Below are 115,343 nucleotides of genomic sequence, written 5' to 3' on the forward strand. Positions count from 1 at the left end.
CCTATTATCACGATTACGAGGCGGGTCTGGAATCGGTCGTTGAACCGCAACCGGAGTCGATTCGTGGTCTGCCCGCATCGGACATCCTGACGCCTTCCGATCGGTATCAGGAGCTGTTTGAAGCCGTGCAAACGTCGCGGATATTTACCGACAGCAAAACGTTTGCCGACTGTGCGCCCAAAATTGAACCTGAAAGAATTCTGTACCGCTATTTTATGCAGCGTGAGCGCGAGGATTTTAATTTACTGGCGTTCGTGCTGGAGAATTTTGACCTGCCAAAAGTCCATGACAGCCGCTATGTTTCGGACCCCAATAAATCGATGGGCGAGCATATCGACGCGCTGTGGCCGGTGTTAACCCGTAAGCCGGAGAAGCACTCGGAGTTCTCTTCGCTGCTGCCGTTACCGCAGCCTTACGTGGTGCCGGGCGGACGATTTGGTGAGACCTACTACTGGGATTCCTACTTCAGCATGCTGGGCTTTGCCGCCAGCGGTCGCACCGATCTGCTGAAAAATATGGCGGATAACTTTGCCTGGATGATCGACACCTACGGGCATATCCCTAACGGCAACCGCACCTATTACCTCAGCCGCTCCCAGCCGCCGGTGTTTGCGATGATGGTCGAGCTGTTCGAAAAGGACGGCGTGCACGAAGCGCAGCGCTATCTGAAGCACCTCAAGCGCGAATACGAATTCTGGATGGACGGTGAAGCGTCGCTGACGCCGAACGAAGCCTATCGCCACGTGGTGATGCTGTCGGATGGCTCGGTGCTCAACCGCTATTGGGACGATCGTGATACGCCGCGCGACGAGTCGTGGATTGAAGATGTGGAAACGGCGAGAAACTCTTCGCGTCCGTCGAACGAAGTGTACCGCGACCTGCGTGCCGGTGCGGCGTCCGGCTGGGACTTCTCATCGCGCTGGCTCAGCGAGCCTGGCCGTCTGGAGAGCATCCAGACCACCAGCATCGTGCCGGTGGATCTGAACGCCTTCCTTTATAAGCTGGAAACCACCATTGCGCGGTTGTCGGCCAGTAAAAACGACCATGCCACGGCCGAGCTGTTCCAGCAGAAAGCGGTGCGCCGCCGGGAAATCCTCGACAGATATCTGTGGGATGCCGAAGCGGGTCTGTATCGCGACTACAACTGGCGTGACCGTGAGAAAGGCGCGTTTTCTGCCGCGTCGGTAACGCCGCTGTTTGTCGGTATGGCGAGCCTCGATCAGGCCACGCACACCGCAGCGGCCATCCGCTCGCATCTGCTGGCGCCGGGCGGGGTGCTGTCAACGGTGGAAGAGACCGGCGAGCAGTGGGACAAGCCTAACGGCTGGGCGCCAATGCAGTGGATGGCGATCAAAGGCCTGAATAACTACGGCGAAGAGCTGCTGGCGAAAGAGATTGCTACCCGCTGGCTGCAGATTGTCGGCGCCACCTACCATCGTCATCACAAGATGGTCGAAAAATATAACGTGGCCGGACGCGCGCCGGTGCTGGCGGGCGGCGGTGAGTATCCGCTGCAGGACGGTTTCGGCTGGACCAACGGCGTCACGCGCCGCCTGCTGGAGATGTATCCGGATGCCGCACCCAAACGCTAATCCGCGTTGTCACTGAATCAGAGCCTTCTTATGAAGGCTCTTTTTTTTGCGCAGCGCCTGTTCACAGCGAAGAAAAAATCCCCACTTTGCGCAATAAATCATGGTATGAAAGAGGATAACCGCTTTTTTATTAACCCTTTTTGCTTTTTTGGGAGCCTGCATGAAAAAAATCGCCCTGTCTGCGCTGGTATTGCTCGCCTGCGCCAGTTCAACCGCTTTTGCTGCCGAGTCGCTGCGCTTCGGCGTCGATCCCACTTTCCCGCCGTTTGAGTCCAAAGCGCCCGATGGCAGCCTGCAGGGCTTTGACATTGAAATGGGCAACGCCATTTGCCATCAGATGAAGGTGAAGTGCGTGTGGGTGCAGACCGGCTACGACGGCATTATTCCGGCGCTGCAGGCGCGTAAATTCGATGCGATCCTCTCGGCGATGGCGATGACCGACAAACGCCGCCAGCAGGTTGCCTTCACCGATATGCTTTACAACACGCCAAGCGCGCTGGTGACCAAGAAGGACAGCGGCCTGAAACCCGATGCGGAGTCGCTGAAAGGCAAGTCAGTGGGCGTCGCGCAGGGCACCACCCAGGAAACCTATGCCAAAGCCGTCTGGGCGGGCACCGGCATCAACGTGGTGTCGTATCCTAACCAGGAAGAGATCTGGCCCGATCTGGCGTCAGGACGGGTAGATGCGACGCTGACCAGCGCCGCCTCAGCGGAAACCGGCTTCCTGAAGTCGCCACAGGGCAAGGATTACCAGATCAGCGGCGATACCCTGTATGACAAAAAATACTTCGGCGAAGGCGTGGGGATCGGCCTGCGCAAAGACGATCGGGCGCGGGTTGAGAAGATCAACGCGGCGCTGGCCGAACTGCATAAAAACGGCACCTACGAGCGGCTGGCGAAGAAGTACTTCAGCTTTGACGTCTATCATATTCAGAAGTGAGCCTGATGCGATCCCTACCTGATTACAGCGCGCAGCGGGCGCGCTTTCTTGCCGCCGTGGCGCGGCTGGATGGCCACGTCACCCATTATCCACATCCGCTGAGCGGGCCGAAGGGCGAAGCCTTAAGCACCGATGTGGCGGTGATTGGCGACCCGGCCGCTGACAATTTGCTGCTGATCGTTTCCGGCACCCACGGTGTTGAAGGCTATTACGGATCGGACAGTCAGATTGCCTGGCTGGACGGACTCGACGCTGCAACATTGCCCGCCGGTGTGGCGCTGGTGATGGTGCATCTGATCAATCCGTGGGGCACGGCCCACCTGCGCCGGGTGAACGAAGATAACGCCGATCTTAACCGTAACTTTATCGACTTCGCGGCCGGTGCACCGGATAACGCCGCTTATCGCGATCTGCATGCCGTTTATAGCTGCAAGGATCTGGATGGCGCAGCGCATCAGCAGGCCGATGCGCTGTTGCAGGCCAAACGTGAAGCGCTGGGTTGGGCTGGCGTTAAGCGTATTGTGGAAGCCGGTCAGTATCAGTTTGCCGACGGTATTTTCTTTGGCGGCCAGCAGGCGAGCTGGTCGCATCAGACGCTGAAAACCATCATTTCCCGCCACCTGGCGCAGGCGAAGCGCATCATCAGTTTTGATCTGCACACCGGCGCGGGCGCCTATGGTCATCCGATGCTGATGGCGATTGCCGAACGGGATTATCCTGCGCTCGAACAGGCGCGGGCGATCTTTGGCGAATGGCTGACGGTGCTGATCACCGGCGCCGGACGCGACAGTGAAACCGGCGTCACCGCCACGGCGACCGGCTATCTGTCGCAATTTATGCTGGATCATCTGCCGGAGACGCAGCTGCTGCAGCTGGTGGTAGAGTGCGGCACGCTGGATGGGGAAGAGATGCATCGCCGCCTTCGCGACGATCACTGGCTGCATCTGTATGGCGATCCTGCCAGCGATCGTGGGCAGCAGATCAAGCAGGATCTTTACGACGGTTTCTATCCTTACGATCCTGACTGGCAGGCGCTGATCGCCTTCCGCACCCAGCAGATCTTCGCCCGGGCCTGGAAGGCGTTGTTGAGCAAGTAGCCGATATCAGAGGAGCCGCTGTCCGGCTGTGAGGGCCACCGCATCTTCACCGGCTTTAAACAGCAGTGTGGCATGCGGCCCGTGGCAAAAGGCTTCGCCGTCATGCATCTCAATCCAGTTACCTTCCGGCAGGCCGATCACCTCCAGCTCAGGGGAAAGCACCAGTAACTCGCGGATACGCTGTTCACGGGTTTCCCCCTGATGGCCGGTCGGTAATGCATTGGTGAAATGCGGATTGATCTGCCGTGGGAAAAGATTTAACGCGTCGAAGCCACCCGGATCGACAATCGGCATATCGTTGGTGGTGCGAATGGTCGGGCACGCCAGATTCGCGCCGGCACTCCAGCCAATATATTGCGCGCCTTTCTTCACCGCGGCCGCAATCGGTTTTAGCAGCCCGCGCATGCGGCACTCTTTCAGCAGGTTAAAGGTGTTGCCGCCGCCGACCATAATCGCGTCGGCACTGGCAATCGCCGCCAGCGGATCGGCAAGGGAATGCACGCCGGTAATCTCCAGCTGCAGGTCGGCTAACGCGTCGCGCACCTTGTTGGTATAGGCATCCCAGCTTTGGGTTACGCCCGCAAAGGGAATAAACACCACCGACTGTCCGGGTGTCAGATCGCGGCCGATCAGCGGCTTAGCGGCGCCAAGAAAACCGGAGCCCGGTAAGGTGGAATTACTCAGTAACAGCAGTTTCATCATCGCTCCTTTTACAACAGATTACGCAACAGGTCCGCCAGCAGCTGATTCGATAAAATCACCGGCAGATCGACGCGGCGTTTACAGATTGCCTGGTGCCAGCCAGTGTAGCCCATGCAATCGGTCAGGATAATCTCAGCCCCCCGATCGGCCAGCGATCGGGCGGCGGCGGCAACCTCCTCTTCCGTCGCCGTATAGGGTGACGCCACGGCAAATACCGGCGGACGGGTAGCGTTATGCCACTTCTGTTGCTCGCTGGCAATTTGCGAGGCCAGCGGCACCAGGATCCCCGCCTGACGATCGCCGACCAGCGCATTCAGCGTCGGCGGCATAATCCGGTCGGGTTCAATCAGCCAGGCGCCATCACCGTGCAGTCCATGAAATTCACCGGTGCACAGCAGCACCACCAGCTGACAGCCTGCCGCCGCCAGTTCACTGATTTTTTGCTGCACCGCCAGGCCGACCGCCGCTTTCCCCATCACCACGGCACGACCGTCCAGCAGGCGTGAGGTCAGCACTGCCTCGCCGGGGATCACCGTGAAGCGGCTGGCAATGGTGGCATCGTCCAGCCCGTCCAGCACCCCGGCGTGCAGGCAACTGACGTGGCCAGGCAGAGCCTTATCCAGAATCGGTGTGATGTCACTACGCGGGGCCTGGCCAATGGTCAGCGTGCCAATTTTCGTGATTGCCATCTCAAACCTCCGGCTGACGTTTTTGCAGATGAGCCAACGAGCCATATAGCTTCAGCAGACGCTGATACTCATCCTGATCAAAGAACTGACAGGTGCCGCGTGAGAACTCTTTGGCCACTTCAACGGCAAATTTACAGGCCAGCGCAATATCCACCTCATGGCTGGCTCCGGTGCCACAACCCGGTACCAGACCGACGGCGGTAATCGCCACACCGACCACCGGTGCGCGGGTGGCGATGGACGGCTGCAGGATGCTGTTCAGATGATAAACGCCGTTGCCATAAGGCGTGATGTCCTGGGTGGTGATCGGGAAGGTGACCGGCAGCTGTCCGGTGGTCATCTCCATCACCCGCAGCAGGTCTTCCGACACGCGCAGGATATAGCCTTCTTTCACCGTCGGCGAAATGGCGAAGCCTTTGTGATTGATGATGCGGTTGCCTTTGGTGGTGTCAATGGACAGCACCGCGTCCATCTCATCGGAGACTTCCTGCTCATTCATGTTTTCGGTTTCGACCGGCGAGTCCATAAAGTCCACTGGCTCATGTGGGCGGGTGGGGGCGTCCGGACAGATATGGGTGGTGATAATCACGTCGCCCGGCAGGCTGTCGCCCTGGCGCTGCATTTCGGCCAGCTTCAGTGCCGACGCAACGGCTGCCACCGCGCCATCTGCATCGGAAACCATGCCAATGCGCCCCGGCCGGGCACCAATGCCGCCCAGCCGGCCAACAATGCCCAGCGTGGGTGCCGAGCCGCCCAGGCGTTTACCTTCAAAGCCGGGGATAACGATTTTGATGAAATCGGTTTTGCCCTTCAGGCCGTGAACCTCTTTCACCGTGACCTCCACATTGGCGTATCCCGCCAGCAGTTGCTGCACCTTCTGACCACTGGCCCAGGCGCTGTCCAGTAATTCAAATACCTGTAAAGTCTGATGTAAGCTCATTTTTTCCCTTAAATAGACGAATTATTTTTTGCCGCCAGGCAGAACCGATGTGAAGAAGCTGAACAGCGCATCACCGGCAATCATGCCAGCCGCCAGCACTTCCATTTTGTTACGTGCGGGCTCGCCGCCCATCCGCAGCCATACGGTACGGATCAGGATGCCGATCAGTACTGCCCATCCCGCCATCGGGTTATTGATTAACAGGCCGGTTGCCAGTAATACGCCCATCTGACGGCCTGGGCCGCCCACCAACTGGATCAATGCGCCAGGAATGGCCCAGATCAGCAGGGATTTGGCGATCTCCATCGAGACCCCGGCATTAATGGCCGCCACATACACTTTGGCGACTGGCGGGATCAGCCCTTGCGAGAAGTAGCCTTTGTAAATAAACAGCACCACCGGGATGGCAACCACGAAGGCCAGCATTGCGGCCAGCAATTGTTGACGGCGGCCCGCCAGTTCGAACGCGGTAAATTCGCCTTTACCGCGCAGGATCCAGCCCGCTTTAAGGTCATAGCCCATATCGGCAAAAGCCGGACCGGTGGCAGCCGAAAAGCCGCACAGCATGGCCAGCGCTTCAGGCGGGAAGCCAATCAGAATGCCGACGAGCAGGGTGATCAGCGCCACGGCAAACGCCGGGAACCAGCCGGAATGCATGGCTGCCAGACCAACAATCATCTGATGCAGGAACGCGGCAAAGGCGGAATACAGCATAAAGGCCAGTAGCCATGGCAACGAAAGGTGCAGATACAGGCCGCTGCTCAGCGCAATCAATACCGAAATGACCGCAAACCCCAGCGCACCCAATCGCAGCGTTTTACCGATCTGCGCGTTTTGTGTTTCTGGCAATACGCCCGCTGCGGCGTTCTGCGGTTGAACGTCATGCTTACCGCTGCGCACCAGCTTGACGATTTGGAATAACGCCACGATGCCTGCACCGGCCATCATGCCGTGCGGGATATAGAGTTTGTTGATATCAATATTGAACATCGGCAGCGAATAGCCGCGTAACAGGAAGCCAACGCCGAGCATGCCCAGCGCCCAGACGTTGCCAATAAACGCCGTTCCCAGTGCGGCCATCGGGAATTTGAACCAGGAACCCACCGCACCCATCGCGATACCCACGCCGAGCAGGGCCGCGTGCTTGCCGCCCTGATCGCCCGCTTTGATCGATTCGGCGGCCGCCACGCCCGGTGGCCATGCGCCCTCTGCCGGGAAAATGCGGGTGTTAAACAGACGGTACAGCAGATAGCCGTCGAGCAACATCGCCAGCGCGACGCCGAAAAACATCGGCATTACCATATCCTGACGGCCAAACAGCCACGGGATGGCAACCGGCAGCAGCAGCGAGTTGGCCGCGCCAAAGGTCGCCGCTGAGGTCGCGCTCTGTGCCAGGTTTTGAATATGGATCGAGCGAAACCGCGCAAAACATTGCAGCGGAATACGGGCGATCACCATCGCCACCATCGCGCCAATAATGGCGGTATTTGGCGTGACGCCGAGGGTGGTCAGTAACTGAACCCCGATGATCGCGCCAAACACGCTGAGTGCCAGCAGCAGCAGCAGTGTTGCTGGCGCGAAAGTGCGGGGATGGACCTCATCGTGGGATGAGTTTGAACGTGGTTTCTGACTCACGGTGAATCTCCTGGTATTGGCAAAATTGTTAAGGCTGGTGGCTCACCAGCCGGTCACCTGTTTTCTGGGCGATAAGCAAGGCGGTCTCTTTCAGCAAGGTGGCAATACGCTGCAGCTCTTCTGGCTGGGCCAGCGTTTGGGGGAAGGACAGGCAAAACGCCACCGCTTCATGGGTGGTGGGATCGCCAATGGCGCAACTGACCGACGCCGTCTCGGCCACCGACTCATTCACCGCAGTGGCAAAACCGGCGTCGCGGGCAACGGCAATCGCCGCGGTCAATTTTTCAATGCTGTGATCGGTGCCGATCAGCTGGGTCTGGACCTGAGGACTGGTTAAGAAGGCCTGCAGCTGGGGTTCGCTGAGACGGGCCAGCAGGGCTCTACCGGTTGAAGTGCCCCAGGCCGGGGATCGTGAACCCGGCCAGGTCACCACTGGCAGCGTCTGGCGACCGTGAATGACTCTGAGCACCAGGATTTCCTGGTTATCCAGCATCGAGATATAGCCGGTGTATCCCGTCTGTTCGCATAACGATCGCAACGCGTTATCGACGAGTTCACTGAGCGGCGCGGCGCGATTCACCAGATGTGAAGCGGACAGGATCAGCGGACCGGGCAGGAACAGGCCTCTTGCTTCGTCTTTTTCGACATAGCCATAAGATTCCAGCTGATTCATCACTCGGGAGGCCGTGCTCTTGGGCATGCCGAGATGGCTGATCACGTCATTGATACGGATTCCGCTTTGCAGCGATACCATCAATTTAAGAATGCTGGCGGTAGTTTCCAGAATGGACATGGCGAGGTCTCATAAAATGGGATTGTGTTCCACTTAATGAGATTGCAAAATGAGTGCCAAAAATAAGCTATTGATTTTGAATAGTTCAGCTGGCCGGCGTTTCAGGCGTGCGTTGAATTGGGGCGCAAGATCGGTGCAGAAAGACAGCAGAAGGGCAGTCAGGCGCGTGGCGATATGCATCGCGCCGGACTGTTCCGACGTTTAAAGGCGGCCGTAAAAGGTCATGCGGGCGGTTTCGGACAGGGCAATATCGGGCTGGGCATTGTAGGCCAGCACCACCAACATCCGGCTGGTATCGCCTTCGGTTGGCGTGACGCGGTGCAGCGCATTGCGGCCGCGGAACAGCACCAGGTCGCCGGGATTAATCGCCAGCTTCTCGACCGGCTGCTGCTGGTGCAGCACCTTTTCCACACCCTCGAAATTCATCTCGCCCGCTTCAGCATTGCGCAGATTGCTAACGTACTCAAACACGCCGCCGCCCTGCGGTTTCTGGATCAGCAGGGTGATGGCAAACGACGAGTTATCGAAGTGCCAGCCCAGTTCCTGGCCGGTGTGGGCATAGTGCAGATTGATAGAGGAAAGGGAATCCGCATAGGGATATAGCTGCTGCTCCCCCAGCACGCTGCACAGAAACGCTTTAAATGCCTCGGCGTTATACAGCATGCGCAAAGGGGAGTGCTCGGGCACCTGATCATCCGTGATGCAGCCTTTGGACGAGACAATCTGATGGTTGCGCGGATGATCGGCCGCATAGGCGTCATCCGGCACTTTCAAATAAACGTTGTGCTTGCTGGCGGTATAAAACGCCAGATGCTGCTGCGCTTCACCCTCCTGGCGTATGGCATCCAGCGCGTCGGCAGTCAGAAAATTTCGCAGGACCAGCGCACCGCTGTCGTCCAGCGACGCTTTGCAACTGGCAAGGTATTCGGCATCCATAATCGGATGGGAGGACAAATTGATAATCGGGGCCAGCTGGGTCATCACACGCTCATCGTCATCAGCTATCAGGATTTCTTACTCTACTGCCAGTTGGTCTTGCTCACCAGATATTCGCCGGGCCGATTGGCTGGTTTGTGGTTAACTGACTAAAGTTAAAAGCTAAATTGTGATCAACATCCAACAGGAGCCACGAATGCGAATTGGACTAGTGGGATACGGCACTGGCGGTCAGAACTTTCATGCACCGTTTATTACCGCGGCAAAAGGCGTGGAGCTGGTGGGGATCGTCGCCAGAGCACCGGCCACCATTGCCCGCGTGAAGGCGGATTTTCCGGATGTCCCGATCTATCCAAGCCTGACCGCGATGCTGGACGCGGGCGTGGATATCGTCACCATCACCACCCCCCCGCAAACCCGCCGTGAACTGGTGCTGGAAGCGATTGAGGCGGGCGTGGCGGTGATTGCCGATAAGCCGTTTGCGCCGGATGCCGCCACCGGACGCGAACTGGCCGCCGCCGCGAAAGCGAAAGGCGTGGTGTTGGGCATTTATCATAATCGCCGCTTTGACGCAGATATCCTGACGCTGCGGGATGTGCTGGAACAGCAGCGCGTCGGCAAGCTGTGGCGGCTGCATAACCGCATGGATCTTGACGATCCCCATACCCTGGAAGGCGGCGAAACCGGCGGCCTGCTGCGTGATATGGGTAGCCACCTGGTCGATCAGGCGGTGTGGCTGCTTGGGCCGGTGAAATCGGTGCTGGCACAGACGGATAGGGTTGACCGCCCGGAAGGCCAGACCGATGCCAGCTTTGTCATCACCCTGACGCACACCAGCGGCGTGCATTCGCATATCTCATCCAGCAAGCTGAATCACCTGGCCGCGCGCGATATCCGTGCCTATGGCGACCAGGGCAGTTACGTCTCCAACGGCACGGACGTGCAGGCCAACGCCATCTTTGCCGGAAAGCGGCCGGCCGACGATCTGCAAGGTTGGGGTTATGAAGAGCAGGCGCTGTGGGGAACGCTGCGCACGGCGGCGGGTGAAGAACGCGTGCCGTCCGCTCAGGGCTGCTATCACGCCTATTACGAAGCTTTCGCCAGGGCCGTGCGGGAAGGGACCGCACCTCCTGTCACGCCCGAGCAGGCGATTATGACCCTGGAAGTGCTGGATGCGGCGTTACTGAGCGCCAAAGAAGGGCGGCTGGTGACGCTGGAATAAGCGCCTCAGCGGTCTGTATGAGCGACTGGCCCGATGCCTCTGACGATGCCGGGGCATCAGCGGCCCGTCAGTAAAGGCAACAGGCCGCCTTCCTGAAGCAGTGTTTCCAGTGGGGCGAACAGCGGCTGCGGCAATTCATCGGCGGAAAACCATTCCCATCCGGCACACTTGTCAGGTTCACAGCGCTGCGGCGTGCCGCGAACGTCTTCCGTCAGCATAAAAAGCGTAACGTAGTGTTTCTTCTCGGCGATAAAAAAGTCGTTAGTGAACGCGACCTTAGCCAGTTTTCCCACCACCAAACCCGTCTCTTCCAGCACTTCCCGGCGCGCACACGCCTCTGGCGTTTCGCCAAATTCCAGGTGTCCGCCGGGCGCTGACCAGCTGTCTGCACCATGGCTTCCCCTGCGTCGGCCCAGTAACAGCCTGCCTTCCCGCACAATCAGTACGCCTACGCCAATTTTTGGCTGGGTCATTTCTGTCTCCTTCGAGGGCCGGGTGAATCCGCCATTGTTAGCTTAATGGATTCAGCTGGTGAGTTTTATGTATTGGGTTTGTTATCAGCGCTGCTTAATAATTCCCTTGGTTTACAAAGCATTTACAAGTGTGGGGTTATAACGTGAAATGGATCACACTTTATCAACAAGGATGATCACGATGTTATCGCGCAGACAATTTATGACTTCCGGTGCGGCCCTGCTGGGGTTTGCCGTGCTTCGCCCCGCGCTCTCGTGGGCTGCCACGCCTGCGTCCAGCTCCGACAGCGCACAGTTTCTGGCCATTTCGCAGCTGCTGACCGGTAAAGCGTCGCTCAGCTCACTGGTCGCGCAGCGGGCGTTGAACGGGCTGACCGAAGAGGATAGCCAGTTTCCGCAGAAGCTGCAAAAGCTCGCGGCGGCGCTGAACGCGGCAGGGATCACTTCGGCAGATGCGCTTAATGGCCACGCCATTATGGCCGATGCCAATACCGGTGCGACGGCAAAGAAAATCGTCTCGGCATGGTATCTGGGCTTTACCGGCACGCCAGTAAGCCTGCGGGCGGTGGATAACACCCGCTTTGTCACCTACACCGACGCCTTGATGTACGCACCGACGCTCGATGCCACGGTGATCCCGACCTATTCCCGGGGCCATACCAATTACTGGACACAGCCGCCAGCGACCCTGAAAAACGACTAATTTTTCCCAATTTATGTGAGCACACCATGGACAAGCAATTTGATGCCGACGTGATTGTCGTCGGGTCCGGCGCGTTGGGCAGTAATGCCGCGACGACGCTCGCCCGCGCGGGTAAATCCGTGATTATTCTTGAAGCCGGTGAGAAGATCCCGCGATGGAAAATCGTCGAGAATTTCCGTAACTCTTCCAAAAAAGGCAACTACAACTCGCCGTATCCCAACGAGCCCTGGGCCCATCACTCCTACGACGAGCAGTACATTGAAAACGTCGGCTCTTTTGATTTCCGCCCGGGAATGTTGAAGTTAGTCGGCGGCACCACCTGGCACTGGGCATCCGCCTGCTGGCGCTATCTGCCGAACGATATGAAGCTGAAAACCCTGTATGGCGTTGGCCGCGACTGGCCGATGGAGTACAGCGAGCTGGAACCTTTTTACCAGAAAGCCGAAGAGGCGCTGGGCGTCTGCGGCAGCGATACCGACGATCAGAGCGGTCAGGCTGGCGGCGCATTCCCACCGCGATCCAAACCCTATCCGATGGAGCCAGAAGGCGAAACCTATCTGTTCCAGCGCCTGAAAGCGCGCCTCAGCCCGTCAGGCTATCACTTTATCCATGAGCCAAACGCCCGTGCGACGCGTCCTTACGACGGTCGTCCGGCCTGCAGCGGCAACAACAACTGTATGCCGGTCTGCCCTATCGGCTCGATGTACAGCGGCGATAAGCACGCGCAGCACGCGGAAGATGCCGGTGCGAAGCTGATGACCGATTCCACCGCGTGGAAGCTGGAAAAAGGCAGCGACGGCAAGATTGTCGCGGTGCACGTGCGCAGCTCCAAAGGGGTGGATACCCGACTGACCGCCAAATACTTTATCGTTGCCGCGCATGGCCTGGAAACGCCAAAACTGCTGCTGATTTCTGATGTGGCCAACAGTTCCGATCAGGTCGGCCGTAACCTGATGGACCACACCGGGATGGGCCTGCAATTCCTCGCTGACGAACCGATGTGGCCTGGCCGTGGTGCGGTTCAGCAGGGCGGGATTTTTAACTACCGCGACGGGGATTTCCGTAAAAATCACGCGGCGATCAAGCATGCCGTGTCCAACAACGTGCCGAATATGGCGGTGGCACAGCGTCTGATCGGCCAGGGTGTGATTGGCAGCGAGCTGGATAAACAGATCCGCCATCAGGCCGCGCGCTGGGTCGATATTTCAACGGTGTTCGAAATCCTGCCGCACGCGACCAATACCGTGCGTCCAAGTACCACCCGTAAAGATGCGCTCGGCATTCCGATGCTGACGGTGAATTACGAGGTGGATGACTATGTGAAGGCCGGCAAGAAGGTGGTGGATGCCGACTACAAAAAGTTCGTCAGCCTGATGGGCGGTGAAGTGATAGAAGACAATACCGGCTGGCAGAACCGTGACCACCTGATGGGCACGGTGATCATGGGTGACAATGCGAAAGATTCGGTGGTGAATCACGAGTGCCGGAGCTGGGATCACAGCAACCTGTTCCTGGCGACAACCGGCGTTATCCCGGCTTCCGGGGTGATTAACCCCACGCTGACCGGCGTCGCGCTGAGTATTCGTCTGGCCGAAATTATTGAGCGGGAGATCTGATCATGAAACTGTCTGGATCTTATTCTCTGCTGAAAAGCGCCGTGCTGGTGGGCGGCCTGCTGGCCTCTGCCGCCGCGCTGGCGGACAGCGCGGCCGATGAATCGGCATTAATTAAACGCGGTGAATACACCGCCGTGGCCGCTGACTGCGGTGCCTGTCACCGTCAGACCAAAGAAGACGGTGCGCCCTTTGCCGGTGGCTATGCCATCGACTCGCCGATGGGGCGGATTATTGCCAGTAATATCACGCCATCAAAGCAGTACGGCATTGGCAACTACAGCGAGCAGCAGTTTGCGGATGCGGTGCGCAAAGGCGTCGCAGCCGATGGCAGTAACCTCTATCCGGCGATGCCTTACACGGCTTACGGCGCGATGAGCGACGAGGATATTCACGCGCTTTACACCTACTTTATGAAAGGGGTGAAGCCGGCGGATATTCCGGCGGAAGCGAAAACTGACCTGAGCTTCCCGTTCAACGTTCGCCAGATTATGTGGGGCTGGAACCTGCTGTATCGCAACGATAAACCGTTTGAAAAACAGGCGGGCGCGTCCGATCAATTGAATCGCGGTAAGTATCTGGTGGATGTGCTGGCGCACTGCAGCACCTGCCATACGCCGCGCAATATGATGATGGCCGAAAAAGGCGACCAGGTGCTGGCGGGCAGCCCGCTGGGAAGCTGGTATGCGCCGAACATCACCCCGGACAAAAGTGGCATTGGCGACTGGAGTCAGGATGATATCGTCACCTACCTGAAAACCGGGCATCTTGCCGGCAAAGCGCAGGCCGCCGGGCCGATGGGCGAAGCGGTGGAACACAGCTTCCAGCATATGAACGATGACGATCTGCAGGCGATTGCAGCATGGATGAAACAGGTCCCGGCGATCGCCACACCGTCCGCACCTGCGGCAACCCAGCCGGTGAAAGCGACCGATATTAATCAGGTGATCGGCGGGCAGGGCGATCAGGCGTCGCTGGCCGACAGCCGCAGCACCGATGGCGCGGAGCTTTACAGTGGCGCCTGTGCCAGCTGTCACGGTCGCGCAGGCGAGGGCACGAAGGATAACTTCTATCCGTCACTGACCCACAACAGCGCGGTCTCGGGTCAGACGGCCAGCAACCTGGTGATGACCATCGTCGACGGGATCCACCGTAAAAGCAGTGACAGCGATGTCGGCATGCCGGCCTTCGGTCAGCAGTTGGACAATGCGCAAATTGCGTCCGTCACCAACTACGTTCGCAGCCACTTTGCCAATATCGACTCGCAGGTGACGGCTGAGCAGGTGAAAACCCTGCGTGCCGGTGGCGATGCGCCGTTTATCGTGCGGTACGTCAACGTGTTGATGGCGGTTGGCGGCGGGGTTGCGCTGCTGGTGCTGTTTGCGTTGTATCGCCTGGTAAGCAAAAGAAAACGCCGTTAACGGCGAGGCGTCCCCTGCGCGGTCTGGCGGGGGACGCGTTACGCTTTTTCAACGTCGCCGGCATACTGGCGGCGATGATCCATAATCTGTTGCAGGTTCATCTCAATCCAGTCTGCCAGCCCGATCACCTGGCCCCGCACTTCATGTCCGCTGGGCGAAAGGCGGTACTCAACGTGTGGCGGAATAACGTCATAGGCTATACGCTCTACAAAGCCATCCTCTTCCATAAATCGTAACGTTTGCGACAGCATGCGTTCACTGATGCCGCCGATTTTTCTTCTCAGTTCGCTAAAGCGCAGCGTGTCATCCTGCAAGGCGACGAGGATCAGCAGGCTCCAGCGGCTGGTTAGCCGTTTCAGCACGTCGCGTGAGGGGCAGTTGGCATCGAACAGTTCACCCCGGCGAAACTTTTCGCTGAGCGAGTCACAGGCCACATCTTGATTTTTTTTCACACTAACATTCCTGTAAGTACTTACTTTTGATTAGTGTATGGCATAGGCTGGTTGGGTGAAAGCGATTTCGGCGGCAGCGGCCGCCACACCTTATTAAAATCCACAGGAGATGATCATGATTGCTGTTACCGGTGCGACGGGCCAACTGGGCCGCTTAGTGATTGATGCTTTACTGAAGAAAGTGCCTGCCGCGGAAATTATTGCCGCCGTGCGTTCGCCAGAAAAGGCGGCGGATCTGGCGGCGTTGGGCGTGCAGCTGCGCAAGGCCGACTATGCCAAACCCGAAACCCTGGCCAGTGCCTTCAGTGGCGTGGAAAAAGTGCTGCTGATCTCGTCCAGCGAAGTCGGCGCGCGTGAGGCGCAGCATAAAGCGGTGATCGCCGCGGCGAAAGAGGCGGGCGTGTCTCTGCTGGCCTACACCAGCTTGCTGCATGCGGACACCAGCCCGCTGGGACTGGCAACGGAACACCGGGCCACCGAGCAGGCGTTGATCGCCTCTGGCGTGCCTTACGCCATCTTGCGTAACGGCTGGTATACCGAAAACTATGCCGCCAGCATTGCGCCGGCCATCACGCACGGCGCATTTATTGGCGCAGCAGCCGAAGGCAAGATTGCCTCCGCCAGCCGCAAGGATTATGCCGAAGCCGCTGCTGCGGTGCTGGCTGGCAATGAGGCTGCGGGTCAGATTTATGAGCTGTCTGGCGATACCGCTTACACCCTGGCGGAATTCACTGCGGAGATTGCCCGCCAGAGCGGCAAAGAGATCCAGTATATCGATATGCCACAGGCCGATTTCTCCGCCGCGCTGAAGGGCGCAGGCCTGCCGGACTGGCTGGCAGAGATGCTGGCGGATTCTGATGCCGCAGCGGCGAAAGGCGGTCTGTTTGATGACAGCCACACCCTGAGCAAACTGACCGGACACCCGACCACCCCATGGCAGGATGTGGTCAAAGCGTTCGTGACTAAAGGCTGATGATTACGGGAGAGTCTGACTCTCCCGTGCTTCTTTATGCTGGCTGGCATGGAATCGCCACAACACCGGCACCACCATCAACGCGATACCCGCCGCGCCACAGAAAATCCCACTGCGATTGCCAGGCATCAGCTCCATAAAAGAAGAGCAGAACTGCCCGGAAAAAATCGCCATCGACAGGTAAGCCAGATTTTGTCCCCGGCGACTGACCGGACTGTGCTCAACCACCAGATGATTGACCAGCGGCACCGACAGACCAAATCCGCATCCCATCAGAATGCCTGCGGCGATCAAGCCACCGGGATCGGAAGAAAATGCCAGCAGCAGATGCGCGGCAGCATAGGCCAGAAACGCCAGATACAGCGTCGTAAACTCTCCAAGCCCTTTGACCGCGCGCGGCATCAGCCAGGCGGCAACCACCGCCATCAGCGAAATAAATGCCAGGTAATAACCCGTTTGCGCTTCGTTATAGCCCAGACCATGCAGCTGGAGAGGCAGCACGATCACCGCGGTGAAAAAGCACACCATCGAAAAGAAGGCGGCAAGATAAACCGGGATCAGTCGGGAGGTCGCTGGCGCGTCGGCCTCTTCCAGAACCGACTGATAACGGCTTTCATCCGGGCGGGGCACAAAGATCAGCAGCATCAGTAAAAACAGCCAGGCAAACAGATACAGACTGAATGGCCAGCGCCAGCCTGCCGTGGCCAGCAGCCCGCCAAAGAACAGGAAAATCACCCCACCCAGCTCAATCGACATGCCCTGACGCGCAATCATCTTCAGCCGCTGTTCGCCGCTAAAGAAGCTGGAAAGCAGCCCGGTTCCGGCTGACATCACCAGCGCCGTTGCGCCGCCTAACAGAAAACGGTCGGCAAACAGCACCGCCGGATGCGCCAGGAACGCCCCGGCGGTGCCTAACGCGCCGTAGCTGAGCAGACCCACCATCAGCGAGCGATACAGCCCTTTACTTTCAATGATTTTGGCGGCAATCGGCCCAAACATCACCACGCCCAACGAGGGCAGGGTGATCAGCCAGCTCGCCTGCCCGCTAATGCCCAAATGGGCGGCAACGGAAGGCAATCCTGGGACAATCACACAACCGACCATAATGGTCAGACAGGCGATAGCCAGCAGCGTAAACACCCCGGCGGTAGAAATCTGCTTCATGGTCTTCTCCATAATAAAAACGTCCGCACCGTCCGAATAGTGGACAGTGTGTCCGTATAGTGGTATAAGTGTCGTGGGAGCGTGCGTCAATGTCAATGGCCGCAGGAGGATCGACGGTGAAAGCAGAAGGTGAGTCTGGGGTTATTGCCCGGGCGGCGGCGGTACTGAAAGTGCTGGAGAGTTGCCCTTCCGGGCTGAGTCTGACCCAGCTTGCGCGTCAATGCGGATTGCCCCGCACCACGGTTTACCGGCTGGTGGCCTCGCTGGAAGCGCAGCAGTTTGTGATGCAAACGGCGGAAGGCGTGACGCTGGGCCCGGCGTTGGCCCGACTGGCGGCGGCTGCGCATACCGATATTGTGGCGCTCGCCAGACCGGCGGTGGAAGCGCTGGCGCGTCGAACGCGGGAAACGGTGGATCTGGTGGTGTTTCGCGGGCTGCATGCCATTTTGGTAGAGCAATGCGTGTCGGATCAGGAGCTTCGCGTAGTGTCGCCGGTGGGCACCGCCTTCCCGGTCAATGCCACCGCGCCGGGAAAAGCGCTGCTGGCCGCGCTGCCTGACGATCAACTACAGGCTTTGCTTTCGCAGCCGCTGGAGCAGCGCACGGTCAATACGCGGGTAGGGCGGGAAGCCTTGCTGGCGGATATCGGCAGTGTCCGGCATAAGGGCATGGCCATCGATCGCGAGGAGCATGCGCTGGGCGTCAGTGCGCTGGCGGTGGTGTTAGCACTGCCCGGCAATGAACGTTATGCGCTGTCGGTGGCGGTGCCCACCCTCCGTTTCGACGAACGGCTGGAAAGTTTATTGCGCGCGTTATTACAAACTAAAGCGGAAATAGAATCACTGGCGGGAAAGTAATTTCGCGTGTCGGCTAATCTTTTTGACAGACCCGGTCAAATATCTTCACTATCGGCAGAGAGATTAATCTTGCACTATCAGCGGTACACTTCGCGAAAATAAAGGCTAGATTGATGTCCTTAATCAAAAAAATGTCCGTCCCGTTATTCATTACCGCCGCGTTATATTCTCAGTTCTCTGCGGCTGCGGTTGAAAGCTATGCGATGGATTCCGGCCACACCTCGGTCGTCGTCTCCTGGACGCACTTTGGTTTTTCGCATCCTACTGCTGATTTATCTGGCATCACCGGTAATATTGATTTTGATAATAGCAACGTGGCGAAATCAAAAGTGGACGTTTCCATTCCGGTCGACACCATTAATACTCACGTTGATGCGCTGACCACCGAATTTAAAGGTGCTGAGTATTTCGACGTGACTAAATTCCCAACCGCGACTTTCAAAAGCACCAAAGTGGTCAGCAAAGGGAAAAATAAAATGGACGTTTACGGCGACCTGACCATCAAAGATATTACCAAGCCGGTGATCCTTCACGCGGTGCTGAACAAGCAGGGTATGCATCCGATGGTGAAGAAGCAGGCGGTTGGCTTTGACGCCACCACTACCTTCAAGCGCTCTGATTTCAAGCTGGATAAATATGTGCCAGCCGTCAGCGATGACGTGAAGCTGACTATTTCTACCGAAGCTTACGCGAAATAAGCTTTTTCAGTGCGGAAGGCCTGCTTTCCGCACTGCTTATCGTCCTCCTGCGCAAATTCCCTGCCTGCGCTACTGCCAGAACTTCTTCTTACTGGTTTTGCCAATCCCCGGATTACAGCTGTTGGTCGGATCGAGCTGACGCATATGCGACTCATGTTCACAGGACGCATGATAAAGATGGCCGACGTTATGCTCCGCCGGATATTTCGCGCCACGCCGATCGAGGTATTCCAGCACATCATGTTTAAACGCCAGCGCATCCACGCCGGGTTTCAAAATATAGTCCTGATGATTCACAAAGCAGAAGAAGTGCCCACAGCACGAGTCTTCCAGCACCTGATCCTGCAACGCCTGCGGTAATTTAATTCGCCATTCCGTATCGTTCCGACGTAACGCCACGTCAAAGGCGATCAGCCGCTGGTCGGTATTAATTCCTTTATAGTCGCAATAAGAGATGGTGCAGCCGCCGACGCCGAAACGCACCAGGAAAGCATCCCGCTCTTCGCGCGCGTCGCAGGCAAAATACTGACCCGACCGATCGGAGAAGAAGGTGTCCAGCAGCCGCTGCAACTCATCCGCATGGCGGGCTTCCGCTTTGATCATCAGATGGTGCTCAAAACGCTCGCGGTAATCGAGAATGCGTGGGGCAACCCCTTTTGGCGTCACATTGTTGGCAAACTGCAGCACTTTATCGACAAAGTTAGCAGGAAGGACCTTCAGGTTTTTTACCCGTATATCCCATTTCGCCTTGTTAGCCATCAGCTGCGGCAGGGCTTCAGGACCGAAGCGGTTGATCGCCCAGTACATATGTTTGGCGTAGCGCACGGTCAGGTCAAAGGCATCGCGGTGGATATATTCCGCCTGCAGCGGCAATTCCGACAGCCCTTCCAGCAGATAACGGCGCAGGGCAACCAGCTCGGTTTCATCATTGGTGCCGATATAAAAGGTGCGGGTGCGGTCGCTGGCATCGAACGTCGACAGGCGCACCGCGAAGACCGCGATCTTGCCGGCACTGCCGGAACTGTCATGCAGGTACTGTACGTTGCCGTTGTAGCGGGTTGGCGTGTCGGCATCGACATTACGCAGGATCGCGGCGTAATCATCGGCCCAGATTTTACCTTCCCAGTCTGGCGCCGTGCCGGTGGTGAACTGCTGCGACTCCAGGTTAGCAATCATCTCTTCTGGCGTGCTGCCCAGTTCAATACCCAGATGATTAACCAGTTGCAGTGAGCCATCCGCATTGATGCGCGCGAACAGCGATTTTTCAGTGAAGGCAGGACCACGGCGGATCAGCGAGCCGCCAGAATTATTGCAGACGCCGCCGATAACCGACGCGCCAATACAGGATGAACCGATCACCGAGTGCGGCTCTTTACCGTGAGGCAGCAGCGCCTTTTCCAGTTCGGTCAGCGTACTGCCGGGGAAGGCAAGGACCTGGCGGGCCTGGTCGATTACCTGCACCCCTTTCAGCCTGCGGGTGCTGACAATCACCACCTCGCGGTCATAGTCTGCGCCATCCGGTGTTGAACCGCCGGTCACGCCGGTATTGGCCGCCTGCATCAGAATGATGGTGTCGCAGGCGACGCAGGCCTGCAGCACCTGCCAAAGCTGCATCAGCGTTTGCGGTATGGCCACCGCCAGCGCGTTGCCCCCGCCGACGCGAAAGCCTTTGGTGTAATACGCTTTGCTGTCCTCGCTGGTCAGCACCTGCTCTTTACCCAATACCTGCTCCAGTCGGGTAATGACGCCTGAATCCTTCACCATCTGAACTGCTCCTGAATGTAACCTGTCCAGCAGCGGCCGCGCTAAGGCGGCAGCCTGATTGGGCCTGAAGGTTCCATACTACAGAGCACATCGGCGAAAAACTGTGATTTCTGTGCGGCTGCTTTTTACCCATACCGCTGAATTTACAGGCAGGGACGCGGTGCCAGATAAGTGGAAACCACTTCACGAATGGCCACGCCAATCACCGTCGCGTCATCCAGCTGCTCACCTTCAATGATCTCGCCGTCATCGGTGACCAGCTGTGGCGGATTTTGCCTGACCCGTGCCCAGTTGCAGCTGCCATCCAGCTCGACCAGCACGCGGCTGCCGGCAATGGCGGGACGGTAACGGTCAATAATGCACAGCGTGCCGTTGCAGGAGGTCAGGTAGCAGTCGTGATTGGTCGGCACCAAATCCTGCAATTTACTGAACAGAAATTTGATTTCGTGGCGTGCAGGAGAGGGAAAGCTGGCCGCATGAGAAGCCAGTACCTCACCCGTAACATCATATTTAATCAACTCAGTCATACCTGCCTCTGTGTTATTCCATCGCTTTTATGGTGAAGGTCACCACGCCAAAAATCTCCAGCTTATCTTCCCCGGACAACACAATCGGTGCCCAGCGCGCGTTCATCGCGATCAGCTGCACCGTGGGCCGCAGCTGCAATTTTTTTACGGTGAACTCACCGTCGATAGCGGCGACCACGATATCGCCATGGCCCGCCGTCAACGAGTTATCCACCACCAGTAAATCGCCATCGTTGATCCCGGCATCCTTCATTGACTCGCCGCTGACCTTAATAAAGTAGGTCGAGTCTGGACGCTGGATCAGCAGGTTATTGAGATCAAGACGCTGCCCGACATCATCTCCGGCCGCAAAGGGCGTACCGCAAGGCACGCGGGAAAGAAAAAGGGGCAAATGCAGGCTTTTCCGCACTTCGGCAATCTGGAGAAGGTTCATGATGGTGACTCGCAAAATTACTGTATATAAATACAGTATTATCATTTGCGGTCAGCGATCAAGTCTGATAGCGGAGTTTTTTAGCGGAATGATGTTAATTATATGTTAAGTAAGACTAAATTTCGATTTCACCTCCTGCGCGTGTTACCGCAACCCGTCATCCCGCTGTCTTCAGGCAATGCGACCACCATGATAATCATCCGCCCTGACAATCATAAGTCTGAACAGTTAACCAAATGTAATGATATCGCATCGGAATTAACCTTTACTCCTGCGGTGGAAAAGGGACGCATTTGTTTATTTTTCGGACGAATATTATTATTAATGCGTTTTTTAATCATGAGCTTAACGAAAACTATAAGAAAAGTACTAGATAAATCGATGATAAATATCGAATATTTCATATTGCTCATCTTAAACTGACTGCTATATAGTCGCGCCGGTACACACAGGGAAAGTGTGCGTAACGCCTGCTTTCCGCGCCCATTTTTACAGGAAGAAATATGAGCAACTCTTATCAGAACGAAATTCCAAAAGCGCGAGTAAATATCAAGCTGGATGTTCATACCGGTAACGCCCAGAAAAAGATGGAGCTGCCGCTGAAGCTGCTGGTGACCGGCGATTTCAGCAACGGTCAGGAGCAGCGGGTGCTTTCTGAGCGTGAAAAGATCAACGTCAATAAAAACAACTTCGACAGCGTGCTGGCGGAGTTCTCCCCGGCACTCAACATCTCGGTAGAAAATACCCTCGCCGGCGACGGCAGCGAAGAGAACGTCAGGCTGACCTTCCGCGATATGAACGACTTCACGCCGGAGCAGGTTGCCCGCCAGATCCCGCAACTCAACGCCATGCTGGCGATGCGCAACCTGCTGCGCGATCTCAAAGCCAACCTGCTGGATAACGTCACCTTCCGCAAGGAGCTGGAAACCATCCTGAAAAACCCGGCGCTGAGTGACGAATTGCGTGGCGAACTGTCTGCGCTGGCGCCTGAAAAAGCCTGATCCCCCTTCACGGAATGATATAGAGAGAATGCTGATGTCAGTTCACAATGAAACCGCCTCTGCCGGCACCACCACCGTGCTGGATCGCCCCGTTGCGGGCGGCGTTTATGCCTCACTGTTTGAAAAAATCAATCTCAGCCCGGTCACGCACCTCAGCGACCTGAATATCTGGCAGGACAACCAGGCGATGTCCGATGCCAGCGTCAACGAACGCGTCACCGCGGCGATGAAGGTGCTGGTTGAGTGCCTGAATCAGTCAGGGTCAACGGTTGAAAAGCTCGACAAGACCCTGCTGGACCACCATATCGCCCGGCTGGACGGGCAGATCAGCCGTCAGCTCGATGCGGTAATGCACCATGACGCGTTCCAGCAGGTGGAATCCCTGTGGCGCGGCCTGAAGTCGCTGGTCGATAAAACCGACTTCCGTCAGAACGTGAAGATCGACGTGCTGGACCTGTCGAAAGCCGACCTGCTGCAGGACTTTGAAGACGCGCCGGAAATCATCCAGAGCGGGCTGTACGCACACACCTATATTGCCGAATACGACACTCCCGGCGGCGAGCCGATTGGCGCACTGATCTCCTCCTACGAGTTCGACGCCTCGGCGCAGGACGTGGCGCTGCTGCGCAATATCTCTAAAGTCGCGGCTTCCGCGCATATGCCCTTTATCGGCTCCGCCGGCCCGCAGTTCTTCCTGAAGGACAATATGGAAGACGTGGCGGCAATCAAAGATATCGGCAACTACTTCGACCGCGCCGAATACATCAAGTGGAAGGCGTTCCGCGAAACCGACGACGCGCGCTATATCGGCCTGGTGATGCCGCGCGTGCTCGGCCGCCTGCCGTACGGCCCGGACACCGTGCCGGTGCGCAGCTTTAACTACGTTGAAGAGGTGAAAGGCCCGGACCACGACAAATACCTGTGGACCAATGCCTCGTTCGCCTTTGCCGCCAACATGGTGAAAAGCTTTATCAACAACGGCTGGTGCGTGCAGATCCGCGGTCCGCAGGCCGGTGGCGCCGTCCAGGATCTGCCGATCCATCTGTACGACCTCGGCACCGGCAATCAGGTGAAAATCCCGTCTGAGGTGATGATCCCGGAAACCCGCGAGTTTGAGTTCGCTAACCTCGGCTTTATCCCGCTGTCGTATTACAAAAACCGCGACTACTCGTGCTTCTTCTCCGCCAACTCGACGCAGAAACCGGCGCTGTACGACACCGCAGACGCCACCGCCAACAGCCGCATCAACTCGCGCCTGCCATACATCTTCCTGCTGTCGCGCATTGCACACTATCTGAAGCTGATTCAGCGCGAAAACATCGGCACCACCAAGGATCGCCGCCTGCTGGAGCTGGAGCTGAACACCTGGGTGCGCGGGCTGGTCACGGAAATGACCGATCCGGGCGACGAGTTGCAGGCCTCCCACCCGCTGCGCGATGCCAAAGTGATTGTCGAAGATATCGAAGACAACCCGGGCTTCTTCCGCGTCAGGCTGTTCGCCATCCCACATTTCCAGGTGGAAGGCATGGACGTCAACCTGTCTCTAGTTTCCCAGATGCCGAAGGCGAAAGCGTAAGGCGGAGGCTGGATGAAAACGGAACAACCGCTGTGGGGTCGGGGCGTGATGGTCTCGCCACAGCATTTCCAGCAGCAGGCCGCGTATGCGGCCTGGTCCGCGGAATGTATCGCACAGATGGGGCTGAATCATCCCTGGGGTGTGATCCGTGCCGAATTCGAAGCAGACGCCCTTAAATTGGGACGTTTGCAGGCACGGCATCTGCACGTGCGCTTTCAGGACGGCACGCTGATCGACACCAATAACGTTGACGATCTGCCGCCGGTAGCGATGCCGGAAGGGCATGAGGTGATCGTGGTGCTGGCACTGCCTCTGCTGAGGGCGAACGGCGGCAACTGCCTGCAGCCTGACGACGTTGCCGAGCGTCCGGTGCGTTATCGGCAGCGCTGGCGGGATATCCGCAATCAGTTTGGTGACGATACGCGACAGATTGCGGTGATAAAACCTGAGCTGACGCTGCGTTTTGGACATCAGAACAACGGGGATTATCTGGTCTGCCCTGTAGCACGTCTGAATCAGGACAGTCAGGGCTGCTGGACGCAGGACGAGACTTATCTTCCGCCGCTACTTAGCATGCAAAGCAACCATTGGCTGCTAACCCAGCTTGAACAGCTGATGACGCAGTTGCGTGCGCGCCTCAATCGGTTGATGGCGATGCGACGTGAAAGCAACGAACGTATGGCCGATTTCGCCGTAGCCGATGTGTCGTTGTTCTGGCTGTTGAATGCGCTCAATAGTGCGGAGCCAGTGCTGGGTCAGTTCCTGCGTTTTACGCAGAGTGCGCCTGAACGTCTTTACCCAGAGCTTGCCCGTCTGGCTGGAAGCCTGCTGACCTTCTCGTTGGAGCATCAAATCAGTGCTATTCCCGTTTATCAACACTCAGATCTTAACGGCGTTTTCCCACCGTTGTTCAATCTGCTAAGCGATCTTCTGGAAGCCAGCCTGCCGTCGCGCGTGGTGTCGATTGGGCTGGAGCATGATAAACGTCTGCATCAATGGCTTGCCCGTCTGTTGGAGCCGCGCCTTCGTGAGGATGCCGATTTCTACCTTTCGGTTCGATCTCCGCTCCCGGTGGCACAGCTACAGGAACAGTTTCCCCGACAGTGCAAAGTTGGCAGCCCGGATTATGTGACCGGACTGGTCAATTCATCACAGCAGGGGATCCCGCTAAAGCCATTACGCCACGTACCCGCCGCGATCCCTCTCCGTCTGGAAAACCAGTATTTTGCCCTCGACCTGTCGCACCCGGCAGCGCGCGAAATGTTGGAAACCGGCAGCTGCATGTTTTACGTGCCGGGCATGCTCGGTGAACCTCAACTTGAACTGTTTGCGGTACTGAGAACATGAGCCATAGAAACGAGTGTGATATTGACGCGCTGCTGCAAAACAGCTGGTTGCAGGTCATCAGTCTGCGCCATGGCCCTAAGATTAAGGAGGGAGAAGGCCAGCTATTATGGCAGCGCTGCGTCTCAGAAGTAGAGAAGGTCCAGCAGGCGCTAAAAGACGCGGGCTACGATACACAACAGAGTAAGGATGTTCTCTATGCCCAATGCTCGCTGATCGATGAAGTGGTCAAAGGGCGCGGCGCACAGGATGACGCTTACGTCCAATGGCTTCACTTGCCTCTGCAGGGGCATTTCCTCGGCACGGTTGATGCCGGTGACTTGCTCTGCGACCGCATGCGCGAAGTGCTGCGCGAGCCGGCTCCGGAAGGGGTTGTTATTACCTGCTTCCAGCGGGTGATGTTGCTGGGTTTCCTCGGTGGCTACCGCTCCCTGAACGACCCGGAACGCGAAAAGCTGGTACAGGCGCTCAATGCGCAGGTTCCGCCATTCACCGGACCCCTGGCGCAGGCAGTACTTGCCGAAAGCAAAGCAGGATTTAGCTCCAGCGGCTGGTTATCCAGTTGGCCATTGCGCATTGGCTTTTCCGTGCTGTTACTGGTCGCAGTCTGGTGGGCCCTGAACCACTGGTTGAGTAGCCTGGTTTGTTCGCTGCTGCCGGGAGCGGTTAAATGAGTCCTGCACTACAACGCACGTTGGCGGTGTGGATTGTCCTGCTGATCGCGGTGCTGCTCCTGCCACTTCCTCACTGGGTTGCCGTGCTGTTGCTGACTGCCGGGCTGGCGCTGCTGATTGTCGTGATGGTGGCTTCCCGCCGTGTGGCTTTGAAGGGAACGGTATTCAGCTCGGATGACCTGCCGGATGCTGCTTATCGTCAACCGGTGGTGCTGGTTTGCGGCGACAGCCCCCAGGCCTGGCCGGAAGGAGCTGCGGTACTAACCGTGCCGCACGGTTGCTGGGTAAGGGTGGCAGAGAATCAGGCGCTTGACGTGGTAGCGCGTCAGCTACTCTCGCTGCGCCCGGAGTGGGGCCGACAGCTGTCGGTGATGGTCAGCATCTGTCCACAGCAGCAGCAGGATCACGAAGTACTCTCCAGCCGTCTGCTGGCACTGCGCTGGCAGGTTGGCCAACTGCGGCGTGAAAGCGGCTATTCACTGCCGCTGGTCCTCAATGCGCATGTGGGCAGTGCGCTGGTCAGTGAGTGCCTCTGGCAGACAAGGCTGGTGGGAGAACCCGTCAGCATGTGGCCCAACATTTCAGCTCGTTCCCCGTCTGACCGCTGGCTGGCCGCTGGCGGCAGCATGGCTCTGCAGCAGCAAGTGCTGATGAACAGCCTGACCGAGTGGTTCCGACAGGAGGTTATCGCGGTTTTAGCCGACAGCAATCCGGATATGCCATCGATTTACCCCGTATGTGTCGTCTGGGGGGTAAGCAGTTCATTTTGCACGGCACTGAAAACGTCCCTTTGGACGCGCTGGCTGCAACAGCAAACCGGGCTGGTACAAGTGGCAGGCTGGCTACCGACCGAGGATGAGGACCTGACGCAGTCATCAATGCTGCCTGAGTTTGTCATGCGGCTTTTGCCAGAAGGTCGTGGTCTGACCCCGCGGCAGCGGGCATGCCGTGCTGCGCTGTGGACGTTGGTGTTAGGGGGCATCGTTGCATTCTGCTGCAGCGCCTGGAATAACCATCGACTGCTGCAGCGCGTCACCTTTGATATTGCTCACTATGAGCGTATTGCCATGAACGATTACGTCGAGAAAGTGGCGGCGGTCAATGTGTTGCAGCGGGAGGTTGCTGAACTGGATGAGCATGCCCGTAACGGCGCTCCGATGCGGCTCGGCTTCGGCCTGTATCAGGGAGGACAGTTGCGTCTGCCGCTTCTGGATGCTATCCGCTCTTATATTCCGCCACCGGCCCCGTCGGTGGCGAAGGACACCCCTAAAATCGTGCGCCTGGACAGCCTGTCGCTCTTTGACACGGGCAAGGCGGTGCTTAAACCCGGTTCGCTGAAAATGCTGGTCACGGCACTGGTCGATATCAAAGCCCGCCCGGGCTGGCTGATTGTCGTCGCCGGACATACCGACAGCACGGGCAACGTGCTGGCCAATCAGCAACTGTCGCTGACGCGCGCCGACGCGTTGCGCGACTGGATGCTGTCGACCAGCGACGTATCGCCAACCTGCTTTGCAGTACAGGGCTTCGGGGCTTCACGCCCGATAGCCACCAACGATACCCCGGCCGGTCGCGCGTTGAACCGCCGGGTCGAAATCAGTCTGGTGCCGCAGGCAGACGCCTGCCAGGCAGCAGCAACCCGAACGTCATCACAGGATGATGACACAACAGTAAGTTCTGATAAGGAGTAACACATGGCAATTCCAGTCTATCTGTGGCTGAAAGACGACGGCGGTGCGGACATCAAAGGCTCCGTGGACGTGAAAGACCGTGAAGGCAGCATCGAAGTGGTGGCGCAGGAACACAACCTGTACATCCCGACCGACAACAACACCGGCAAGCTGACCGGGACCCGCGTGCACACGCCGTTCCTGTTCACCAAGGAAATCGACTCATCCAGCCCGTACCTCTACAAGGCGGTCACCACCGGTCAGACCCTGAAATCCGCCGAGTTCAAGTGGTACCGCATCAACGATGCCGGTCAGGAAGTGGAGTATTTCAACACCCGGCTTGAGAACGTCAAGCTGGTGAAAGTCGCGCCGCTGATGCACGACATCAAGGATGCGTCGAAAGAGAAGCACAACCACCTGGAGCGCATTGAACTGCGCTACGAAAAAATCACCTGGACCTACAAAGACGGCAACATCATTCATTCCGATTCATGGAACGAACGCACCACCGCTTAATTACCCGTCATTCTTCGCGCCGCAGGTGCGTTGGCTACGTTTGCCGGCCCGGGTCACAGAGTTATCTCTGCTCCCGGGGACCTGCTCACTTGCCGCCTTCCTGCGCCACGAATTATTTAGGGTAATGGTTTATCTGCAGGCGGTTCGCCGCCTGCTTTTTCAGTTATTTCCGTTCTGCGAACGCGCTGACCAGAAATAATTTTATCCGCAAGTGTGACCTTATGGGCCTTGGTTCCTGCTTCAGGAAATGGCTATGGGCGGTAGCGTGCCGCCATCCTACTCAGAGAGTGAAAACATGGAAAACCAGTCAGCCGTTCTTTTACGTCGTTTAAACCCGTTCTGCGCCCGCGCGCTGGAAGCGGCCGCTTCGCTGTGCCAGACCCGCGCCCACAGTGAGGTCTGCACTGAGCACCTGCTGCTTAAGCTGCTGGAGCAGGGCGAGGGCGACATCACCGTGCTGGCCCGGCGCTACGAGTGGGATATGGACGGCATCTGGCAGGCGCTGCTGGGCTGGCTGGATAACGTGCCGCGCTCGGTCCGCACCCGCCCGCAGCTCGCCGGCCCCCTGCTGGCGCTGATTAAGCAGGCCTGGCTGATTGCCTCGCTGGAAGATGACGACGCCCACATCCGCAGCCATCACCTGCTGGCGGCGCTGACGGATAAGCCGTCGCTGGTCAGCTGCGAAGGCCTGTGGCCGCTGCTGAGCCTCACGCGCGCCCAGCTGGATCGCCTGCGCCCGCTGCTGGACGCGCAGTCCGACGAGCGCCCGGAAGTGCAGCAGCAGGAGAGCCTGAGCCCGTCGCCTTCAACGCTGGGCGATGCGGATGCTCCGGCTAAAAAGGATGGCGGCAGCCCGGCCGGCGATGCGCTGAGCGAGGCGCTGCAGGCCGCGCTCGACAAATTCACCCTCGACGTCACCGCCAAAGCGCTGGCGGGAAGCATCGACCCGGTCTTTGGCCGCGACACGGAAATCCGCCAGATGGTCGACATCCTCTCGCGCCGCCGCAAGAACAACCCGATTCTGGTCGGCGAACCCGGCGTCGGCAAAACCGCGCTGGTGGAAGGGCTGGCGCTGCGTATCAGCGAGGGCAACGTGCCCGACAGCCTGAAAACCGTCAGCGTGCGTACCCTCGACCTTGGCCTGCTGCAGGCCGGCGCGGGGGTGAAGGGCGAGTTTGAGCAGCGGCTGAAGAATGTGATTGAGGCCGTGCAGCGGTCGCCGGCGCCGGTGCTGCTGTTTATCGACGAGGCGCACACCATTATCGGCGCGGGCAACCAGGCGGGCGGCGCCGACGCCGCCAACCTGCTGAAGCCGGCGCTGGCGCGCGGCGAGCTGCGCACCATCGCCGCCACCACCTGGAGCGAGTACAAGCAGTATTTCGAGAAGGATGCCGCGCTGGAGCGCCGCTTCCAGATGATAAAAGTCGACGAGCCGGACGACGAAACCGCCTGCCTGATGCTGCGCGGCCTGAAGTCGCGCTACGCGCAGCACCACGGCGTGCATATCACCGATGCCGCGGTGAAAGCGGCGGTCAGCCTGTCGCGACGCTACCTGACGGGCCGCCAACTGCCGGACAAGGCGGTGGACCTGCTGGATACCGCCGCCGCGCGGGTGCGCATGAGCCTCGACACCGTGCCGGAGGCCATCACCCTGCTGAACGCGCGGCTGACCGCGCTGGCTCTGGAAGCGCAGGCGCTGACGGACGATATCGCCGCCGGCAGCGCGCAGCATGACGAACGCCTGCGCGCCATCGCCGCCACCCGCGCCGGACTGGAAGCGCAGCGCGGGCAGCAGGAAGCGCATTTCGCCGCGCAGCAGGCGCTGGCGCAGCAGCTGATGGCCGGCCGCCAGGAACAACGGCCGCAGGCGGAGATTGCCGCGCTTCAGCAGCAGCTGGAAGCCCAGCAGCAGCAGGACGCGCTGATTCAGGTGGACGTGGATACCCGCACCGTTGCCAACGTGATTGCCGACTGGACCGGCGTGCCGCTCTCCGCACTGATGAAGGACGAGCAGACCGGCCTGCTCGGCCTGGAAGCGGAAATCGGCAGGCGCGTGGTCGGGCAGGACGTGCCGCTGAACGCCATCGCGCAACGGCTGCGCGCCGCCAAAACCGGGCTGACCGCCGAAAACGGTCCGCAGGGCGTGTTCCTGCTGGTCGGGCCGAGCGGCACCGGCAAAACCGGGAGCGCGCTGGCGCTGGCCGACGTGCTGTACGGCGGCGAAAGGTCGCTGATCACCCTCAATCTCTCCGAGTACCAGGAGCCGCACACCGTCTCGCAGCTGAAGGGTTCGCCTCCGGGCTACGTCGGTTACGGCCAGGGCGGCATCCTGACCGAAGCGGTGCGTAAGCGGCCTTACAGCGTGGTGCTGCTGGATGAGGTGGAGAAGGCGCACCGCGACGTGCTGAACCTGTTCTACCAGGTGTTTGACCGGGGCTTTATGCGCGACGGCGAAGGGCGCGAAATCGACTTTCGCAACACGGTTATCCTGATGACCTCAAACCTCGGCAGCGACGCGATTATGCAGCTGCTGGCGGAAAACCCGCAGGCCACGGAAGGGGATTTGCAGGAGCTGCTGCGCCCGACGCTGCGCGACCACTTCCAGCCCGCGCTGCTGGCCCGCTTCCAGACCGTTATCTACCGGCCGCTGGGGGCAGAGGCGATGCGCACCATCGTCGGCATGAAGCTCGACCAGATCAGCCAGCGGCTGGCGCGCCACTATGGCCTGAAAACCACCCTCGGCGACGGCCTGTCAGCGGCCCTGACCGCCGCCTGCCTGCTGCCGGACACCGGCGCGCGCAATATCGACAGCCTGCTGAATCAGCAGGTCCTGCCGGTGCTGAGCCAGCAGCTGTTGCAGCACATGGCCGTGAAACAGAAGCCGCAGCACCTGACGCTGGACTGGGATGATGAAGAAGGGATTGTTCTGGCGTTCGATACAAAAAAGGAAGGTGAAGAATGAGCATAAATCCGGTCTCTTTTTATAGCCACAGCCACCACCTGCTGGCGGTCCGCAACAGCACGTCTCAACCCGACGTGCTGGCCTTCAGGGGTGAAGAACGTCTGAGCGAGCCGTTCAGATGGCGCGTGGAGTTCACCAGCGCCGATCACGCCATCACGCGCGAGGCAATGCTAATGAAACCGGCCTCGCTGACCCTGCAGGCTCCGGTTGATCAGGGCTGGGGCATCAGGGTGCAGCAGCCGGTGCGCGTGGTGCAGGGAGTGGTGATCGGCTTTGAGCGCCTCAGTACCAGCGCCGATCAGACCCACTATACCGTCACCCTGCAACCGCGGCTGGCGCTACTGTCGCGCAGCCGTCAGAACGCCATCTATCAGGACCTGTCGGTGCCGCAGATAGTCGAGAAAATCCTGCGTGAGCGCCACGGGATGCGCGGTCAGGACTTTGTCTTCACGCTGAGCAACGAGTACCCGCGCCGCGAGCAGGTAATGCAGTACGGCGAGGACGATCTGGCGTTTATCACCCGATTGCTGGGTGAGGTAGGCATCTGGTTCCGCTTCACCACCGACACGCGCCTGCAGATCGACGTGGTTGAGTTCTATGACGGTCAGCAGGGCCATGTTAAAGGGCTGACGCTGCCTGCCGTTCCACCTTCCGGCATGCACGATGCGGCTGTCGATTCGGTGTGGGATCTTGCCAGCCGCTTTACGGTGGTGGAAAAAAGCGTCAGCGGGCGCGATTACAACTACCGCAACGCCAGCGTAGATATGAACGTGCAGGTCGATGTGACTGGCGGTGACGACACCACCTACGGTGAGTCCTATCGCTGGGCGGACAACTACCTTGCGCCGGGCGATGGTTACAGCCATAACCCGACTCCGGAGAGTGGGGCTTTCTATGCCCGCCTGCGTCACGAGCGCTACCTGAACGGCCAGACGCGGGTGGCGGCAGTCACCACTTGTCCGGCGCTGGCCCCTGGCTGCGAGCTGAAGGTCAGCGGGGAGGAGGAGGTCAGCGAGGTGTTCCGCAGCGGGGTGCTGGTCACCGCCATCGTCAGCACTGCGCGGCGCGACCGCAGCTTTGAAACCGCCTTTGACGGTATTCCGCTGAACAATCGCTACGGCTTCCGCCCGGTGTCGCAGCCGCATCCCGTGATGGCGGGTACGCTCCCGGCGCGCGTCACCAGTACCACCGTCAACGATCAATACGGCCATATCGACCGCGACGGTCGCTACCGCGTCAACATGCTGTTTGACCGTGCGGGCTGGGAAACAGGCTTTGAAAGCCTGTGGGTTCGTCAGGCGCGTCCCTATGCGGGCGACACATATGGCCTGCACCTGCCGCTGCTGGCGGGTACTGAAGTGGCCATCGCCTTCGAGCACGGCAACCCGGACCGGCCATATATTGCCGGGGTGCTACACGACTCGGCGCATGGCGACCACGTCACCATCCGCAATTACAAACGCAATGTGCTGCGCACGCCGAAGAACAACAAATTGCGCCTCGACGACACGGCGGGCCAGGAGCATATCAAGCTCAGCACCGAATACGGCGGCAAAAGTCAGCTGAATCTCGGTCACCTGGTCGACAGCGAGAAGCAGAAGCGCGGCGAAGGGTTTGAGCTGCGCAGCGACAGCTGGGGCAGCATCCGTGCAGAAAAGGGGCTACTGATAACGGCAGATGGCCAGCAAAGGGCGCAGGGCCAGCAGCTGGAGATGCAGGCAGCACTGAGCCAGTTACAGCAGGCGCTGTCGCAGGCGCAGGCGCTAAGCAGTGCGGTAGAAGAGGCCAAGGCCGAACTGGCAGATATTCAGTCACAAAAAGACCTGCTGGCAGAGAGTCTGACCGAGCTGAAAAAGTCGGCATTATTACTGAGCGCGCCGGCGGGTATTGCCCAGGCTACCCCGGCCAGCCTGCAGCTTGCGGCGGGTGAAAATATTATCAGCACCAGCGGCAAAAACACCGACTTTAGCGTAGTGAAAAACTTCACCCTGGCGGCGGGTGAAGCCATCAGTCTGTTTGCAAACAAGATGGGGATGAAACTCTTTGCCAGCCGGGGAAAAGTGGAAATCCAGGCTCAGAGTGATGAGATGACGCTGGATGCCCTTAAGGATATCCGTATCTCCAGCAGCGAAGGAAAACTGCTTATCAGTGCGAAGCAGGAAATTATCTTAACCAGCGGTGGCGGATATATTCGCATCGCGGACGGATCAATAGAGTGTGGTGCGCCAGACAACATCGTTGAGCGTGCGACGGTGTGGCAAAAGTTTGCTGGGCAAAGCTTCAACGTGGCGGCCCAGCAATGGAGTACCAGTGATTTTGCGGTAACGCCAACGGTTTTGCGCCTTTCTGACCGCTCTCCCGTGGCGAGGCAGCAGTTAAGTTTGAAAAATGCAGACGGCAGCCAGTCTGCCCTGCCAACCTCGGCATCGGGGGCGGTGGATACGCAGAACAGCGTCAGTATTGATTCTCTCAGCGCGACCCTGCCAAAAAAAAGCTAAGGGAAGGCGCCAGCCGGCGTAACGATAAAGTCAGCATCTGAACGAAAAGGACGGAACGAATGGCGGAAGAAAAAACTGCGGGTGCCGGTGACGGTCAGCCATCAACCTGCATATTGCCTGAGTGGGAGCATAACGGTCTGGTTAAATGGAAGGGGATTCAAAACCAGAAGAAATCACTGGACGCTCAGGTGGTGTTGCTGCAGCCACCCATCAGGGTTATTCCGGTTATTTTTCTCCCCGGGGTGATGGGGACTAATTTGATGTCAGATGGTTCTTCAAAAAGAGAACAACCTATCTGGCGTGGCGACAGTGAGGTTGGCGTATATTTCAAGTGGGCAGGACAAGATGGTAACCGCAGAAGAAAGCTGTTAAGCCCGGATACCACAAAGGTGGATAACCGTGGCGATATTAATCAAAACATCTATTCTCCATTTTCTGATGACGGAAACCTGTTTCCAACCCGGCGGGAGCGCGGCTGGGGCGGGGTCTTATCCTTCAGCTATGGAAAGTTTTTAAGCGTCTTTCAGGGCGCATTGCTGGATGACTGGCAGCGGGACATGGTGAATTACGCAGCGCGCGTCGGGGGAAAGGGTGGGATCTTAAGCCAGCTGGTTGGGGCGCGCCTGTCGGAAGATAAAGCGACGAAAATCGCCGATGAATCGGTGATGACGCAGCAGGAGCTTGACCACTTCAGGAATTTTCTGTTTCCGCTGCACGTCTATGGCTACAACTGGCTGCAGGATAATAAAACCTCGGCCGAAGGCCTGGTAGATTACATTGAAGAGGTGATTGACCTCTATACTCACCAGCACTGTCACGGCATGGCGTTTCCCGCCGGGCAGGAGAAAGTTATTATCGTCACCCACTCCATGGGGGGGCTGGTGGCGCGCTATGCGTCGCAGATTTCAGGGGCGCAGGATAAAATCCTGGGGATAGTGCACGGCGTTATTCCGGACATCGGTTCCCCCGCGGCATATCGCCGCATGAAGGTCGGGGCAAAACAGGAGGGAATGGCGGGTGCCGTGCTGGGCAATACGGCGCAGGAGCTGATGCCGGTACTGGCCCGCGCCCCGGCACCTCTGCAGCTGTTGCCCTCCGCCAAATATCTCGGTGGGGCGCCCTGGCTGACGGTGGAAGGAGGCAACGAAGATGGTACAGATATAAAACTACCCAAAAGGCGGGATCCGTTCAGTGAGATCTACCTGAATGAAACCCTGTGGTGCCGCCTGTATGAGGCCGACATCATCGATAAGGATGCTGCGGAAATTAAACGCAACTGGAATGCATACAGCGATCTTATTAGTAAAGCGGTACAGCGATTTATTGAAAAATTAGACAATAAATATCATCCCAATACTTATGCGTTTTATGGTCATAAAATAGGCTCTGACGGTACGCTCAGCTGGAACAGAATCACCCAGGTTTATCTGAAAAAAACAGGTGATAATGACTTAAAACTGCCCAATAACTACCGGGAAGTCCCTCTACCGCCTCACGGCGCTCAAGTCTACCGTCTCGGCTCGTCCAATACGCCGGGTGATGGAACGGTCCCGGTGGAATCCCTCAACGCCATACGCCAAAGCCGCAGCATCAAAAGCGTGCTGGCAACCAATGTTGACCATCAGGGCGCCTATAACGTAAACAGCCTGAACGATATTCCAAACAAACCAGCCCTGAAATTTACCCTGCGGGCGATTGTTAAAATGGTTCAGGAGGTCCCGGTCCCATGAAATCATTCCACAAACTAACCCTGTTTTTGCTGGTTGCCACCAGTATGCTTTTTGCTAGCCCGGCCATGGCCGCCGCCACAATGCCACCCGTCACGCAGAAGGAGAGTGCCGTGATCAATACCCTGTTTGCAAAAACTAAACCGCAGTGCATCGGGCGCTATGTGATTGATGTCCCTGTATCATTTGATAATCAGCTGCGCGATATGATCTTCATCGATGATTTTAAAATCAGCAGCAAATGGATTTACCCACCCGCCTTTCATCAGCGGATAAAGCTCAGGGAGCAGGAGTTACGGGAAGCGATTAATAGGCCCGAAAATGAACCGGAAGACGCTCCGTATATAAAGGAAAAAATTCTGCTTCCAGAAGGGAAAGGTGTTATTTTCGATCATAATGAATCAGATACCCCTGATATTTATCGACAGCTTGAGGCCCATGTCTATGTAAATAACGTGGCCTTTGTGATCACCGCGGAGTTTCGGGATTTCTCTGGTGAAAAAAATAAGGAAAAGAAAGCCGGTTATTTAGCCAGGGGCTTTACTGAAGCTGATGCAAACACCAAACCAGCCAAGCTCGCCGCACTGCAATCGTTGATCTCGCGCTTGAGTGGCAGACAGGATGAAGTAATCCCGGAGGAAAAAGGTGTGTGTATTCCGAACGGATTTATCCGGGATGATGGCGCTCCGCATACTGAGCGAGTTACTTTCCATTATGGGAATGAGGATTTCAACTTTGGCGCTGAAATGGACAATACGATACAGGGGTCAGATGACACCCTGTTTAATCGCAGTGCGCAAATAAACGAAGCGCTGAAAACCTCCAATGAGTACAGCATTAAAAAAGAAGCGCGAACCATTAATAGTATCCCAACTGAAATGTGGTTGTTTGGTGGTAAACAAACCCTCAGAAATGAGCAGACGAAAGAGGATGATAAAATCACCTTCTACGACTTTGATCTGTATGCTAATGAACGGGACGCCACGCCCGAAAAACCTAACCTTAATATTGGCCTCAGCAGCGAGTACCTTAAAACGCGGTACAGCGAAGCACAGATGATTGAAGTCTGGGATCGACTGGTCAATTCACTGCGCTTCAGATAACCACTTGAGTTACTTATGGCTCTCCGGTTTTGCCTGGGAGCCACTGTTAAAAGCAGTGCAAGGATGCTTATCATGAAAATTCTCTATTACAGAGTAGCGCTATCGCTGGCCTGCATCATGTTTATTTTCCCGGCTATAGCCGTCACGTCACCGATGAAGAAGAGTGCCGTGATCAATACTCTGTTTGCAGAGACTAAACCGCAGTGCATCGGGCGCTATGTAATTGACGTCCCGCAGTCGTTTAACAATCAGTTGCGCGATATGATCTTTATTGATGATTTTAAAATCAGCAGTAAATGGATGTATCCGCCTGCGTTTCAGCAGCGGATAAAGCTCAGGGAGCAGGAGTTACGTGAAACAATTAATAAACCCGGAAACGATCCGAAAAATGCCCCTTTTATAAAAGAAAGGATCCTGCTTCCTGAAGGTAAGGGGGTAATATTTGATAGTAACAGACCCGGTTCTGATGATTTGTACCGAAGATTGGAAGCTCATGTCTATGTGAATAAGGTGGCATTTATTATTACGACAAACATTCGTGATTTTTCGGCGCCAAAATACAGGGGTAGAAAATCTGAGTATCTTAAAACTACTACAGAAGAACAGACAAACACCAAACCAGCCAAGCTCGCCGCACTGCAATCGTTGATCTCGCGTTTGAGTGGCAGACAGGATGAAGAAATCCCAAAAGAAAAAGGTGTGTGCATTCCGAACGGATTTATCCGGGATGATGGAATGCCACACAAAGAAAAAGTAACATTTAGCTTCATAACTGATGAGTTTGTTTTTGGTGTATATACAAATAATACTTATACAGGTTCAAATTATACTCTCTTCAATCGCAGTGATGAAATTGATAAATTCCTTCGTTCAGTCAACCAACACACAATAAAAAAATACAAACTCTCACCAGACGGTATTTCCTCACAGGCATGGTTGTCTGGCGGAACGCAAACCATCACCAACTCTGAGGCGAGGGAAAATGTAATGTTCCCGACTTATGATTTCGATCTATATGCGCATGAAGCCGATGCCATACCTGACAAACCATGGCTAACCATGGGGATAGGCAACGAGAGCTTGAAAACACGTTACAGCGAAGCACAAATGGTTGAAATCTGGGACCGGCTGGTAAATTCCTTACGCTACAAATAGTTGATTCAATCTTTATAGTTCTCAGTGTACGTTTCCACGCATATAGGATGATGATCTGCAGTGGTGATTATCAACCCAGAACCATGCTGTGTAATTAATACTCATTAAGTAAGGAAATACAATGAGCGTAGGATATTTTCTAATAGTTGGTGATAGCACCACCTGTGGCGGAAAAATTTTAACGGGTGCCCCCCGTTTTTTATGGGGGGGTAAACCTACTGCCAGAGCTGGGGACATGGTTTCATGCGGTCGATTTACCGGTACATTTAAAATATTAGCGGGTGTGGGGGACATGTTTGATGAGGGGGTGATGCTAGCCGGTTCACTTGAAAGCTTTAGTTCTTGTCCGTGCCGCGCACGATTTATACCTTCTATACAAGACTCTTATTCAAAATAAAAATGGAATAATTTATAATATGGCCTGGCCTATACCTGATATTCCAGAGAAATATTCCTTTCCCAAGCCAAAAATTTGGCTGTGGATAGTTGTGTTGCTAGTTATACAAACGTTTGGGTTTATAACCAGTATGTGGGTATTTAAAACCACGAATTATGATGCCATTTTGCTCAGTGGTGTACTTTCTGCTTTTTTACTGTGGCTATGTATATTTGGCGTAGTGTTTAATCGCTATGAACAATCTTCAAATGCCAGAATAAGTTGGGAAGCCGAGAGAGAACGGACTAAAGCTGAATGGCAGCAGTGGAGCCGTCGGCAGCTTGCGGTAGTAGGAAATGTTTTATTTTCTCCTGAAGAAAATGGGATGGAGTCGCTATTGGGCGAATTCGAAGATGTTCCTGCATACCCTGAAAAAGCACGACCGTTATTTAATTCGCCATGCATCTATGCCTCATTAATGAGAAAGATAGACCTTAATCTTGAGCAGCAATATCCTCGCTATCGTAATTTAATGCACGCTATTTATGTATTACAGGCTTCAGGGCGATATGATAAGAAGAGTAATAAGGCCATTTTCCAACAATGGGATTTAGTCCCTGACATCATTGATCCTACCCAGCCCCTACACTCTCTATTCGATTCACATGATAGCGATGGACTGGTTTTAATTATTTGCTTTCAAAACTGGTCTGCACTTGCTGCCGGCGAAGTCAGTGAATTCATATCTGCCCAGCTTATGGCCATGCCCAAGTATGCCCGGCAACATTCTATACCGGTTATTGCTGGGTTGAATCGTATAATGCCGCTGGAGGCTGGGAGCTTCAAAAAAGATTTGGATATGTTTTTCGAATATAGCCAAGCGGGTAAACAGGATCTTGAATATATCTGGCTTTCTGGTAATACAGAAAAAACAACCGCAGAAATCATGCAATACGCAACAGATACTCAATGGTTATTACCAAATAGCCAGCCATTACGCTCTGTTGATTTTTCATTTGGACCGCCGGGAGAAATGGCTTTGCCCCTTGGCATAGCAATGATGGTTGAAGTCGCGAATAAAAAAGATAAAGACCAACTATTTATCTATCAAACACCACATCAAACTGGGGCACTTTGTCTGATTACCCGGGAGCTTTATCTATGAAGGAACATACAATACAGCCTGCCGCACGATATGGCTCTTGGGGATATTTTCTCCTGATTATTGGATTGGCAGGGATAAGTGCATTACTGCTGTATATCAATCAGGATGCATTGGAGAGTGCAGGAGCAACGCGTCATACGGTCTGGGCCATATGGGGAGCCATATTTGCCGTCTTGCTTTTTGGTCTGATTGGCTCACCGCTGTGGTGGCGTTGGCAACAAAGAAAAAATCAGGCAATTTACAAACCATATACGGCGAGTAAGGCAAATAAATCAACATCTGCTAACACCGCAGTTGTTGGGCAAAGTTTGATCCGTCTTAAAATTTACCTCCGCAACCGCTATCACCTGTTCTGGCGCTACAAGGTACGCCTGTTGCTGGTCGTCGGCGATGATGCCGCGCGTGAAGCGCTGATCCCCGGGCTGCGGGAGCAGCAGTGGTTGGAAGGGCAGCGCACCGTTCTGATTGACGGCGGTAGCCTCAGCTCAGAACCGGACGCCGACAAGCTCGGCACGCTGAGCAGGCTGCGACGTAGCCGGCCGCTCGACGGTATTGTCTGGGTACTGGCACACGGCCAGCTGATGACCCCGCAGATGCAGGATTACGGTCTGCGCAGCCTGGAGAATATTTCGCAGGCGCTTCGCTGGCAGCCGCCGGTCTGGCTGTGGCAGCTGCATGGTAGCGACTGGTCCCAGCAGGGGCGCGAAGAACAGACGGTTGGCGTCCTGTTTTCCGCGCGCGTGCGATCGGAAGAGGTCAGTGAGCAGCTCGACAGTTTGGCCCCGCAGCTGCGTGAGCAGGGCATGGCGCAGATTGCGCTGCATCGCGAACATGACTTTCTGCTTCGGCTGGGCAGCGAGCTGGCGCAGGGGGAAAGCCTGCAGTGGCAGCAGCGCCTGACACGCTGGCTGACCCTGCAACCGCCTATTCCGCTGCGCGGGCTGATGTTCAGCCTGCCGTCCGACGCGCGGGTTTCGGCCAGCCATGACCATGCGGTGACTCTCTCCAACAGTTGGGACGGCATCGTGAATGCCAGCCGGCATATTTCCGGGCATCGCATCGGCATGCCCTGGCAGCGGGTGCTGGCCTGGGCGCTGATGGCGTTTATTGGACTGTGGGGCGCGGGTCTGCTGCTCTCATTTGCGCTCAACCGTCAGCAGATTGTCAGCATGGCGGAGAAGGCCCAAATGCTGGTGCAGACTCCGACGATTTCCGATCGGCAGCTCACCGACCTGCACGCACTGCGCAACGATGCCGGGCTACTTAAGTACCATCATCAGGACGGCACGCCCTGGTATCAACGCTTTGGCCTCGACCATAATACGCCGCTGCTTGAAGCGATGATGCCGTGGTACGGCGTGGCGAATAACCGCCTGATACGCGACCCGGCCAGCGCCGCGTTGCAGCAGCGGCTGAACGCGCTGGCAGAGCTGCCGCCAAACAGCCCGCTGCGCGCCGAACGCGCTAAACCGGGATATGACCAGCTCAAGGCATGGCTGATGATGGCGCGCCCGGATAAGGCAGACGGCGCGTATTACGCGCAGGTGATGAAGACGGTGCAACCGACCCGGGACGGCATCTCGCCCGGCCTGTGGGTGAGCCTGGCGCCGGACCTGTGGGCGTTTTACATCACGGAGCTGCCGCACCAGCCGCAGTGGAAAATTATCCCGGATGCCTCGTTAGTCAGCCAAAGCCGCGAGGTTCTGCTGCAGCAGATTGGCCGACGTAATGCCGAAAGCACGCTGTATCAGAACATGCTGAAATCGGTGCGCCGCAACTTTGCCGACGTCTCCCTGGAGGATATGACCAGCGGCACCGATGCGCGCCGACTGTTCACCACCAATGCAACAGTGCCAGGCATGTTCACTCGCCAGGCATGGGAAGGCGGCGTGCAGCAGGCGATTGAGACCGCGGCCAAATCACGGCGCGATGAGATTGACTGGGTGCTGAGCGACAATCGTCGTAGCCTGTCCGCTGACCTCACGCCGGAAAGGCTGAAAGAGCGCCTTACGCAGCGCTACTTCACCGACTTTGCCGGCAGCTGGCTCAGCTTCCTTAACGGCCTGCACCTGAACCCGGCTGCCAATATTGCTGACGTCACCGATCAGCTGACGCTGATGAGCGATGTACGTCAGTCGCCGTTGATTGCACTGATGAACACGCTGGCATGGCAGGGGCAGGCCGGGCAGAAAAGCGAGGCGCTGTCAGACTCGTTAATCAAATCGGCGAAGGAGCTGGTCGGCAGTAGCCAAAAGCCGGTCATTGACCAGGGCGCAGCCGGTCCGCAGGGCCCGCTTGACGAGACCTTCGGTCCGCTGTTGACGCTGATGGGGAGGAATAGCGCCGCCAACGCGCTGGCCGGTGACGACAGTCCGAGCCTGCAAACTTACCTGACGCGCATTACCCGCGTGCGCCTGCGACTGCAGCAGGTGGCGGGCAGCTCTGACCCGCAGGAGATGATGCAGACACTGGCACAAACCGTGTTCCAGGGCAAAAGCATTGACCTGACCGATACGCGGCAATATGGCAGCCTGATTGCCGCCAGCCTCGGCGAGGAGTGGAGTGGCTTTGGACAGACGATGTTTGTTCAGCCACTGACCCAGGCATGGGAAACGGTGTTGCAACCCTCCGCCGCCAGCCTTAATGATAAATGGTCACGCTCGGTGGTGGCGTTGTGGCGCAGCGCGTTTGATGGGCGCTACCCGTTTGCCGCCAGCAATAACGACGCCTCGCTGCCGATGCTGGCCGAGTTCCTGCGCAAGGATAGCGGGCGCATTGAGCGCTTTCTTAACAGCGAGCTGAGCGGTGTGTTGCACAAAGAGGGCAGCCAGTGGGTGCCGGACCGCACTAACAGCCAGAGCCTGACCTTTAACCCGGCGTTTATTAAAGCGCTCAATCAGCTGAGCCAGCTGTCAGACGTGCTGTTCACCGACGGCAGTCAGGGCATCAGTTTTGAGCTGCAGGCAAGGCCGACGCCGGGGGTGGTTCAGACTCAGCTCACTATCGATGGCCAGCAGCAGAAGTACTTCAATCAGATGGCTGAATGGCAGACCTTCCGCTGGCCGGGGGACACCTTTAAGCCGGGTACCCTGCTGACATGGAGCACCAACAGTGCCGGCGCCAGACTGTTTGGCGACTATAGCGGCACATGGGGATTGATCCGCTGGCTGGAGCAGGGTAAGCGTCACCAGCTTGACCGCAGCCAGTGGATGATGATCTTTACTGCCCCTGACGGTAGCGTCCTGCAGTGGGCACTGCGCTCACAGCTGGGCAGCGGACCGTTACAGCTGCTGCAGCTGCGTAACTTCGCGCTGCCGGCAGAGATTTTCAGCGTCGATGCCGAAATGGCCGCACAGGCGCAGCCGGGAAGTGATGAGCTACCCGCCATGGAAGGAGAATCCTAATGACCACCCTGCAAAATTTAGTCATCGCCTGCCGGGCAGATGAAGGCACGCTAATTCCTCTGGCACAGGCGCGGGCTGATAACTGGAGCGCATGGTTGCTACCGCTGAGTGACGCGCAACCGATGGGAGATGAACCCGGTTATGACGATGATTTCCAACGCATTCGCGAAGAGGTGAACAAGCTCTCCGGCATTGATACCTCGCTCATCTGCCAGTTGGCCGAAAAGCTACTGACCACGGTCAGCAAGGACCTGCGCGTAGTGACCTTCTACATCTGGGCGCGATTACATCAGGATGGCGAGGTCGGGCTGGCGGAAGGGTTGGAACTGCTGGCCGCCATATTACAGCGCTTCGGTGTGCAGCTGCACCCGCAGCGTGAACGCAGCCGCAAATCCGCGCTGGAGTGGCTCGGTAGCGGGCGCGTGCTCGACAGCCTCTCGCTCTACCCGGAGGTGGATATGGCGGCCATGCAGCGCATCACCGGCGCACTGCTGATGGCGGATCAGGCGATGCAGTCGTTTGCCGAAGCGCACCGCCCGCAGCTTACCGGGCTGTGCCTGGCGCTGGAAACCCGGCTGGCGCAGAGCGGCGGGGCAAGCAGCATGGTGCCGCAGACCAGTCGTGATGAGTCCTTATCTACTGCTGTGCCGTCAGCGGCGGCCCCGGCGATGACGGCCGTGACATCCGGGCGCGATCTGCTCGACCAGGCGAAAATGCTGGCGGGCTACCTTCGCGATCGGCCTGGCGGCTGGCTGGCAGGACACCACCTGATGAAAAGTATTCGCTGGGACACCGTGACAGAGTTGCCGCCGCTTGATGCCAGCGGTCGTACCCGACTCGCGCCGCCGAAGCCGGACCACCGTGCCCAACTCAAGCGTTTGTATCTGCAGCAGAGCTGGATGGAACTGCTGGAGCAGGCCGACAGCCTGTATGCCCAGGGCGTCAACCATCTGTGGCTGGATTTGCAGTGGTACAGCTGGCAGGCGTTGGCGAAACTGGATGCCGATAGCGTGCGTGCCGATATCCTCTGTCGCGGAGTTAAGGGACTGCTTTCGCGGCTGCCTGGACTGGAGGCACTGGCGTTCAACGACGGCACGCCGTTTGCCGATGAAGTTACGCAGAACTGGATAGGCCAGCAGGTGATGGATGACCCGGGCGATTGGGGTTCTGACGCGCTGACTCCTGAATCGCAAAGTGATGAAGAGGTGCTGCTGCTTGAGCCTGAGTTGCTGGCGCTGGCGGACAGCGATGGCATTGAAGCCGCGTTTGGCTGGCTGCAGTCGCGCCCGGGTATGACTTCCGTGCGCGACCGCTGGCTGATGCGCCTGCTGATGGCGCGCGTGGCCGAGCAATACGCCCGCCATGAACTGGCATTCCACCTGCTTGGCGAACTGGACAGCGGTGCACAAACCCTGACGCTGCAACACTGGTCCCCGGGGTTGCTGTTTGAGGTGCGGGCGCGGCGTCTGAAGCTGCTGCGCATTAAAGCCTCGCGCAGCGAAACGGATAAAACCCGCATTCAGCCTGAGATGGACCTGCTGCTAAGCGGATTAATCAGCCTCGACCCGGTACGTGCGGCAGTACTTTGCGTTTGATCTCCCCCTCCAGTACACCCCTTATTCAGGTTTTATTATGGACGACTTAACCCTGCGTTATTACGACGCTGAAATGCGCTACTTGCTCGAAGCCGGTGAAGAGTTTGCCCGTGCCCATCCGGATCGGGCGGCACTGCTGAACCTGGATAAATCAGGTGCGCGCGACCCCTACGTTGAACGCCTCTTCGAGGGCTTTGCCTTTATGATGGGGCGCCTGCGCGAAAAGCTCGACGACGACCTGCCTGAGCTGACGGAAGGGCTGGTCACGCTGCTGTGGCCGCACTATCTGCGCACCATCCCGTCGATGTCGGTGGTGGAGTTCAGCCCTGACTGGCGTGAAATGAAAGAGAAAATACGGATTGCGAAGGGAGCAGAAGTCCTTTCCCGGCCGATAGGTGAGAAGTCGACACGTTGCCGTTATACAACGACCCAGGAAATCAGCCTGATGCCGCTGGCGCTGGAGCGGGTTTCGCTCTCAACCGACCCGGACGGCTGCTCGGTAGTATGCCTGCGCTTTGCCTGCAGCAGCCTGGCCGACTGGAGCCGTGTGGATCTCAGCCTGATCCCATTCTACTTCGATGCCGACGCGCCGCTGGCCTGTGCCATGCACGAAGCTTTTACCTTAAACAATGCAGGCATTTGGCTGCGCCTGCCTGGCGACCCGGATCGCCGTCCGCTGGATGCGCGCTTTACCGCGTTGGGATTTGGTGAAGACGACGGACTGTGGCCAAAGAGCAATAGCAGCTTCAGTGGTTACCAGCTGCTGCTGGAGTACTTTGCCTTTCGCGAGAAGTTTATGTTCACCGGCCTGCGCGGCCTGGAGAATGTTGCGCTGCCTGCGGATCTGCCGTGGTTCGAAATCGACGTGGTGTTGGGGCAGCGCTGGGAACATGACTTTACCTTCAGTGAGAAACATCTGCGGTTGCACTGCGCGCCGGTGATCAACCTCTTTCCACTGGAGTCCGATCCGCTGACGCTAAACTCGCTGCAGACCGAATACCTGCTGCGCCCGATGCGCGTGCAGGATGGTCATACGGAAATTTATTCCGTTGACTCGGTGATGTCTTCCGGCAATCACATCTATGTACCGTTCTCCAGCTTCCGACATAAAGGCGGAATGATGCGCCACGAAGCGCCGGAATATTACTACCATTCCCGCGTGCGGCGCGGCGCATCAGGGCTGCATAACACCTGGCTGATTCTCGGCGGGGAAGCCTTTGATAACCATAGCGTGCCAAATGAAGAAAGCCTGTCGCTGACGCTGACCGGTACCAATGGCCAGTTGCCGCGTCGTGCACTGCAGAGCACGGTGCTGGATACCGCGATAATAACCAACTCTGCTAGCGTGGGGGTGCGAAACCTTTGTGCGCCGACGCTGCCCTGTTATCCGCCGGACCGTGACCGCTTCCACTGGCGGGTGCTGAGCCATCTTGGCAGCAACTTCCTGTCGATGATGGACAATGCCGAAGTGCTGCGCGGTACGCTGGCCCTGTACGAGTGGACCGGCAGCGAGATGAACCGCCGCCGCCTGGAAGCGATAGTCGACGTTAGCCACAGCGAAATCGAGCGCTTTGAGCAGGGCTACCTGCTGCGCGGCGTGCAGATTGAGGTGACGCTCGACAGTCACGGCTTTGCCGGGCACGGGGATATCTGCCTGTTCGGCGAGATGCTCAGCCATTTTTTCGCCCTGTACACCGACATCTATCTGTTTAACCGCCTGGTTATCATTCTGCAACCCACCGGAGAGCGCCTGGAATGGCAAGAGAAACACAACCGCCGCATTCCCGGCTAAGTCCGCGCATGGAAGCGGACCTGACGCGGATGAACTTTTACCGCTTCTGCCAGCTGCTGGAAAAACAGCACCCGGATAAACCCCCGCTCGGCAGTACTAGCCACCTGCGAGATGACACTGTGCGCTTCAGCCCGTGGCCGGGTATGGGTTTTCCTGCCGGCGAGCTGAAAAGCGTGGAGTACAGTGAAGACGATGTCACGTTGGCACCAAAAGTGCGTACCACCTTTATGGGCGTCTACGGAGTGGATTCTCCGCTACCGACCGCCTATCTCGACGACATCAGCCAGCGGCGGGAGGGACACGAGGAGCTGCAGGATTTTCTCGATATCTTCAGCCATCGCATCCTGACGCAGTTCTACCGCATCTGGTGTAAATACTCCTATCCGGCCACCTTCGAAAGCGGCGGAACGGACAGCATCTCCCAGTCGCTGCTCGGGCTGATAGGGCTGGGAATTCCCGGCACTGCCAGCCATATCGCCACTCCGGTTTCGCGCTTTCTGGCGCTGCTCGGCGTGCTGCGCCAGCCTGCAAAAACCCAGCAGGGCGTGCAGGCAATGGTACGCCTGCTGGCGCCAGAAACGCGGGCGCGGGTCAGCCCATATTGCCTGCGCCCGATTGAAATCAATCAGCCGCTCGGCTTCTACGGCGAGCAGGATTTTTTGCTGGATGGCAACACCCCGCTGGGTGATGAAGTGATGGATACCAGCAGCCAGCTGCTGATTGAATTAATGACCGACTGCGAGCGTGAAGCACAGGGCTGGAAGCCGGACGGTCAGCTGTATCTGGATTTTCTGGTGATGCTGCGCGTTTATCTCGGCTGGCGTTTTAAAGCGAAAATTCGTCTGACCGTCAGTACAGCTCTGCTGCCCGTTGTGCCTCTTGGAGAAGCCCCGTTCTGGCTGGGCATGAGCGGGGTACTGGGCGTGGAGGGGAAAGAAATCCCCACTGACATCCCGCAGACATTTACCACCGAGCTTGGCAGCTATTACGGCCTGCAACCGACCACACATGTAAAAGGAAATAAGCGTGTTAATTACCAGTTTGACTAAACCTGTGTGCTGGCTGCTGCCATTGCTTGCCATTAGCCTGACCGGCTGCGGGCTGACGCAGACCGTTTCTGACGGTACCCGCTCTGCGGTATCGTCTATTTTCTATAAAAAAATTAAGGTGCTGCACCTAGACTTTACTGCGCGTGAGGGGCTGAATACCGACGCGCGAGAAAACCATTCCAGTCCGCAGTCTTTAGTCATCCGTATTTATCAGCTGAAAGATAGCAAGACCTTTGACAGGCTGGTCTATCAACAGCTGGCCACCGACGGAGATCAGCTCTTGGGTGCTGATTTGCTTGCAAGCCGTGACGTGGTGCTGACTCCCGGCGGTGCAGTTAACCTCAATATGCCAATGGAGCAAGAAGCGCAGTTTGTTGCCGTAGTGGCGCTATTTCGTCAGCCGGACCTGGCCAAAAAAAGCTGGCAGCAGGTGCTACAGCGCGAAGCACTGAACCCTGACCAACCCCGGGTGCTGGAAGCGGCCGACAATAGCCTGATCCTGCAACCGCTCAAGGATAAGTAATGCCACAATCCCATAACGCCCCCTCGCTGTATGAAATGCTGTACGGCAATTTCAGCGGCGGGCTGGAGCTGCATAACGTCAGCGAGGAGAACCAGGTGATCCTCTCGGTGCTCGACAATATGCAGCGCATTCTCAACTGTCGCGCCGGCACGCTGGCGCATCTGCCCGATTACGGTCTGCCGGATATGACCACCATCCTGCAGGGGTTACCCGGTACCGCGCACCAGCTGATGACCACATTGTCCGGCGTGCTGTTGCGCTACGAGCCGCGCCTCAGCAGCATCCGGGTGGACATGCTACCGCAAACACTCCCCGGCGAACTGCGTTACACCATTGATGCCGAACTCAAAGGTATCGGCCTGGTGCGCTATGGCACCGACTTTATGCCGGAAGGCAAAGTGCTGATCCGCCATTTGAAACAGCAGCAGTTTATTAACCCTAATGCCAGGAAATGGATATCAGGTCATGAATGACACCCCCTCCCGTAAAATCAAAACCGGTAACGACCCGCGTACGCTGGCGGATTATGCCGCCCTGCGTGATGAGCTGAACAAGCTGTCCCACCCTGCGCGGCCCGATGTGAACTGGCACTATGCCGAAAAGTTGTGTCTTTCGCTGTTTGAGCAAAATGGCGTGGAGCTACAGACGGCGGCCTGGTACACGCTCGCCCGCACGCAGCTGGCCGGACTGTATGGCCTTAATGAAGGATTGTCTGTCCTGGAGGCATTGATAAGCCATCAGTGGGGCGCTCTCTGGCCGCAGCCTGTGCACGCCCGCATGGAGATCCTCAGCGGTCTGAGCCAGCGTATCCAGCAGCTGATGCGCACCTTACCGTTGAGCTACAGCGACATCAGTCAGCTGTATCGTGCCGAGCAGCACCTCACCCGTCTGGGGGACGTTCTCCAGCGGCTGGAGCTTAAGCATCTGAGCCAGCTTGATGCATTACGTAGCCAGATGCATAACAGCGCTGTCCGGCTGGAAAACAGCGATGGCGCCGCTGGCACGGGCGCTGCGATTCAACCCGGCGTTGTACTGCCCGCACCGGCAACAGACGGCCAGGCAAGCTGGGCTAATGCCCCGTCCGGCCGTCCGGCGGCAGATATTTATGACCGCATTAACGCGGTTAAGTGGGTGTATGTGGCGCAGCCGGAACCTCAGCCGAATGTGGCCGTGTTGACGACGCTGCCGGCACCGGCAAAATCCTGGAAGCCGTTTGCGTTGGGGGTGATTACCATGCTGGCGGCAGGAAGCGCCGCGCTGTGGGGATGGCATGCTTTCCACCGGCCTGACCCGCTGCAGGCGCAGCTGGCGGCATCGCTGGCCCCGCTGCCCGCGATTCTTTCTCCCGCCCAGCGGGATAGCCTGCGCCAGCAAGCGTCGTTACCGCCCCAAATTGCACAAACCCAGCGGCAGCTTTCCAGCCTGGCGCAGTTACCGCCGGGCTGGAATATCGATTACGGTCGTCAGCTGGTTGAACAGGCGCAGATACTGTGGCCGGAGCAGGCCAGGCCGCTGGTGCAGGCGTGGCAGCAACAGCAGAAGGCCAATGCGTTGTCAGCCGGGAGCCTGTCTGGCTGGCATCAGGGTATGACGAAGCTGACGCAACTGAGTGAGCGGCTGAGCAGGCTGGATGAACAGAAGGGAAAATACATGACGGTCAGCGAACTGAAATCCGCCGTGTTTGCCACCCAGCAGTCATTTAATCAATCGATACCGGCTGAGGAGCAGCTACGGGCATTGTCACAAACGCCCACGGGACAGCCTTTGCCAGCTGCAGCTAAAGCGCAGCTGGAGATGCATCTGAAGCAGCTAACGGCGAGCTATGCAGAAATTAAGCAGAATGCGTCAAGAGGGGAAAGAGGCTAACGGAGGAAAGAGGCTAACAGAGAAAAGAGGCTAACAACGAGGTGTGATGGAAGCGTGTTTTATTCGCGTGCCAGAGGGCTATCAGGGAGGTAGCCACTCTGGAAAATACCACGGCATCCCTGACAGTCATTTTCTCAGGTCATCCGGGTACGATCTGACGTATTACTCTGCGCCAGAAACGAAAAAAGCCTCGCTTTTCAGCAAGGCCTTATAAATATGGTGCCCGGACTCGGAATCGAACCAAGGACACGGGGATTTTCAATCCCCTGCTCTACCGACTGAGCTATCCGGGCAACGGGGCGCATTAAACCGTAAAGGCCGTCTGGCGTCAACGGCTTTGTCACAAAAAACCCGTAAAGCGCGACTGAGTGATTGCTTTTCAATCAGTCGGCGCGGTTTTTGCTCAGGCCAGCGCACCATTCTTACGACACAACGCAATGCTCAGCACATCCTCCGCCAGCGTGCGGGCCGTCACCACTTCCTGTACGTTCCGCGTCACCAACAGACGGCTGAGGCAGCCTTCAAGGATTAACTCCATCTGATGGGCAACCAGCGTGGGATTGTCGGTTTCCAGCGCGGACAACAAATCGTGCGTGTACTGCCAGGAGGCGCGTTTCTGGAAGTCAGCGACCTGATGGATGGGATGATCCGGCTGCGGATAAAAACTGCAGGCGGCAATAAACAAACAGCCAGGGTAACGGTGATTATTTACCGCATCTTCCAGCACCTGATAGCGCGCCATCAGCTTTTGTTCTGCATTCAGCGTCTCATCCAGCAACAGCTTACGTCGCCAGATATCTATCTGTTGGCTGTGATAACGCAGGGCGTCATACAGCAGCGCTTCGCGGTCTGGCCAGAAGCGTTGCAGATCCTCTAACTGGCAGTCCACCGCCTGCGCCATATCGGCGAAAGAAGTAGTGGCCGCCAGGCCTTTTTGCTCGAGTACGTTCAGCGCATGCTCGAGTACCTGTTCACGTTGCAAGTGACTCTCCTCTTGAATGCCCGTTTCGCGGTTCTTAACCGGGAAATCACGCCTTAGTGTCGTTTACTGCGCCAGTTTCTGCAAATGCTGCTGAAACGCGGCGGCATCCATAAAGCCGGTGACGCGAGAATGGGGGATCTCATGGCCGTTGGCATCGAAGAACAAAATGGTCGGCAAACCCAGCACCTGCAGCTGTTTCAGCAGCGCGCTATCCTGGGCATTGTTGGCCGTGACATCGGCCTGCAGCAGTTGGGTATGGCCCAAGGCATTTTGGACTTCAGGCTGACTGAAGGTGTATTTTTCGAACTCTTTGCAGGCCACACACCAGTCAGCGTAAAGGTCGACCATCGTGATACGCCCCTGCGCGTTTTGCAGCGCGTGGGAGAGCTGCTCGGTATCGCTAATCCGGGTGAAGTTCAGGTGCGCGATAGCCGCATTTTGACCGGGCGAAGCAAATGCCCAGTCCTGCAGCGGACGTGCTGCAACCAGCGCTGCTGCCAGCATCACGATTTGTCCCAGGCGCAGCCAGCCATTGTTCGACTTCAGACTGATAAAGGCCCAGCCAAAGAAGGCGACACCCAGCAGGCTCCATAACCGCAATCCCCACTGATCGCCAATCACGCGCTCCAGCAGAAATACCGGCAGGGCAAGGATCACAAAACCAAACCCTTCTTTAATGGTTTGCATCCAGGCACCGCTTTTCGGCAGCAGACGGTTGCCAAACACCGTCACGGCAATCAGCGGCAGCCCCATTCCCAGCGCGTAAAGATAGAGCGTACCTGCACCCGCCAGCATATTGCCGCTTTGGGCGATGTACAGCAGGATCGCGCTAAGCGGCGCCGTGGTGCACGGAGAGCAAATCAGTCCGGCCAGTGCCCCCATTAAAAACACCCCGGTCAGCGATCCGCCTTGTTGACGGTTGCTCCACAGCGCCAGACGGGTTTGTAGTGAGGAAGGGAGCTGCAGCGTGAACAGGCCAAACATCGACAATGCCAGCAGAATAAACAGCAGCGACAAGCCAATCAGAATCGCCGGGGCCTGCAGTGCCGCCTGAAAACGCAGGCCAGCGGCGGCCACGATCACGCCCATCACCGTGTAAGTCAGCGCCATTCCCTGCACGTAGACCATCGCCAGGGCGAACAAACGGCCCGCCGAATATTGGCGATTGCCGCCGAGAATAATGCCGGAAATCAGCGGGTACATTGGCAGCACGCAAGGGGTGAAAGCGACACCAATACCGATCAGCAGCGCCCACAGCGGCGAAAACGGCAGGTTTTCAGTCGGTGCGGTCTGCACGCTGACCGGTGCAGGTGTCGAAGCCGCTGCCTGAGAAGCCGGGGTGGCATCACCGGCCTTCACTTCATCCAGCGGCACGCTGCGTGTTTCCGGCGGATAGCAGAATCCCGCGGCGGCGCAGCCCTGATAGGTGACGCTTACCGTCGCCCCTTTATCCGCCTGCTGCAGGATTAAGGGCAGCGTCAGGCTTTCGGGGTAAATTTCGGTTTTACCGTAGAACTCATCTTCATGAGGTGTGCCCTCAGGCAGGGTAAAATCGGCGAGTTTTGCGCCGTTAGCCGAGATTTTGATCTGCTGGCGATAGAGGTAATAACCGGGTTTAACCTGCCAGCTCAGGGTCAGCGTGTTGGCTTGCTGATTGAAGTCAAAAGCAAAGGCCTGGTCAACCGTGCCGAAATGATTGCCGTTCTGTCCGAACAGCGAAGCCGCCGCATTCAGGCTGAACAGCGTTGTAAACAGAATAAAAATCAGTGTTGTAATGCGCTTAGACATAACGGTAACCACATTCTCCATGTTGGGCTGAGTCGGGCAGAGGACGCAAGCACGTCCGGCAGCGCTCTGACGGAGCTCAGAGGGGTATCCTCGGGGCGTGCAGACTATAACATGGCGTTACGGCAGGGAGTTTTTCAGGATGTAACCGGCGAAAGCAGGGCGGAATTCACTCCGCCCTTGTTCAGCGCGTGCCGGGGCCGTCTGTGGCTATAGAATCAGATGCCCAAAGATAAAGCCAAACAGCACGGACAGTGCAATGGCCAGCGTGCCCGGCACAATAAACGAGTGGTTAAAGACAAACTTGCCAATGCGCGTTGAACCGGTATCGTCCATTTCTACCGCTGCCAGCAGCGTAGGGTAGGTTGGCAAGACAAACAGCGCGGAGACGGCAGCGAACGATGCCACGGCGGTGATGGGCGAAACGCCGAGCATCAGCGCGGCAGGCATCAGGGCTTTGGTGGTCGCGGCCTGTGAGTAGAGAAGGGTGGAAGCAAAGAACAGGATCACTGCCAGCATCCACGGATAATCGGTCAGCAGATCGCCTGCCACCTGCTGGATCTCGCTAATGTGCGCTTTGACAAAGGTATCGCCGAGCCAGGCCACGCCCATCACGCAAATACAGGCGCTCATGCCGGATTTGAAGGTGCTGGCAGAAAGGATTTTGGCGGTATCCACTTTGCAGGTGAAGCAGATAATCGCCGCCACGGTCAGCATAAAGACCACAATCGCTTCATTACGCGGCAGCACCGGATGGGTAATCAGGCCAACCGTATCGCTGATGGCGGTGGCATACAGCACCACCGCAACAATGCCCAGCAGGAACAGCAGCACCGACAGTTTTGCGCCGGGTTTCGCTTCAAAAACGCCTGCGCCACGCAGCACCGTTTCGCCTTTCGCCAGCCGCTGTTGGTAAATGGCATCTTCCTTCAGCTCTTTGCCGAGGAAGTTGGTGATCAGCGCCGCGAGGAAAATGGCGATCATGGTTGAGGGGATGGAGACGGCAAGCAGCGCCAGATAGCTGATGCCTTTTGGCTCCAGAATCCCCGCCAGAAACACCACCGCCGCTGAAATTGGCGAGGCGGTAATGGCAATCTGCGAAGCGACCACCGCGATTGATAACGGACGGGAAGGGCGAACGCCTTGCTCTTTTGCCACTTCCGCTATCACCGGTAAGGTGGAAAATGCCGTGTGGCCGGTTCCCGCCAGCAGCGTCATAAAGTAGGTCACCAGCGGCGCGAGGAAGGTGATATAGCGGGGCTGCTTCCTTAACAGACGTTCCGCCAGGCTCACCAGGTAATCCATCCCTCCGGCGACCTGCATGGCGGCAATCGCGGCAATCACTCCCATAATGATTTCGATGACGTCGAAGGGAATGACGCCCGGCTTGATTTGGAAGCCCAGCGTTAAAATTAACATGCCCACACCGCCGGCAAAACCGATGCCAATGCCGCCCAGCCGCGCTCCCAGATAAATCGCCAACAGGACGACAAGTAACTCCGGCACAATCATGATCTGCTCCTTGGGTTTTTTTGATAACTAACCGTTAATAATTTGTAGGCTGTGCCATAAAAAAAGGCACGTCGTTCTGCGAACGCGCGTGCCTTAAAGGTCTGTCAGGTTAAGCTGTTATTGTTCATTTTCATCGGTATAGCGTTTGGCTTTGTATACCGGGAACATCAGGTTCTGCGTTGAGAAAATATCATCGAGTTCGGCTTCAGTCAGTAACCCGCGCTCCAGCACCACTTCCCGCACGCTTTTGCCCGTCTCGGCACAAATTTTGCCGACAATATCGCCGTTATGATGGCCGATGTACGGGTTGAGGTAGGTCACGATGCCGATCGAGTTGAAGACATAGGCCTCACACACCGCTTTGTTGGCAGTAATGCCGTTAACGCATTTTTCCAGCAGATTCGAACAGGCGTTGGTCAGAATATGCACCGACTCAAACAGGGCCTGGCCGATAACCGGTTCCATCACGTTCAACTGCAGCTGGCCTGCTTCAGACGCCATGGTCACGGTGACGTCATTGCCAATCACCTTGAAGCACACCTGGTTGACGACTTCTGGCACCACCGGGTTCACTTTGGCCGGCATGATAGAAGAACCGGCCTGCAATTCTGGCAGGTTGATTTCATTCAGCCCGGCACGCGGCCCGGATGAGAGCAGGCGCAGGTCATTACAGATTTTGGAGAGCTTGACCGCCAGGCGCTTCAGCGCGCTGTGTACCATCACGTAGGCACCGCAGTCTGAGGTCGCTTCAATCAGATCTTCTGCAGGAACGCAGGGCAGGTTACTGACTTCCGCTAACTTCTGTACCGCCAGCGCCTGATAGCCGTCCGGGGTGTTGAGGCGTGTGCCGATCGCCGTCGCGCCCAGATTCACTTCCAGCAGCAGTTCGCCGGTGCGCAGCAGGTTCTTGATCTCTTCATTCAGCAGCACGCTGTAGGCGTGGAATTCCTGACCGAGGGTCATTGGCACGGCATCCTGCAGCTGGGTACGGCCCATTTTCAGTATGGTTTCAAACTCCACGGCTTTGCGCTGGAAGCCTTCGCTTAACTGGCCGATAGCATCCAACAGCTTCAAAATAGAGGTATACACCGCGATACGAAAACCGGTTGGGTAGGCGTCATTGGTGGACTGGCACTTGTTGACGTGGTCATTCGGATTGAGGAACTGATAATCCCCTTTCTGATGGCCCATCAGCTCCAGACCAATATTGGCCAGCACTTCATTGGTGTTCATGTTGACCGAGGTGCCGGCACCGCCCTGATAGACATCAATCGGGAACTGGTCCATGCATTTGCCGTTATTCAGCACTTCATCACAGGCCTGAATAATGGTGTTCGCGATATGGCGGGGAATGGTCTGCAACTCTTTGTTGGCCATCGCGGCGGCTTTTTTCACCATCACCATGCCGCGGACAAACTCAGGGATATCGCTGATTTTACTGTTACTGATGTAGAAATTTTCAATCGCACGCAGAGTGTGAACACCGTAGTAAGCATCTGCCGGAACTTCACGCATACCTAACAGGTCTTCTTCGATACGAATGCTATTTGTCATGAGAACCTTCTTGTTTTTGCTACCGGATACACCCAATCATTCGGTGTAGATCATCACAATCAAAGTGAATCTTTGGTCATGAACAGCCTCGGCCGACATTTTATCCATTTGCGGTAGACTGAGCACGATCATATTCTGTTAAGGGCGAAAAGCCTGAATCCAGATCACTTAAATTGCGTTCATTTTCAGCCATCTTCGACACAGTGTGATGCGGGTCACATACCGCTGACCAACATGAATTTCGTATAAGGTAGTTGAAAAATGCTCTGTAAGAGCCCATTTCATTACTCTACGATCGTGACGATCCCTCTTTTTGCCGTCCCGCTGTGAGCGAGATGGCCCGGACAGACAGGAGACTGCGGTGCGCTGGTTACCGTTTTTAGTGCTATTTATTCTCGCCTGGATTGAGATCACCATTTTCATTCAGGTGGCCCACGTGATGGGCGTGCTGCTGACGCTGCTGCTGGTGGTGTTCAGCTCGTTGATCGGTATCTCTCTGGTCAAAAACCAGGGGATGAAAAACTTTATGCTGATGCAGCAGAAGCTGGCGGTGGGCGACAGCCCTGCCGCGGAGATGATCAAGAGCGTGTCGTTGATCATCGCCGGCTTCCTGCTGCTGCTGCCGGGTTTCTTCACCGATTTCCTCGGGTTGCTGCTGTTGCTGCCGCCGGTGCAAAAGCATCTGACGCTGAAGCTGATGCCGCATCTGAAAGTCTGGCGTGGTGCCGGCGCTGGCCCGGACAGTGGCTTCACCGTTGACGGTGAATTCGAGCGAAAAGACAGCAAACTGCTTGAACACGACGATCCAGAGGATCGCCGATAACTGAGCCGAAGGCGGGATTTCCCGCCTTTTTGCTTTTCAGGGGAAACGATTGCCTGTTATTTGCGCAGTTGGTTCGCAGAAGCGAAATTTTTATTTTTTTCCCCTTGAAAGCCCCTCCGCCAGGCCCTATCTCTTTCGTCACGAGGTCGGTGCCAGTGAAGCCCGGCGTTCATCCCAAAAACCTGATTGGACTTCTCAAAGGAGAGTTATCAATGAAAATTCGTCCATTGCACGACCGTGTTATCGTCAAGCGTAAAGAAGTGGAATCTAAATCAGCTGGCGGCATCGTGCTGACTGGCTCCGCAGCCGGTAAATCTACCCGTGGCGAAGTACTGGCTGTTGGCAATGGCCGTATCCTGGAAAGCGGCGATGTGAAACCGCTGGACGTGAAGGTTGGCGACGTCGTCATCTTCAGCGAAGGTTACGGTGCTAAAACTGAGAAAATCGACAACCAGGAAGTGCTGATCATTTCTGAAAGCGACATTCTGGCAATTGTTGAAGCGTAATTACGCGTAACTCACTGAACAAACGAATTTAAGGGATATTTTAAGATGGCAGCTAAAGACGTAAAATTCGGTAATGACGCACGCGTAAAAATGCTGCGTGGCGTTAACGTACTGGCAGATGCAGTAAAAGTTACCCTGGGCCCGAAAGGCCGTAACGTGGTTCTGGATAAATCTTTTGGTGCACCGACCATCACTAAAGATGGCGTATCTGTCGCACGTGAAATCGAACTGGAAGACAAGTTCGAAAACATGGGTGCTCAGATGGTGAAAGAAGTGGCCTCTAAAGCGAACGACGCTGCAGGCGACGGTACCACCACCGCAACCGTTCTGGCTCAGTCTATCGTTAACGAAGGTCTGAAAGCCGTTGCTGCGGGCATGAACCCAATGGATCTGAAGCGCGGAATCGACAAAGCGGTTATCCACGCTGTTGAAGAATTGAAAAAACTGTCTGTGCCTTGCTCTGATTCTAAAGCGATTGCTCAGGTGGGTACCATCTCTGCTAACTCCGATGAAACCGTGGGCGAACTGATTGCTCAGGCGATGGAAAAAGTCGGCAAAGAAGGCGTGATCACCGTTGAAGAAGGCACCGGCCTGCAGGACGAGCTGGACGTGGTTGAAGGTATGCAGTTTGACCGTGGCTACCTGTCCCCGTACTTCATCAACAAGCCAGAAACTGGCGCAGTAGAACTGGAAACTCCATTCATCCTGCTGGCTGACAAAAAAATCTCCAACATCCGTGAAATGCTGCCAGTTCTGGAAGCCGTGGCGAAAGCCGGCAAACCACTGCTGATCGTTGCTGAAGATGTTGAAGGCGAAGCGCTGGCTACGCTGGTGGTTAACACCATGCGCGGTATCGTGAAAGTTGCTGCGGTTAAAGCACCTGGTTTCGGCGACCGTCGTAAAGCTATGCTGCAGGACATCGCTGTGCTGACTGGCGGTACCGTCATCTCTGAAGAGATCGGTATGGAGCTGGAAAAAGCGACGCTGGAAGATCTGGGTCAGGCAAAACGCGTTGTGATCAGCAAAGACACCACCATCATCATCGATGGCGTTGGCGAAGAAGCAACTATCTCTGGGCGTGTTTCTCAGATCCGTCAGCAGATTGAAGAAGCGACCTCTGATTACGATCGTGAAAAACTGCAGGAGCGCGTAGCGAAACTGGCAGGCGGCGTTGCCGTTCTGAAAGTGGGCGCAGCCACTGAAGTTGAAATGAAAGAGAAGAAAGCGCGCGTTGAAGATGCCCTGCACGCGACCCGTGCTGCGGTTGAAGAAGGCGTGGTTGCAGGTGGTGGTGTTGCGCTGGTTCGCGTGGCGTCTAAACTGGGCGATCTGCGTGGCCAGAACGAAGACCAGAACGTGGGTATCAAAGTTGCGCTGCGCGCAATGGAATCTCCACTGCGTCAGATCGTTTCTAACGCCGGTGAAGAGCCTTCAGTTGTCACCAACAAAGTGAAAGCGGGCGAAGGTAACTACGGTTACAACGCACAGACTGAAGAATACGGCGACATGATCGACTTCGGTATCCTGGACCCAACTAAAGTGACCCGTTCTGCGCTGCAGTACGCGGCCTCTGTTGCCGGTCTGATGATCACCACCGAGTGCATGATCACCGACCTGCCGAAAGGCGACACCCCTGACTTAGGCGGTGGCGGTATGGGTGGTATGGGCGGCATGGGCGGCATGATGTAATGCCTGCCGGCTGGCTATAACGCTCCCCGTCGTCTTTGACGGGAAGGGCAGCCTCCTGAAAAACCCCCGTTTTATAACGGGGGTTTTTCTTTTTGGGGGGAAGATAGTAAAGTTATGGCGCAAGCAGTAGCCCGAACAAGGATTTATCTGTGTTGGGCAACGGAAGCTTCACCAAGGTTGTCGATTTCCGGTACGCTCAGAACTGATTCTGATGATGATAATAATGGGGATTTAAAATGCGGATTAAGGTCTTGCTGGGACTTTCAGTAGCGACTGCGCTGCTGGCAGGCTGTAGCAGCAGTTCTAACACCCTGAGTGCTGCGGGTGAGCGCGTCAGCTTCACCGACCAGCAACCAGCCAAAGAGTGCCAGCTGCTGGGCAACCTGACCGGCGAACAGAGCAACTGGTTGAGCGGTGCAGGCGGCGGCGAAAGCAGCTCGCTGCGTGGCGCGGCCAACGATCTGCGCAACCGTGCGGCAGAAATGGGCGGCAACACCATTTACGGTGCAACCAGCCCAACACAGAATATCTGGTCAAGCTTTGCCCCGCTGGACAGCAAAATGAGCGGCCAGGTGTATAAGTGCCCTTAACCGTTTGTGGAAAGCCTCTGTCGTCTGGGCCGCGTTATCGCTGCCGGTAGAGTGTTTAAAGCAGATAAGAAAGCGGGGAGGATCGATGATCCTCCCCGCTGTTGTTTTCAGGATGGGCTTAAACCTGTCTTAGCTGTAAATCGAGCGGCGTTTTACTCGGTTCTCCGCCAATTTCACGGGCCAGTTTCGGCACCATATAGCCGGAAACGTTGGCCAACAGTTCCCGCATAATCGCCCTGGCATCGTCATCCGACACGTAGAAATGCGCCGCACCCTGTACTTTATCCAGCACATGCAGGTAATAAGGCAGCACGCCGGCATCAAACAGCGCGTTGCTGAGCGTCGCCAGCGTGGTCGCATCGTCGTTGATATTGCGCAGCAAAACGCTCTGGTTAAGCAGTGTCACGCCCGCGCTCTTCAGCAGTTGCAACGCGTCCCGCAGCGCGTCATCAATCTCCTGGGCGTGATTAATGTGCGTCACCATCAGCACCTGCAACCGCGACTGCGCCAGGCGCTGGCAGAGCGTGCGGGTGATGCGGCTGGGGATTACCACTGGTAAACGGCTGTGGATGCGCAGGCGTTTCAGGTGGGGGATCTGCTCCAGTTCGCCGATCAGCCAGTCCAGTTCGCTGTCTTTTGCCATCAACGGATCGCCACCGGAGAAAATAATCTCATCCAGTTCTGGCTGCTCTCGGATATACTCCAGGGCTTGCTGCCAGTTGCGCTTGTTTCCCTGGTTATCCTGGTAGGGGAAATGGCGGCGGAAACAGTAGCGGCAGTTAACCGCACAGCCGCCTTTGACCAGCAACAGCGCACGATTGCGATATTTATGTAACAGACCCGGCACCACGCTGCTCTGCTCATCGAGCGGGTCAGTACTGTAACCCGGAGCATCAACAAACTCCTGGCTGGCGGTGATTACCTGCAGCAGGAGCGGATCTTGTGGATCGCCTTTTTGCATTCTGGACGCGAAGGCCCGTGGGACGCGCAGGGCAAACAGACGTCGGGCATCACTGCCGGCCGTCAGCTCCGGGTGCGAATCGAGGCCTAAAAGTTGCAGTAATTCATTTGGGTCGGTGATTACATCCGCAAGTTGATGCAACCATTCTTCTCGCGAAGGGGTTTTTAGGGTTACAATGTGTGCCATTTTTTTGGCTTAGTACCAGTATTAAATTGTAGAGGGCCTTTATGGCGACTTATTCTAGCAACGATTTCCGTCCCGGTCTTAAAATCATGTTCGAAGGCGAACCTTACGCTATCGAATCGAGCGAGTTCGTTAAACCAGGTAAAGGTCAGGCTTTTGCACGCGTTAAAATGCGTCGCCTGCTGACCGGTACCCGCGTTGAGAAAACGTTCAAATCTACCGACTCCGCTGAAGGCGCAGACGTTGTAGATACTAACCTCAACTACCTGTACAACGACGGTGAGTTTTACCACTTCATGCACCCGGAAACCTTCGAACAGCACCCTGTTGAAGAGAAGACCGTGGGCGATGCCGCTAAATGGCTGCTGGATAACGCAGAATGTATCGTAACCCTGTGGAACGGTAAGCCGATCCAGGTGTTGCCACCAAACTTCGTTGAACTGGAAATCACTGATACCGACCCAGGCCTGAAAGGCGACACTGCGGGTACTGGCGGCAAGCCAGCCACGCTGTCTACCGGTGCCGTGGTGAAAGTGCCTCTGTTCGTGCAGATTGGCGAAGTGATCCGTGTGGATACCCGTTCAGGCGAATACGTTTCTCGCGTGAAATAAGCCCGATGAAGTGGGCCTGACTGTCAGGCCCTTTTCTTTAACGATGTGAGCTGAATCAGATGATGAAGTGGTTAAAACTCATTGCTGTCGCAGTGCTTATGACCAGTGCGCTCAGCGCCTGCAATACCTTCCACGGTTTTGGTGAGGATGTTCAACACCTCGGCGGTGCTATCTCACACGCAGCCAACTAGTCTCTCTTCGCAAAAAATGTCCTTTTGCTACCTGCCTCAATAGCATGTGGTTAAATTACGGCTATGCTTAATTCGCTGTACTTTACTTCACGCTAAAAGGACATTCTCATGTTAAAGAAAAGTATTATTTCAATTCTTTCTGTACTGGTGCTCTCTTCGGTGCTCACAGCTTGTAATACCACGCGTGGCGTGGGTGAAGACGTGTCAGCCGGTGGCCAGGCGATTCAAAAAAGCGCTCAGTAATTACGGTGCCGGTGCTCCCGCACCGGCCTCATTGTTTACTTCCCCTGGTTCACCCAAATCAGCTTGCTGACATCAAAGCCATTCTCACGGGCCTTCGCTAACAACGACGCTTTGACCTGATCCGAAATCTGCGGCGTGCGGGAAAGGATCCACAGATAGTCCCGGTTCGGGCCGCTCACCAGCGAATACTGATAGTCGTTATCCAGCGCAATCACGTTGTATCCGCCATAGAACGGGCCAAAGAAGGAGACCTTCAGGGCTGCGCGGCTCTGTGGTCCGGTAAAGTAGGCTTTACCTTCACTCTGCTGCCAGCGCTGCTTCTCGACGTTATAACCGCGATTAATGACCTTCAGACCGCCATCATCACGCTTGCTGTAGGTGGCGGTGACATGATCGAGCCCACGTTCAAACGAGTGATCCAGCCTGGCGATTTCATACCAGTCACCCAGATAAAGATCGGCATTAAAGCCTTCGACTGGCGTCACGCCCTTGGGCGGCGTGGTGCTACAGGCAACGGAGAGCAGGGCGACGGTGCCGGCAACCAGATTTTTCCACAGAGACATAGGCTATTCCTTTACGATTGAATAGCTTGAGTATAGAGGAAGTTTAGGCGGCAGGGTTGCCGCCTGTGGATTACAGGGTGATCACCCCAATTGCCGTTACTACGGTGAGGATCGCCGCCAGCCCATAGAACAGCCATTTCGCGGCGGGAACGTGCAGGCGAATGTCGTGCATGCCGTGATGAAGACGGTGAAGCGCGCACCACACCGGCATCACGATGGTCAGAAACAGGAACAGACGGCCGGGCAGGGTTTGTGCGGCCTGCAGCAGGTGCGTATAGCTGAGCCCCCGCTCCGTGCCGATGCCCAACGGAAGGAGGATGCCAGCCAGCAGCACCACCACCGGCGAGACGATCGCCGCCCACATCCCTCCGGCACCAAACAGCCCCCAGAACACCGGTTCATCTGAACGCATGGCCTTATTTTTCACAGCGACTCCTTAATAAGCAGTGCCCATGTCAGCAGGATCAGGCTGACCACCACCATCGCCAGCCACAGTCCTTTAATCACCGGGGCGGGAGACATTTTTTTGCCCCCCAATACGATGACCTGAGCTTTGGGTGCCAGCTCAAACCAGGTTTTGCTGTGCAGCAAGGCGGCGGCCAGCGCGACGATATTGATCAGCAGCATGATAGGATGTTGTAAGACTGCGACGAACGCCTGCCAGCTCTGCTCGCCATTCTTCAACGCAAACAGCCCGAAAATCATCTCCAGGCTGAACCACAGCGCCGGCAATGCCGTGGCTTCGCGCAGCATGTAAAAACGGTAATAGCCAGACTTCTGCCACCAGTTAGCGGTCATCGGGCGATGGAAGGGTTTCCGTTTGGTTGTCATTTCTGGGCTCCCTACTGCGGTCTGAGGGTGGTGATAAGGTAATCCTGGGCGCTTGCCACTTTGCTTTGCTGGATCGCCGCCGCAGGATCGACATGTTTCGGGCAGACCTCCGAGCAGAAACCGACAAAGGTGCAGGGCCATACGCCGTTATCGCCGTTGAGCGTCGGCATTCGCTGCGCCTTGCCTTGATCGCGGCTGTCCAGGTTGTAGCGATGTGCCAGGGTGATGGCCGCCGGCCCAATAAATTCCGGGTTAAGGCCAAACTGCGGGCAGGCGGCGTAACACAGGCCGCAGTTGATGCAGCCGGAGAACTGATGATATTTGGCCATCTGAGTCGGCGTTTGCCGCTGAGGGCCGCGATCGGCATTCCGTGCATTACCGATGATCCACGGTTTTACCGCCTCCAGGCTTTCGATAAAGCGGCTCATATCCACAACCAAATCGCGCTCAACCGGGAAGTGGGCCAGCGGTTCGACCAGCAGGCCGTCGGGGTAATGACGCAGAAAGGTTTTGCAGGCCAGTTTCGGGATGCCATTGACCATCATGCCGCAGGAGCCACATATTGCCATGCGGCAGGACCAGCGGTAGGACAGGTCAAACGCCAGGTTATCTTTAATAAATCCCAGTGCATCGAGCAGAGAAGTCTGGTCATCCCAGGGCACGTCGAAGATCTCATGACGCGGCACCCTGTCGGACTCCGGGTTATAACGCTGAACGGTGATTTTACAGCGAGCGAGTTCACTCATGGACGGCCTCCTTACCTTCAGACTCGGCACCGTAGACGCGTTTCGCCGGCGGCAGCCGGGTAATCTTAACGTCATCCCAGCTGATTTCAGGTGCGCCGTCAGGGCGATAAAAACTCAGGGAGTGTTTCAGATACTGCGCGTCATTGCGGGTGGTACAGCCTTCATCCAGCCGCTGATGCGCACCGCGAGACTCTTTGCGCTGGATCGCGGCGTGCGCCATACATTCGGCGACGTTCAGGCCGTGCGCCAGCTCGATGCTGTACAGCAGTTGGGTATTGAAGACGCTGGAGGTATCGCTGATGTGCAGATGCTTACAGCGCTCTTGCAGCTCGGCCAGTTTGTCGATGGTTTTCTGCATCAGCTCTGGCGTGCGGTAAATCCCGCAGCCTTCTTCCATCGCCAGCCCCATCTCATCGCGCAGCTCAGACCAGGTCTCTTTGCCCTGTTGATTGACCAGCCCATGCAGGCGTTTTTCACAGTCCCGAGCCTGGGCCTGCAAGGCGCTGGCGGGTTTTTTGTGAACCTGTACCGCATGTCTTGCGGCACTTTCCCCGGCAAGCCTGCCGAATACCGCCAGTTCAGCCAGCGAGTTAGACCCGAGGCGATTGGCACCATGCAGGCCGACCGACGAGCATTCCCCGACGGCGAACAGACCGGCGATGCGCGTCTCACACTGCGCATTGGTTTCAATCCCGCCCATGGTGTAGTGCGCGGTGGGCCGCACCGGGATCGGCGCCTGAGCCGGATCGACGCCGATATAGGCTTTACTCAGCTCACAGATAAACGGCAGGCGTTCAAGCAGCTTCTTCTGACCCAAGTGGCGTAAATCCAGATGCACCACATCACCGCGCGGCGTGGCGATGGTGCGTCCTTTCCGCCACTCATGCCAAAAGGCCTGCGAAACCTTGTCGCGTGGGCCAAGCTCCATATATTTATTCTTCGGCTGGCCCAGCGGCGTTTCCGGTCCCATGCCGTAGTCCTGCAGGTAGCGATAGCCGTCCTTATTGACCATGATGCCGCCTTCGCCCCGACAGCCTTCGGTCATCAGGATCCCCGATCCGGGCAGGCCGGTGGGATGGTATTGCACAAACTCCATATCCCTCAACGGCACGCCATGGCGCAGCGCCATGCCCATGCCATCCCCGGTCACGATGCCGCCATTGGTGTTGTAGCGATAAACCCTGGCGGCGCCGCCGGTTGCCAGCACCACCGCACCGGCATGAATATGGACCAGCGTCCCTTCCATCATATTCATCGCCACCACGCCGCGCGCTTCGCCTTCATCAACCAGCAGATCCAACACGAAGTGCTCGTCAAAGCGCTGGATTTGCGGGTATTTCAGCGAGGTTTGAAACAACGTGTGCAGCATATGGAAGCCGGTTTTATCTGCGGCAAACCAGGTGCGCTTAATCTTCATGCCGCCGAAGCGACGCACGTTGATGGTGCCATCGTCGCGGCGGCTCCACGGGCAGCCCCACAACTCCAGCTGGGTCATTTCCCGTGGGCAATGCTCAACAAAATAGTCGACCACATCCTGCTCGCACAGCCAGTCTCCGCCTGAAACGGTGTCCTGAAAATGGAGATCGAAACTATCGTGGGACTGCGTCACCGCGGCGGATCCGCCTTCGGCGGCAACGGTGTGGCTGCGCATCGGATAGACTTTAGAGACCAGCGCAATAGTCAGGGTGGGATTTGCTTCAGCGGCGGCAATGGCAGCGCGGAGTCCAGCTCCGCCAGCGCCGACGATGACCAGATCGGCAGTACAGGTTTGCACGGTGTTCTCCCTGTCAAAATGTCAGAAGAGGGGAAAAGAGAGGGAAATCCTCACTTTTTCCAGGGAGAACAGTATAAAACTGGGCATCAGCGCTAAACTTGATGTGCTCGGGTATTAGTATGAGAAATAAACAGAAAAAGCGGGATCTGAGCAACGTTTTTCGCCATTCAGATCGGCATATGGGCGGTGAAATCCGGCAAAGAGAGGAATTTCCCGCGGCAAATTTGTGTGTTTATCTCCGTACGGGTAGACTGCTTCACCCTGTCTGATGAGGAGTAGAAACAATGAGCGATACGGCCAGCTGGCTGCCTGGCGCTTCGATAAGCAATTTACTGAAGCGTGCGGCAATTATGGCGGAAATTCGGCGATTTTTTGCCGATCGTGGGGTATTGGAAGTGGAAACCCCGGCGATGAGCCAGGCCACGGTGACCGATGTTCATCTGGTTCCTTTTCAGACGCGTTTTGTCGGCCCGGGTGCCGCACAGGGGCTTGACCTCTATCTGATGACCAGCCCTGAGTACCATATGAAGCGCCTGCTGGCGGCGGGAAGTGGACCGATCTTCCAGCTCTGCCGCAGCTTCCGTAATGAGGAAGCCGGACGTCACCATAATCCTGAATTCACCATGCTGGAGTGGTATCGCCCGCATTACGATATGTACCGGCTGATGAACGAGGTCGATGACCTGTTACAGCAGGTGCTGGAATGCGCACCGGCCGAAACGCTCTCGTATCAGCAGGCGTTTATCCGCCATCTTGAAATGGATCCGCTGTCGGCGGATAAAACGCAGATGCGTGAAGTGGCGGAAAAACTGGGCGTGGGCGATTTGGCTAACCGCGAAGAAGACCGCGACACCTTATTGCAGCTGCTGTTTATGATGGGTGTGGAGCCGCAAATCGGGAAAGATAAGCCGGCGTTTGTGTATCACTTCCCGGCCAGCCAGGCGTCTCTGGCGGAGATCAGCACCGAAGATCACCGCGTGGCGGAGCGCTTTGAGGTCTACTTTAAGGGGATTGAGTTAGCGAATGGTTTCCGCGAGCTGACCGACAGCCGTGAGCAGAAGCAACGCTTTGACCAGGATAACCGCAAGCGAGCGGCGAGCGGTCTGCCTCAGCAGCCGATCGATACCAACCTGCTGGATGCGCTTGCGCACGGCATGCCAGATTGTTCCGGCGTGGCGTTAGGCGTCGATCGTATCGTGATGCTGGCGCTGAAAGCCGACTCCCTGAGTGAGGTGATCGCCTTCCCGGTCGATCGCTGCTAAACCCTTCCCAGAGGCGGCGGTCTGCCGCCTCTGCTGCCTTACAATCCGCCTGATTTATAGGCTCTTACCGCCGGTGCGCCATTCTGCGCGGGCGTCTTGCGTCCAATGGTTTCCATGCGCACCTGGAAAGGTGGGAACGGCATTTCCAGCCCGTGTTCCTGATATCCCCGCAGGATCAGCTGGTGCAGTTCATGGCGCAGCGGCATACGGTGACCCATTTCTGCGGCGTGAATACGCAGCTCAAACAGCTGGATCCCCTGCTGCAGATCGACCAGATAGGCTTCCGGCGGTGGCGTTTCCAGCACGTACTGACAGCGTTTTGCCGCGGTGAGCAGCACGTTGGTCACTTCTTCACTGTTGGCTTCGGCAGAGGCCGGGATGGTCAGCACCACGCGCGTCACCGAATCGGACAGCGACCAGTTAATAAATTGCTCGGTGATAAAGGCCTTATTCGGCACGATAATCTCCTTGCGGTCCCAGTCGGTAATGGTGGTGGCTCGGGTGTTGATTTTGGTGATGCTGCCGGTCAAATCGCGGATGGTGACGGTATCGCCAATACGGATCGGCTTCTCGAACAAAATAATCAGACCGGAGATAAAGTTGGCGAAAATCTCCTGCAAACCAAACCCTAATCCGACACCCAGTGCGGCAACCAGCCACTGCAACTTCGACCAGTCGACGCCAATCATCGAGAACCCGGCCAGCCCGCCGACAAAAATCAGCACGTATTTGGTCAGCGTGGTGATTGCATAGCCGGTGCCTGGCGTCAGGCTCAGGTGCTGCAACAGCGCCAGTTCCAGCAGCGCCGGCATATTGCGCACCAGCTGGGTGGTGATAATCAGCACCAGAATGGCAATCAGCACCGATCCCAGCGTGATCGGCTGCAGGCTTTCAACGCCCTGCACGGTGGTGCTGGCATCCCACAGATGGATGTTTTCGAGGAAGCCGAATGCCGAGTGGATCTCGGACCACAGCACAATCACCGAAATCAGCGCAACCAGCGTCAGAATTGAACGTACCAGTCGCAGAGACTGCGCGCTGATAGCATCCAGATCGATCACCGGCTCTTCCACTTCAAGCGTATCGGAGTTGCTCTGATGTGCGACCGCTTCCTCTTCGCCTTTCGCACGTTGGGCGAGGATCTCAGCACGGCGATTTCGCGCACGGTCAAAGGCAATACGGCGACGCTGAATCAGCATCCAGCGGCGGATAATGTGGTAAATCACCAGCAGCAGGAACCAGATGGCGACGGAGGTTTCCAGCCTGGCCAGCAGCGCCTGCGACGTCGCCAGATAACCAATGCATGACGCCAGCGCAGCAAACAATGGAATGCAGATCATCAGATTCCACAGCAGCTTGTTGATCAGGTTGTCACCGCTGCCTTCTTTGTCCAGATGCAGCGGGATCCCGGCACGCTTCAGGCTGATGGTCACCAGGCTTATCGCGCCACAAATCAGGATAAAACAGAGCCTTCCCAGCGTGGCGGAGAACTGCCGGTCTTCCAGATTATCGAAGCTTATCAGCAGCATAATCAGGGGAACCACCAGACCGATGCACAACGAGTAGAAGCGCATCGCGCGGGCCACGCGGGCCTGAGGCCAGCGGAAGTGGATAATGAACAATCCCTGCGGACGGGCAAACGCCGCGCTGATCATAAACACCCACAGCAGCGGCACGGTGGCCGTTATGCCATCGCCAATCGCTACCGCGATAGGGTACGGCCAGGCGTGTTGCAGGCCATAACCCAGCGCCATCCACAGCACCGGCAAGGGCACGGCCACCAGAATCGACCAGAACACCGTCCGCATGGTCAGGCCGAAACGATCCTGCGTGACTTTGCCGACCTTGCTGGCCGAGCGGGTCATAAAATCACGGTAATGGCGGCGCGAGCTGAGGCTAAAGCCAACCAGCAGCACGGCTCCAATAATCGGGATAACGGTTTCGCGGCTGGTAAACATCATCACCATCGCGCCGCCAAGCTGACCGAGCGTATCCAGCGACAGCAGGCTTTTCAGATCCCGCGCCAGATCCATCGGGAAATTCAGGCTTAAGGCATTAACATCCGCGGTCCAGAACAGGTAGCGGTGGGTCGCCTCTTTCACTTCATTCAGCGCATCTTCCAGCTGACCATTTGCCACCTTCAGCTTGGTCACTTCGAGGATCAGGTTGTCACAGCCTGACAGCAGCGAACTGATCAGCTCGCGCTGGGTTTTGATTTGCGCATCCAGAATGCGTTTCTGTTCCGCGGTGAGCGGCGTGCCGTCATCCTGTTTAATCTGCAACAGCTGCTGCTGACGTTCGAGAAGGTCTTCATAGCGCAGCCGTTGCACCCGCAGTTCGCCCATCTCATTATCAAGCTGCTGCGGTTTCGGCATATCAGGAAGGCGTGCAACCTGCGCGCGCAGTGCCTCGCCCAGCACGTTAGAGACGCCCAGCCACTGCGACTGCTCGCGGATGGTGCTCAGCGCCTGACGCACCTGAATGGTCTGGTTATTGGCGGTGCGTTGCTGCGAGGCCACCAGGTCCATACGCTGGGCCTGCTGATTGAGGTCATTGGACAGTTCGCGGTTGACCCGGAACTGTTTGTCGAGATTCTTCGGCAGATCGCCGCTGTTCTCCGCCAGTTGCTCGGTGCGCTCAAGGGCGATTTCGGCTTCGCGCTGACGACGGCTGTTGAGCTGGTTACGTAAGTCCTGCAGATAGGCATCGAGCTGTGCGGCTTTACGCTGGTGAAGTTCACCGCGCATTCTTGCCAGCTCCTGACGATTGTTGGCCGACAGCTGAGCCAGTTCCAGCTCATCGACTTTGGCTTTCTGCGCTGCCGATTCCGCCTGACGGGAAGCCAGCTGTGCCTGGGCTAACGGCGTGGTGGCGGAAGGCTGTCCTTGCAGACGGCGTTCAATGTCGTTTAGCGCCCGGCGGGCTTCGGTTTGTTGTTGCGGAAGTTGCGCCAGTGAATCACTGATCTCCCGGGCGCGATCCTGTTCCTGCTGGGCCTGGCGACCTTCTTCAATCAGCTGGCTGCTGACCTGCAGGATCTCCTGGTCGAGTTCAGGGGCCGTCATGGTATTGCTGATGGTTTTCGGGTTATCCGTCAGCGCGGCGATCTGCTGGCGCAGATCGCGTGAAAGTTTCGGAAAACCATCGATAACCTGCTGATAGGCATCTGAATTGGCCTGAGATTTTTGCATCTCATCAAGCCAGTTCAGCGTCGCCTGCAGCGCGTCTATCGTTTCCGCCTGATTCGGCGTGGTCTTGTCCGACTTAACGTCCTCAAGCTGCTGCTTGATTTGAGCATTATCCGGGGCGCTGGCGCCCCAGGCGGGCTGGAGGAGCATCCAGCCGAACAAAATTGGGAGGATCAGGCGTAACATAGGTGTCTGCTATGGGTGGTGTAAAACTTCTTCCGCACTGGTTTTCTGCAGTGCGATGGCGAGCGTCTGACCCAGGCGCGTTTTGGTCTCTGGCGTCAGGCTTTCGGCCAGTTTTACTCTGTCTTTCGCAAACAGGTTAATCACCGTTGAACCCAGCTTAAAGCGGCCCATTTCCTGGCCCTTCAACAGCACCACCGATCCTTCAGCGTCGGCACCCGGCCAGCTCCAGCGCTTGATCACGCCTTCACGCGGTGGGGTGACCGTGCCAGCCCAGACGGTTTCGATGCTGCCAACGATAGTGGCACCGACAAGAATCTGCGCCATCGCGCCAAATTCGGTATCAAACAGGCAGATCACGCGCTCGTTACGGGCGAACAGGTTAGGGATGTTCTGTGCCGTCAGCGGGTTAACGGAATAGAGATCGCCAGGCACATAAATCATCTCGCGCAGGATGCCATTACACGGCATATGCACGCGGTGATAATCCCGTGGTGCCAGGTACGTGGTGATGAATTCACCATCCCGGAACAGGTCGGCCATGGCGGTATTTCCGGCCAGCAGCGCTTCCAGTGAGTAAGTGTGACCTTTCGCCTGGAAAATCTGATCGCCTTCGATATGACCTAACTGGCTCACCGCGCCATCGGCAGGCAGTACCAACAGGTTAGGATCGGTCTCAATCGGACGCGCTTCGTCACGCAATGGGCGCACGAAGAAGTCGTTGAAGGTGCGATAGCTCGCCGTATCTGATTTCTGCGCCTCTTTCATATCGACTTTATAGAACCAGACAAACGCATCGATAACCGCTTTAGTGAGCCAGCCCGCGCGCTTACCTGCGCCCCAGCCAGCCAGTTCAGTCAGGCCTTTTTTAGGCAAAATGTTATTCAGGCCGAGTTTAAAACGATCCAACACAGTAGCCTCCTGGCTTGATCAGACAAATAGAGAAACGGGGCGGATTGTAGCAGCGCCCTGGTGATTAGGCTATGGCGCCTGCCTGCGGTATGCAGGCAGGCCAGTATTAGTTACTGTTTTCTGAGAAAGATCGCCGGGTTTTCAACTGCATATCCTCCATGCTGTCCAGAATCCGGTGGTAGCTTTCAAAGCGGGCAGCATCGATCTTGCCGTTTTCGACTGCTTCACGCAGCGCACATCCCGGATCGTTGTCATGCTTACAGTCGCGGAATTTGCAGTGGCCCAGAAACTCACGGAATTCGACAAATCCACGGGTGATTTGTTCCGGCTCAAGATGCCATAAACCGAATTCCCTGACGCCAGGGGAGTCAATCACATCGCCGCCCTGCGGGAAGTGGTACAAACGGGAAGCGGTGGTGGTGTGCTGGCCGAGACCGGAGACGTCAGAGACATCGTTGGTCAGGATCTCATTGGCACCCAATTCCAGCCCCAGCAGGGTGTTCAGCAAGCTGGACTTGCCGACGCCCGACTGGCCCGCAAAGATGCTGATACGCCCAATCAGTGCGGCCTGCAGCTCTTCCAGACCGTTCTTTTGATGGCTGGAGACCATCAGCACGCGATAACCAATGCGGCGGTAAATCTCCATCTGCTTATCAACAAACTTGCGGCCTGCATCATCCAGCAGGTCGGTTTTGTTCAGCACCAGTAAGGGCTCGACATCCAGCGTCTCGCTGGCGATCAAATAGCGGTCGATAATATTCAGTGATAATTCGGGCAGGATCGCAGAAACAATCACGATCTGGTTGAGGTTGGCTGCAATCGGCTTCACGCCATCGTAAAAATCGGGGCGAGTCAGGACCGAGGTGCGTTCATGAACGGCCTCGACAATCCCTTTAACGGTGGCACTGCCTTCGACACCTGGACGCCACAGCACGCGGTCACCGGTGACCAGCGAGCGAATGGTGCGACGGATGTTACAGCGGTGCACTGAACCATCCGCATCTTCCACATCGGCGTGCATACCAAAACGGCTAATGACCACACCGTCCCGCGCATCGCCAAACAGGCTGTCATCGGGCTCGGGTTTATCCGCGCGTTTAAGACGGCGGTCGTGGTTAGCGCTGACGCGACGTTGCTGACCTTTGGACAGTTTGTTTTTACTCACTCTTCCTCACACGGCTTGGCAGGCTTCGCCCTGACAGGGCAAAACGTTTATGATACACCCTAATGTTTGATGATATAAGCCACGGTGAGGATCCCTATGACCGCAAATGCCAGTAACCTGATTTGGATTGACTTAGAAATGACCGGGCTGGACCCGGAACAGGACCGCATTATTGAGATTGCGACCCTGGTGACCGACGCCGATCTGAATATTCTGGCGGAAGGGCCAGTCTTCGCGGTGCATCAGTCCGATGCGCAGCTGGCACTGATGGATGAGTGGAACGTGAATACGCACACCAACAGCGGCCTGGTCGAACGCGTGAAGGCCAGTCAGTATGACGATCGTGCGGCAGAACAGGCGACAATTGAGTTTCTGAAAAAGTGGGTGCCGGAAAACAGTTCGCCAATTTGTGGCAACAGCATCGGCCAGGATCGTCGATTCCTGTTCAAGTACATGCCTGAACTGGAAGCCTACTTCCACTATCGCTACCTGGACGTCAGCACGCTGAAAGAGCTGGCGCGCCGCTGGAAACCAGGCATTCTGCCGGGCTTTAAGAAGCAGGGCACGCATCAGGCAATGGATGATATCCGTGAATCGGTGGCGGAACTGGCGTATTACCGCGAGCATTTTATCCAGTTGTAAACCCTGCAACCTGTTGCTGCTGATTAAATTGCCACTTTGCCGATTTAATCAGCAATCAGACCGAAAGCAGAAAATTTTTGTATTTTCAGTCTTGCAGCAGGTCTGTTTTCTCGTATAATGCGCACCCCGTACCGAGAGAGTTTTTTACTCGTTACGCAGAGCGGGAATAGCTCAGTTGGTAGAGCACGACCTTGCCAAGGTCGGGGTCGCGAGTTCGAGTCTCGTTTCCCGCTCCAAAGTTTTTTGCAGTAATGTACCAGGTATCTTAAGCGGGAATAGCTCAGTTGGTAGAGCACGACCTTGCCAAGGTCGGGGTCGCGAGTTCGAGTCTCGTTTCCCGCTCCAAACGTTTTGCAGTCATATACCAAGTATCTTATGCGGGAATAGCTCAGTTGGTAGAGCACGACCTTGCCAAGGTCGGGGTCGCGAGTTCGAGTCTCGTTTCCCGCTCCAAATCTTCATTCTTCTCATTATATCCAGATGATGTTATCCACAGCGATAACCCAGCAGCGCTTCGTTGCATTTGCTCATCACAAAAAGTTCTTTAACAGAGTTATCCACAGGCGACGTATCTGTCATCAATTGGTCATCTTTGCGCACAGTTGTTGAGAATTCGTGTAACTTACTGTTTTTACGCTTTATAATAATATTTCAAATTGTTATCTGGATCGCTTGTGCTTTCTGTGACTCTTGAATGACAACAACTTTTTATTTTTATGCACAGCGTGTGGAAAACCTTCTACGGCAGAAAATAATCGCGCATTGTTCACTTATGCATCGCGTGGTAACCCTTTTTCTACCGCTCTCACCAGCCGTTTCTGCTGTCCCTGAATTTCGACCGCATGTTCGCTGCGATTCGCCAGTTGGCGGGCCAGCGCCCAGTTGATATGTTCATCCAGCATCGCGTTCTCTCCCTGACGGGCTTCCAGTGCCGCCACATTGTCGGCCGACCACGGCGCATTGCCGAGGGCCACCGCCACATTGCGCAACCAGCGAAGATGACCAATACGGCGGATGGCGGAACCCTCGGTTACCCGTAAAAATTTGGCCTCATCCCAGGCAAATAGCTCGTTGAGCGGCGGGGCATGCAGCACCGCGCGGGGACTAAAATCATCTTCGTCAGTCAGCTGTCCATAACGGTTCCACGGGCAAATCAGCTGACAGTCATCACAACCGTAAATCCTGTTACCGATCAGCGGCCTGAACTCTTCCGGGATCGCGCCCTCCAACTCGATGGTCAGATAAGAAATGCAGCGCCTGGCGTCGACCGTGTAGGGCTCGACAATGGCGCCGGTAGGGCAGATGGTCATGCAGGCTACGCAGCGGCCGCATTGTTCTTCCTGCGGTTGGTCGACGGGCAGCGGCAGATCAATCAGTAGTTCGCCCAGGAAAAACCACGAACCGGCCTCGCGGTTAAGGACCAGCGAATGCTTGCCCGTCCAGCCCAGCCCCGCTTTGACGGCAATGGGCCTTTCGAGGATCGGCGCAGAGTCGACAAACGGGCGAAACTGCACTTCTTCACAGCGCGCACGGATCAAGTCTCCGAGCTTTTTCAGGCGATTGCGCAATACTTTGTGGTAATCCCGCCCGAGGGCATAGCGACTGACATAACCCAGTTGGGGATTTTTTAAGGTGCTGGCGAAAGCCGCTTTGGCAGGAAGATAGTTCATCCGCACGCTAATCACCCTGAGCGTGCCGGGCAACAATTCATGGGGACGTGCGCGCATCATGCCATGACGTGCCATCCATTCCATCTCGCCATGGTATTGCTTGTCCAGCCAGGCCTGCAGGCGCGGTTCTTCCGCGCTTAAATCGGTATCGCAGATACCGACCTGTTGGAAGCCGAGTTCCTGCCCCCAGCGTTTGATATCGAGGGCAAGTTGATGGAGATCGAGAGGAAGCGACATGACAAACCTGAATAAACAAAGTAACCCCACCAGTTTACCCTATTCTGTCTGGCCTGTAGAGGCGATGGCGCGTCTGGAGCGTGAAGCGGCTGATGCGTTGGGCATCACGCTGTTTGAACTGATGCAGCGCGCGGGCGACGCGGCATTTGCCCAACTCCGCGCGCTCTGGCCTGACGCGCAGCACTGGCTGATACTCTGCGGACACGGCAATAACGGCGGCGATGGGTTTATCGTCGCGCGGCTGGCGCAGTCGGCCGGGTTAACGGTGACGGTGATTGCCTGCGAAGGCAGCAAGCCGTTGCCCGAAGAAGCCGATCAGGCGCGTGATGCCTGGCTGGCGGCGGGTGGGGTGATCCACGATCCGTCTTATGTCTGGCCTGACGGTATCGAGGTGATTGTTGATGCCCTGTTGGGCACCGGCCTGAACCGGGCCCCGAACGCGCCTTATGCCGATCTGATTGAGCAGGCAAACGGCCATGCGGCGCCGGTTTTTGCGGTCGATATCCCGTCTGGGTTAGTGGCCGCTAACGGTACAGCGCCAGGCGCCGTTATCGCCGCCAGCCACACGCTGACGTTTATTGCCCTGAAACCCGGCTTACTGACCGGTAAAGCCCGCGATTACACCGGCCAGCTGCATTTTCATGCCCTGAGCCTGGATGCCTGGCTGTCACAACAGCAGGCACCGATGGCCCGCTTTGATGCTTCTTCACTTTCTGGCTGGCTGAAACCGCGTAAACCCACCTCGCACAAAGGCGATCATGGCTCGCTGGCGATTATTGGCGGCGATCACGGCACCGCCGGGGCGATTCGTATGACCGGGGAGGCCGCACTGCGCGCCGGTGCTGGATTAGTGCGAGTGCTTACTCACAAAGACAACATTACGCCGTTGCTGACCGCCAGACCCGAACTGATGGTGCAGGAGCTGAGCGACAACGCCGTGGATCAGGCGCTGGAATGGGCGGATGTGATTGTCATCGGTCCGGGGCTCGGCCAGGGCGAATGGGGTAAAAAAGCGTTACAAAAGGTGGAAAACTCTCAGAAACCGATGCTTTGGGACGCAGATGCGCTTAACCTGCTGGCAATCAGTCCCGATAAACGTCAAAATCGGATCCTTACGCCTCACCCTGGCGAAGCGGCGCGTTTGCTGAACTGTAAGACCAGCGAAATTGAGAGTGACCGCTTACATTCAGCCAGAGAGTTGGTGAAACGCTACGGCGGCGTGGTGGTGCTGAAAGGCGCCGGCACAATCATCGCCAGCGAGGCAGGCGAAATGGCGTTTGCCGATGTCGGCAACGCAGGCATGGCGTCGGGCGGGATGGGCGATGTGCTTTCAGGGATCATCGGCAGTCTGTTAGGGCAAAAGCTCTCATTGTATGATGCCGCCTGTGCAGGATGCGTCGCGCATGGCGCAGCGGCTGAAGCCGTTTCAGCGCGCGTCGGTACGCGCGGCATGCTGGCTACCGATCTATTTTCCGAACTTTATCTGTTTGTTAATCCAGAGATCCTGAATAAAAAAGAATGAAGACCTGTGTAATTGCACTGTCCGACGAGGCAGCAACCCTCACTTTAGGTGCCAGCCTGGCACGCGCCTGTCATGGCGCGGCCATGATCTACCTGTTTGGCGATCTCGGCGCGGGAAAAACCACCTTCAGCCGCGGTTTCCTGCAGGCGTTGGGGCATCAGGGGAACGTTAAAAGCCCCACCTATACTCTGGTAGAACCTTACAGTCTGCCCGATCGCCAGGTCTATCATTTCGATCTATACCGCCTTGCCGACCCCGAAGAACTCGAATTCATGGGGATCCGCGACTATTTTGGCGGTGACAGCGTGTGCCTGGTTGAGTGGCCACAACAAGGCGCGGGCTTCCTGCCCGTTCCGGACATTGAACTGCACCTGAGCTATCAGGGAACGGCGCGTCAGGCGGAGTTGAAAGCCTGCTCAGCGGCGGGAGAAATGATGATTCAGCAGGTCGCTATGGAAAAGGGTTGTTCATGAGGTTGCGCATGAAGTTTGGTTTGGTACTGGCACTTTTACTGACGACGTTTAGTTCGCTTGCAGCCAATTTATCCGACATTAAAGTCTCCAATGGTGATGATAAAGCTACCGTCACCCTCAGCTTTAACGGCCAGCCGGTGTATGGCTTTTTCCCGTTGCACAATCCCGATCGCGTGGTGCTGGATATTCGCCAGAGCGGCGTTATCAAAGGCCTGCCGTTAACGTTTAGCGGTGAAAATATCGTTAAGCGCATTCGCTCCAGCACGCCGAAAGACAAGCAAAGCATTCGTCTGGTGTTTGAGTTGACCCAGGCGAGCAAAACGCGGGCGGTCACCCAGCGCGAAGGTAACAATTACAATGTGGTCTTCACTATCGCCGGCACCCGTCCGGCCGCCACGGCTTCCCGCCGTCCGGCTGAGGTAAGCTCTGCCTCCAGCAGCGCGCCATCAGCGCCGGTTGAGAATCCTTTTAAAGGCAACCCGGTGACCGCTGTCAGCAGCGGCAATGACGTTGTCAGACCGGGCAGAACGCCGGTGTCGGCCAACGAAGCGGTGATTGTGGCGATTGATGCCGGTCACGGCGGACAGGATCCCGGCGCGATTGGCGCGGGCGGTCTGAAAGAGAAGAACGTGACCATCGCCATCGCCCGTAAGCTGAAGGCGCTGCTGAATGCCGATCCGATGTTCAAAGGGGTGATGACCCGCGACGGGGATTACTTTATCTCCGTGATGGGCCGGTCCGATGTAGCGCGTAAGCAAAACGCCAACGTGCTGGTTTCCATCCACGCCGATGCGGCACCTAACCGCAGTGCGTCTGGCGCTTCCGTTTGGGTCCTGTCAAACCGCCGCGCTAACAGTGAAATGGCGGGCTGGCTGGAGCAGCACGAGAAACAGTCCGAGCTGCTGGGCGGCGCAGGGGATCTGCTGGCCAACAGTCAGGCCGATCCTTACCTCAGCCAGGCGGTGCTAGACTTGCAATTCGGTCACTCGCAACGCGTGGGTTATGATGTGGCAGTAAAAGTGATTGCGCAGCTTCAGCGTGTGGGTTCGCTGCACAAACGTCGGCCGGAACATGCCAGCCTGGGCGTTCTGCGCTCGCCGGATATTCCTTCCCTGCTGGTGGAAACCGGCTTCATCAGTAATCCTTCGGAGGAGCGACTGCTTGGCAGTAGCGCATACCAGCAGAAGATTGCCGAGTCGATTTATAAAGGACTTCGCAACTACTTCCTGGCGCATCCGCTGCAATCCATCCCAAAGGAGGAAAACCGTCCCTTGCAGTCCGCAGCGACGGTTAATGTTGAACCCAACCCGGCACCAGACACCACCCAATACACTGGGGCGATCCAGCGTCATGTGGTAAAACGGGGCGAGACAGCATCCGGTATTGCCGCCCGTTATGGCATCAGCATGGCAACCCTGCGGTCAATGAACACCCTGAAGAAAGATGTGGTCTGGGTTGGACAACGACTGAAGGTGCCGGCGGGCAGCCAGCCCGCCGCCGTGACTAAAGCCAAAACGCCGGTGCGCCACAAAGTGGTTCGCGGCGATTCTCTTACCGCGATTGCCGCCCATTACGGCGTCAGTCCAAAGGCCATTCAGCAGGCCAATAAGATGAAATCGCAAAACGTGATGCTGGGCCAGACCTTAACTATCCCGACTTCGTAACCAGATAAGGAATTGATATGCCGATTCAGGTGTTGCCTCCTCAGCTCGCTAACCAGATAGCTGCTGGTGAAGTGGTGGAGCGGCCAGCGTCGGTTGTCAAAGAACTGGTCGAGAATAGCCTGGACGCGGGCGCCACCCGGATCGATATCGAAATTGATAAAGGCGGCGCCAAACTGATCCGCATCCGCGATAACGGCAGCGGCATTGGGAAAGACGAACTGTCGATGGCGCTTGCCCGTCATGCGACCAGCAAAATCACCACGCTGGATGACCTTGAAGCGATCGTCAGCCTGGGCTTCCGTGGCGAAGCGCTGGCCAGTATCAGCTCGGTATCGCGACTGACGTTAACATCGCGTACGGAAGCACAGGCGGAAGCCTGGCAGGCCTATGCCGAAGGGCGGGATATGGCGGTAACGCTAAAACCGGCGGCCCATCCGGTAGGCACCACGCTGGAAGTGCTGGATCTGTTTTACAACACCCCGGCACGCCGCAAATTTATGCGCACCGAGAAAACCGAATTCACCCATATAGACGAAATCATCCGCCGTATCGCGCTGGCGCGTTTTGACGTGGCTTTTTCGCTGACCCATAACGGCAAACTGATGCGGCAGTATCGTGGCGTGGCGGATCACAGCCAGCGTGAACGTCGGCTTGGCGCAATTTGCGGCACCGCGTTCTTAAGCCATGCGCTGGCGATTGAGTGGCAGCACGGCGATCTGAGCCTGAAGGGCTGGGTTGCCGATCCGGTGGGCTCCAGAGCGATTACCGACCTGCAATACTGCTACGTCAATGGCCGCATGATGCGCGACCGGCTGATTAATCATGCCATTCGCCAGGCCTATCAGGACAAGCTGGGAGACAGCCATCAGCCGGCCTACGTCTTGTACCTGGAAATCGATCCCCATCAGGTCGACGTCAATGTCCATCCCGCCAAGCATGAAGTGCGCTTTCATCAGTCGCGGCTGGTACACGATTTTATCTATCAGGGTGTGGTCAGCGTTTTGCAGGAGGCCGGTGCCGAAACCCTGCCCGATGTGGAACCGGCGGCGCCCGCCGAGCGCTGGCAGCCAGAGAACCGCCAGGCTGCGGGTGGCAACCATTTTTCCACGCCCGCACCGTCTAAAATCCCGTCCGGCAAGTCACACACGGCAGGCCATTCGCCTGCGGCTTCAACCTCAGGCGGGGGAGCCGGTGCAGGTTCAAGCCACTGGCAGCGACAGGAACCGATCTATCAGCCACAGGAAGGCAAAGCCTATCAGCAGCTGATGCGCACCCCAGACGTCCCTGTCGCCAGGGAACCTTCAAAACAGGGTGAACGCAGCACTGAGCTGCCGCTCAGCGGGCACAGCCAGAGCTTTGGCCGGGTACTGAGCGTGATACGGGACAATTTTGCCTTGGTTGAAGGGCAGGAGCGGCTGGCATTGATTAATTTGCCGGTAGCGGCGCATTGGCTGAAGCAGGCGCAGCTTGAACCTGGGGAAGAAGGGCTGAAACCTCAGCCGTTGTTGATCCCGGTTAGGGTAAAGATGGACAAGCCAGAGCGGGAAGCGATTACGCATCACGCCAGCTTATTGATCCAGATGGGAATTGAGCTGCAGGCGGATTCACACCATGTGACGTTGCGCGCGGTACCTTTACCATTACGCCAACAAAATTTACAAAACTTGATTCCAGAACTGTTAGGCTATCTCGCCCGGCAGCAGGATGTGTCCGCAACGCAGGTGGCGCAATGGTTAGCGCGTCATTCGGTAGTTGAACATCCGCACTGGAATCACTCGCAGGCGATTACGTTGCTGGCTGAAGTCGAACGGCTTTGCCCGCAGTTACTGAAATCGCCACCTTCTGGATTTTTACAGCACATCGATATTGAACAGGCGATGAACGCCCTGAAGCATGAGTGAGACATCCAAGGCTGGCCGGCCTAAGGCAATTTTTTTGATGGGGCCAACGGCTTCCGGTAAGACAGCACTGGCGATTGCATTACGTCAGGAACTGCCGGTTGAGTTGATTAGCGTAGATTCCGCCCTCATATATCGCGGTATGGATATTGGCACAGCCAAACCTTCCGCAGATGAGCTGGCATTGGCGCCCCATCGTTTACTGGACATTCGCGACCCCTCTGAAGCGTATTCTGCTGCAGAGTTCCGTCGGGATGCGCTGGCTGAAATGGCGGAGATAACCGAAAGCGGTCGTATTCCGTTGCTTGTTGGTGGCACCATGCTCTATTACAAGGCTTTGCTGGAAGGATTGTCGCCGTTGCCCCCGGCGGATCCGGAAGTGCGTCAGCGTATTGAGCAACAGGCGAGTGAACAGGGTTGGGATGCCCTTCACCGTCAATTATGTGAGATAGATCCCGTTGCAGGAAATCGTATTCATCCGAATGATCCCCAGAGACTCTCGCGAGCACTGGAAGTTTTTTTTATTTCGGGTAAAACTTTAACGGAACTGACTAAAACTTCTGGCGAAGCGCTGCCATACGATGTGACCCAGTTCGCGATTGCACCTCAGCACCGCGAAGTGATCCATCAACGGATAGAACTGCGCTTTCAACAGATGTTAGCCTCAGGGTTTGAAGCGGAGGCTCGGGCGTTATACGCACGAGAAGATTTGCATACGGACTTGCCTTCCATTCGTTGTGTCGGTTACCGCCAGATGTGGTCATATCTGGCGGGTGAGATCGATTACGATGACATGGTTTATCGGGGAATTTGCGCAACCCGGCAGCTGGCTAAGCGGCAAATAACGTGGTTACGCGGTTGGAAGGATGTTCACTGGCTGGATAGCGAACAACCTGACGCCGCGCGCGATACCCTGTTACAGGTTCTTAGTGCGAAGCCTGGGTGATTGTGTACAATTAGTGCAGTATCTTGCGCAAATTTTTACGCAGTATTTCAGAGCGTTCATGCTCTTAAGTAGTAAACAACAAGCATATAAGGAAAAGATAGAATGGCTAAGGGGCAATCATTGCAAGATCCGTTCTTGAACGCGCTGCGTCGTGAACGTGTTCCGGTTTCGATTTATTTGGTGAATGGTATCAAACTGCAGGGTCAGATCGAGTCGTTTGATCAATTTGTAATTCTATTGAAAAACACAGTTAGCCAGATGGTGTACAAGCACGCTATCTCGACTGTTGTTCCGTCCCGTCCGGTCTCCCACCACAGCAACAATGCGGGTGGCGGAAGCAGCAACTATCATCATGGCAGTAACCAGGGGGCGTCTACTCAGCCTCAGCAAGAGAGTGACGACACAGAGTAATCACTGCTCTTCCAAGACGGGGTTACCTGTTCACTCGGGTTCCCCGTCCTGGCAATTCGCCCGATCCACTCTTCGCCGAATGGCGAGAGTCGATTGCGCAAACTCGCCACCTGAGGATCTGTTGATCCCGGTGCGCATTGAGAATCTGATATTCACGCAGTATGGCCAAACGTGTTGCAGGTTTAATAAGGCTCTGAGAGGTTTTAAGTTTGTTTGACCGTTATGAAGCCGGTGAGCAGGCCGTTCTGGTACATATCTATTTTTCCCAAGAGCGGAATACGGAAGATTTGCAGGAATTCGAAACCCTGGTCTCTTCTGCGGGTGTTGAAGCGCTGAGTGTTGTCACCGGCAGCCGAAAATCTCCCCATCCAAAATATTTCGTCGGTGAAGGTAAGGCAGTTGAAATTGCAGAGGCGGTGAAAGCCAGCGGTGCGACGGTGGTGTTATTTGATCACGCCCTCAGCCCGGCCCAGGAACGAAACCTGGAAGCCCTTTGTGAATGCCGCGTCATCGACCGAACCGGCCTTATCCTTGATATTTTTGCCCAGCGCGCCCGTACCCATGAAGGTAAATTGCAGGTGGAGTTGGCACAGCTTCGCCATCTTGCCACGCGCCTCGTTCGTGGCTGGACGCACCTTGAGCGCCAGAAAGGCGGGATAGGTCTGCGCGGCCCGGGTGAAACGCAGCTGGAAACGGACCGTCGTTTACTGCGTAACCGTATTACGCTGATCCTCTCGCGTCTCGAGCGGGTAGCTAAACAACGTGAGCAAGGTCGTCAGGCGCGAAATAAAGCCGATGTGCCGACCCTGTCGTTAGTGGGATATACCAACGCCGGTAAATCCACCTTATTTAACCGTGTGACGGCGGCGGAGGTTTATGTTGCTGACCAGCTGTTCGCCACGCTCGATCCGACATTACGTCGTATCGATGTTGCCGATGTGGGTGAAGTGGTGCTGGCGGATACCGTCGGCTTTATTCGTCATTTGCCGCACGATTTAGTCGCCGCATTTAAGGCCACATTACAAGAAACGCGTGAAGCAACGTTGCTGGTGCATGTTATTGATGCCGCAGATTTACGCGTCGATGAAAATATTAAAGCCGTTGAAGTGGTGCTGGAAGAAATTGAGTCAGACGAAATTCCCACGCTTCAGGTCATGAACAAGATCGATATGCTTGACGGTTTCGTTCCGCGTATCGATCGTGATGAAGAGAATAAGCCGGTGCGGGTGTGGGTTTCTGCCCAGACAGGGGAAGGGATCCCACTGCTATTCCAGGCGCTTACCGAGCGGCTGGCCGGTGAAATTGCGCAGTATGACTTGCGTCTGCCGCCTGAAGCAGGGCGGTTACGTAGCCGTTTTTATCAGCTTCAGGCGATAGAAAAAGAGTGGAACGAAGACGATGGTAGCGTAGGTTTACAGGTACGTATGCCGATCGTTGACTGGCGCCGTCTGTGTAAACAGGAGCCGGCGCTGGTGGATTACATTGTTTGACTGATTTTGCCTGACACGCGTATCCCGGCCTTGGGATACCACCGCACACACAATTATATGGAGTATAAACATGGCGTGGAATCAGCCCGGGAATAACGGACAGGACCGCGACCCGTGGGGAAGCAGCAATAATCAAGGCGGCAACTCTGGGGGAAACAAAGGAGGGCGCGATAAGGGGCCTCCTGATTTAGATGATATTTTTCGCAAGCTGAGCAAAAAGCTTGGCGGATTTGGCGGTGGTAACAAAAACGATAACAGCGGCGGGCAGCGTACGCCGGGTCGCGGTGGTCGTCTGGTCGGTATTGTCGTGGTTGCGGCGGTAGTGATTTGGGCCGGTAGCGGCTTCTACACCATCAAAGAAGCGGAACGCGGTGTGGTGACACGCTTCGGCAAATTCAGTCATCTGGTTGAGCCAGGCCTGAACTGGAAACCGACCTTTATCGATCAGGTTCGTGCGGTGAACGTTGAAGCCGTCCGTGAGTTGGCAGCCTCCGGCACCATGCTGACCTCTGACGAAAACGTCGTGCGCGTCGAAATGAACGTGCAGTATCGGGTCACTAACCCGGAACGTTACCTGTTTGCGGTCACCAGTGCGGATGACAGCCTGCGTCAGGCAACGGACAGTGCTTTGCGTGGCGTTATCGGCCGCTCAACCATGGACCGTATTCTGACTGAAGGGCGTACCGTGGTGCGTAGCGATACGCAGCGTGAGCTTGAAGAGACCATTCGTCCATACGATATGGGTATTACCCTGCTGGACGTGAACTTCCAGGCTGCGCGTCCGCCGGAAGAAGTGAAGGCCTCATTTGATGATGCCATCGCGGCACGTGAAAACCGTGAGCAGTACGTTCGTGAAGCGGAAGCCTATGCGAATGAAGTGCAGCCACGCGCCAACGGTCAGGCACAGCGTATTCTGGAAGAAGCGCGTGCTTACAAAACCCGTACCGTACTGGAAGCACAGGGTGAAGTGGATCGCTTTGCGAAACTTCTGCCTGAATACAAAGCGGCTCCAGAGATCACCCGCGAGCGTCTGTACATTGAAACCATGGAACGCGTGCTGAGCCATACCCGTAAGGTGTTGGTGAATGACAAGGGTAACAACCTGATGGTGTTGCCGTTGGATCAGATTATGCGCGGACAGGGCGGAGCATCGTCGAACGCAACCCAGGACAGCAGCAGCAACAGCCTGTTGCGCCTGCCACCGGCCAGCGGCAGCAATGACCGCGCCAGTAACGGTTCGACGTATAATCCGGACACCATCATGGATCAGCGCCGGGCGAATGCTCAGCGCAACGATACCCAGCGCGAAGGGAGAGAGTAAGCGATGCGTAAGCCATTAATCGTCGTATTGATTGTTGTGCTGGTGGTGCTGTACGCGTCACTGTTTGTGGTACAGGAAGGCCAGCGCGGCATCGTCATGCGCTTTGGTAAAGTCCTGCGTGATAGCGAAAACAAACCGCTGGTGTACGCACCAGGTCTGCACTTCAAGATCCCATTCCTGGAATCCGTGAAGTCGCTGGACGCCCGTATCCAGACCATGGATAACCAGGCCGACCGTTTCGTCACCAAAGAGAAGAAAGACCTGATCGTTGATTCCTATATCAAATGGCGCATCAGCGACTTCAGCCGTTACTATCTGGCCACCGGCGGCGGCGACGTCTCCCAGGCAGAAGTGCTGTTGAAACGTAAATTCAGTGACCGTTTGCGTTCTGAAATCGGTCGTCTGGACGTGAAGGACATCGTTACCGATTCTCGTGGCCGTCTGACCACCGATGTGCGTGATGCACTGAATACCGGTAGTGCAGGCCAGGACGATGAAATCGCCACGCCAGCAGCAGATGATGCGATTGCCTCAGCAGCCGCCCGTGTGGAGCGTGAAACGACCAGCAACGAACCGGCTATCAACCCGAACAGTATGGCGGCGTTAGGTATTCAGGTTGTTGATGTGCGTATCAAGCAGATCAACCTGCCTACCGAAGTGTCAGACGCAATCTACGCACGTATGCGTGCAGAGCGTGAGTCTGTCGCCCGTAGCCAGCGTTCACAGGGTCAGGAAGAAGCTGAGAAGCTGCGTGCAACGGCGGATTACGAAGTGACGCGTACGCTGGCAGAAGCGCAGCGTACCGGGCTGATGACCCGCGGTGAAGGGGATGCAGAAGCAGCGAAACTGTTTGCTGATGCGTTTAGCCAGGATCCTGACTTCTACGCCTTTATCCGCAGCCTGCGTGCTTACGATAATAGCTTCAAGAGCAATCAGGATGTGATGGTGCTGAGCCCGGACAGTGATTTCTTCCGCTTTATGAAATCGCCTTCTAACGCCACCCGTTAAGAATCTGCTATAAAACGAGGGGCCGGATTATCCGGCCCCTTTTTTATTGTCTGTAGCGGAAAACATAATGAACCCAACCATTTGGATGGCGCTGGCGTTAGTGCTGGTTTTGGAAGGCCTGGGCCCGGTACTGCTGCCGCGCATGTGGCGGCGGATGATTTTATCGATGGCGCAATTGCCTGACACGCTGTTACGGCGTTTTGGTGGTGGCCTTGTGGTGGCCGGTGCGGTGATCTACTACATGATCAGTTCGCATAGCGGCGGGTGAAATCTGGGAAAAAAGTCCGCAATCGTATGCTAAAAGAGCTGAAAGACGGGTTTTACGGTGGTAGAATCCATTTTTAAGCAATCGGTGATTTTGAGAAATGGGTAAGAACGTCGTCGTACTGGGCACCCAATGGGGTGACGAAGGTAAAGGTAAGATTGTTGACCTCCTGACTGAACGTGCAAAATACGTTGTTCGTTATCAGGGCGGCCATAACGCTGGCCATACGCTAGTCATCAACGGTGAGAAAACCGTCCTCCATTTAATTCCATCAGGTATTCTGCGTGAAAACGTGACCAGCATCATCGGCAACGGTGTTGTGCTGTCTCCGGCTGCGCTGATGAAAGAGATGAAAGGTCTGGAAGATCGCGGCTTCCCGGTACGTGAACGTCTGTTTATTTCTGAAGCCTGCCCGCTGATCCTGGAATACCACGTTGCACTGGACGTGGCACGTGAGAAAGCGCGCGGTGCGAAAGCCATCGGCACCACCGGTCGCGGTATTGGCCCGGCTTACGAAGATAAAGTGGCCCGTCGTGGTCTGCGTGTGGGTGACCTGTTCAACAAGGAAACCTTCGCCGCTAAGCTGAAAGACGTGATGGAATATCACAACTTCCAGCTGGTGAACTACTACAAAGAAGACGCCGTCGACTACGACAAAGTGTTGAGCGATACGCTGGCGATTGCCGACATCCTGACCGGCATGGTTGTGGACGTTTCTGAACTGCTGGACGGTGCGCGTAAGCGTGGCGACCTGATCATGTTTGAAGGTGCGCAGGGTACGTTGCTGGACATCGACCACGGCACCTATCCGTACGTGACTTCGTCCAACACCACCGCAGGTGGCGTGGCAACAGGTTCCGGCATCGGTCCACGTTATGTGGATTACGTGCTGGGCATTGTAAAAGCCTACTCAACCCGCGTTGGCGCAGGTCCATTCCCGACTGAGCTGTTCGACGAAACCGGCGAGTTCCTGTGCAAGCAGGGTAACGAATTCGGTGCCACAACGGGCCGTCGTCGTCGTACCGGTTGGCTGGATGCGGTTGCCGTGCGTCGTGCCGTACAGATTAACTCACTTTCTGGCTTCTGCATGACCAAACTGGACGTGCTGGATGGCCTGAAAGAAGTGAAAATCTGTGTCGCTTACCGTATGCCGGATGGCCGCGAAGTGACCACCACGCCGCTGGCAGCAGAAGGCTGGGAAGGCATCGAGCCAATCTACGAAAGCATGCCTGGCTGGTCTGAGACCACTTTCGGCGTGAAAACGCTGGATGGCCTGCCACAGGCCGCGCTTGACTACATCAAGCGTGTAGAAGAAGTAACTGGCGTACCGATAGATATCATCTCTACCGGCCCGGATCGTAGCGAGACAATGATCCTGCGCGACCCGTTTGACGCATAAGTTATCTGAGGCCGGGCAATGCCCGGCCTTACTCTATCCGCCTGCGCTTCCCACCTTGTTTTCTCTTTATCAACGCTTGCTTAAATAAAATGGCCTCGAATACGCAGGCTGGTTTATCATCATTGATAACACACTCATTTATGAGCGGATTACGGCAGCGCTTCTGGCAGTCGGTCGAGCTTTCGAGGTTACTGTGCAGCTAACAAGTTTCACCGATTATGGTTTACGTGCGCTGATCTACCTGGCCGCCTTACCGGCAGGCCAGATGGCCAGCATTACCGAAGTAACAGAGGCTTACGGTGTCTCGCGTAATCATATGGTCAAAATCATCAATCAACTTAGTCGGGCAGGTTACGTCGCCGCGGTGCGCGGAAAGAACGGCGGGATCCGTTTAGGCAAGCCAGCGTCAGAGATTGTGATTGGCCAGGTCGTTCGGGAAATGGAGCCGCTACAGTTGGTGAATTGCCAACCCTGTCTCATTAGTCCGGCCTGTCGCCTTAAGAAGGCGCTCTATGATGCGGTCCAGAGTTTTCTGGCCGTTTTGGATGGCTATACCCTGGCAGATCTGCTGGAAGACAACCATCCGCTCTACAAATTATTGCTGGTTGAACAACCTTCACTCAGCAGTTGATGACAACGGAGGAACCGCTATGTCAAAAGATCCATTTAAGGAACGGGAAGCAGAAAAATATGACAATCCCATTCCAAGTCGCGAGTTTATTTTAGCCCATCTGGATAAACGCGAAAAACCGGCCAGCCGTGAAGAGCTGGCGGCCGAACTGTCAATTTCAGACGAAGAGCAGACCGAAGCGCTGCGCCGCCGTCTGCGGGCGATGGAACGTGATGGCCAGCTGGTCTTCACCCGTCGCCAGTGCTATGCCCTGCCAGAACGCCTGGACCTGCTGCGCGGAAAGGTGATCGGCCACCGCGATGGCTTCGGCTTCCTGCGTATTGAAGGCAGTAAAGACGACCTGTACCTGTCTGCCGATCAGATGAAAATGTGCATGCACGGTGACATCATCCTGGCGCAGGCGATGGGCGCCGACCGTAAAGGTCGCCGTGAAGCCCGTGTTGTGCGGGTGCTTGAGCCACGTAACAACCAGATCGTCGGACGCTACTTCACCGAAGCCGGCGTCGGCTTTGTGGTGCCTGATGACAGCCGTCTGAGCTTCGATATCCTGATCCCACCAGAAGATCTGATGGGTGCCCGTATGGGCTTCGTGGTGGTCGTGGAGCTGGTTCAGCGTCCAACCCGCCGCAGCAAAGCCGTGGGTAAAGTGGTCGAAGTGCTGGGCGATAACATGGGCACCGGCATGGCCGTGGAAATGGCGCTGCGTACCCATGACATTCCTCACTCCTGGTCACCGGAGCTGGAACAGCAGATTTCAAAGCTGAAAGAAGAAGTGCCGGAAGAAGCCAAAGCCGGGCGTGTGGATCTGCGCGATCTGCCGCTGGTCACTATTGATGGTGAAGATGCGCGTGACTTCGATGACGCCGTTTTCTGTGAAAGAAAACGTGGCGGCGGCTGGCGTCTGTGGGTGGCGATTGCCGATGTGAGCTATTACGTTCGCCCTGGCACGCCGCTGGATGACGAAGCGGTTAACCGCGGGACATCGGTCTACTTCCCTTCGCAGGTTGTACCGATGCTGCCGGAAGTGCTCTCTAACGGCCTGTGTTCTCTGAACCCGCAGGTAGACCGCCTGTGTATGGTCTGTGAGATGACCATCTCCTCAACCGGTAAGCTGACGGGCTATAAGCACTACGAAGCGGTAATGAACTCGTGGGCGCGTCTGACCTATAACAAAGTGTGGAGCATTCTGCAGGGCAACCAGGAGCTGCGTGAACAATACCAGCCGCTGGTCAAAGACCTGGAAGAGCTGCACCGCATGTATCTGGTGTTGGAAAAGTCGCGCGAACAGCGTGGCGGTATCTCCTTCGAAACTGACGAAGCCAAGTTTGTCTTCAATGCCGATCGCCGCATTGAACGCGTTGAGCAGGTTTCCCGCAACGATGCGCACAAGCTGATTGAAGAGTGCATGATCCTCGCGAACATCGCGTCTGCCCGCTACGTTGAGAAAAACAACGAGCCAGCCCTGTTCCGTGACCATGACCGTCCTGGTGAAGAGAACATCAAGAGCTTCCGCTCGGTGCTGAACGAGCTGGGCCTGACGCTTGGCGGCGGCAACAAACCGCATCCACTGGATTACGCCGAGCTGCTTAAGCAACTATCCAGCCGTCCGGATGCAGAAATGCTGCAAACCATGCTGCTGCGCTCGATGAAGCAGGCGGTTTACGACCCGGAAAACCGTGGCCACTTTGGTCTGGCTCTGGCGTCGTATGCGCACTTCACGTCACCTATCCGTCGTTACCCGGATCTGCTGCTGCACCGTGCGATTAAGTACCTGCTGGCGAAAGAGAACGGTACGCTGGCGGAAGGCAGTATCACCACGCCAACCGGCGGCTACCACTACGAAATGCCGCAGATGCTGCAACTGGGCCAGCACTGCTCAATGACCGAGCGTCGTGCCGATGAAGCCACGCGTGATGTTGCTGACTGGCTGAAATGCGACTTTATGCAGGATCAGGTGGGCGAAACCTTTACCGGTGTGATCTCCAGCGTCACCGGCTTCGGCTTCTTTGTCCGCCTGACCGATCTGTTTATCGATGGCCTGGTGCATGTCTCCACCCTCGACAACGATTACTACCGTTTCGATGCGGTGGGTCAGCGTCTGATTGGCGAATCCGGCGGCAAAGCCTATCGCCTTGGCGATACCGTCGAAGTGCGGGTTGAAGCGGTACACATGGATGAGCGGAAAATTGATTTCGCGATGATCTCCAGCAGCCGTAAACCGCGTGGCGAAGGCAAAACCGAGCGCGATCGCGCCAAGAAACCTGCGTCGCAGAATAGCGGTAAGCGCCGTCGCGACCAGGGCAAAAAAGGCACCTTTGAGCCGGACGCTTCTTTCCGTGCGCCGAAGAGCCAGGAAACCGCGGCTACAGCCGATGCGGGTGCCAAAAAAGACAAAAAGCCGAGAAAACCGTCAGACAAAACGCGTAAAATCGCGTCCGGAACCCGGTCACGTCGTGCGGCGAAGAAAAAGACTGACAATCCGGCATAAGCGATTATCCGGCATCGCAGTCATGGCCTAACAAGATTAATTGAGTAACAGATTAATGAGTGAAATTGTATTTGGTATTCACGCCGTAAAGGCGCTGCTCGACAGCAGTCCTCAGCGCTTTCAGGAAGTGTTTATCCTCAAAGGGCGTGATGACAAGCGCCTGCAGCCGCTGGTTAAAGAGCTGGAAGCCCAGGGTATTGTGGTGCAGATCGCTAATCGCCAGTGGCTGGACAGCCAGGTTGAAGGCGGCGTGCATCAGGGGATCGTGGCGCGGGTGAAGCCTGGCCGTCAGTATCAGGAAAGCGACCTGCCCGATCTGCTGGAAAGCCTGGACTCGCCGTTCCTGCTGATCCTTGATGGCATTACCGATCCGCATAACCTCGGTGCCTGCCTGCGCAGCGCCGATGCGGCGGGCGTTCACGCGGTGATTGTTCCGCGCGATCGTTCAGCGCAGCTGAATGCCACTGCCAAAAAAGTGGCAAGCGGTGCGGCAGAGCATGTACCGCTGATCACCGTGACGAACCTGGCCCGCACCATGCGCGTTCTGCAGGATGCTAACGTGTGGATTGTCGGTACCGCCGGTGAAGCCGATCACAATCTGTACCAGAGCAAAATGACCGGCCCGATGGCGCTGGTGATGGGTGCAGAAGGTGAGGGCATGCGTCGCCTGACCCGCGAGCACTGCGATGAGCTGATCAGCATTCCGATGTCTGGCAGCGTGTCGTCGCTGAACGTTTCTGTGGCAACCGGCGTTTGCCTGTTCGAAGCGGTGCGTCAGCGCAGCAGTAAGTAATCTCTCCGGGGCGTGACCTGCGCCCCGAATTTCCCTTCTTTATCCCCCCAGTTCCTGTCTGTCTCTCATACTGAATGAGTGCTAATGATAAGGATGCCGCGATGAACTGGAAAACGCATACCGTTTTTAATCAACCTCTCCCTCTGGCGAACAGCAACCTGTTTCTTTCTGACTCCCCTCTGCGTGATGCCGTGCTTCGTGAAGGCGCGGGTTGGGATGGCGATCTTCTGGCGTCGGTCGGGCAGCAGTTGGGCAGTGCCGAATCACTGGAACTGGGCCGGCTGGCCAACAGCTCTCCGCCCGAACTGCTGCGTTACGATCCCTGCGGCGAACGGCTGGATGATGTGCGCTTCCACCCGGCCTGGCATCTGCTGATGCAGGGGTTGACGGCCAATCGCGTGCATAACCTTCCCTGGCTGGATAACGCCCCGGAGACGGCTTTTGTTGCCCGTGCGGCGCGTTTTATGCTGCACGCCCAGGTCGAATCGGGCAGCCTCTGTCCGGTCACCATGACCTTCGGTGCCATTCCGTTATTACAGAAACATCTGCCTGCGGCATTTGCCGACTGGCTACCGCCCTTACTGTCCGATCGTTATGATGCGCACATCAAAGAGGCGCCCCTGAAAAGAGGGCTGCTGATCGGCATGGGGATGACCGAAAAACAGGGCGGGACCGATGTGCTCAGCAATACCACGCGCGCTGAGCCCGTTGCCTCACGCGGGAGTGGAGAATGCTATCAGCTCACCGGCCATAAATGGTTTTTCTCGGTGCCGCAAAGCGACGCGCATCTGGTTCTGGCTCAGGCAAAAGGCGGGCTATCCTGCTTTTTCCTGCCGCGACTGCTACCGGGTGGCGAGAAAAATGCGGTGCATATCGAACGGCTGAAAGAAAAGCTCGGCAATCGCTCCAATGCCAGCAGTGAAGTGGAATTTTTGGCTGCCAGCGGCTGGCTGATTGGTGAAGAAGGCGAGGGCGTCAGGCAGATCCTGAAAATGGGTGGCTATACCCGCTTCGACTGCGCGCTAGGCAGCCACGCCATGATGCGCCGCGCCTTCTCGGTCGCGCTGTATCACGCGCATCATCGTCAGGTGTTGGGGAAAAACCTCGTTGATCAACCGCTGATGCGGCAGCTGTTAGCTTCCCAGGCGCTGGTGCTGGAAGGGCAAACGGCGATGCTGATGCGGCTGGCGCGCGCCTGGTCCCATCAAGCCACGGCCTCGGAGACACTTTTCAGCCGACTTTTTACGCCCGCCGCCAAATATGTCGTCTGCAAACGCGGCATCGGCTTTGTGGCCGAGTCGATGGAAGTGCTCGGGGGTATTGGGTATTGCGAAGAGAGCGAGCTGCCGCGCATCTACCGTGAAATGCCGGTGAACAGCATCTGGGAAGGATCGGGAAACGTGATGTGCCTGGATGTGCTCAGGGTGCTGAGCAAGCAGCCTGGCGTCCGGGAGATGCTGTCAGCAGAATTCGACGCGGTGAAAGGACAGAACCGCCACTTCGACAGCTTATGGCGTCAGATTAAGCTTGCTGCCGGCAAACCGCAGGAAGCGCAGGCACGTAACCTGACTGAAGGCTTATTCGCGCTGGCCTGCGGTGTTCAGGTGATGACTCACCTGGAACCTGCGCTGGCGGATGCCTGGTGCCGCCAGATGCTGGATCGCAGAGGGTTTTCCCGTCTGCCCGAAACGGTGGCGGAACGGCTGTTATTGCGCGCCAGCGGCGGCTGAAGGGCCATACAGGATTGCACTGGAGTACCAGAGCCCAGGCATCACCGTCTCACTGACCAGCTGGATATAGTAATAGGTTGCCCCCGCTGCATTGGCCTTCGCGGCAATCGCGCGTTGTGCATCATCCGGAGAACCGCGCTCATTGACGCTGACGGTGCCGATTTTTCGCAGGTTAAGGCTTTGCGCGCGCGTGACTTCCTGCGCGTGTGAAGTCGGCGGAGGGGGAGGTTCTGGTGTGGTCTGTAACTGGCTACAGCCAACGGTCAGCAAAACCAAGAGGACTGTCAGTAACCGGCTCATAGTGCGATCTCAGCAGTGGGATAGCTCATAGTGTAAGCTATCCCACCGTGATTATTAGCCTTTCAGCGTAAATACACTGACCAGCTGGGTCAGATGGTGCCCTTTGCGGCTCAGTTCGTGGGCAGTCTGTTCAGAGGTCGACACCAGCTCGGTGTTCTGGTGCGTCGCCTGACCGATCTGGTTCATGGCAATGTTGACCTGACCAATTCCGGCGGACTGCTCTTTCGAGGCGATATTAATCTCACTCATCAGCACCTTCACCTGACCAATGCGACCCACGATATCCTCCATCGCTTTGCGCGTCTGCTCGGAAAGATCGTGCCCCTGAACCACTTTGCTTAACGAGTTTTCAATCAGTCCGTCGATCTCTTTCGCCGCATGCGCACTGCGTTGTGCCAGCGCGCGCACTTCGGCCGCCACCACCGCGAAGCCTTTGCCATGTTCACCCGCCCGTGCCGCTTCCACCGCCGCGTTCAGCGCCAGGATGTTGGTCTGGAAGGCAATCGATTCAATCACATGGGTGATGTCGGCAATGCTCTGCGACGCGCTTTTAATATCCGTCATGGTGACTACGGAGCGCGACACGGTCTCGCCGCCGTTTTGCACCACCGCAGAGGCTTCATCGACCAGAGTCAGCGCCTCAGAGACGTTAGCGGCGTTCTGCGCCACGGTCGCACTTAACTGCTCCATGCTGGCAGAGGTTTCTTCCACGCTGCTGGCCTGGCGGGAGATCTGCTCGCTGATGTTCTCACTACTCAGCGCGATGGCATCCGTCCCACTGCTGATCTCTTCTGCGGCTGCGCGGACCTGCGAAACAATCCGTTCCAAACCATCGCCAATGCCATTGATGGCCAGGATCAGCTGCCCGATTTCATCGTGACGTTGGGTGGTCAGCGTCGCCTGCAGGTTGCCTGCCGAGTAATGACGCGCCAGTTCGATCACTTCCTGCAGCGGCTTGCTTAGCCAGTGGCGGGTAGTGATGACGAAGCCGAGGGCAAACAGCAGCACCAGCGCAGCACCGATCAGCAGGAACAGATCGCGGGTCTGGTCAATCGGCGCCAGCAGGCTGGCCTTGTTCACTTCGCCGAGGATCACCCAGTTCCACTCCGGCAGATGGCGCCAGGTCATGATCTGGCGGCTGCCATCTTCGCCTTCCGCTTCCAGCATGCCCTTGTCCTGCCTCAACAGCTGCTGCTGAACCGCGTCTGACCAACGTGGCTGCTTGCCTTCCTCCGTTGGGTGGAACACGAAGTAGCCGTGATTTTTACCGGCCGCATTGTCCAGCACCACAAAATGGCCGGTTTCGCCCAGTTTCTTGGCGAGCACCTTCTGGCGAATTTCGGCATACTGCTTGGTGATGTCCACGCCGACAAACAGGATGGCAATAACCTTGCCTTCGCTGTCTTTGACCGGCTGATACTGGGTGATATAGCGCTTGCCGAACAGCATGCTCACGCCCTGATAAATTTCTCCTTTCTGCATCAGTTTCCAGGCCGGGCTGGTGTGATCCAGGCGGGTGCCAATCGCCCGTTCGCCGTCCTGCTTGCGCAGAGACGTGGAAATACGCATAAAGTCGTCGCCCATGCGCACAAAAATGGTGGAGATGGCGCCGGTACGCTGCTGGAAGTCATCAACCAGCACCTGATCGAGGTTAAGGGTTTTCAGCCCGGCGCGTAACGTGGGGGTCTGTTCCGCGCCAATGGTGATTTGCTGGCTGTCGTCCACGGAAAAACGCTTCGGTAAGAAGCTCTGGAAAAGCGCGGTGTAATTGGCGACTTCTTCGCTAAGCGTACTGTCAAACATCGACGCCATATCGCCAATGCCGCTGACCTGGTTATCCATATTTTCCTGGGTCAACGCCTGCAGCTGTTTTGCCGCATTGTGGGTCAGCGCCAGCGTCAGGATCAGGAACAATATGGCGACACTGAATGAGGTGATCACCGAGAGCTTGACGCCAAGGCTCCAGCGCCTGAATGAGAGTTTTTTCATGGGAGGCCTGTTGAAGGTTTAAGGGGCTTGCATCGGTTAACGGCAACAGACCTGAAACATTTAGTTTTTAATTTTGTGAGCAGGCTAACGGTTTTGATAATAAACTCAAATTCCATCGCAATCCGCTGGCGCCCTGTCAGTCCACCCTGTTTTCCATGGAGGCTTAATGATTGAGATTGCTACCGAATCTTTTGCCGGCATCGACTGTTTGCACGCCACGCCAGCCGGTAAACGCCACACGCCCTTACCGACCATTTTGTTCTGGCATGGCTTCACCTCTTCAAAAGAGGTGTACGCCTATTTTGCCGTCGAGTTGGCTCAGGCCGGTTTCCGGGTGGTGATGCCGGATGCTGATATGCACGGCGCGCGGTATAACGGCGACACGGAATTCCGGCTGACCCGTTTTTGGGAGATCCTGAAAAGCAATATTGATGAGGTGCCACGGATTGAGGCGGCATTACGCGAGCAGCATCTGATTGAAGAGGGCCGGTTTGCGGTGGCCGGCGCCTCAATGGGCGGCATGACCGCGCTGGGATCGATGGCCCGTTACGACCAGATTGCCTGCGTGGCCTGTATGATGGGATCGGGCTACTTTATGTCGTTGTCGCACACGCTGTTCCCGCCGCTGGTGGCCAAAACCGCCGAGCAGAAAAAGGAACTGGCAGACCGACTGGCGCCGTTAGCGGAGTATGACGTCAGCGGGCAGCTGGAAAAACTGGCTAACCGACCGTTGCTGGTCTGGCATGGCGAAGCGGATGAGGTGGTGCCTGCCGCAGAGAGCGTCAGGTTAGAAAAAGCGATGCGCGAAGCGAAGCTCGATGCGAATCTGACGTATATCGTCGAAAGCGGCATCGGGCATCGCATCACTCCGCCAGCACTGACAGCGATAGCGGCGTTTTTTAAGCATCATTTATAAGGCAAGTTCCCGGGGAAGCCCGGGACCCTTCACCGCTACAACTGTTTGGACAGTCGCTCTGCTGCGGTAGTTGGGGCTTTATGCGATGTTTTGTCTAACGGAGAAGGTATCCGGTTAATATAGACATAACTGTTCGCCGCATTGCTGGTGTAGCTTTTCACCTGCTGCTCGGTGCCGGTCGAAATGGCAAAGGCGGATGTGGAAAGGAAGAGACCTAGTAAGGAGGCGATTGCGATGGTTTTCATAATAACTCCACAATCTGGTAATACCGTCTGACGCGGACGTCAGGGTCGTGTCATAAGCAACCTGTATAGTTTAGCCCACCGCGACCTAAAAGGTATTAGTAATTCTTGCTGTTTTAGATCAACTTTTTTGAACAACTTTTAGGCTAAGCTGATGATCTCATTCAGTTAGCACAGAATGCCCCTGTGCCTGGCCGCGAAATTGACAAATTATTTACTCCCCGCCCCGACATTACCTTGAGTTTTTCCGGCCCCGCCAGTATGATTACGCGTCAATTTTTTCAGCCGCTCAAACATACACGTTCCTTGCTTCCATGGGCCGCGGCTGACCCTGACAGGAGGCTGAATAATCCGTAAGGAGCAAATTCGATGCGTCATTACGAAATCGTATTTATGGTACACCCTGACCAGAGCGAACAGGTTCCTGGCATGATCGAGCGTTACACTGGTGCTATCACTGGTGCAGAAGGCACGATTCACCGTCTGGAAGACTGGGGCCGTCGTCAGCTGGCTTACCCGATCAACAAACTGCACAAAGCACATTACGTTCTGCTGAACGTAGAAGCTCCGCAGGAAGTGATCGATGAGCTGGAAACTAACTTCCGCTTCAACGACGCCGTTATCCGCAGCATGGTTATGCGCGTTAAGCACGCGGTAACTGAAGCATCTCCGATGGTTAAAGCGAAAGATGAGCGTCGTGATCGTCGCGAAGATTTTGCTAACGAAACCTCTGATGATGCAGATGCTGGGGATTCTGAAGAGTAATTTACCGTGACGGCTAATCGGCTGACGTTGTCTGGCACCGTGTGCAAGACACCGACGCGTAAAGTGAGCCCGTCAGGTATTCCACATTGCCAGTTCGTGCTTGAGCACCGTTCCGAGCAGGTGGAAGCCGGTTTTACCCGGCAAGCTTGGTGTCGTATGCCGGTCATTATTAGCGGCAAAGCGCATCAGCACATTACTCAAAGTATAACGGTCGGCACGCCTCTCACCGTTTCAGGTTTCATTAGCAGCCATCAAGGGCGTAATGGACTGAATAAGACGGTGTTGCATGCCGAGCAGATTGAATTGATAGATTCTGGAGACTAGCCTAATGGCACGTTATTTCCGTCGTCGCAAGTTCTGCCGTTTCACCGCGGAAGGCGTTGTAGAGATTGATTACAAAGATATCGCTACGCTGAAAAACTACGTTACCGAAAGTGGTAAAATTGTCCCGAGCCGTATTACCGGTACTCGTGCAAAATACCAGCGTCAGCTGGCCCGCTGCATCAAGCGCGCTCGCTACTTGTCCCTGCTGCCATACACTGATCGTCATCAGTAATATCGGCCGCTGTCTATTAACGACTTTAAGAGGATAAGGTAATGCAAGTTATTCTGCTTGATAAAGTAGCAAACCTCGGTAACCTGGGTGACCAGGTTAACGTTAAAGCGGGCTACGCTCGTAACTTCCTGGTACCACAGGGCAAAGCTGTTCCTGCTACCAAGAAAAACGTTGAGTTCTTCGAAACACGTCGTGCAGAACTGGAAGCTAAACAAGCTGACGTTCTGGCTGCATCTAATGCACGTGCTGAGAAAATCAACGCACTGGGCAACGTTACCATCGCGTCTAAAGCAGGCGACGAAGGTAAACTGTTCGGTTCCATCGGTGCTCGCGACATCGCTGATGCAGTTACTGCAGCTGGCGTTGAAGTGAACAAGAGCGAAGTTCGCCTGGCGAACGGCGTTCTGCGTACTACCGGTGAGCATGAAGTTGAGTTCCAGGTTCACAGCGATGTGCTGGCAAAACTGATTGTAAACGTGGTTTCAGCAGCTTAATCGCTAACGTTACCGCATAAAAACGCCGGCCACGTGCCGGCGTTTTTGTTTTTGTCGATCGGGCTTTATTGCGCGCGAATAAAGGATCCGTCTGGCTGGCGGGTAAACAAAATCTGCCCGTTATCCGTATCTACCGTTAATCCATTCACCACGCCCTGCGCATTCTGACGCACACGCACTGCCTGACCGGTTTTCAGATTACTCAGCGGCTTATCGTCGCCTTCCACCCGCGCCATCGCGAACACATCATTCACGGCTAAATTATTGTCGCGGAACAGTTGCGCCAGCGTCTGGCCGGATGCGATTTGATAGCTGTGCCAGGTGCCCTGAGAATCATTGCTGGTTTTCGCCGGCGCCTGAGGCGTTTCCGGCTGCTGGTCGTTAATCTCCGCCTGCATCGGCACCTCTGTTCCGGACGACGAGTCAGCCGTGATGGGCCTTTGCGGCTGCACAGGCGAGGGCGCTGGCCAGAGGAACGCCAGTAATATCACAATGATAGCGAGAATGATCCCCCGACGATGGCCCGGCGGCAGCGGGTCCATCCAGCGGACGGAATCAGGCAGGTGCCAGATCTGGCGGAAGACGTGGGGTACTCGTGATGCTGAAGACGCTTTGGGCATTGCGTCATCCTCCTGGCGCGAACCACGCGCAAATAGTGAGCTTTTTGCTATCCGGTGAAACCACCCGTTTAGAGAAAGCGACTGGCTTTTCCTTCGCCTGCGGGCAAGATGGCCCATTTTGACCTCGACTAAAATATAGCTGATAACGCATTGTGCGTGCGGAGTTTATTCCGCCCATGGGATCCGCGTATTGTTTCCTTTTAGCCAGCAAAAGTCACCTGAAGAAGATGCCATTTTACGCCCGTTGCCTGCGCTGTTATGCTTCGTCTTCTGTTTTTATCAATGATGAAAGGAAATTCCATGACTACCCCTTCTTTTGACAGCGTAGAAGCGCAAGCAAGTTACGGTATCGGTTTACAGGTTGGCCAGCAGCTGCTGGAATCTGGACTGCAGGGTCTGCAGCCAGAAGCATTGCTGGCAGGCCTGCGCGATGCGCTGGAAGGGAACGCCCCTGCTGTACCTGTTGACGTTGTTCACCGTGCGCTGCGTGAAGTTCATGAGCGTGCTGATGCCGTGCGTCGTGAGCGCCAGCAGGAAATGGCAGTAGAAGGTCAGAAATTCCTGCAAGACAATATCAAGCGTGAAGGCGTGAGCAGCACCGAGTCTGGTTTACAGTTCAGCGTGATTGCGCAGGGCGAGGGTGCTATCCCATCCCGTCAGGATCGCGTACGCGTGCATTACACCGGTAAACTGATCGATGGCAGCGTGTTCGACAGCTCTGTACAGCGTGGCGAGCCGGCTGAGTTCCCGGTTAGCGGCGTTATCCCAGGCTGGATTGAAGCGCTGACGCTGATGCCAGTGGGTTCCAAATGGGAGCTGGTTATCCCTCATGAGCTGGCTTACGGTGAGCGTGGTGCGGGTGCCTCTATCCCGCCATTCAGCACCCTGGTGTTTGAAGTTGAGTTGTTAGAAATCCTGTAAGATTTCGGGCCAGGGACGCCTGGCCCACTCATCATTACTTCTGCAAATCTAGCTGATAAACGGCAAACCCCACCTCATCAGTCCCTTTCTGCTGTAACGGATACTGCGCGTGCTCGCGAATAAACTGAGCGGCTTTCTCACCTGGTGAGGTTCCAAAGCGAATATCCAGCGGCGTGGCACTCTCAATGTGCGCCAGCTTCCAGTTATTATCCGCCTGCGGTTTCACTTCTCCCTGCGCTTTGGTCTGCGCGCTGATATACGCCGCCACTACCGAGCGGTTCTCATCCGGCGAGGCGAAGGCAATATGGCTTTCACCGGTTCCGGCGAACTTGCCGCCATACGCGCGGTAGTTATTGGTGGCCACCAGGAACGTCGCCTGCGGTTCGATGGCTTTGCCGTTGTAGGTCAGATCTTTGATACGTGAGGCATTGGCATTGAGCGGCTGACATTCGGCGTCGTATTTCGCCGGTTGGGTGACATCAATGCGGTAATTAACGCCGTCAATCACATCAAAGTTATAGGTGCGGAAATCCCAGTTAATCAGCGACTGCGGTTTGCTGCTGTGGATATCAATCTGATTGAACTGGCCGGCGGAGCACTCCAGCCACTCTTTAACCTCTTTGCCACTGACTTTCATCACGACCAGCGTATTAGGATAAAGATACAGATCGGCGGCATTACGGAAGGTCAGCTGTCCTTTTTCCACTTCCACATAACTGGCGGGATCGTTCTTGCGGCCACCGGCTTTAAACGGCGCGGCTGCCGTCAGTACCGGCAGGTTAGCCAGATCCGGATCGCCCTGAATATAGCGCTGCACGTAGTCGCGCTGGGCGTTATTCACAATCTGCACGGTCGGATCGTCCTGCACCAGTGACAGATAGCTGTACATCACATCCGCCGACTTGCCGATAGGCTTGCTGACAAACTCGCGGGTAGCATCGTGATTGTGCTTCATCACCTTCAGCAAGGCCTGATCTTCCGCCGCCAGCGATTTTTTCGCTGTCTTGTCGTAAATCGGGCGCGCTTCGGCCTTCGCGCTGCTAACCTGCCAGTGCCCCTGCTGATTATCCAGCACCAGATCGACCACACCGAGGTGATCGCCCCACATGCCGGGCATGACGGCCGGAATGCCGTTCAGCGTGCCCTGTTTGATGTCAGCGCCTTTAATGCTGGCAAAGTCGGCGCTCGGGAACACCGCATGCGCATGACCAAACAGGATTGCATCAATCCCCGGCACCTGGCTGAGGTAGTAGACGGAGTTTTCGGCCATCGCCTTATACGGATCGCCAGACAGTCCGGAGTGCGGAATCGCGACGACCAGATCGGCACCGGCTTTGCGCATTGCCGGCACCCATTTGCGGGCGGTTTCGGTAATGTCATTCACCGTGACTTTACCGGTCAGGTTGGTTTTGTCCCAGACCATAATTTGCGGCGGCACAAAGCCGATATAGCCGACCTTCAGCGTATGTTTTTTCCCGTCACGGTCCGTGACCTCGACCTCCTTAATCAAATAAGGGGTGAACAGCGGCTTGCCGGTTTTGACATCAATGATGTTGGCGTTGATATACGGGAACCGCGCGCCGCTAATCGCTTTATGCAGGTAGTCCAGGCCATAGTTGAATTCGTGGTTTCCAAGGTTGCCGACGGTATAATCGAGGGTATTCATCGCTTTATACACCGGATGCACTTCACCCTGCTGCAGACCTTTGGCCGCCATATAATCGCCAAGCGGACTTCCCTGAATAATATCGCCGTTGTCGACCAGCACGCTGTTGGTTGCTTCTTTGCGCGCGGCGTCAATCAGCGTAGCGGTTCGCACCAGGCCAAATTTCTCCGTGGGCGTGTCTTTGTAATAGTCAAAGTCCATCATATTGCTGTGCAGATCGGTGGTTTCCAGCAGGCGAAAATCCACCGTGGCCGCATGCAGTGAGGTCGCAACCAGCAATGCTGCGAGGGTATAAACAGGCTTAATCATCATTTCTCCGTAAATTTCGATGCCATCACTCCCTAACATCTCAAATTTTTATGAAACTGTTACGTTGTGTCTCACATAACTGTGATCTGCCACAAATATTTACCTCTTATGACCCTGGCGAGATAAACAGGGGGTTCCGGGAGAGAAAATGAATTATGCTGTTGATAACTAAGGTCAACTTTTTACCTAATCTGTCGAAATCAGCGGGCCTGGCCCGCAGCGCGACAGGCGGCTAAAATTCAGCTGCTATGATCAGTAGAGGTTTTTAGCTGTAAAAAAGGCGGCCTGATACGTAACACCTGCCGGCAGAGTCCGGCATCAAGATGCTAATCAAGAGGTGGAAAATGTTAGACAAAATTTGCCAGCTGGCCAGGGAAGCAGGCGATGCAATCATGAAGGTGTATGACGGACAGGCACCGATGGATGTGGCTCACAAGTCCGATGATTCGCCGGTGACGGCGGCGGATATTGCAGCTCATAACGTGATTGTTCAGGGGCTGACCGACCTCTCCCCGGAAATCCCGATACTGTCGGAAGAAGATCCGGCGGGTTGGGAGGAGCGTCAGCACTGGCAGCGTTACTGGCTGGTGGATCCGCTGGACGGCACCAAGGAATTCATTAAGCGCAACGGCGAGTTTACCGTCAACATCGCGTTAATCGAAAACGGCAAGCCGGTGCTGGGTGTGGTGTACGCGCCGGTGCTGCAGGTAATGTATTCCGCAGCTGACGGTAAGGCATGGAAAGACGAGGGCGGTCATCACGAGCAGATTCAGGTGCGTGAAGCGCATCCGCCTCTGGTGGTCGTCAGCCGCTCCCATTCAGACACCGAGCTGGAAGACTATTTAAGCCAGCTGGGTGAGCACCAGACCACGGCCATCGGCTCCTCGCTGAAGTTCTGCCTGGTGGCAGAAGGCAAAGCGCAGCTTTATCCACGCTTCGGACCAACCAATATCTGGGACACCGGCGCAGGTCACGCGGTCGCCATCGCTGCCGGTGCTTACGTGCATGACTGGAAGGGCAAAACACTCGACTACACGCCGCGTGAATCCTTCCTCAACCCAGGCTTCCGCGTTTCGCTGTTCTGATTCGTGTTTGGATAGGCATGTCGTCTGGATGTTCTGGCGGTAGGTTCAGCTGAGTTTGTCGCAGGGAGATAGCAAGTCGTCTGTGGAAACTTGTGGCAAGCTCAGGGAGAGAAGGTTGAACGCAAAGACGCCGTAAACCCATCCCTGGGGGCTCAGCGGCGACATCCCTGTCGCCGAAGACTCGCTATCAACCTTCTCTCCCTTCCCCAAAGCTTCAGCGTTGCCTGTTCTTATCGGGCAACAGACTTCAAAACCCACCCAACAACCTGCTTTTGACGTGTGCGTCCACCAAGCCACTCAACGACACCAATGCTATTGGGTGGCAGCATAGAGCGCGTTAGCCGAGTGTCTGCGGCAGGGATGCCGCAGCCAAGCCTCCAGGGATGGATTCACGGCGTCCCGGATAACGCGCTCTATGCTGACGCCTTACCACCAGAGCGGCCTTTGACCTGTGTGACCACCAAACCCACCCAACGACGCCGTACCACCCGAGCAGCCTTTGACCCAACTCCAACCTGGATACCGCGCCTCACTCCAGTAACTTATGTACCAGTGCCACCACGTTCTTCACTTCATCCTGCGTCAGCGCACCGTCTTTGGCGAAGCGTACCTTGCCGTCTTTATCCAACACCACAATCGCCGATCCGGCATCATCCAACTGCCAGGCCTTTTTGGCCACGCCGTTGCTGTCGACGATGAACTGCGACCACGGAAACTGCTTCTTGTTGTTCTCGATGCTGCTGCGAACGAACATCCCGGTGCCGGGGATCGCATCGTCGGTGTTGACGATGGTGGTGGTCTGATAACGATCATGCGGAAACTTCGCCGACTTAATGGCTTCAATCAACGCCGCATTCTTCTCCTTGGAAGAAGAGCGCCCGGCAATATGCTGGATCACCCGCACCTTGCCCGGCAGTTTCGCACTGTTCCAGTTCTGATAACTGAAATCATCCTGCTTCAACACCAGCTCACCTTTATCCGTGATGCCCACGGCAGGCACGCGTTGCCCTTCTGCAAAACCATGTGCGCCGGCAAATGAGGAGAAACACAGCGCGATAAGAACAAAAAATAAGCGAACGGTATTCATGGACTCGACCTTTTGATGTGATCCGACCAGTTAGTCATGTTCCTGCAATAATAAGCGCAGAAGATGCTGCTGTCGCATCGGAATAACATCTTTGCAACACACAGCACAAATCCCTTTCAATTGAAGGTTTATACTGTTTCGACATAACCAGCAGGCAGTCTGTACTGTCATGATGTGTAAAAACAGGAAAAAAAGTCGGTTTTCGGACTTCAGGAAGGCGATGTTGGTCTATAGTGAATCCACTTTGCGCTGCAAGGATTCGTACCGAAATTGGACACGACGCAGCGCACATATCTTTTTCAGGAGTATTACCAGCATGAAGATCTTTCAGCGATATAATCCGCTGCAGGTGGCCAAATACGTAAAAACACTGTTTCGCGGCAGGATATACATCAAAGACGTAGGCGCATTTGAGTTCGATAAAGGCAAAATCTTGATCCCACGCGTTAAAGATAAACAGCATTACAGCGTGATGTCAGAAGTGAACCGCCAGGTATTGCGATTACAAACCGAATTTAACTAAAAAATAAGGCGCGAATTCTCGCGCCTTTCTGTTTCCTGCTTCCCGCTACGACTCTTCCGGCACCGGCGTTAACACCGACGCCGCCGTGGTTGGACGGGCATCAATCCGCGTCACCAACAGCTGATCGATACGGTAGCTGTCGATATCCACCACTTCGAACTTATAACCGTGGAACTTCACAAAGTCGGTGCGTTTCGGGATCTTGCGCAGCATAAACATCATAAAGCCGCCAATGGTCTCGTAGTTACCGGACTGCGGGAACTCATCAATATGCAGCACGCGCATCACGTCATCAATCGGCGTGCCGCCTTCAACCAGCCACGAATTCTCGTCACGGGCCACAATCTGCTCTTCCATGCCCTGACCGACCAAATCGCCCATCAGAGTGGTCATCACGTCGTTCAGCGTGATAATGCCGACCACCAGTGCGTACTCATTCATGATCACCGCGAAGTCTTCGCCGGCGGTTTTGAAACTTTCCAGCGCTTCTGACAGCGTTAAGGTATCCGGCACGATCAGCGCGGAACGGATCTGCACGCCGCTGTTCAACGCCATACTCTGATGGCCCAGCACCCTTAACAGCAGCTCCTTCGAATCGACATAGCCGACGATATGGTCAATATCTTCATTACACACCAGGAACTTGGAGTGCGGATGATTAGCGATTTTTTCCTTCAGGCTGTCTTCGTCTTCGTGCAAATTGAACCAAACGATGTTCTCACGGGAAGTCATCGAAGAAGGCACGGTGCGGGACTCCAGCTCAAACACGTTTTCAATCAGCTCATGCTCCTGCTTACGCAGCACGCCAGCCAGCGCACCCGCTTCCACAATGGCGTAGATATCATCGGAAGTGATGTCGTCTTTACGCACCAGCGGGATTTTAAACAGGCGGAAAATGATGTTAGCGCCGCCGTTAAAGAACCACACCAGCGGACGGAAGATAAACAGACAAAAACGCATCGGGTTGATGATCTTCAGCGCGACTTGCTCTGGCGCGATCATCCCCAGACGTTTTGGGAACAGGTCAGCAAACAGGATAAACAGGCTGGTCACCACGGTGAATGAACAGATAAAACTCAGCTGCTCGGCCAGTTCCGGGGAGGTGAAGCGTAGAAAAAGAGAACGAAATGCCGGAGAGAAGGCGGCGTCGCCCACAATACCGCCTAAAATAGCCACGGCGTTCAGGCCGATTTGCACCACGGTGAAAAACATCCCGGGTGTTTCCTGCATCTTCAACACGCGCTGCGCGTTGATATTGCCGGTATCCGCCAGCAGCTTCAGCTTGATTTTACGGGCTGCAGCCAACGAGATTTCTGACAATGAGAAAAATGAGCTGATCGCAATCAGCAGTACGATGACAAGCAAACTGTCTAACATAAAACATCCATAAAATGGCTCGATTCAGTAACGATCAGGTGAAAGTGCCCGGAACCGGCCTTGAGTTTAATTACTTGTCATTTTTGGCCTGGGCAGCGTTTGAGGATCTGCGGACATCATGTCCCGTGATAAGAGCTCGGCTATCCGTGCCAAAAATGTCTGCGCCTGTTCGGCAAGATTGCCGGGGCAGAAGTCAGTCAATAAGCCGTCAGACGACTTGTGCAAAGGATTATAGCCGTGCCGCCGCATGCTTACAATTGCGGCGATGGGCTGGGTGAGATTAATCCGAGTCTGGTTGAGGAGAGTGCCGAAGTAACATTCGATCACGATCCTGTGTTGTAACGTGTCGATACTTTGCACACAATAAGTTAATAAATTTGGCTTTACGGGCAAATAGAGGGCCATAAGCGGCAAAAAGTTGCCATGCTTACAGGATCCCGCGCCTGGAAAGAACGTAAAGAAAGCGTTGTGCCCAACTGGAATAAGGGCCGGCATCATAATCAGGAGTCAGCGTGCCACGAATTCATGTTTATTGCATGTTAGGTCTTTTAGCTGCTGCACCGTTCGCTGAAGCAGCGACCGTGCGTTTGCAGGTGACGGGGTTATCGGGGGAGTTACAAAAGAACGTCCGTGCGCGGTTGTCCACCATTTCGAGCGATGAAGTCTCGGCGGATGGCCGTTTCCGTGCCCGTGTCAGTGATGCGGTAAAAGAAGGCCTGAAGGCGCTGGGCTATTACGAACCGACCATCGAGTTCGATCTGCAACCGCCGCCGGCGGGCGGTAAAAGGCCGGTGCTGGTGGCGAAAGTCACCGCCGGCGAACCGGTGAAGCTGGCCGGCGAAACGGTGGTCCTGCGAGGCGAAGCCCGCACCGATAAAGATTACCTGGCGCTGGTCAAAAATGGCCGTGGCAAAATCGGCGGCGTACTGAACCACAGTGATTATGACGGCTTTAAAAGCTCTCTCAGCAACATGGCGCTGCGCAAAGGCTACTTCGATGGTGACTACACAAAAAGTCAGCTGGGTGTCTCTGTAGAGCGCCGTGAGGCCTTCTGGGATATCGATTACGACAGCGGCCAGCGTTACCGCTTTGGCGACGTCAGCTTTGAAGGCTCGCAAATTCGTGAAGAGTATCTGCAAAACCTGGTGCCGTTTAAAAAGGGCGACTATTACAGCTCTCGTGACCTGGCGGAACTGAACCGCCGTTTATCCGCCACAGGCTGGTTTAACTCGGTAGTGGTAGCACCAGAATTCAGTAAATCACGAAAAACCAAAATTCTTCCGCTGCATGGCGTCGTCAGCCCACGCACCGAGAACACCATTGAAACCGGTGTCGGCTACTCCACCGATGTCGGGCCTCGGGTAAAAGCCACCTGGAAAAAGCCGTGGGTCAACAGCTACGGCCACAGCCTGACCACCAGTGCCAATATCTCCGCCCCTGAACAGCAGCTGGATTTCAGCTATAAAATCCCGCTGCTGAAAAATCCCATTGAGCAGTACTACCTGCTGCAGGGCGGCCTGAAAAAAACCGACCTCAACGACACCAAATCCGACTCCTCCACGCTGGCGGCCTCCCGTTACTGGGACTCGTCTTCCGGCTGGCAGCGCGCGATTAACCTGCGCTGGAGCCTCGATCACTTTACTCAGGGTAACGTCACCAACACCACCATGCTGATCTACCCTGGCGTCAGCGTTAACCGCACCCGCTCCCGTGGCGGACTGATGCCGACCTGGGGCGATTCGCAGCGTTACTCGTTAGATGTCTCTGACACCACATGGGGATCGGATATCGACTTCGCGGTGGTGCAGGCGCAGAACGTCTGGATCCGTACGCTGGCAGATAAACACCGCTTTGTGGCCCGTGGCAACCTCGGCTGGATTGAAACCAATGACTTCGACAAAGTGCCGCCGGACCTGCGTTTCTTCGCCGGTGGCGATCGCAGCATTCGTGGTTATAAATACAAAGGCATCTCGCCGCGCGATGACGATGGCAAGCTGACCGGTGCGTCCAAGCTGGCGACCGGCTCGCTGGAATATCAATACAACGTGACCGGCAAATGGTGGGGCGCAGTGTTCGTCGACTCCGGCGAAGCGGTGAATGACATCAAACAGACCGATCTGAAAACCGGCGCCGGTTTTGGCGTGCGCTGGCAGTCGCCGGTCGGCCCGGTCAAGCTGGATATCGCCCGTCCTATCGGCGATGACGAACATCGTGACGTACAGTTTTATATCGGATTGGGGCCTGAACTATGAGTCGTTGGAAAAAGGTCCTTATTGGAATCCTGATCTTCCTGCTGGTGCTGCTGGGCGGCATCGCCTTTTTAATTGGCACCACGCCCGGCCTGCATCTGCTGCTTAACGGCGCCGCGCGCTGGGTTCCGGGGCTGCAAATCAAACAGGTCGAGGGCGGCTGGCGAAACCTGACGCTGACCGGCGTGCAGTATGAAATGCCGGGCGTCACGGTTAACGCCGGCGAGTTCCACCTCGCGGTAAAGTTGGGCTGCCTGAAACACAGTGCGTTCTGCGTCAACGACCTGTCGCTGAAAGATGTGAATGTGGTGGTCGACAGCAAGAAAATGGCGCCGGCGGCACCTGCACCGGCGGAAGAAGAGCCGTCCTCGGGCGATCTCAGCACGCCGTATCCGATCACCTTGCGTCAGCTTGCGCTGCACAATATCAATGTGAAGGTGGATGACACGGCGATTTCCCTCGCCGACTTCACCTCCGGCATCAGTTGGCAGGGCCGCGCGCTGACGCTGAATCCTACCCATATTCAGGGGCTGCTGATCGCACTGCCAAAGGCGGCGAAAGTGGCCGATGAACAGATTGTGCAGCCAAAAGTGCAGCAGCCGAAGGCCGACGAACCGCCGCTGGGCGAAACGCTGAAAGCGATGTTTGCCAAACCGTTGCTGCCGGATCTGCCTGATTTCAACATGCCGCTGGATGTCGATGTTCAAGAGATCCTTGGCGAGCAGTTGCGCATCACCGGCGATACCGATATCACCGTTAACCGCCTGTTAGTGAAAGCGAAAACTCAGGACAAACTGCTGCATCTGGAAACGCTGAATGTCGACTCGCCGCAGGGACAGCTAAACGCCCAGGGACAAGCGACGCTGTCTGACAACTGGCCGGTGAACTTCACGCTCAACAGCACCGTCAACGTCGATCCGATCAAAGGTGAGAAGATCAAAATGACGCTGGACGGGGGCCTGCGCGAGCAGCTCAATATGGCGTTGAATCTTTCTGGTCCGGTTCAGGTGCAGATGGACGGCAATACCCGCCTGGCCGACGTTGGCCTGCCGCTGTCTGTGAACGTGAAGAGCCCGCAGCTGCGCTGGCCGCTGACCGGTGAAATTCAGTACGAAGTAGATAATTTCAACTTCAGCTTTAAAGGCAAAGCGACGGATTACGCGATGTCGCTGAAGGCCGCGCTGAAAGGGCAGGGCATTCCGCCTGCCACGGTAGCGCTGGACGGCAAAGGCAATATCGAGCAGTTCTCGCTGGATAAACTGCGTCTCGCGGCGCTGGAAGGCAATATTGACCTGACGGCGCTGGTGGACTGGAGCAAGGCAATCAGCTGGCGCAGCGATCTGACGCTGTCTGGCATCAATACCGCGAAGCAATATCCTGACTGGCCGGCGAAGCTGGAAGGTCACATCTCCACGCGCGGCAGCCTGTATGGCGGCAGTTGGCAGATGCGCGTGCCGGAACTGAAACTGCGCGGCAACGTCAAGCAGAACGCGGTCACCGCAGACGGTTCCCTATACGGCAACAGCTATAACCAGTGGGATATTCCGGGCCTGAAGCTGGTGCTGGGCCGCAACAATATCAACCTGAAGGGATCGCTGGGCGACAAGCTCAACCTGGATGCCGATATTGATGCGCAGCATCTGGACAACGCGTTGCCAGGCCTTGGCGGCGTGGCGAAAGGCACCATCAAAGCCCGTGGCGATCTGAAAAAGCCGCAGCTGCTGGCGGATCTGACCGCGACGGGACTGCGCTGGCAGGCGCTGACCATTGCCCGCGTTGCGCTGAACGGCGACGTCAGTTCCGGCGAGCAGGTTCAGGGTAAGCTGACGCTGAAGGTCGATCGACTGAAGCAGGATGCGCTGGATATCTCGCAAATCACTCTGGATGCCAGCGGCAGCGAAAAACAGCATCAGCTGAAGCTGAATATCGACGGCAAGCCGGTCTCGGGCCAGCTGGCGCTGAACGGCAGTTTTGACCGGGCTGAGCAGCGCTGGAAAGGCACGCTCAACAACACCCGCTTCGATACCCCGGTCGGTGAATGGCGCCTGACGCGCCCAATCACGCTGGATTATCTCAACAGCAAGCAGACCGTCAGCATCGGGCCGCACTGCTGGCTCAATCCGAATGCCGAGCTCTGCGTGCCGCAAACCATTGAAGCCGGGCCTTCCGGCCACGCCAAAGTGCAGCTCAATCGCTTCGACCTGGCGATGGCCAAGCCGTTCCTCACGGAAGACACCCAGCTTCGCGGCGTGTTCAGCGGTGATGCGGACGTCAGTTGGACCGCCGGCGGTGGTTTACCGCAGGGCCGCGTCTCGCTGAAAGGCAACGGCGTGAAGGTCGAGCAGAACGTGCAGGGCAACACGCTGCCGATTGCGTTCGACACGCTGAACCTGAATGCCGCGATGCGCAATGGCCGCGCTCAGTTGGACTGGCTGATCCGCATTGCCAATAACGGTCAGCTGGATGGCAACGTACAAATTGCCGATCCCGAGGGCAAGCGCACGCTGTCAGGCAATGTGAATATCGCCAACCTGTCGCTGGCGCTGCTGAACCCGGCGCTGATGAGAGGCGAAAAGGTCGCGGGGATCGTCAGTTCCAACCTTCGTCTGGGCGGCAGCCTGCAGAAACCGCAGGTGTTCGGTCAGCTTGGGCTGAAGAACGTGGATGTCGACGGCAGCTTTATGCCGGTCGACCTGACCAGCGCCAACCTTAATATGGTGTTCAACGGCATGAGCTCGACGCTGGAAGGGCTGATTCAGACCTCGAAAGGGCAGCTGACCTTAAGCGGTGGCGCGGACTGGAGTGTGCTGGATGCCTGGCGGGCGCGGATCGCCGCCAAGGGCGATAAAATCCGCGTGACGGTGCCGCCGATGGTGCGGATGGACGTCTCGCCGGACCTGGTATTTGAAGCGACGCCGCAAATGTTCAACCTCGATGGTCGCGTTGATATTCCGTGGGCGCGCATCAACGTGCAGGAAGTGCCGGAGAGCGCGGTGGGCGTGTCGTCGGATGAAGTGCTGCTGGATAAAAACCTGCAGCCTATCGCACCGAAATCGACCGCTATTCCGATTAACAGCAACCTGGTGATCCACGTCGGTGACGATGTGCGCATCAGCGCCTTTGGTCTGAAAGCCAAACTGAATGGCGATCTGAAAATGGTGCAGGACCGTCGTGGCCTGGGCCTGAACGGCCAGATCAACATTCCTTCCGGCCGCTTCCATGCTTACGGACAGGATCTGATTGTGCGCAAAGGTGAGCTGCAATTCTCCGGTCCGGCGGATCAGCCGTACCTGAATATTGAAGCGATCCGTAACCCGGAAGCGACGGAAAATGATGTTACCGCCGGCGTGCGCGTCACCGGGCTGGCCGATGAGCCGAAGGTGGAAGTGTTCTCCGATCCGGCAATGTCACAGCAGGAAGCCTTGTCCTACCTGCTTCGCGGACAGGGTCTGGACTCGAATGGCAGCGACAGCAGTGCAGTAACCTCAGCATTAGTGGGATTGGGACTTGCACAAAGTGGTCAGGTTGTGGGTAAAATCGGGGAGACCTTTGGCGTAAGCAATCTCGCCCTGGATACGGCCGGCGTCGGTGTCAGCCAGCAGGTCCAGGTCAGCGGCTACGTTCTGCCGGGTCTACAGGTAAAATACGGTGTTGGCATATTTGATTCACTGGCGACCTTAACCCTGCGTTATCGCCTGATGCCCAAGCTCTATTTGGAAGCAGTGTCTGGTCTCGACCAGGCCCTGGATTTGCTTTATCAGTTTGAGTTCTAGCAATGCGAATAATTGTCTACGGCACCTTAAGACGGAAGCAAGGCAACAGTCATTGGATGACCAACGGGCAGTGGCTGGGCGATCATAAGATCGACGGCTACGCGCTTTATAGTTTAGGTCTTTACCCCGGCGTTGTTGCGGGTAGCGGGCAGGTTGCCTGTGAAGTTTACCGTATCGATGCGTCCACACTGGGCGAGCTCGATGCACTCAGAACCAAGGGCGGGGAGTACAAGCGTGAGCTGGTGCAAACGCCTTACGGCAGCGCCTGGCTCTATGTGTATCAGCGTTCGATTGTCGGGAGAGAGCATATTGTCAGCGGCGACTGGCTGCAACAAAATGCACCCAAACCCACCTGAGGTTGCTGCAAATAAAAACACCGCTCAGTGAGCGGTGTTTTTTTTCGTCTTCGTCGCGAGAATTACTTCTTCGCAGCGCGCTCGAAAGAGGTCACGATTTCAGCTTTCGCTGCGGCCGCGTCGTCCCAGCCTTCAACTTTCACCCATTTGCCTTTTTCCAGCGCTTTGTATTGCTCGAAGAAGTGAGTGATCTGCGCACGCAGCAGTTCTGGCAGGTCGTTCACATCTTTGATGTGATCGTATTCTTTGGTCAGCTTGCTGTGCGGAACGGCAACAACCTTGGCATCTTCGCCAGATTCGTCGGTCATTTTCAGCACGCCAACAGGACGGCAACGGATAACCGAGCCCGGCTGCAGCGGATAGGCGGTAGGGACCAGTACATCTACCGGGTCACCGTCTAAAGACAGGGTGTGGTTGATGTAACCGTAGTTGCACGGATAGAACATCGCGGTAGACATAAAGCGGTCAACGAACAGGGCACCGGTATCTTTGTCGACTTCATATTTGATCGGATCGGCATTGGCCGGGATCTCAATAACAACATAGATATCTTCTGGCAGGTCTTTGCCCGCTGGAACCTGGGTCAAACTCATGGTCAATTCCTTCATTCAGCCTTAAACAAGTGACGCTCATTATAGCCAACTGAGTTGGAAAGTATCCCCCCTTTTTGCCCTTTAGGAATGCTCCAGTACTGGCCTTACGGCCTGTAGGGAGAATCTTCACCTTCGATGCGCGGATGGCCCCTTGTTAAGGGTTGCCGCTGTTGCCATCCGCCAACGATTTCAGCGCTAAGGCCTGGTTTTTTACCAGGCTTACGCTTTGCGCGCCCACCTGTAATGACGCCATGGTGCCGCCATCGCTCAGCCGCGCTTTGGTGGCATCCAGCCAGCTGTCGCGGTATTTCAGCCAGGCACGCTGCGCGGTGCGTAATTTGGCTTTCTGCTCACTGTTTAGCGTGGCTGTCAGTTTGCCGTATTGCTGATTCATTTCACTGTCCCAGGCCTGATTCGCTGCGCTAAAACACTGCTGCATGGCCACGGTGGTAGAGGCTTTATCCAGGCATTGTTGCTGGGCGGTATCAATCGGGCTCACGTCTGCGTGGCCGTAAAACGCCATTAACAGGCCTGTAATCGCAATGGTTTTTTTCATCGGACAATTCCTTCTGTAGGGTCATGGGCAAAAATTGATCCTTATCAAGTCAGCCGCAGTCGTCAATCCTTTTCACTTCATCAGTGCTAAAGATTGCCCGCGACCCTGCCGATACCTTCTTCGCTTTTTGGGTTCCTGGACTATTTGCTTTTTCGAGGGTCACACAAAATCATGCTTAGAAAAATTTCGATTCGAACGGGGTTATTAGTGTTGTTAGCGCTGATGACGCTGATGCTACTGGGCGTTAGCCTGATGGGCATCGTTGCCATTAACAAAGGGAATCGATCGCTGGAGGTGGTCAACCGCATTCAGGGTATCGAGTTAAACAGCTTATCGCTTACCAATAACAGCCTGCTTCGTGCACGCACCACGGCAGCGTTATCGGTAAGGAAGATGGAAATAGGGATGATTGATGAGGCCACCCTGGCCACTCAGCGGGTCAGTACCTATATCGATCTCTCAAAAAAAGGCTTAAAAACCTTTGTTGATGCCGGCACGGTGACCGCGCATGGCAAAAAGCTCTCCGATGACATTGTCGCCAGTTATGACCTCTATCTGCAGCAGGGCATCATGCCGATGCTGGATGCGCTGCAAAAGCAGAACACCGACGGTTATTACACCGTTCTGGAAGAAAAGCTCACCGCGTTAAATAACACCTTTACCAAAGCGGCCGATGCTTTCAACGTCTATGCCAATCAGGTCACGGATGCGCAGCTGGCGGAAGCCGCTCACAACCAGAAAATGCTGACCCTTTTGATCCTGTGCTGCGGCGTTCTGACGGTGATCCTGCTTTCCGTCGCCTGGCTGCTGTTGCGGGCGATCCTGCTGAAACCGCTCGAGTCCGCCATCGGGCATCTGGAATTCGTCGCCGCAGGCGATTTAACCCAGGCACTGCCGGAAAGTGGCAACAATGAGCTGGGACGACTGAATGCGGCGCTGGCGGCGATGCAGAGCTCTCTGCAGCTCTCGGTCAGCCGGGTGCGCGATGCCAGCCTGCAAATTGATATCGGCAGCCGTGAGCTCTCTTCGGGCAACATCAACCTCTCTCAGCGCACCGAGGAGTCAGCGGCGTCGCTGGAGCAAACTGCCGCCAGCATGGAGCAACTGACGGCGACGGTGAAGCTGAATGCCGATAACGCCAGCCAGGCGCATCAGCTGGCAAGGTCGGTTTCTGACAGCGCCGATCGTGGTAGCGAAGTGGTGAGCTACGTGATGGATAAGATGCAGGAGATCTCCAACAGCTCTAAGCGCATTGGCGACATCCTCGGCGTGATTGACGGCATCGCCTTCCAGACCAACATCCTCGCGCTGAACGCCTCTGTAGAGGCCGCACGCGCCGGAGAACAGGGCAGAGGCTTTGCCGTGGTCGCCAGCGAGGTGCGCAACCTGGCGCAGCGCAGTGCCACGGCGGCGAAAGAGATCCGCACGCTGATCGCTGAATCGCAAAGCCGGGTCAGCGAAGGCTCGGAGATGGCGACCAAAGCCGGAGAGACCATGGACGAAATCGCCAGCGAAGTGATGCGGGTGACCACGCTGATGAAGGAGATTTCCAGCGCGTCTCAGGAGCAGAGTCATGGCATCGAGCAGGTGAACCAGGCGGTGACGCAGATGGATGAGGTGGCACAGCAGAATGCCGCGCTGGTCGAGCAGGCGATGGCCGCCACCCAGTCGCTGGAGGAGCAGTCGCAGCAGCTGGTGCAATCAATGGCGGTGTTTAAGGTCAGCCCAGCCTGACAGGCTGCTTAAAGACGGGAAATAAAAAGGGCGATCGTCAGATCGCCCTTTTTTTATCTGGCTCGCAGGAGGCGTTACGCGTCCGGGAATTCGCGCAGGAAACGTTCCTGATCTTCTACCATCGCGGTATTACCGACGAAGAACGGTGAACGCTCGTGCAGGGTTTCCGGGGTCAGATCCAGAATACGGTTTTTACCGTCGCTGGCTTTACCGCCGGCCTGCTCGGCCAGGAAGGCCATCGGGTTGCACTCATACAACAGGCGCAGCTTGCCTTTCGGGTGGCTGGCGGTGCTTGGGTAGAGGTAGATGCCGCCTTTCAGCAGGTTGCGGTGGAAATCTGCAACCAGAGAACCGATGTAACGTGAGGTATACGGACGATGCGTGGCAACGTCTTCTTCCTGACAGAACTTCAGGTATTTCTTCACGCCCTGAGGGAAACGGATGTAGTTTCCTTCGTTAATGGAGTAGGTGTAGCCCGCTTCCGGGAACTCCATTTTTTCCGCGCTAAGGCAGAATACGCCCAGTGACGGGTCGTAGGTGAAGGCGTGAACGCCACAGCCGGTGGTGTAAACCAGCATGGTGGACGAACCGTAAACCACATAACCCGCAGCAACCTGCTGGTTGCCCGGCTGCAGGAAGTCTTCTTCCGTGACTGGCGTGCCGGCTGGGGTGATACGACGGTAGATGGAGAAGATGGTGCCCACAGAGACGTTAACGTCGATGTTTGACGAGCCATCCAGCGGATCCATCAGCACCACGTACTTGCCGTT

Annotated in this window: 103 protein-coding genes and 4 tRNA genes (2 of these 107 only partly in view); 69 read left to right on the top strand and 38 right to left on the bottom strand. The window is 56.3% G+C overall.

The features are described from left to right. The 3 genes from EBC_RS03445 to EBC_RS03455 all read left to right on the top strand — a co-directional run. On the top strand, window positions 1-1,592 hold the 3' portion of the coding sequence (locus tag EBC_RS03445; protein ID WP_041692193.1) for an alpha,alpha-trehalase. It extends 55 nt beyond the left edge of the window; the window shows 1,592 of its 1,647 coding nt (coding positions 56-1,647); its start codon lies beyond the left edge, outside the window; its stop codon occupies window positions 1,590-1,592. Between the two features lie 160 nt (window positions 1,593-1,752). Continuing rightward, window positions 1,753-2,532 (top strand): ABC transporter substrate-binding protein, encoded by a 780-nt coding sequence (locus tag EBC_RS03450; RefSeq protein ID WP_013200422.1) that lies wholly within the window; start codon window positions 1,753-1,755, stop codon window positions 2,530-2,532. Window positions 2,533-2,537: 5 nt separating this feature from the next. Then, window positions 2,538-3,629: a DUF2817 domain-containing protein gene (locus EBC_RS03455; protein ID WP_013200423.1), complete on the top strand. Its 1,092-nt coding sequence runs from the start codon at window positions 2,538-2,540 to the stop codon at window positions 3,627-3,629. 6 nt (window positions 3,630-3,635) lie between these two features. Here EBC_RS03455 and pepE read toward each other — a convergent pair whose 3' ends face one another. The 6 genes from pepE to EBC_RS03485 all read right to left on the bottom strand — a co-directional run bounded on the left by pepE (window position 3,636) and on the right by EBC_RS03485 (window position 9,369). Continuing rightward, complete coding sequence (gene pepE, locus EBC_RS03460; RefSeq protein ID WP_013200424.1) at window positions 3,636-4,328, bottom strand: dipeptidase PepE; 693 nt, start codon at window positions 4,326-4,328, stop codon at window positions 3,636-3,638. 11 nt (window positions 4,329-4,339) lie between these two features. Next, the gene (locus EBC_RS03465; protein WP_013200425.1) at window positions 4,340-5,020 is read right to left on the bottom strand and encodes an AroM family protein; all 681 of its coding nucleotides are present in this window, start codon (window positions 5,018-5,020) and stop codon (window positions 4,340-4,342) included. A gap of 1 nt (window position 5,021) precedes the next feature. Then, window positions 5,022-5,960 (bottom strand): DUF1177 domain-containing protein, encoded by a 939-nt coding sequence (locus EBC_RS03470; RefSeq protein WP_013200426.1) that lies wholly within the window; start codon window positions 5,958-5,960, stop codon window positions 5,022-5,024. 21 nt (window positions 5,961-5,981) lie between these two features. After that, entirely contained in the window at window positions 5,982-7,595 is a 1,614-nt protein-coding gene (locus EBC_RS03475) for an OPT/YSL family transporter (protein WP_013200427.1), read from the bottom strand. Window positions 7,596-7,623: 28 nt separating this feature from the next. Continuing rightward, on the bottom strand, window positions 7,624-8,388 hold the full coding sequence (locus EBC_RS03480; RefSeq protein WP_013200428.1) for an IclR family transcriptional regulator: 765 nt from the start codon (window positions 8,386-8,388) through the stop codon (window positions 7,624-7,626). A 201-nt stretch (window positions 8,389-8,589) separates the two neighbouring features. Then, window positions 8,590-9,369 (bottom strand): HalD/BesD family halogenase, encoded by a 780-nt coding sequence (locus EBC_RS03485; protein ID WP_013200429.1) that lies wholly within the window; start codon window positions 9,367-9,369, stop codon window positions 8,590-8,592. A 151-nt stretch (window positions 9,370-9,520) separates the two neighbouring features. On the opposite strand from EBC_RS03485, the gene EBC_RS03490 reads away from it, so the two are divergent. Next, window positions 9,521-10,546 (top strand): Gfo/Idh/MocA family protein, encoded by a 1,026-nt coding sequence (locus EBC_RS03490; protein WP_013200430.1) that lies wholly within the window; start codon window positions 9,521-9,523, stop codon window positions 10,544-10,546. A 56-nt stretch (window positions 10,547-10,602) separates the two neighbouring features. Here EBC_RS03490 and EBC_RS03495 read toward each other — a convergent pair whose 3' ends face one another. Continuing rightward, window positions 10,603-11,019, bottom strand: a complete 417-nt coding sequence (locus EBC_RS03495) for a nucleotide triphosphate diphosphatase NUDT15 (RefSeq protein WP_013200431.1) — start codon at window positions 11,017-11,019, stop codon at window positions 10,603-10,605. A gap of 181 nt (window positions 11,020-11,200) precedes the next feature. On the opposite strand from EBC_RS03495, the gene EBC_RS03500 reads away from it, so the two are divergent. The 3 genes from EBC_RS03500 to EBC_RS03510 are packed head-to-tail and all read left to right on the top strand — an operon-like array spanning window position 11,201 to window position 14,756. Beyond that, on the top strand, window positions 11,201-11,722 hold the full coding sequence (locus EBC_RS03500) for a sugar dehydrogenase complex small subunit (protein WP_013200432.1): 522 nt from the start codon (window positions 11,201-11,203) through the stop codon (window positions 11,720-11,722). A gap of 26 nt (window positions 11,723-11,748) precedes the next feature. Next, complete coding sequence (locus EBC_RS03505; protein WP_013200433.1) at window positions 11,749-13,338, top strand: GMC family oxidoreductase; 1,590 nt, start codon at window positions 11,749-11,751, stop codon at window positions 13,336-13,338. A gap of 2 nt (window positions 13,339-13,340) precedes the next feature. Further along, the gene (locus tag EBC_RS03510; protein ID WP_013200434.1) at window positions 13,341-14,756 is read left to right on the top strand and encodes a c-type cytochrome; all 1,416 of its coding nucleotides are present in this window, start codon (window positions 13,341-13,343) and stop codon (window positions 14,754-14,756) included. Between the two features lie 38 nt (window positions 14,757-14,794). Here the strand turns inward: EBC_RS03510 and EBC_RS03515 are convergent, their stop codons facing one another. Further along, window positions 14,795-15,208: a winged helix-turn-helix transcriptional regulator gene (locus tag EBC_RS03515; protein WP_013200435.1), complete on the bottom strand. Its 414-nt coding sequence runs from the start codon at window positions 15,206-15,208 to the stop codon at window positions 14,795-14,797. A 115-nt stretch (window positions 15,209-15,323) separates the two neighbouring features. Here EBC_RS03515 and EBC_RS03520 point away from each other — a divergent pair, with 115 nt between their 5' ends. Beyond that, window positions 15,324-16,181: an SDR family oxidoreductase gene (locus EBC_RS03520; RefSeq protein ID WP_013200436.1), complete on the top strand. Its 858-nt coding sequence runs from the start codon at window positions 15,324-15,326 to the stop codon at window positions 16,179-16,181. Between the two features lie 3 nt (window positions 16,182-16,184). Here the strand turns inward: EBC_RS03520 and EBC_RS03525 are convergent, their stop codons facing one another. Next, on the bottom strand, window positions 16,185-17,345 hold the full coding sequence (locus EBC_RS03525) for an MFS transporter (RefSeq protein ID WP_013200437.1): 1,161 nt from the start codon (window positions 17,343-17,345) through the stop codon (window positions 16,185-16,187). Between the two features lie 89 nt (window positions 17,346-17,434). On the opposite strand from EBC_RS03525, the gene EBC_RS03530 reads away from it, so the two are divergent. Both EBC_RS03530 and EBC_RS03535 read left to right on the top strand, forming a co-directional pair. Next, complete coding sequence (locus EBC_RS03530; protein WP_013200438.1) at window positions 17,435-18,202, top strand: IclR family transcriptional regulator; 768 nt, start codon at window positions 17,435-17,437, stop codon at window positions 18,200-18,202. Between the two features lie 113 nt (window positions 18,203-18,315). Next, window positions 18,316-18,900, top strand: a complete 585-nt coding sequence (locus EBC_RS03535; protein ID WP_013200439.1) for a YceI family protein — start codon at window positions 18,316-18,318, stop codon at window positions 18,898-18,900. Between the two features lie 69 nt (window positions 18,901-18,969). Here EBC_RS03535 and dld read toward each other — a convergent pair whose 3' ends face one another. The 3 genes from dld to umuD all read right to left on the bottom strand — a co-directional run bounded on the left by dld (window position 18,970) and on the right by umuD (window position 21,624). Further along, the gene (gene dld, locus EBC_RS03540) at window positions 18,970-20,664 is read right to left on the bottom strand and encodes a D-lactate dehydrogenase (protein WP_013200440.1); all 1,695 of its coding nucleotides are present in this window, start codon (window positions 20,662-20,664) and stop codon (window positions 18,970-18,972) included. A gap of 143 nt (window positions 20,665-20,807) precedes the next feature. Beyond that, a complete protein-coding gene (locus EBC_RS03545) occupies window positions 20,808-21,191 on the bottom strand; it encodes a hypothetical protein (protein WP_013200441.1) in 384 nt (127 codons plus the stop codon). A 13-nt stretch (window positions 21,192-21,204) separates the two neighbouring features. After that, window positions 21,205-21,624, bottom strand: a complete 420-nt coding sequence (gene umuD / locus EBC_RS03550) for a translesion error-prone DNA polymerase V autoproteolytic subunit (protein ID WP_013200442.1) — start codon at window positions 21,622-21,624, stop codon at window positions 21,205-21,207. 503 nt (window positions 21,625-22,127) lie between these two features. On the opposite strand from umuD, the gene tssB reads away from it, so the two are divergent. The 20 genes from tssB (at window position 22,128) to EBC_RS03650 (ending at window position 49,620) form a co-directional block, all read left to right on the top strand. After that, entirely contained in the window at window positions 22,128-22,625 is a 498-nt protein-coding gene (tssB, locus tag EBC_RS03560; protein ID WP_013200443.1) for a type VI secretion system contractile sheath small subunit, read from the top strand. A gap of 28 nt (window positions 22,626-22,653) precedes the next feature. Beyond that, on the top strand, window positions 22,654-24,201 hold the full coding sequence (gene tssC, locus EBC_RS03565; RefSeq protein WP_013200444.1) for a type VI secretion system contractile sheath large subunit: 1,548 nt from the start codon (window positions 22,654-22,656) through the stop codon (window positions 24,199-24,201). 12 nt (window positions 24,202-24,213) lie between these two features. Beyond that, entirely contained in the window at window positions 24,214-25,548 is a 1,335-nt protein-coding gene (tssK, locus tag EBC_RS03570) for a type VI secretion system baseplate subunit TssK (RefSeq protein ID WP_013200445.1), read from the top strand. Beyond that, entirely contained in the window at window positions 25,545-26,219 is a 675-nt protein-coding gene (gene tssL, locus EBC_RS03575) for a type VI secretion system protein TssL, short form (RefSeq protein ID WP_013200446.1), read from the top strand. Before tssK ends, tssL begins: the two co-directional genes overlap by 4 nt. Next, on the top strand, window positions 26,216-27,910 hold the full coding sequence (locus EBC_RS03580; RefSeq protein WP_013200447.1) for an OmpA family protein: 1,695 nt from the start codon (window positions 26,216-26,218) through the stop codon (window positions 27,908-27,910). The genes tssL and EBC_RS03580 overlap by 4 nt, the downstream gene beginning before the upstream one ends. 3 nt (window positions 27,911-27,913) lie before the next feature. After that, window positions 27,914-28,405: an Hcp family type VI secretion system effector gene (locus EBC_RS03585; RefSeq protein WP_013200448.1), complete on the top strand. Its 492-nt coding sequence runs from the start codon at window positions 27,914-27,916 to the stop codon at window positions 28,403-28,405. Between the two features lie 295 nt (window positions 28,406-28,700). Further along, window positions 28,701-31,367, top strand: a complete 2,667-nt coding sequence (gene tssH / locus EBC_RS03590; protein WP_013200449.1) for a type VI secretion system ATPase TssH — start codon at window positions 28,701-28,703, stop codon at window positions 31,365-31,367. Further along, window positions 31,364-33,865, top strand: a complete 2,502-nt coding sequence (locus EBC_RS03595) for a type VI secretion system Vgr family protein (protein WP_013200450.1) — start codon at window positions 31,364-31,366, stop codon at window positions 33,863-33,865. The genes tssH and EBC_RS03595 overlap by 4 nt, the downstream gene beginning before the upstream one ends. Window positions 33,866-33,924: 59 nt before the next feature. Beyond that, window positions 33,925-35,595, top strand: coding sequence for a lipase family alpha/beta hydrolase (locus tag EBC_RS03600; RefSeq protein ID WP_013200451.1), 1,671 nt, complete (start codon window positions 33,925-33,927; stop codon window positions 35,593-35,595). Continuing rightward, window positions 35,592-36,695 (top strand): T6SS immunity protein Tli4 family protein, encoded by a 1,104-nt coding sequence (locus EBC_RS03605; protein ID WP_013200452.1) that lies wholly within the window; start codon window positions 35,592-35,594, stop codon window positions 36,693-36,695. The genes EBC_RS03600 and EBC_RS03605 overlap by 4 nt, the downstream gene beginning before the upstream one ends. Window positions 36,696-36,767: 72 nt before the next feature. Then, complete coding sequence (locus EBC_RS03610; protein ID WP_013200453.1) at window positions 36,768-37,850, top strand: T6SS immunity protein Tli4 family protein; 1,083 nt, start codon at window positions 36,768-36,770, stop codon at window positions 37,848-37,850. 121 nt (window positions 37,851-37,971) lie between these two features. Further along, window positions 37,972-38,247, top strand: a complete 276-nt coding sequence (locus EBC_RS24960) for a PAAR domain-containing protein (protein WP_071822092.1) — start codon at window positions 37,972-37,974, stop codon at window positions 38,245-38,247. Then, complete coding sequence (locus EBC_RS03615) at window positions 38,177-39,391, top strand: hypothetical protein (RefSeq protein ID WP_231853676.1); 1,215 nt, start codon at window positions 38,177-38,179, stop codon at window positions 39,389-39,391. The genes EBC_RS24960 and EBC_RS03615 overlap by 71 nt, the downstream gene beginning before the upstream one ends. Then, entirely contained in the window at window positions 39,388-42,795 is a 3,408-nt protein-coding gene (locus EBC_RS03620) for an ImcF-related family protein (RefSeq protein ID WP_013200455.1), read from the top strand. The genes EBC_RS03615 and EBC_RS03620 overlap by 4 nt, the downstream gene beginning before the upstream one ends. Next, window positions 42,795-44,390 carry a type VI secretion system protein TssA gene (gene tssA / locus EBC_RS03625; RefSeq protein ID WP_013200456.1) on the top strand — a complete coding sequence of 532 codons (1,596 nt, stop codon included), beginning with the start codon at window positions 42,795-42,797 and terminating at the stop codon, window positions 44,388-44,390. The genes EBC_RS03620 and tssA overlap by 1 nt, the downstream gene beginning before the upstream one ends. 37 nt (window positions 44,391-44,427) lie before the next feature. Further along, a complete protein-coding gene (gene tssF, locus EBC_RS03630) occupies window positions 44,428-46,182 on the top strand; it encodes a type VI secretion system baseplate subunit TssF (RefSeq protein ID WP_013200457.1) in 1,755 nt (584 codons plus the stop codon). Beyond that, window positions 46,146-47,231, top strand: coding sequence for a type VI secretion system baseplate subunit TssG (gene tssG, locus EBC_RS03635; RefSeq protein WP_041691870.1), 1,086 nt, complete (start codon window positions 46,146-46,148; stop codon window positions 47,229-47,231). The genes tssF and tssG overlap by 37 nt, the downstream gene beginning before the upstream one ends. Next, entirely contained in the window at window positions 47,209-47,754 is a 546-nt protein-coding gene (gene tssJ / locus EBC_RS03640; protein ID WP_041691871.1) for a type VI secretion system lipoprotein TssJ, read from the top strand. Before tssG ends, tssJ begins: the two co-directional genes overlap by 23 nt. Beyond that, window positions 47,754-48,227 carry a type VI secretion system baseplate subunit TssE gene (gene tssE, locus EBC_RS03645; protein WP_013200460.1) on the top strand — a complete coding sequence of 158 codons (474 nt, stop codon included), beginning with the start codon at window positions 47,754-47,756 and terminating at the stop codon, window positions 48,225-48,227. The genes tssJ and tssE overlap by 1 nt, the downstream gene beginning before the upstream one ends. Next, window positions 48,220-49,620 (top strand): VasL domain-containing protein, encoded by a 1,401-nt coding sequence (locus EBC_RS03650; RefSeq protein WP_013200461.1) that lies wholly within the window; start codon window positions 48,220-48,222, stop codon window positions 49,618-49,620. Before tssE ends, EBC_RS03650 begins: the two co-directional genes overlap by 8 nt. Window positions 49,621-49,837: 217 nt before the next feature. Here the strand turns inward: EBC_RS03650 and EBC_RS03655 are convergent. The 5 genes from EBC_RS03655 to aspA form a co-directional block, all read right to left on the bottom strand. Further along, a tRNA-Phe gene (locus EBC_RS03655) sits at window positions 49,838-49,913 on the bottom strand. A gap of 110 nt (window positions 49,914-50,023) precedes the next feature. Continuing rightward, entirely contained in the window at window positions 50,024-50,602 is a 579-nt protein-coding gene (gene dicD / locus EBC_RS03660; protein WP_013200462.1) for a division control transcriptional repressor DicD, read from the bottom strand. Between the two features lie 63 nt (window positions 50,603-50,665). Continuing rightward, window positions 50,666-52,390, bottom strand: a complete 1,725-nt coding sequence (locus EBC_RS03665; protein WP_013200463.1) for a protein-disulfide reductase DsbD — start codon at window positions 52,388-52,390, stop codon at window positions 50,666-50,668. A 207-nt stretch (window positions 52,391-52,597) separates the two neighbouring features. Continuing rightward, on the bottom strand, window positions 52,598-53,899 hold the full coding sequence (locus EBC_RS03670; protein WP_013200464.1) for an anaerobic C4-dicarboxylate transporter: 1,302 nt from the start codon (window positions 53,897-53,899) through the stop codon (window positions 52,598-52,600). 117 nt (window positions 53,900-54,016) lie between these two features. After that, on the bottom strand, window positions 54,017-55,453 hold the full coding sequence (aspA, locus tag EBC_RS03675; protein WP_013200465.1) for an aspartate ammonia-lyase: 1,437 nt from the start codon (window positions 55,451-55,453) through the stop codon (window positions 54,017-54,019). 361 nt (window positions 55,454-55,814) lie between these two features. On the opposite strand from aspA, the gene EBC_RS03680 reads away from it, so the two are divergent. The 4 genes from EBC_RS03680 to EBC_RS03695 all read left to right on the top strand — a co-directional run bounded on the left by EBC_RS03680 (window position 55,815) and on the right by EBC_RS03695 (window position 59,061). Further along, a complete protein-coding gene (locus EBC_RS03680; protein ID WP_013200466.1) occupies window positions 55,815-56,276 on the top strand; it encodes an FxsA family protein in 462 nt (153 codons plus the stop codon). Between the two features lie 212 nt (window positions 56,277-56,488). Next, complete coding sequence (locus EBC_RS03685; protein ID WP_012442682.1) at window positions 56,489-56,782, top strand: co-chaperone GroES; 294 nt, start codon at window positions 56,489-56,491, stop codon at window positions 56,780-56,782. Window positions 56,783-56,827: 45 nt separating this feature from the next. Then, window positions 56,828-58,471 carry a chaperonin GroEL gene (gene groL, locus EBC_RS03690; RefSeq protein WP_013200467.1) on the top strand — a complete coding sequence of 548 codons (1,644 nt, stop codon included), beginning with the start codon at window positions 56,828-56,830 and terminating at the stop codon, window positions 58,469-58,471. Between the two features lie 236 nt (window positions 58,472-58,707). Further along, a complete protein-coding gene (locus tag EBC_RS03695; RefSeq protein WP_013200468.1) occupies window positions 58,708-59,061 on the top strand; it encodes a DUF4156 domain-containing protein in 354 nt (117 codons plus the stop codon). Between the two features lie 118 nt (window positions 59,062-59,179). On the opposite strand, the gene epmB is transcribed toward EBC_RS03695, so the two are convergent. Then, window positions 59,180-60,208 (bottom strand): EF-P beta-lysylation protein EpmB, encoded by a 1,029-nt coding sequence (gene epmB / locus EBC_RS03700; protein WP_013200469.1) that lies wholly within the window; start codon window positions 60,206-60,208, stop codon window positions 59,180-59,182. Between the two features lie 41 nt (window positions 60,209-60,249). Between epmB and efp the strand changes: the two genes are divergently transcribed. The 3 genes from efp (at window position 60,250) to EBC_RS03710 (ending at window position 61,250) form a co-directional block, all read left to right on the top strand. Further along, complete coding sequence (efp, locus tag EBC_RS03705; protein WP_013200470.1) at window positions 60,250-60,816, top strand: elongation factor P; 567 nt, start codon at window positions 60,250-60,252, stop codon at window positions 60,814-60,816. 59 nt (window positions 60,817-60,875) lie between these two features. Beyond that, window positions 60,876-61,007, top strand: a complete 132-nt coding sequence (locus EBC_RS24965) for an entericidin A/B family lipoprotein (protein WP_034891515.1) — start codon at window positions 60,876-60,878, stop codon at window positions 61,005-61,007. A 108-nt stretch (window positions 61,008-61,115) separates the two neighbouring features. After that, window positions 61,116-61,250 carry an entericidin A/B family lipoprotein gene (locus tag EBC_RS03710; RefSeq protein WP_013200472.1) on the top strand — a complete coding sequence of 45 codons (135 nt, stop codon included), beginning with the start codon at window positions 61,116-61,118 and terminating at the stop codon, window positions 61,248-61,250. 35 nt (window positions 61,251-61,285) lie between these two features. Here the strand turns inward: EBC_RS03710 and EBC_RS03715 are convergent, their stop codons facing one another. The 5 genes from EBC_RS03715 to frdA all read right to left on the bottom strand — a co-directional run bounded on the left by EBC_RS03715 (window position 61,286) and on the right by frdA (window position 65,164). After that, a complete protein-coding gene (locus tag EBC_RS03715) occupies window positions 61,286-61,813 on the bottom strand; it encodes a lipocalin family protein (RefSeq protein WP_013200473.1) in 528 nt (175 codons plus the stop codon). 70 nt (window positions 61,814-61,883) lie between these two features. Beyond that, window positions 61,884-62,225 (bottom strand): fumarate reductase subunit FrdD, encoded by a 342-nt coding sequence (gene frdD / locus EBC_RS03720; protein WP_041692197.1) that lies wholly within the window; start codon window positions 62,223-62,225, stop codon window positions 61,884-61,886. A gap of 11 nt (window positions 62,226-62,236) precedes the next feature. Beyond that, complete coding sequence (gene frdC / locus EBC_RS03725; RefSeq protein ID WP_013200475.1) at window positions 62,237-62,644, bottom strand: fumarate reductase subunit FrdC; 408 nt, start codon at window positions 62,642-62,644, stop codon at window positions 62,237-62,239. A gap of 11 nt (window positions 62,645-62,655) precedes the next feature. Beyond that, window positions 62,656-63,390 (bottom strand): succinate dehydrogenase/fumarate reductase iron-sulfur subunit, encoded by a 735-nt coding sequence (locus tag EBC_RS03730; protein ID WP_013200476.1) that lies wholly within the window; start codon window positions 63,388-63,390, stop codon window positions 62,656-62,658. Then, complete coding sequence (gene frdA / locus EBC_RS03735; protein ID WP_013200477.1) at window positions 63,383-65,164, bottom strand: fumarate reductase (quinol) flavoprotein subunit; 1,782 nt, start codon at window positions 65,162-65,164, stop codon at window positions 63,383-63,385. The genes EBC_RS03730 and frdA overlap by 8 nt, the downstream gene beginning before the upstream one ends. Window positions 65,165-65,448: 284 nt before the next feature. Here frdA and epmA point away from each other — a divergent pair, with 284 nt between their 5' ends. Then, window positions 65,449-66,426 carry an elongation factor P--(R)-beta-lysine ligase gene (gene epmA / locus EBC_RS03740; RefSeq protein WP_013200478.1) on the top strand — a complete coding sequence of 326 codons (978 nt, stop codon included), beginning with the start codon at window positions 65,449-65,451 and terminating at the stop codon, window positions 66,424-66,426. Between the two features lie 38 nt (window positions 66,427-66,464). Here epmA and mscM read toward each other — a convergent pair whose 3' ends face one another. From mscM to rsgA, 3 genes are all read right to left on the bottom strand, one after another. Further along, entirely contained in the window at window positions 66,465-69,800 is a 3,336-nt protein-coding gene (gene mscM, locus EBC_RS03745) for a miniconductance mechanosensitive channel MscM (RefSeq protein ID WP_013200479.1), read from the bottom strand. A gap of 9 nt (window positions 69,801-69,809) precedes the next feature. Next, the gene (gene asd, locus EBC_RS03750) at window positions 69,810-70,709 is read right to left on the bottom strand and encodes an archaetidylserine decarboxylase (RefSeq protein WP_013200480.1); all 900 of its coding nucleotides are present in this window, start codon (window positions 70,707-70,709) and stop codon (window positions 69,810-69,812) included. 106 nt (window positions 70,710-70,815) lie between these two features. Then, window positions 70,816-71,874 (bottom strand): small ribosomal subunit biogenesis GTPase RsgA, encoded by a 1,059-nt coding sequence (rsgA, locus tag EBC_RS03755; RefSeq protein WP_013200481.1) that lies wholly within the window; start codon window positions 71,872-71,874, stop codon window positions 70,816-70,818. A 96-nt stretch (window positions 71,875-71,970) separates the two neighbouring features. Here rsgA and orn point away from each other — a divergent pair, with 96 nt between their 5' ends. The 4 genes from orn (at window position 71,971) to EBC_RS03775 (ending at window position 72,969) form a co-directional block, all read left to right on the top strand. After that, the gene (orn, locus tag EBC_RS03760) at window positions 71,971-72,516 is read left to right on the top strand and encodes an oligoribonuclease (protein WP_013200482.1); all 546 of its coding nucleotides are present in this window, start codon (window positions 71,971-71,973) and stop codon (window positions 72,514-72,516) included. Between the two features lie 160 nt (window positions 72,517-72,676). Further along, a tRNA-Gly gene (locus EBC_RS03765) sits at window positions 72,677-72,752 on the top strand. 33 nt (window positions 72,753-72,785) lie between these two features. Continuing rightward, a tRNA-Gly gene (locus EBC_RS03770) sits at window positions 72,786-72,861 on the top strand. Between the two features lie 32 nt (window positions 72,862-72,893). After that, window positions 72,894-72,969 (top strand) — tRNA-Gly (locus EBC_RS03775). Between the two features lie 317 nt (window positions 72,970-73,286). Here the strand turns inward: EBC_RS03775 and queG are convergent. After that, window positions 73,287-74,423, bottom strand: a complete 1,137-nt coding sequence (gene queG, locus EBC_RS03780) for a tRNA epoxyqueuosine(34) reductase QueG (RefSeq protein WP_013200483.1) — start codon at window positions 74,421-74,423, stop codon at window positions 73,287-73,289. Between queG and nnr the strand changes: the two genes are divergently transcribed. From nnr to EBC_RS03855, 15 genes are all read left to right on the top strand, one after another. After that, window positions 74,422-75,945, top strand: coding sequence for a bifunctional ADP-dependent NAD(P)H-hydrate dehydratase/NAD(P)H-hydrate epimerase (gene nnr / locus EBC_RS03785; RefSeq protein ID WP_013200484.1), 1,524 nt, complete (start codon window positions 74,422-74,424; stop codon window positions 75,943-75,945). The genes queG and nnr overlap by 2 nt on opposite strands. Further along, window positions 75,942-76,418 (top strand): tRNA (adenosine(37)-N6)-threonylcarbamoyltransferase complex ATPase subunit type 1 TsaE, encoded by a 477-nt coding sequence (gene tsaE / locus EBC_RS03790; RefSeq protein WP_013200485.1) that lies wholly within the window; start codon window positions 75,942-75,944, stop codon window positions 76,416-76,418. Before nnr ends, tsaE begins: the two co-directional genes overlap by 4 nt. A gap of 8 nt (window positions 76,419-76,426) precedes the next feature. Then, window positions 76,427-78,082 carry an N-acetylmuramoyl-L-alanine amidase AmiB gene (amiB, locus tag EBC_RS03795; protein ID WP_013200486.1) on the top strand — a complete coding sequence of 552 codons (1,656 nt, stop codon included), beginning with the start codon at window positions 76,427-76,429 and terminating at the stop codon, window positions 78,080-78,082. Between the two features lie 17 nt (window positions 78,083-78,099). Further along, window positions 78,100-79,983 carry a DNA mismatch repair endonuclease MutL gene (mutL, locus tag EBC_RS03800; protein ID WP_013200487.1) on the top strand — a complete coding sequence of 628 codons (1,884 nt, stop codon included), beginning with the start codon at window positions 78,100-78,102 and terminating at the stop codon, window positions 79,981-79,983. After that, window positions 79,976-80,926, top strand: a complete 951-nt coding sequence (gene miaA, locus EBC_RS03805) for a tRNA (adenosine(37)-N6)-dimethylallyltransferase MiaA (protein ID WP_013200488.1) — start codon at window positions 79,976-79,978, stop codon at window positions 80,924-80,926. The genes mutL and miaA overlap by 8 nt, the downstream gene beginning before the upstream one ends. A gap of 102 nt (window positions 80,927-81,028) precedes the next feature. Next, entirely contained in the window at window positions 81,029-81,337 is a 309-nt protein-coding gene (hfq, locus tag EBC_RS03810; RefSeq protein WP_013200489.1) for an RNA chaperone Hfq, read from the top strand. A 209-nt stretch (window positions 81,338-81,546) separates the two neighbouring features. Continuing rightward, window positions 81,547-82,827, top strand: a complete 1,281-nt coding sequence (hflX, locus tag EBC_RS03815; protein ID WP_013200490.1) for a ribosome rescue GTPase HflX — start codon at window positions 81,547-81,549, stop codon at window positions 82,825-82,827. Between the two features lie 70 nt (window positions 82,828-82,897). After that, window positions 82,898-84,148 carry an FtsH protease activity modulator HflK gene (gene hflK, locus EBC_RS03820; RefSeq protein ID WP_013200491.1) on the top strand — a complete coding sequence of 417 codons (1,251 nt, stop codon included), beginning with the start codon at window positions 82,898-82,900 and terminating at the stop codon, window positions 84,146-84,148. A 3-nt stretch (window positions 84,149-84,151) separates the two neighbouring features. Beyond that, window positions 84,152-85,156 (top strand): protease modulator HflC, encoded by a 1,005-nt coding sequence (gene hflC / locus EBC_RS03825; RefSeq protein WP_013200492.1) that lies wholly within the window; start codon window positions 84,152-84,154, stop codon window positions 85,154-85,156. A gap of 67 nt (window positions 85,157-85,223) precedes the next feature. Next, window positions 85,224-85,424, top strand: coding sequence for a DUF2065 domain-containing protein (locus EBC_RS03830; RefSeq protein WP_013200493.1), 201 nt, complete (start codon window positions 85,224-85,226; stop codon window positions 85,422-85,424). 97 nt (window positions 85,425-85,521) lie between these two features. Then, the gene (locus tag EBC_RS03835; protein WP_013200494.1) at window positions 85,522-86,820 is read left to right on the top strand and encodes an adenylosuccinate synthase; all 1,299 of its coding nucleotides are present in this window, start codon (window positions 85,522-85,524) and stop codon (window positions 86,818-86,820) included. A 193-nt stretch (window positions 86,821-87,013) separates the two neighbouring features. Next, window positions 87,014-87,451, top strand: coding sequence for a nitric oxide-sensing transcriptional repressor NsrR (nsrR, locus tag EBC_RS03840; protein WP_013200495.1), 438 nt, complete (start codon window positions 87,014-87,016; stop codon window positions 87,449-87,451). A 19-nt stretch (window positions 87,452-87,470) separates the two neighbouring features. Then, window positions 87,471-89,939 (top strand): ribonuclease R, encoded by a 2,469-nt coding sequence (gene rnr / locus EBC_RS03845; RefSeq protein ID WP_013200496.1) that lies wholly within the window; start codon window positions 87,471-87,473, stop codon window positions 89,937-89,939. Window positions 89,940-89,994: 55 nt separating this feature from the next. After that, the gene (rlmB, locus tag EBC_RS03850; protein WP_013200497.1) at window positions 89,995-90,732 is read left to right on the top strand and encodes a 23S rRNA (guanosine(2251)-2'-O)-methyltransferase RlmB; all 738 of its coding nucleotides are present in this window, start codon (window positions 89,995-89,997) and stop codon (window positions 90,730-90,732) included. A gap of 101 nt (window positions 90,733-90,833) precedes the next feature. Next, window positions 90,834-92,462: an isovaleryl-CoA dehydrogenase gene (locus tag EBC_RS03855; protein WP_013200498.1), complete on the top strand. Its 1,629-nt coding sequence runs from the start codon at window positions 90,834-90,836 to the stop codon at window positions 92,460-92,462. Here the strand turns inward: EBC_RS03855 and bsmA are convergent. Together bsmA and EBC_RS03865 are read right to left on the bottom strand one after the other, a co-directional pair. Then, window positions 92,439-92,762, bottom strand: a complete 324-nt coding sequence (gene bsmA, locus EBC_RS03860) for a biofilm peroxide resistance protein BsmA (protein WP_041691873.1) — start codon at window positions 92,760-92,762, stop codon at window positions 92,439-92,441. The genes EBC_RS03855 and bsmA overlap by 24 nt on opposite strands. Window positions 92,763-92,816: 54 nt before the next feature. Beyond that, a complete protein-coding gene (locus tag EBC_RS03865) occupies window positions 92,817-94,751 on the bottom strand; it encodes a methyl-accepting chemotaxis protein (protein WP_013200499.1) in 1,935 nt (644 codons plus the stop codon). A gap of 166 nt (window positions 94,752-94,917) precedes the next feature. Between EBC_RS03865 and yjfP the strand changes: the two genes are divergently transcribed. Then, the gene (gene yjfP, locus EBC_RS03870) at window positions 94,918-95,667 is read left to right on the top strand and encodes an esterase (RefSeq protein WP_013200500.1); all 750 of its coding nucleotides are present in this window, start codon (window positions 94,918-94,920) and stop codon (window positions 95,665-95,667) included. 35 nt (window positions 95,668-95,702) lie between these two features. Here the strand turns inward: yjfP and EBC_RS03875 are convergent, their stop codons facing one another. Continuing rightward, complete coding sequence (locus EBC_RS03875) at window positions 95,703-95,912, bottom strand: hypothetical protein (RefSeq protein WP_041691874.1); 210 nt, start codon at window positions 95,910-95,912, stop codon at window positions 95,703-95,705. A gap of 366 nt (window positions 95,913-96,278) precedes the next feature. Here EBC_RS03875 and rpsF point away from each other — a divergent pair, with 366 nt between their 5' ends. The 4 genes from rpsF to rplI are packed head-to-tail and all read left to right on the top strand — an operon-like array spanning window position 96,279 to window position 97,724. Beyond that, on the top strand, window positions 96,279-96,674 hold the full coding sequence (rpsF, locus tag EBC_RS03880; protein ID WP_013200501.1) for a 30S ribosomal protein S6: 396 nt from the start codon (window positions 96,279-96,281) through the stop codon (window positions 96,672-96,674). 6 nt (window positions 96,675-96,680) lie between these two features. Continuing rightward, window positions 96,681-96,998: a primosomal replication protein N gene (priB, locus tag EBC_RS24970; protein ID WP_071822094.1), complete on the top strand. Its 318-nt coding sequence runs from the start codon at window positions 96,681-96,683 to the stop codon at window positions 96,996-96,998. Window positions 96,999-97,002: 4 nt separating this feature from the next. After that, complete coding sequence (rpsR, locus tag EBC_RS03885; RefSeq protein WP_004392491.1) at window positions 97,003-97,230, top strand: 30S ribosomal protein S18; 228 nt, start codon at window positions 97,003-97,005, stop codon at window positions 97,228-97,230. A gap of 41 nt (window positions 97,231-97,271) precedes the next feature. Further along, window positions 97,272-97,724: a 50S ribosomal protein L9 gene (rplI, locus tag EBC_RS03890; protein WP_013200502.1), complete on the top strand. Its 453-nt coding sequence runs from the start codon at window positions 97,272-97,274 to the stop codon at window positions 97,722-97,724. Between the two features lie 65 nt (window positions 97,725-97,789). Here rplI and EBC_RS03895 read toward each other — a convergent pair whose 3' ends face one another. Next, a complete protein-coding gene (locus tag EBC_RS03895) occupies window positions 97,790-98,344 on the bottom strand; it encodes a LysM-like peptidoglycan-binding domain-containing protein (protein ID WP_013200503.1) in 555 nt (184 codons plus the stop codon). Between the two features lie 300 nt (window positions 98,345-98,644). On the opposite strand from EBC_RS03895, the gene fklB reads away from it, so the two are divergent. Continuing rightward, on the top strand, window positions 98,645-99,265 hold the full coding sequence (fklB, locus tag EBC_RS03900) for an FKBP-type peptidyl-prolyl cis-trans isomerase (RefSeq protein ID WP_013200504.1): 621 nt from the start codon (window positions 98,645-98,647) through the stop codon (window positions 99,263-99,265). A 34-nt stretch (window positions 99,266-99,299) separates the two neighbouring features. Here fklB and EBC_RS03905 read toward each other — a convergent pair whose 3' ends face one another. After that, a complete protein-coding gene (locus EBC_RS03905; protein WP_013200505.1) occupies window positions 99,300-101,240 on the bottom strand; it encodes a bifunctional 2',3'-cyclic-nucleotide 2'-phosphodiesterase/3'-nucleotidase in 1,941 nt (646 codons plus the stop codon). 344 nt (window positions 101,241-101,584) lie between these two features. Here EBC_RS03905 and cysQ point away from each other — a divergent pair, with 344 nt between their 5' ends. Next, complete coding sequence (gene cysQ, locus EBC_RS03910) at window positions 101,585-102,325, top strand: 3'(2'),5'-bisphosphate nucleotidase CysQ (protein ID WP_013200506.1); 741 nt, start codon at window positions 101,585-101,587, stop codon at window positions 102,323-102,325. 529 nt (window positions 102,326-102,854) lie between these two features. On the opposite strand, the gene EBC_RS03915 is transcribed toward cysQ, so the two are convergent. Further along, the gene (locus EBC_RS03915) at window positions 102,855-103,412 is read right to left on the bottom strand and encodes a YtfJ family protein (RefSeq protein ID WP_013200507.1); all 558 of its coding nucleotides are present in this window, start codon (window positions 103,410-103,412) and stop codon (window positions 102,855-102,857) included. 316 nt (window positions 103,413-103,728) lie between these two features. Here EBC_RS03915 and EBC_RS03920 point away from each other — a divergent pair, with 316 nt between their 5' ends. Then, window positions 103,729-103,935 carry a DUF1107 domain-containing protein gene (locus EBC_RS03920; protein WP_013200508.1) on the top strand — a complete coding sequence of 69 codons (207 nt, stop codon included), beginning with the start codon at window positions 103,729-103,731 and terminating at the stop codon, window positions 103,933-103,935. A gap of 45 nt (window positions 103,936-103,980) precedes the next feature. Here EBC_RS03920 and EBC_RS03925 read toward each other — a convergent pair whose 3' ends face one another. Both EBC_RS03925 and EBC_RS03930 read right to left on the bottom strand, forming a co-directional pair. Then, window positions 103,981-105,312, bottom strand: a complete 1,332-nt coding sequence (locus tag EBC_RS03925) for a hemolysin family protein (RefSeq protein WP_013200509.1) — start codon at window positions 105,310-105,312, stop codon at window positions 103,981-103,983. Window positions 105,313-105,378: 66 nt separating this feature from the next. Further along, the gene (locus tag EBC_RS03930) at window positions 105,379-105,810 is read right to left on the bottom strand and encodes a hypothetical protein (protein WP_041691875.1); all 432 of its coding nucleotides are present in this window, start codon (window positions 105,808-105,810) and stop codon (window positions 105,379-105,381) included. A 38-nt stretch (window positions 105,811-105,848) separates the two neighbouring features. On the opposite strand from EBC_RS03930, the gene tamA reads away from it, so the two are divergent. From tamA to EBC_RS03945, 3 genes are read left to right on the top strand one after another with little or no spacing between them, the layout of a single operon-like run. Further along, complete coding sequence (gene tamA / locus EBC_RS03935; protein ID WP_013200510.1) at window positions 105,849-107,564, top strand: autotransporter assembly complex protein TamA; 1,716 nt, start codon at window positions 105,849-105,851, stop codon at window positions 107,562-107,564. Then, a complete protein-coding gene (gene tamB, locus EBC_RS03940) occupies window positions 107,561-111,334 on the top strand; it encodes an autotransporter assembly complex protein TamB (protein ID WP_013200511.1) in 3,774 nt (1,257 codons plus the stop codon). Before tamA ends, tamB begins: the two co-directional genes overlap by 4 nt. 2 nt (window positions 111,335-111,336) lie before the next feature. Further along, window positions 111,337-111,690, top strand: a complete 354-nt coding sequence (locus EBC_RS03945) for a gamma-glutamylcyclotransferase family protein (protein ID WP_013200512.1) — start codon at window positions 111,337-111,339, stop codon at window positions 111,688-111,690. Between the two features lie 62 nt (window positions 111,691-111,752). On the opposite strand, the gene ppa is transcribed toward EBC_RS03945, so the two are convergent. Next, entirely contained in the window at window positions 111,753-112,283 is a 531-nt protein-coding gene (ppa, locus tag EBC_RS03950) for an inorganic diphosphatase (protein WP_013200513.1), read from the bottom strand. 154 nt (window positions 112,284-112,437) lie between these two features. Next, window positions 112,438-112,839 (bottom strand): lysozyme inhibitor LprI family protein, encoded by a 402-nt coding sequence (locus EBC_RS03955; RefSeq protein ID WP_013200514.1) that lies wholly within the window; start codon window positions 112,837-112,839, stop codon window positions 112,438-112,440. Between the two features lie 171 nt (window positions 112,840-113,010). Between EBC_RS03955 and EBC_RS03960 the strand changes: the two genes are divergently transcribed. Next, window positions 113,011-114,573, top strand: a complete 1,563-nt coding sequence (locus EBC_RS03960; RefSeq protein ID WP_013200515.1) for a methyl-accepting chemotaxis protein — start codon at window positions 113,011-113,013, stop codon at window positions 114,571-114,573. Between the two features lie 74 nt (window positions 114,574-114,647). Here the strand turns inward: EBC_RS03960 and fbp are convergent, their stop codons facing one another. Continuing rightward, a protein-coding gene (gene fbp / locus EBC_RS03965; protein ID WP_013200516.1) for a class 1 fructose-bisphosphatase crosses the window boundary here: on the bottom strand, window positions 114,648-115,343 show its 3' portion. It continues 303 nt past the right edge of the window; only the last 696 of its 999 coding nucleotides appear in the window; its start codon lies beyond the right edge, outside the window; it ends in the stop codon at window positions 114,648-114,650.

It is taken from the genome of Erwinia billingiae Eb661 (assembly GCF_000196615.1).
Classification (GTDB): domain Bacteria; phylum Pseudomonadota; class Gammaproteobacteria; order Enterobacterales; family Enterobacteriaceae; genus Erwinia; species Erwinia billingiae.

Coding starts and splice junctions, on each gene's coding strand:
- EBC_RS03450 (WP_013200422.1), top strand. CDS start 1,753: ATGAAAAAAATCGCCCTGTCTGCGCTGGTATTGCTCGCCTGCGCCAGT.
- EBC_RS03455 (WP_013200423.1), top strand. CDS start 2,538: ATGCGATCCCTACCTGATTACAGCGCGCAGCGGGCGCGCTTTCTTGCC.
- pepE (WP_013200424.1), bottom strand. CDS start 4,328: ATGAAACTGCTGTTACTGAGTAATTCCACCTTACCGGGCTCCGGTTTT.
- EBC_RS03465 (WP_013200425.1), bottom strand. CDS start 5,020: ATGGCAATCACGAAAATTGGCACGCTGACCATTGGCCAGGCCCCGCGT.
- EBC_RS03470 (WP_013200426.1), bottom strand. CDS start 5,960: ATGAGCTTACATCAGACTTTACAGGTATTTGAATTACTGGACAGCGCC.
- EBC_RS03480 (WP_013200428.1), bottom strand. CDS start 8,388: ATGTCCATTCTGGAAACTACCGCCAGCATTCTTAAATTGATGGTATCG.
- EBC_RS03485 (WP_013200429.1), bottom strand. CDS start 9,369: ATGACCCAGCTGGCCCCGATTATCAATTTGTCCTCCCATCCGATTATG.
- EBC_RS03490 (WP_013200430.1), top strand. CDS start 9,521: ATGCGAATTGGACTAGTGGGATACGGCACTGGCGGTCAGAACTTTCAT.
- EBC_RS03495 (WP_013200431.1), bottom strand. CDS start 11,019: ATGACCCAGCCAAAAATTGGCGTAGGCGTACTGATTGTGCGGGAAGGC.
- EBC_RS03500 (WP_013200432.1), top strand. CDS start 11,201: ATGTTATCGCGCAGACAATTTATGACTTCCGGTGCGGCCCTGCTGGGG.
- EBC_RS03505 (WP_013200433.1), top strand. CDS start 11,749: ATGGACAAGCAATTTGATGCCGACGTGATTGTCGTCGGGTCCGGCGCG.
- EBC_RS03510 (WP_013200434.1), top strand. CDS start 13,341: ATGAAACTGTCTGGATCTTATTCTCTGCTGAAAAGCGCCGTGCTGGTG.
- EBC_RS03520 (WP_013200436.1), top strand. CDS start 15,324: ATGATTGCTGTTACCGGTGCGACGGGCCAACTGGGCCGCTTAGTGATT.
- EBC_RS03525 (WP_013200437.1), bottom strand. CDS start 17,345: ATGAAGCAGATTTCTACCGCCGGGGTGTTTACGCTGCTGGCTATCGCC.
- EBC_RS03530 (WP_013200438.1), top strand. CDS start 17,435: ATGTCAATGGCCGCAGGAGGATCGACGGTGAAAGCAGAAGGTGAGTCT.
- EBC_RS03535 (WP_013200439.1), top strand. CDS start 18,316: ATGTCCTTAATCAAAAAAATGTCCGTCCCGTTATTCATTACCGCCGCG.
- dld (WP_013200440.1), bottom strand. CDS start 20,664: ATGGTGAAGGATTCAGGCGTCATTACCCGACTGGAGCAGGTATTGGGT.
- EBC_RS03545 (WP_013200441.1), bottom strand. CDS start 21,191: ATGACTGAGTTGATTAAATATGATGTTACGGGTGAGGTACTGGCTTCT.
- umuD (WP_013200442.1), bottom strand. CDS start 21,624: ATGAACCTTCTCCAGATTGCCGAAGTGCGGAAAAGCCTGCATTTGCCC.
- tssB (WP_013200443.1), top strand. CDS start 22,128: ATGAGCAACTCTTATCAGAACGAAATTCCAAAAGCGCGAGTAAATATC.
- tssC (WP_013200444.1), top strand. CDS start 22,654: ATGCTGATGTCAGTTCACAATGAAACCGCCTCTGCCGGCACCACCACC.
- tssK (WP_013200445.1), top strand. CDS start 24,214: ATGAAAACGGAACAACCGCTGTGGGGTCGGGGCGTGATGGTCTCGCCA.
- tssL (WP_013200446.1), top strand. CDS start 25,545: ATGAGCCATAGAAACGAGTGTGATATTGACGCGCTGCTGCAAAACAGC.
- EBC_RS03580 (WP_013200447.1), top strand. CDS start 26,216: ATGAGTCCTGCACTACAACGCACGTTGGCGGTGTGGATTGTCCTGCTG.
- EBC_RS03585 (WP_013200448.1), top strand. CDS start 27,914: ATGGCAATTCCAGTCTATCTGTGGCTGAAAGACGACGGCGGTGCGGAC.
- tssH (WP_013200449.1), top strand. CDS start 28,701: ATGGAAAACCAGTCAGCCGTTCTTTTACGTCGTTTAAACCCGTTCTGC.
- EBC_RS03595 (WP_013200450.1), top strand. CDS start 31,364: ATGAGCATAAATCCGGTCTCTTTTTATAGCCACAGCCACCACCTGCTG.
- EBC_RS03600 (WP_013200451.1), top strand. CDS start 33,925: ATGGCGGAAGAAAAAACTGCGGGTGCCGGTGACGGTCAGCCATCAACC.
- EBC_RS03605 (WP_013200452.1), top strand. CDS start 35,592: ATGAAATCATTCCACAAACTAACCCTGTTTTTGCTGGTTGCCACCAGT.
- EBC_RS03610 (WP_013200453.1), top strand. CDS start 36,768: ATGAAAATTCTCTATTACAGAGTAGCGCTATCGCTGGCCTGCATCATG.
- EBC_RS24960 (WP_071822092.1), top strand. CDS start 37,972: ATGAGCGTAGGATATTTTCTAATAGTTGGTGATAGCACCACCTGTGGC.
- EBC_RS03620 (WP_013200455.1), top strand. CDS start 39,388: ATGAAGGAACATACAATACAGCCTGCCGCACGATATGGCTCTTGGGGA.
- tssA (WP_013200456.1), top strand. CDS start 42,795: ATGACCACCCTGCAAAATTTAGTCATCGCCTGCCGGGCAGATGAAGGC.
- tssF (WP_013200457.1), top strand. CDS start 44,428: ATGGACGACTTAACCCTGCGTTATTACGACGCTGAAATGCGCTACTTG.
- tssG (WP_041691870.1), top strand. CDS start 46,146: ATGGCAAGAGAAACACAACCGCCGCATTCCCGGCTAAGTCCGCGCATG.
- tssE (WP_013200460.1), top strand. CDS start 47,754: ATGCCACAATCCCATAACGCCCCCTCGCTGTATGAAATGCTGTACGGC.
- EBC_RS03650 (WP_013200461.1), top strand. CDS start 48,220: ATGAATGACACCCCCTCCCGTAAAATCAAAACCGGTAACGACCCGCGT.
- EBC_RS03665 (WP_013200463.1), bottom strand. CDS start 52,390: ATGTCTAAGCGCATTACAACACTGATTTTTATTCTGTTTACAACGCTG.
- EBC_RS03670 (WP_013200464.1), bottom strand. CDS start 53,899: ATGATTGTGCCGGAGTTACTTGTCGTCCTGTTGGCGATTTATCTGGGA.
- aspA (WP_013200465.1), bottom strand. CDS start 55,453: ATGACAAATAGCATTCGTATCGAAGAAGACCTGTTAGGTATGCGTGAA.
- EBC_RS03685 (WP_012442682.1), top strand. CDS start 56,489: ATGAAAATTCGTCCATTGCACGACCGTGTTATCGTCAAGCGTAAAGAA.
- groL (WP_013200467.1), top strand. CDS start 56,828: ATGGCAGCTAAAGACGTAAAATTCGGTAATGACGCACGCGTAAAAATG.
- EBC_RS03695 (WP_013200468.1), top strand. CDS start 58,708: ATGCGGATTAAGGTCTTGCTGGGACTTTCAGTAGCGACTGCGCTGCTG.
- epmB (WP_013200469.1), bottom strand. CDS start 60,208: ATGGCACACATTGTAACCCTAAAAACCCCTTCGCGAGAAGAATGGTTG.
- efp (WP_013200470.1), top strand. CDS start 60,250: ATGGCGACTTATTCTAGCAACGATTTCCGTCCCGGTCTTAAAATCATG.
- EBC_RS24965 (WP_034891515.1), top strand. CDS start 60,876: ATGATGAAGTGGTTAAAACTCATTGCTGTCGCAGTGCTTATGACCAGT.
- EBC_RS03710 (WP_013200472.1), top strand. CDS start 61,116: ATGTTAAAGAAAAGTATTATTTCAATTCTTTCTGTACTGGTGCTCTCT.
- EBC_RS03715 (WP_013200473.1), bottom strand. CDS start 61,813: ATGTCTCTGTGGAAAAATCTGGTTGCCGGCACCGTCGCCCTGCTCTCC.
- frdD (WP_041692197.1), bottom strand. CDS start 62,225: ATGCGTTCAGATGAACCGGTGTTCTGGGGGCTGTTTGGTGCCGGAGGG.
- frdC (WP_013200475.1), bottom strand. CDS start 62,644: ATGACAACCAAACGGAAACCCTTCCATCGCCCGATGACCGCTAACTGG.
- EBC_RS03730 (WP_013200476.1), bottom strand. CDS start 63,390: ATGAGTGAACTCGCTCGCTGTAAAATCACCGTTCAGCGTTATAACCCG.
- epmA (WP_013200478.1), top strand. CDS start 65,449: ATGAGCGATACGGCCAGCTGGCTGCCTGGCGCTTCGATAAGCAATTTA.
- mscM (WP_013200479.1), bottom strand. CDS start 69,800: ATGTTACGCCTGATCCTCCCAATTTTGTTCGGCTGGATGCTCCTCCAG.
- orn (WP_013200482.1), top strand. CDS start 71,971: ATGACCGCAAATGCCAGTAACCTGATTTGGATTGACTTAGAAATGACC.
- nnr (WP_013200484.1), top strand. CDS start 74,422: ATGACAAACCTGAATAAACAAAGTAACCCCACCAGTTTACCCTATTCT.
- queG (WP_013200483.1), bottom strand. CDS start 74,423: ATGTCGCTTCCTCTCGATCTCCATCAACTTGCCCTCGATATCAAACGC.
- tsaE (WP_013200485.1), top strand. CDS start 75,942: ATGAAGACCTGTGTAATTGCACTGTCCGACGAGGCAGCAACCCTCACT.
- amiB (WP_013200486.1), top strand. CDS start 76,427: ATGAAGTTTGGTTTGGTACTGGCACTTTTACTGACGACGTTTAGTTCG.
- mutL (WP_013200487.1), top strand. CDS start 78,100: ATGCCGATTCAGGTGTTGCCTCCTCAGCTCGCTAACCAGATAGCTGCT.
- miaA (WP_013200488.1), top strand. CDS start 79,976: ATGAGTGAGACATCCAAGGCTGGCCGGCCTAAGGCAATTTTTTTGATG.
- hfq (WP_013200489.1), top strand. CDS start 81,029: ATGGCTAAGGGGCAATCATTGCAAGATCCGTTCTTGAACGCGCTGCGT.
- hflK (WP_013200491.1), top strand. CDS start 82,898: ATGGCGTGGAATCAGCCCGGGAATAACGGACAGGACCGCGACCCGTGG.
- hflC (WP_013200492.1), top strand. CDS start 84,152: ATGCGTAAGCCATTAATCGTCGTATTGATTGTTGTGCTGGTGGTGCTG.
- EBC_RS03830 (WP_013200493.1), top strand. CDS start 85,224: ATGAACCCAACCATTTGGATGGCGCTGGCGTTAGTGCTGGTTTTGGAA.
- EBC_RS03835 (WP_013200494.1), top strand. CDS start 85,522: ATGGGTAAGAACGTCGTCGTACTGGGCACCCAATGGGGTGACGAAGGT.
- rnr (WP_013200496.1), top strand. CDS start 87,471: ATGTCAAAAGATCCATTTAAGGAACGGGAAGCAGAAAAATATGACAAT.
- rlmB (WP_013200497.1), top strand. CDS start 89,995: ATGAGTGAAATTGTATTTGGTATTCACGCCGTAAAGGCGCTGCTCGAC.
- EBC_RS03855 (WP_013200498.1), top strand. CDS start 90,834: ATGAACTGGAAAACGCATACCGTTTTTAATCAACCTCTCCCTCTGGCG.
- bsmA (WP_041691873.1), bottom strand. CDS start 92,762: ATGAGCCGGTTACTGACAGTCCTCTTGGTTTTGCTGACCGTTGGCTGT.
- EBC_RS03865 (WP_013200499.1), bottom strand. CDS start 94,751: ATGAAAAAACTCTCATTCAGGCGCTGGAGCCTTGGCGTCAAGCTCTCG.
- yjfP (WP_013200500.1), top strand. CDS start 94,918: ATGATTGAGATTGCTACCGAATCTTTTGCCGGCATCGACTGTTTGCAC.
- EBC_RS03875 (WP_041691874.1), bottom strand. CDS start 95,912: ATGAAAACCATCGCAATCGCCTCCTTACTAGGTCTCTTCCTTTCCACA.
- rpsF (WP_013200501.1), top strand. CDS start 96,279: ATGCGTCATTACGAAATCGTATTTATGGTACACCCTGACCAGAGCGAA.
- rpsR (WP_004392491.1), top strand. CDS start 97,003: ATGGCACGTTATTTCCGTCGTCGCAAGTTCTGCCGTTTCACCGCGGAA.
- rplI (WP_013200502.1), top strand. CDS start 97,272: ATGCAAGTTATTCTGCTTGATAAAGTAGCAAACCTCGGTAACCTGGGT.
- EBC_RS03895 (WP_013200503.1), bottom strand. CDS start 98,344: ATGCCCAAAGCGTCTTCAGCATCACGAGTACCCCACGTCTTCCGCCAG.
- fklB (WP_013200504.1), top strand. CDS start 98,645: ATGACTACCCCTTCTTTTGACAGCGTAGAAGCGCAAGCAAGTTACGGT.
- EBC_RS03905 (WP_013200505.1), bottom strand. CDS start 101,240: ATGATTAAGCCTGTTTATACCCTCGCAGCATTGCTGGTTGCGACCTCA.
- cysQ (WP_013200506.1), top strand. CDS start 101,585: ATGTTAGACAAAATTTGCCAGCTGGCCAGGGAAGCAGGCGATGCAATC.
- EBC_RS03915 (WP_013200507.1), bottom strand. CDS start 103,412: ATGAATACCGTTCGCTTATTTTTTGTTCTTATCGCGCTGTGTTTCTCC.
- EBC_RS03920 (WP_013200508.1), top strand. CDS start 103,729: ATGAAGATCTTTCAGCGATATAATCCGCTGCAGGTGGCCAAATACGTA.
- EBC_RS03925 (WP_013200509.1), bottom strand. CDS start 105,312: ATGTTAGACAGTTTGCTTGTCATCGTACTGCTGATTGCGATCAGCTCA.
- EBC_RS03930 (WP_041691875.1), bottom strand. CDS start 105,810: ATGATGCCGGCCCTTATTCCAGTTGGGCACAACGCTTTCTTTACGTTC.
- tamA (WP_013200510.1), top strand. CDS start 105,849: ATGTTAGGTCTTTTAGCTGCTGCACCGTTCGCTGAAGCAGCGACCGTG.
- tamB (WP_013200511.1), top strand. CDS start 107,561: ATGAGTCGTTGGAAAAAGGTCCTTATTGGAATCCTGATCTTCCTGCTG.
- EBC_RS03945 (WP_013200512.1), top strand. CDS start 111,337: ATGCGAATAATTGTCTACGGCACCTTAAGACGGAAGCAAGGCAACAGT.
- ppa (WP_013200513.1), bottom strand. CDS start 112,283: ATGAGTTTGACCCAGGTTCCAGCGGGCAAAGACCTGCCAGAAGATATC.
- EBC_RS03955 (WP_013200514.1), bottom strand. CDS start 112,839: ATGAAAAAAACCATTGCGATTACAGGCCTGTTAATGGCGTTTTACGGC.
- EBC_RS03960 (WP_013200515.1), top strand. CDS start 113,011: ATGCTTAGAAAAATTTCGATTCGAACGGGGTTATTAGTGTTGTTAGCG.